Here is a 115343-nt window from a genome sequence, read left to right as displayed (position 1 = left end):
TTATAATTAAGTTTTCTTACCGAAATAAAAATTGCTAAAGCAATTAAAAGTATAGCAATTGTACCTGCAATTAATGAAAAATAAATCATAAAATTTGCATGAGATAAAAACTCTTCAACTGGTGCACTAACAAAAAATGTCCAGTTGTCATTATTTTTTAATTTAAAAGAATGGGTATAATAGAAAGATTCTTTGTCTGAAAATGTTGATGTTTGATAAAAGTTATAATTTTTAGAATTTGAAGAATTAGATAACGCTGTTTCAAAATCTACATCGTCTTTTCTTATATCTTTAATATTTTTCCCTACAATATCGTTTTGAGGATGTCCAATAATATATTTATGGTGGTCTATAATAAAAGTATATCCATTTTCATATACTTTTATTTCTTTTGCCATTTCAGAAAAGGTATCCATTGTAATATCAATTCCAATAGTACCTATAAATTCTCCATTATGATACATTGGAATTGCAACAGTTGACATTAGAACTTCAACTCCATCAACTGGATACATGTAAGGTTTAGTTATATATGTAGAACCCTTTTCTTTTGGTCCTTTTACCCATTCTAAATTTTCTCCATAAATACTTCCTGGATTGATAACAATTTTTGAACCAGCCCTAGCAATATATGGATTAAACTGACCAGTTTTATCATACCATTTTCTTTCATCTTGAGGATCGCCAGATTTAAAGAATAATTCTTTCTCTTTTATCTTAAACCAGAAACCAACAATAAAAGAGTTGTCTTTTAATATATCAGATATAAATTCAATAACTTCTTCTTCTTTTAAAGGAGTTTGCGTTTTTAGTGCATTAGTATATTTAAATGCCATCATTTTAGATATTGCAATTGACTCATCAACTTCAGCTTTTATTTTAGAAGCATTCTTTGCAGCTAATTCTTGAACAAATATTTTTGCATCATTTTCTGATGTTTCATAAGTATATTTCCCTATGAAAAAAATAGTTATTCCAAGGACAATAAAAGTTGTTCCTAAAACTTGTAATAATAATTTATTACCAAAACTTAATCTATTTAGCATGGTGAAGCCTTTATTTTTGTTAATCAATTATATATATATCTTACATAATTTCTAATAAATTATAAAATTATTCAACTTTAAAAGTTAAGGAATCATATAATTTTAATTAAATGAGAGAAATAAAATATACACCAATTTATAGTAATAATCAATAATGTATTAGTAAGTAGAAGAGATTCTTCTACTTACTTTTTATAATTAGCTCCTTTAATTTTCCCGTAACTTGTTAAATAAAAATTTAACTCTTGTTTCGAATTGTTTTTTATTTTTTTATTTTTAAAAGTTACTATCCACTCTTTTCCATTTTTTTTAGATGAGATAAGTTTTGCATTAGACCATGATTTATCAATTTTTGAGTTTATTAAATAATTATCTAAGGCTTTTTGGGCATTTATTTCAATTTTTTTTTGACTAACTTCATGTGAATGGCCTGCCCCTGCATAAAGATTTGATAATCCAAATGTAAGAAGTAACGAAATTACAACGGTTTTAATTCTTTTATTCATAATTTTCCTTTTATTAATTTAATTCGTATTTATTCATTTTTTCAATTTCCATATCTTCATGGATATGCATATGTGTTTTTTTGGGAAACTCTAATTCATCTGCACTTTGAGTGTGAATGTATCCATGAAGTTGCATTAAAAGTAGTAAGAAACCTAAGAACATTAAAAAGTGGTTCGATATCTTGCTATATCTATTGAACTCTTTTAGTTTTCTCAAAGCATTTAAAACAATCAACATTCCAATAAGTGCTAGAATTTGTCCTAATTCAACTCCCACATTAAATGAGATAATTCTTAAGAACATTTCCATCCCTTGTTCACCTAAAGGAAGTTGTTGTAATCTTGTTGATAATCCAAATCCATGAATAAGACCAAAGATTAAAACCATAATTAAAATACTTGGTGATTTTTTCATGCCAAAATAAGATTGAAATCCTTTGTTATTGTCAAAGGCTTTATATATAACACTTAGTGCAATTACAGCATCAATGATGTAATAATTGATTTTTATTCCTATAAAAGTTGCAAAAATAAGTGTAATTGAGTGACCAATAGTAAATATTGTCACAAACCTTATAATATCTTTTGTATTCGTTAAAAAGAAAATAACCCCAAATAAAAATAGTAAGTGGTCATATCCAGTTAACATATGTGTGGCACCAAGCCAAATGTATTGTAAGTTACTACCATTTAACATGGCAGCTTTATCTGCTTCTGAAATTCCGTGTGCAAAAGCAAATGACGTAAAAATTAGCATAAATACTAATACAAATAGTTTTTTCATTTATATTCGTCCTTAATAATTTAAAATATGTAAAAATGTATAAAAGTTATGAGGTAGGACTTATAAGATAGGAGGGCGAAAGATTAAATTTGTTATATGTTTAGAATTAAGATTATGAGTATTTTCAACTTCCAGTATTTTTAATGACAAAGTTTCTTTAAAGTGAGTATTTTCAATAAATAAAGTATTAGGAACTTCAATATGAGAGTGCACATGAATATGCTCTATTCCCATATTATTAATATGAGTATGTGCGTGACTTATATTTGATGGTATTCTTATATCTATAGATGAAAATATTGAAAAAATAAAAAATAAAACTAATAATACTTTTTTCAAAATCATTCCTTATACAGGCCATTCTTTATGATGATAATCAATTACATATTTATGTGTATGAGTAACTTTTTTATGTATATGCTCATTTGTCTTTTCAGAAAAATTTTTTTTATTGTGATGTTTATCATTAATAAAATTATGACTATGGGTTATTTCTTCATGTGTATGTTCAATTTCTAATTCATCAGGATTAGGGTATATCTTATAAGCAATAAGTGTAGATATAAGTGCTAAAAAGGAAAACAATAAGAAAGTATTTTCTAAACCAAATTTAACTCCTAATACACCTGCGATAATATAGGAAAACATCCAACATAGATGAGACAAAGAGAAGTTTGCTGAAAAGTAATTAATAGAATCTTCCTCTTTGCATGAAATGCGAATAAGAAGTCCAGCAGGAACTTGAATTAAAGATAAGCCAACTCCAAGAATAAACCACAAAATTAAAAAATATTGCCAACTTAAATTAAACGAAGCTAAAAATAATCCTATTACTAAAATAAGTGAACCAAATAATACAATTATTCTAAGTTGAATCTTATTTAGAAATTTTGGTAGTATTAATGCAACCAACATTGAACCGAAACCAGAGAAAGCCATTGCTATAGCAACAGAGCTTTCTGTTCTTTGTAAATACTCTCCTACATATACAACTGTATTTGTAATCATCATTGCACTTGCAAGAGAAACACTCATATATAAGAAAAATAAGGCTTTTAACCTCGGTGTTTTCAAATATGCACTTACTCCAAAAAAAACTCTTTCTTTAATTGTGGTTTGAAGTGGTATTCTCTTAATATTTGGAATAGTACATATAAATATTAAAATAGCTGATATTATAAAAGTTATTGAATTTAAAATAAATATAGTTGAAAAAGAAATAAATAATAATAAAACTGCTGCAAAAGATGGACTTAATAATTGTTCTAAATCATATGCTAATCTTGAGTAAGAAAGTGCCTTTTTATAGGCTAACTCATCTTTAATAATATCTGAAATAGTTGCTTGATATACTGGTGTGAAGCCTGAAGAACATAGATTTATTAAAAATAAAAGTAAATATATTTCCCATACTTGAGTTACAAATGGCAAATATAAAACAATTGTAGCTCTTATGATATCCAAGATTACTAACCATATTCTTCTTGGTAGTTTGTATACATAAGCTGTTATTATAGGTGTGAAAAAGACATATGCAAGCATTTTTAAAGATAGTGCAATTCCCAATACTTGTCCTGCTTCATCTTTAGCTAATTCCCAAGCTAATAAAGCAAGGGCAATGGTTGTTACACCTGTACCAATAAGAGATATTACTTGTGCTAAAAATAATTTAATATAGGTACTATTTGAAAAAGGAGAATGAATCATTTTATCTGCAACCTAACTATTTTTTTGTTGTTGTCATATGTATATATTAATTTCATATTATGAATTGATATTATATTTTTGATAATAAATAATCCAAAGCCATAACCTGTTGAGCTTTTATGTCTTTTATTTTTATCAATTTTCCATTTTTTAATATCTTGAGAAATATCTACTGGTAATTCATCAGCTTTATTTTCAAATGTGACTCCATGGTTTCCATCTACTATCACTTTATTATCAAATGAATACTTTATTGCATTGTCAAGTAAATTTTTAAAACATAAAACTAAAAACTCTTTGTCTCCTTCTATAGTTTTATCTTCAATATTTTTTAAAACTACATGATTCTCTTCTATATGTGCTCTCTTTTTTGCTAAAATAAGTAAGTCTTTTATATTATGAGTTTCTTTTATAATTTTATTTTGGTTTGAAATTAATGTTTCTATTTGAAAAAAATCATCTAATTCTTTATTTAATCCATGCAAAATATTATTTAACTTGGCATGTGTATCATTTGATGGTTCTTGTTTTAAATAAAACATTCCTTTTGCTAAAGGCATTTTCATTTCATGCATAAAAATCTTATTAAACATTTCACGAAGTTCTAACATATATTCAATCTTTGAAATTGAATCATTGTAAGATTTAATCATTTGTTTAATTTCTTCATAATGTGAATCAATTTTTAAAGGTGATAAATCTCCTATTTTTAATTTTTTTAATTTTTTATGTAATGATGTTAAAGGGGAAAGAGACTTCTGTAATTTAATATATAAAAGTCCTTGAGTTATTAAAAGAAGAATAAATACTAGGTGTATTATAACCATACTTTTATGTGTTGAAATATCTTCAATCATTATATCTTTTTGTTTATTGTAAATATAAATTAGTCGTTTACTTTTATAAGAAATAACAATGAAGCCTTTATTTTTATCTCCTTTTTTTAAAATTACATCATAGTAACTTGAATATTTAACATTTGATATTTTCATTGCAAATACTTTTAGATCTTCGTTGTTTATTTGCTGATCTTTATATAGAAGTGGCTGTAATGAGCTAGCAGTATTAAAATATCTTGATATATCATATTCTTGATGTTGATATTTTTGTTGAAAATAGAAAAATATCCATAGAAGTATAATTACTAAAAATGATATAAAAAATAAAAATGATGTTTGAAGAACTAATGACTTTTTGATTTTATTCAACAACTCTATATCCTTTTCCTCTAAGAGATATAATATGTTTAGAAGAAGAATGTTCTTTAATTTTTTGTCTTATTTTACTAATTATTACTTCTAATGATTTACCTTCAGTTGATTGAATTGAAGGGCAAGAGTTAATAATTTGCTCTCTTGAAATAATAGCCTGATAGTTTTTTATGAGTACTGAAAAGATTTCATATTGAGCCTCAGTTAAATTAAGATTTATATCTTTATATCTTATATCTCTTAATGTTTCATCAATCGTAAAAGCTCTTTTTATCTCTTTTTTCTTTTCAAGTTCTCCCTTTGTTCTTCTGAGTAAACTAATAATCCTTGCATATAGCTCATCAGGGTCATAAGGTTTAGGAAGATAATCATCTGCCCCTAGTTGCAGGCCTAAAATTTTATCTGATACACTACCTCTAGCTGTAGAAATAATAATTGGTATTGAACTTTTTTTTCTAAACTCTTTACAAACTTCAAGACCATCAATTCCTGGAAGTCCTAAATCAAGAAGTACTAAGTCATAATCTTTTAAATTTAAAACTAATGCTTTAAATGGATCATCACAAATAAAAGTTTCAATACTTCTACTTGCTAAAAAATTTTTTATAAGTTCTGCAAATTCTAAATCATCTTCAACTAAAAGTAGCGTTATCATTTTATTCCATTATATATTTTACTTTATTTTTCCAAGAGTTATGACATGCCATGCATGTATTCTCAAAAGTATTTAAGCCTTTTAATGCTAAATCCCAATCTTTTCTTATTATTGCATTTTCAATTACAAGAACATCTTCATCCATCTTTTTATCAAAATATAAAAGAGTTGATTTAAATGACTCTCTATCCTCTTTTGACATAATAACCCATGGTTTTTGTTTTGGAGCAGGGTGAGTTCTAATAAAGTTAATACCTCTTTCTGCTAACATACTATTCATTCCAATTATACCACTTTGGATGTTATTTAAAGCCTCTGACATTCCTGTCATAAGCTGAGCATAAGTAATATCTGCTTTTTTCATTGACTTAATTAAATCATCAGCAGTTTTTTCTTGTGAATACATTGAAACTGATAAACAAAGAACTAATACTAGTTTTGGAAATATACTTTTCATTTTATATCCTTATATTGATTTGATGAAAGTATATCTTTTGAATATTACCATTTTATCAACTGAAGCTAAACAAAGATTAACATAGCAAAAGTTTGAGAATTTGTAATTCTTTCTTTAAGGGTTCAATTTTAGAGGATATATAAATTAAGAAAATGAGCAAATTGTTGTTAGAGAATTATTAACTTTTGACAAAAAAGTATAAGTAGAGGTTTAACCTTCTACTTTTTTCATAAGTTTATATGTAAGATTTAAATCTTTTGCTGTTCTTTGTTTGTTTTCTGATTTAATTACTTTTGCACAATCAGAACAAAGAATAACAATGTTTTCTAGATTGAAACCTCCACCATCTTTCATCTGTTTTGCTAAAAGAGCTTGTGAATCAACAAGTTTTGTTTTTGTTCCACATCTATTGCATTTACCATTATCTCTATTCCAAGCAGCTTCTTTTCTTCTTGCCCAGTCAGTTGGTCTTTTATTGTCTTTTACAAGTCTAGAGTTAGATTCATATCCTCCCCAAAGACTCTCTTTAGGAAGTGAACTTTGAGTTGTTAGTTCATATTCATACTCTAAGTATTGGTTTACAAAGTCTTCAACAATTAACGTCTCTTTTATTCTAATATCTTTTTCATCTTGATATTTTTCTTCAATATTAAAATCAAAAGGAATTTTTGGATGATTTGAAACTAAATAAATTTCACAATCTTTCATAAAGGCTTTAGTACTTCCTTTTTTATATAGTCTTCTATAAATAGCTTCTCTATAAAAGTATAAAGGAATTATCGAAGCAATAATTAAAAATCCAATAAGTATATATTTTAAATCTAAAACCATTTTTACTCTTTATATTATCTCTGGATCAATTTCATGTTTTGTTAAATCTTTTTTGATTTTTTCATGCTCATTAAAACTTAAATTGAAAAGCTCACTTTTATGAAGTACTGGAATAATTACTTCTCTTCCAACAGCTTTACTTAGACTTGCTCTATTTGTATCAAATAGTTTGAATACTTCAATACTATCAACAATTAGTAAATCTGCTCCTGCATCAAAAGCCTCAAGCATTATAGTTGCAGCAAGTTTTATAGTAAGGTTTTGATTGATATGGAAAGTTTCAAGATTTAAATCAATATTTTCATTTTCAAGTTTTATCACTTTTGCATTTAGTTTTTCTAAAAACTTTTCAACCTCAGTGTCTTTATTTCTACCATAATAGTAAGCAAGGTTAAAGTCATGGAAATCATGTTTTATAACAGAGTTGAAATCATAATCATGAAACTTTACACTTGAGTTTTTGTCTAAACAAAAGTTTTGCTCTTCAATACTTTTAACAAGTCCTAACTCATTTTTTATTTGATTGATTTTTTCTTCAATTGTTTCATCAAATTCTAGTAATCTATTTTCTAAACTTGTATGATACTCCACAGAGTAATCTTGATTTTCAAGTTCTTCAAGAATTTTTTGTTTGTTATTTGGATTTTTTTCAATAAGTTTGTGAGCAAGTAAGATAATTGCATCACCAATATAATCATATTGAAAGTTTAGTGTATTTGAAGCATAAAAGTATAATTTGTTATTTAAATACTCTGTTCTTTCTTCTTCATTTATAAACTCTTTAAGAATATCAAGCTTTTCAGTGAAGTCACTCTCATCAATCATAAAATCTTTGTTAGCTCTTCTAATTGATAAAGGCTCAATTGTTAAATCTTTTCCAAAAGTTTCAACAAGTTTTTGTATATTAACTTCAAGTGTTGTGTATTTTTTATTTACTACAACACCAAAGTTTTCGCAAGCTTCATAATCAAAAGGCTCATCTTCATTTATCTCATTAAAGATATCTAGTAAAGTTTTTTGCTCTTTTATTTTTATAAAATGCTTTTTGTAATAGGGTAAATAATCAGATTTGGCATCAAATCTAAATATTGCTAATTCTAGTGTCATTTTTAAACCTTGTGACTACTCTTTGTGTCTACTAACTGTAGCACCTATTTTACTAAGTTTCCCTTCTAAATCTTCATATCCTCTATCAAGGTGATAGATTCTGTGAATTGAAGTTTCCCCCTTAGCAACTAATGCACATAATACTAATGCTGATGAAGCTCTTAAATCTGTAGCCATAACATCTGTACCATTTAATTGTCCAGTTTGTCCATTGATTGTTGCAATATTTCCATTTAGATGAATATCTGCACCAAGTCTTAGAAGTTCACTAACGTGCATAAATCTATTTTCAAATAGTCTTTCATCAATACTACTTGTTCCATTTGCTTGAGTTGCAAGTGCCATAAATTGTGCTTGCATATCAGTAGGGAAACCAGGATACTCTGTAGTTACAATATTTACAGGTTTAATTTCATCTGTTGGCATAACTGTAACAGAAGTTTCATCTTGAATAATTTCAAAATTCATCTCTTCTAGTTTTGAAATAACAGCTTCAAGATGTAAAGGAATTACTTTGTTGATTTTTAATTTAGTATTAGAAATAGCAGCGGCACACATATATGTTCCTGCTTCAATTCTATCTGGGATAACATCAAAGTCTTTAAATTCTAGTAACTTTTTATTTGTACCATGAATTACAAGTTTTGAAGTTCCAATTCCTTCAATTTTAACACCAGCATTTGCAATAACTTCACAAAGCTGAACAACTTCTGGCTCTTTTGCTGCATTGATAATTGTAGTAACACCATCTGCTAACGCTGCTGCCATAACTGTATTTTCTGTTCCACCAACTGTTACTTTGTCAAATACAATTTTAGCTCCTTTAAGTCCTTTGGGAGCAGTTGCTTCAATATATCCGTGTTTGATTTCAATATTTGCACCCATTGCTTCTAAGGCTTTTAAGTGTAAATCAACAGGTCTTTGACCAATAGCACAACCACCTGGAAGTGAAACTTCACAATGACCAAATCTAGCTAAGATAGGACCTAAAACTAAGATTGAAGCTCTCATTGTTTTAACGATATCATAAGTTGCAGTTGTGTTATGTAGTTTTGAAGTATCAATTTTGATACATTCATCTGCTTTTACAAAACTTCCACCAAGTTTATCAATAAGTTTTAAAAGTGTATTAATATCAACAACATCTGGCATATTGCATATATTTACTTCATTTTTAGCTAAGATTGTTGATGCGATTAGAGGTAAAGCTGCATTTTTTGCACCTGAGATATTTACTTCACCTTGAAGAGGATTTTGACCGATAATTTTTAAATATTCCATTTGTTTCCTAATAAAGTCTTCGATATTTATGTAAATGTTGATATTTTATCTAAAAGTTAATAAAATTCGCTTTTTAATAGAGGATACTAAATGACAAATAATGTCTCTTTGGGAATTAAGTATATGCTTTTCGCTTCTTTTATGTTCGCTTGTATGGGCGCATTTGCAAAAGAGTTAAGTGATTCAATGACTTCAATAGAAGTTGTATTTTTTAGAAATGTATTTGGAGTAATTTTAATACTTATTTCTATTTATAAAAAACCTTTGGTTCAGGAGGGTGGAAAACCTTTTCTTTTAATTTTTAGAGGTGCTATTGGTTTTTCTGCTTTACTGTTTTTCTTTTATAATATTGCAAATATTCCACTGGGTGAAGCTATGACTTTTTCTAAAACATCTACAATATTTACAGCTATTTTTGCATTTATTTTCGTAAAAGAAAGATTAGCTTTTAGAGGATGGCTTGGTGTATTTATAGGTTTTATTGGAATTTTATTTATTACTGGTTTTGATGGAAGTTCTTTAGAAAAAACAGACTGGTTAGGAATTTTATCAGGGGTTGGTGCTGCTTTAGCATATACTTCAATTAGGGAGTTAAGAAAATATTATGATAGTAGAACTATTGTTTTATCTTTTATGTTAATTGGAACAATTGGACCAGTTATATTAATGGGAATTTCTGAATTTTATGTAAATGAGAAATATGACTATATTTTTGGTAGGTTTGTAATGCCTCAAACTGATGATTGGCTATATATAATTTTATTAGGATTAGTTTCAACTTTAGCACAAATTTATATGACAAAAGCTTATTCAGTTGCAAAAGCTGGAATAATTGGTACAATATCTTATTCAAATATTGCCTTTAGTATTTTAATAGGACTTCTTTTAGGTGATAAATTTCCTAGTATTTTGATAATATTAGGTATAATTTTAATAGTGATTAGTGGCATTTTAGTCTCTTCAAAAAAGGATTAGTATGGATTTTATAAATGATTTTCTTTTGTATATTGAAATCATAATTCTAGGTATATTAGTTATTGTTTTAGCTTGGTATGTGCATGATAAGTATGTACAAAGAGATCATCAGTTATTGGTAAACTACCCAATTATTGGAAGACTCAGATATGTTTTAGAAGAGGCTAGAGAACCTTTTAGACAATATTTTGGTGATGAAAAGTTTTATGAATCAAAAGACAAATTGGACTGGGTATATAAAGCTTCAAGAGATTTACCAAATTATGCTTCTTTTTCCCCCGCTCAACCTTTACCAAAGCCAAAGTTTATGTTAAGACACGCAACTATCGTTTTAAATGAAGATGAAGTTGATAGAGACTTTTCTGTAACATTTGGAAGTAATAGAAAAAAACCATATACAGCAAAATCTATTATTGCAAGATCAGCTATGAGTGATGGTTCTATTTCTCCTGAGGGAACAAGAGCTTTTGTTAGAGGTTCATTTATGGGAGACTTTCCTATAAACTCAGGAGAGGGTGGACTTACGTCAAACTTTTTTGTAACACACCAAAATTATGATGAAAAATATATGGAAGTTGTTCATGGAACTAATTTTCAAAAAATAGTTAAAAGTGCCGTATTGAAGTTATTTAATGGTGCATTAGCAGCAGATGCATATAGAAAACTTATATTTAAAGATAATCCTGAAGCTGAAACATATGTTTTTGATGCAAGAACACAAGTTTTTCATAGACCAAACTGGAATGCTCCTTTAGCGTTTTTCCCAGAAGAAGTTCCTGAAGATATGCCTGATATTATTTTACAAGTAAGTTCTGGACTTTATTCTGTTAGAACAAAAGATGGTAAATTTGATCCAGAAAGATACCAAAAGGTTATGAGATTTTGTAAGATGACTGAGCTAAAAATAGCTCAAGGTGCAAAGCAAACTGGTGGAAAGCTTATCGCTGAAAAAGTTAGTCCAGCAATTGCTTATTATAGAAATGTAGAAGCACATAAAGACTTATTTTCTCCAAATAGATTTCCTTTTGCAAATAGTATTGAAGAACTTTTTGATTTTATTGGTCAAATGCAAGAGTTGTCAGATAAGCCAGTTGGTATTAAAATAGTTATTTCTGATTATGAAAATATTGTTCCTTATGCAAAAGAGATTAAAAAAAGAATAGAAGAAGGGAATAGTGCATATCCTGATTATATCTCTATTGATGGGGGAAGTGGAGGAAGTGCAACTGCTCCAATTGAAATGATGGAAAGAATAGGACTTAATATTAGAGATTCTATTTATTTAGCAAATAAAGTTTTAGAAGAGTATGGCGTAAGAAAGCAAGTAAAATTAGTAGCTAGTGGAAAACTTCTAACTCCTGATGATATCATTGTAATCATGGCTTTAGGTGCAGATTTTGTACAAATTGCTAGAGGATTTATGATGAGTGCAGGTTGTATTAGAGCTAGATATTGTTCTGGGACTACTGGACATGATTGTCCTGTTGGACTTGCAACTCAAAATAAAGAGAAAAGAAAAAAATATTTTGTACATAAACAAGCAAAAAAAGTAAGGGATTATCATAAAAATTTACTAAAAAGTGTTAGAGGCTTACTTGCTGTAATGGGACTAAAAAATATTAATGAATTAAATAAACATAAAATAATGTTCCTAGATAGAAACTCAAAAGTACATGATAATATTGATGATGTATTCGCTAGAATATTAGATATTGGTAAAGATATGGAGGATGAATATCATGAATCTAGATAAGGTTATTTCAGGCTTTTTTATTATTTTAGCTATGACATTAAACTTTGGTTTTTTTTATGGGGATATGGATTCATTAGTATCTCATAGTAAATATGAACTTATGGCAGCAATTATAGTAAATTTAATTGCTACAACATTAAAGCTTGGGGATAAGACTCAAATGGGTTCCGTATTATTAGCAACATCTTTAGTTGCAGATATTCAACTTATAGCAGCAGCAACTGTTTGGGCAATAGCAGCATATGCATATACAATTAATCAAGAAGTTACAAGTGTTATTATTTCACTCTCAGGTGGAGCACTATTAGCAAACCTTGTTTCTGTAGCACTTTATATTGGCGATACATTAAAGTCAAAAAGATAAATAAAACTAAAGAATAGTTTTGAAAAATAGTTCACTATTTATAGTCTTACAAAGAATGAGAAAACCATTTTTGGTTTTAATTATTACATATACAATTGCTATTACTGGGTTATTGGTTATTGATGGGGTTGATAACAATGGCAACCCTTATCATATGTCTATCTTTGATGCTTTTTATTTTATTACTTATACTGCTACAACTATTGGTTTTGGAGAAACCCCTTATGAGTTTACTTATGCTCAAAGAATATGGGTGAGTGCTTCAATATATATTACAGTTTTAGGTTGGTTTTATGCTGTTGGTACTTTAGTATCTTTACTTCAAGATAAACTATTTATTAGAGAAATAAAAAGAACAAAGTTTAAAAGACAAGTAGAATCAATAAAAGAGAAGTTTATTATTATCTTAGGATATAACCAAATTACAAATGAGATTGTAAATAGAGCTATTGAACAAGGTATTAGAGCTGTAATTATTGAAAAAGATGAAACAAAAGCAAATGAGGCTATTTTAGAAAACTTTACACCTACAGTTCCTGTTTTGGTTGCAGATGCCCATAGTGCATGGGCAATTGAATATGCAGGAATCAAAAGTAAGTATTGTAAAGGTTTAGTCTCTTTATTTGAAGATGACTCGTTAAATTTAAGAATTGCTCTTACTTCTAAACTTTTAAATCCATATGTAAAACTTGTTGTTAAATCTACTACAAAAAATCATTCAGATAATCTAAAAGATTTAGATGTAGAGATTGTCGCAAATCCTTTTTCAATAATCTCTAGTGAAATATCTATGGCTTTAACTGCTCCAAACCTTTTAAAGCTTGAAAAATGGATTTATAGAATGGAAGATTTAAATGCAAGTCTTCCTCTTTTTCCAAAGGGTAAATATATAATTTGTGGATATGGAAGAATGGGACAACATATTTACAAAAGATTGAAGTATTATAATATAGAAGCTCAGTTTGTAGAAATAGATAGAGGTAAAGGTCGAAGTTTTACAAGTAATGACTTTATGCATATAACTTATGGAAATGCAGATGATAAAGACTTATTACAAGAAGTAGGAATAGAAGATGCTGTTGCAATTATCTCCGCAACAAATGATGATACTACAAATCTTTCAGTTTTAGCAACTGCTAAAAAGTTGAATCCAAAGATTATGACAATTGCTAGAGAAAATGAAATGGAAGATTTCTCTATTTTTAAAAGTGCAAAGATAGACCATATTTTTATGCCATCAAGAATTTTAATCAATAAAACTACAAATGCTTTAATAAATCCACTTTCTGATAAGTTTATTAGACTTATGTCTAAAGAGGATGATAAGTGGGCATCAAGTTTAGTTAGAGATTTAAGCTCTAAGATTGATGAGTTCCCTTTACTAAAAGAGATATCAATAGATAAGAAAAATGCCTTTATGGTTTATGAGGCAATAGATAAAAAAGAAGAGATAACCTTGAAACTATTTACTCGCTCTTTATATAATAGAGATAAAGAAAATAATATAATACCCCTTTTACTTCAAAGAGGTGAAGAATATATTTTATTACCAAGTTTAGAAGAGAAGATAGAAAAGAATGATGCAATACTATTTGCATGTGATGAAAATGCTCAAAGTGATATAGAGTATATTTGTCAAAATATATATGAATTTTATTATGCCTTAACAGGAAAAGAAAAAAGTACGATTTTTAAAAAGGATTAACATGACAGTATTAACAGGACCATGTGTTTTAGAAGATAGAGATACAGTATTAGCAATTGCAGAAAAACTAAAACCTTTAAGTGAAGACAAAAGAGTAGACTTTTATTTTAAAGCCTCTTTTGATAAAGCAAATAGAACAAGTTTAAACTCATATAGAGGACCAGGTTTAGAAGAGGGTTTAAAACTATTTCAAGAGATAAAAGAGCAGTTTGGATATAAGCTTGTAAGTGATATTCATGAATCATATCAAGCAAAACCTGCAAGTGAGGTTTTAGATATTTTACAAATCCCTGCATTTTTATGTAGACAAACAGATTTACTTGTGGAAGCAGCAAAAACTAATTGTAAAATAAATATTAAAAAAGGACAGTTTTTAGCAGCAGATGCTATGAAACATCCTGTAGAAAAAGTACTTCAAACAAGAGGTGTTGATGAGGTATCTTATATCAACTCTCAAGAAGCAGGTGTTTGGCTTTGTGAAAGAGGAAATACTTTTGGTTATGGTGCTTTAGTTGTAGATATGAGAAACTTAATTCTTATGAGAGAGTATGCTCCTGTGATTTTTGATGCTACACACTCTGTTCAAATACCAAGTACTGGTGGAACAACTGGTGGTAACTCTGAGTATGTTCCTTATATGGCAAGAGCAGCAGCTAGTGTTGGTGTTGATGGTTTCTTCTTTGAAACACACACAGACCCTAAGTCTGCTAAAAGTGATGGTCCAAACATGCTACAAGTTGATAAATTATATAAAACAATTGATGAGATATTTGCTATTAAAGAAGCGCTTCAAAGCCTTTAATATTTTTTTAGATATAATGGCTAAATATTAGAAAAAATTTGGAGAAATTTTATGAAGATTATTGAAGGAAAAATGAGATTAAATGGTAACGAAAAAGTTGCTATTATCAATGGAAGATTTAATCATATTATTACAGATAGATTAGTTGAAGGTGCAAAAGATGCATTCGTAAGACACGGTGGAAATGAAGAAAACTTAGATTTAATTCTAGTTCCTGGTGCTTTTGAAATTCCATTTGCCCTAGAAAAAGCTTTAGAAACTGGAAAGTATGACGCAGTTTGTTGTGTTGGTGCAGTAATTAGAGGAGCAACTCCACACTTTGATTACATTTCAGCTGAAGCAACAAAAGGTATCGCAACAGTTACTTTAAAATATGGTAAGCCTGTATCAAATGGTGTTTTAACAACTGATACAATTGAGCAAGCTATTGAAAGAGCTGGTTCAAAAGTTGGAAACAAAGGTGCAGAAGCTATGACTACAATCATTGAAATGTTAGACCTTTATTCAGAGATGGGGAAATAATTTGGCAACTAGAACACAAGCGAGAGAATCAGTAATAGGTTTACTTTATGCATATGATCTTGGAAATGAAGGTATTGTTACTTTTATTGATGAGATTTTAGAAGATAAGAAAATTAGAAACAAACAAAAAGATTTTGCACTAGACTTATTTAATGGTGTAGTTGACAATATTGAAGATATTAATGAAGAGATTGTTTCTCACTTAAATCAAGGTGGAATCAAAGATATTGGAAGTGTTGAAAAATCAATATTAAGACTTGCAATTTATGAAATTAAATTTAAAGGTCTAGATAAAGCAATCGTTATTAATGAAGCAATTGAGTTATCTAAAAAATTAGCTTCTGATGGTGCTCCTAAGTTTATAAATGGAGTATTAGATAAAGTAAACAAGGCATCATAAATGAGAGATATGAAATTATGTATTTCTCTTGATTTACCAAGTGCAAAAGAGAATCTTGCACTTGTTGAACAAATCAAAGATTATGATGTTTGGTTAAAAGTTGGATTTAGAAGTTATATTAGAGATGGAAAAGCTTTTTTAGAAGATTTAAAAGCTATAAACCCAAACTTTAAAATCTTTTTAGATTTAAAACTTTATGATATTCCTAATACTATGGCTGATGCTGCACAAGAGATTGCTTCTTTTGGTCTTGTAGATATGTTTAATGTACATGCAAGTGCAGGTAAAAGAGCAATGAATGAAGTAATGGAAAGAATTAAAGATATACCAAATAAACCTATTGTTATAGCAGTAACAGCTCTTACATCTTTTGACAATGATGAGTTTAAAGCTGTATATAATGAAGATATTGAAACAAAAGCAACTAAACTAGCAGTTGATACATATGAGTCTGGTGTAGATGGTGTTGTATGTTCTGCCTTTGAAAGTTTAGATATTAAAAAGAATACTTCTGATGAGTTTATTACTTTATGTCCTGGGATTAGACCTTTTGGTGAAGCTGCAGGTGATCAAAAAAGAGTTGCTGATATTCCTTTTTCTAAAGAGAACTTAGTAGATTTTATAGTAGTTGGAAGACCAATATATAAGTCTGAAAACCCAAAAGAGGTTGTTAATAATATTTTAAAGAACATTTAGTTTAAAATTAAGATGTTTTTAAGTACATATTCATTAAAATCTCATTCCTAATTCGTTGGACAAGTGGGTGAGTGGCTGAAACCACACCCCTGCTAAGGGTGCGTCTCTTTACGGGGACCGAGAGTTCGAATCTCTCCTTGTCCGCCACTAATTATGGATTTTATTAGTGTGGTTGGGTTCTTAGCTCAGTTGGTCAGAGCACTCGGCTCATAACCGAGTGGTCCGGAGTTCGAATCTCCGAGAACCCACCACTTTAATATTTTGAGCGGGAGTAGCTCAGTTGGCTAGAGCCTCTGCCTTCCAAGCAGATTGTCGCGAGTTCGAGTCTCGTCTCCCGCTCCACTTTTTAATTTTATTTTAAGAAATTTTTGCTAAAATTTCACCCGTTGCGGGAGTAGCTCAGTTGGCTAGAGCCTCTGCCTTCCAAGCAGATTGTCGCGAGTTCGAGTCTCGTCTCCCGCTCCACTTTTTTAACTACATATTAATCAAAACTTCAATAAAATTACGAAAAACTATAAAGAACCAATCAATGAATGATTTTGTAAATAATAACCTTAATTCTATACTTGAAGCTTCATTCTCTCTATCAAATCAAGCAATATATCTTTTAAACCAAGAAGGTGAAGTTTTATTTGCTAATAATAATGCACTAGAAAGCCTAGGCTACACAGAAGAAGAGATTACTAAGCTTCATGTATGGGATATTGATGCAAATGTAAATACAAAAGAGAAGTATTTAGATGCTGTAAAGATGTTTCAACAAAAATCTCCTAATAAACAATCAAATATCTTAGAAACATATCATAAAAGGAAAAATGGAAGAGTTTTCCCTGTAGAAGTAGTTTCAAAATTTACTAAAATAGATGGAAAAGAGTATTTATTTTCTTATGCTAGAGATATTACTAGTAGAGTAAGAAGAACAGAAGAGATAAATTTATACTTTGATTTAATAAACTCTTCAAAGGATATGATTTTTGTTGTTGACCATGAAAGCGAGCTTGTAGAGTTTGCAAATGAAACTGCATGCGACCAATTAGGTTATACTCTAGCAGAACTAAAGAAAACAAAAATATCTAATATTAGAAAACCAATGGAGAGTGCTGATAATATAGCGATTCCTGAAGTTTTAAAGAAGATAAAAGAGGAAAATACTTTAACAACTTTTGGTGTTTATACTTCGAAAGCTGGAGTTAATATTCCTGTTGAGACTTCACTCCATTTAAAAGAGTACCAAGGAAAATTCTTTGTAACTGCGATTTCAAGAGATATTTCAGAAAGACTAGAAATTGATGGAAAAAGAGAAGAGTTAAACTTAAAACTAAAAAATTATAATAAAACACTAGAAAAAGAGATTAGTAAAGTTAAAAAAGACTTGATTGATTATGAATCAATAATGAAAAGACAATCAAAAATGGCTGCAATGGGTGAGATGTTAGAGAATATCGCTCACCAATGGAGACAACCTTTATCTGCTGTTTCTGTATTATCAACGGGAATGATTTTACAAAATGAACAGGATTTACTAAATAAAGACCTTTTAGATGCTGGATTAAATGATATAAATGAACAAGTTCAGTATCTATCAAAAACTATTGATGATTTTAGAAACTTCTTTAAACCAAATAAACAAAAAAATAGATTTAATCTAAAAAGTGTTATTAAAACATCAATAAAACTATCAAAAGCAAGATATACAAAAAAACATATTGAGTTTATTACTAGTATTGAAGATATGGAACTATTTACTTATGAAAATGAACTTCTACAAGTTTTATTAAATATCATTACAAATGCAAAAGATGAATTAATCAAAAAAGAGGGTAAGAAGTTTATTATCATAGATACTTGCTGTGATGAAGACTATTTATATATAAAAATCAAAGATAATGCAGGTGGAATAGACAAGTTTATTTTAGACAGAATTTTTGAACCATATTTTACTACAAAACATAATTCTCAAGGTACAGGAATAGGTCTGTATATGTCTAAAAATATTGTTAAACACATGAATGGAAAAATAAGTGTAAAGAATGAGAATATTGAATATAATAGCTCAGTATATTTAGGTGCTTGTTTTGAAATTAAACTACCTTTTGTACAAAATAGATAAGGTTTAAAAATGAATGATAGATTACATGAAATATTAGGTGAAATTGGAATTATCCATAAATCACTTTTAGATAACCAAAAAATTGATGATGTTGAATATGTTTTAGAGTACTTAGATGGATTTGAGGATGATGTAAAAGATCACTATTTAAAACTTTTATTACAGTATTATTTCCAACAAAATAATCTAAATAATGTAAAAGAGTTACTTCTTTTAGGATATAAATTCGATTTAAGAATGGAAGATATTAAATTAGCCTTTTTAAATATCAAATCAAATGAAGAAAATGTAATTGATTTCCTAGATGATAATGTTGTATTTTTAAAAGATTCAAATATGGAAGAGCCATTAAAGAAGATGTATACTTATTATATGGAAAATGAAGCCTTACAAGCGACTTTAGAAGAGACTGTAGAGCTTTTAAAGAGAAATAGATACATTTGTGCTTATGCATATAAAAACAGAGATTATGATTTTGCAAGATTCTTTTTAAATGAAGATTTATTACAGTCTTTAAAAGAAGATATGCCTTATCTTTTAAAGTAGGGATTAGTTATAGCAAAATTTAAAAAAGTACATGTTGAAATAACAAATGTATGTAATCTAAAGTGCAGCTTTTGCCCTCCAAAACTTCAGCCAAATGAGACAATGAAGCTTTCAAAGTTTGATGAACTAAACAAAGAGCTAAAAGAGGTAACTAATGAGTTAGCTTATCATGTAGTTGGTGACCCTTTAGTTTTAAAAAATTTAAGTGAATATCTAGATATAAGTTTAAAACATGAACTAAAAGTAAATATTGTAACTACAGCAAACAATATAAATCAAAGTTTCCATGAGACTTTGATGCACAAAGCAATAAGACAAATAAACTTCTCAATAAACTCATATAATGCAAACTCTCACAAGAAGTCTTTAGAAGAGTATTTAAACCCAATAGTTGAGTTTACAAAATATGCAATTCAAAAAGAACAACACTTCTTTATAAACTTTAGAATTTGGAATTTAGATGACAGTAAAAGTGCTAAAGAGTTTAACAGTAAAGTGTTTAATTATTTAGAAAAGCATTTTGATGTAAACTTGGATTTAGATGCAATTTACAAAGAGAAACCAAAAAACATAAAACTTGCAAGAATGGTTTTTATAAATTTTGATGAATACTTCAATTGGCCAAGTTTGGATAATGAGTTTGTATCAAAAGAGGGAACTTGTTATGGATTGGATTCTCACTTTGCAATTTTAAGTTCTGGAAAAGTAGCTCCTTGTTGTTTAGATAAAGATGCGGTTATAAATCTAGGAGATATTAATAACTCTTCAATTAAAGAGATTTTATCTTCTAAAAGAGTTCAAGATATAAAACAAGGTTTTAAAAGTGGCAAAGTAATAGAAGAACTTTGTCAAAAATGTGAATACAGAACAAGATTTGATAAATAAAGGTTTTAGATGTTAGAAGGACAAATGATAGCTTTAAGTGTTAGGGACTTTTTTACAAAGTCAATGCTTAAAATAGCTTTTTTACCACTTATAATTACAATGGCAGTTTTATTAATAGCTTTTTATAGTGCAGCAGATTATGGTTTTGACTCACTACAAGTTTATATTGAAAGTACACAAAATGGACAAGATGTAACAGTTGACCCAAATGCTCCTTTTTATTATATTTGGGCGACAGCAGTTATTGGATTTTTATTTCAATACTCTGTAACTTCTTGGTTAGTAGGATTTTTATTTTATACAATTGGAACACTATTTGTAATGATGTTCTCAGTGTTTACAACACTTATTATTATAGGTTTTTTAACACCTTTTATTTTAGAGATTATTCAAAAAAGACACTATCCTGAGATAAAAACAAATGGTTTTGGAAATATTCTAAGTCCTCTTTGGGTCTTATTTAGAAGTGGTCTTATTATGGTGATTATGTTTTTTGTATTAATGCCTTTATATTTTATTCCTTTTATAAATATAATTGCATTTAATTTTCCTCTTTACTACTTTTTTCACAAACTTTTAAATTATGATATTGCTTCAACTATTCTTACTAAAGAAGAGTATGCTGTAATTCATGCAAAAAAAGCAAGCTCTTTTAGAGGAAGAACTATTTTCTTATATATTTTATCTATGATTCCTTTTATTACGCTATTTACAGCTGTATTTTATATCATATATTTAGGTCATGGATATTTTCAAGAGTTAAAAAAGATTAGAAATAATGAAGATAGTATAATAAATAGTTTAGATAAAAAGCAGATAACAAACTAGTTATAAAACTAGTCTGTATCCTGTTCCTTGAACATTTTTAAGAACATCAGAAGGAAGTTTCTTTCTGAAGTTTTTGATGAATAATCTCATAGCATTTGGTGTCATAATATCTTCATTCCAAATGATATTTTCCATCTCTTCATAAGTAATAATTCTATTTTTTTGAATTAGTAGCTTTAAAAATTGATTCTCTTTTCTTGTTAGTTTAAACTCTTCATCTGGTGATTGAATAATTGATTTACTTTCATCAAATAACCAACCTTCTAAAAGATTATAAACTCTTGCACTATCAAAACTTTTAACAAAAGCTTCTAAGGCTTCAATTAGTTTACCTTCTGTAAGAGGTTTGATAATATATTTTACAAGATGAAGTTCAGTAGCTTCAAGCATGTACTCTAAATCTGTGTGTGCAGAAGTTATAATAACTCTTACTTTACTATCAACTTTTCTAATTCTTTTTATTAGTTCAATACCTGTTTCATTTGGCATTTTAATATCTGTAATGATTAAATCAGGTTTATTCTGTTCATAAAGTTTGTAACCTTCTTTTGCATTTTTGGCTACATATGTCTCTTTAAATAAGTCCTTTAATACCTCGGTAATGTTCTTTCTAATACCTTCTTCATCTTCAATATATAAAATAGTGAAGTTTTTCAAGTTTGAAATTAATGATTTGTCCATACAAAAAACCCCTATTATTAAAAGTATGGTATCATATCGAAAATAGCATTAGGGTTTAGAATTTGCAGTTAATGACAGAAAAGAATATCTCAAAAATAATAATTTATGTTTTCATAATTATCATGACAACAATGATTCTTATGATTTCTTATTTCTATGTAAAAAAGACATATGAAGATTTTGATAGACAGATGGACAAATATGTTCAAGATTATTATAAAAATCAAAAAATAATGTTAAAAAAAGAGATTGATACAATCATTGATGTAATTAAATATAATGCAACAAAAAGTGATGAAGAGAACGAAGATGAACTAAAAAGAGATACAGTAAGACTTCTAAATAATATCTCTTTTGATGAAGATAAGAGTAACTATATTTTTGTATATGAGGTTTTAGATATAAATGGCGGAGATGATTTTGCTAAACTACTTGTAAACCCAAATAGACCTGATTTACTAGGACTTATGCTTTCTACAAACTACAAAGATGCAAATGGCAAAAAGTTCCGTCAACAGTTTATGGAAGATATAAGACAAAAAGGTGAGTCTTTTACTGAGTATGCGTATAAAAAAGTAAATAGTGATACATCTAATCAAAAACTTTCTTATTTCAAATATTTCCCTAGATGGAGATGGGTTATTGCAGTTGGGGTTTATACAGATGATATAGAAGAAGAGATTTCAAGAAATAGAGAGCAACTTCAAAAAAGTATCCAAAATCAAATAGTTCAAAATATTTTACTGTTTACACTGTTTTTATCAATAGCCATTGTGATATCTATCTTAGTTTCACAAAAGATTGATGATGTTTTAAAGTCATATCAAAGAAGAGTAAAAGCAAAAACAGATGAGTTAAACGAGCTTAATGAGAACCTTGAAAAAAGAGTTGAAGGTGAGATTGAAAAGAATAGGGAGCATGAACAACTTCTTGTTCAAAAATCAAAGTTTATAGCCCTAGGGGAGATGATTTCAAATATTGCTCACCAGTGGAGACAACCTTTATCTGAACTCTCTTCTATCTTTATGAATATCAAGTTTAAGTATTATATGGAAAGACTTGATGAGAAAACAATGGATAAAAAAGTAAGAGAAGCTGAAGCTGTATTAGAGTTTATGTCTCATACTATTGATGATTTTAGAAATTTCTTCATGCCTAAAAAGTCTAAAGAGGAGTTTTATTTAAGAGGTTCAATGGATTCTATTATGACTATTATTTCAAGTGCTTTATCAAATAATAGCATCTTAGTAGATATGGATATTCCTGAGGATATTAAGCTAAATACATATGCAAATGAGTTCCAGCAAGTAATTTTAAATATCATCACAAATGCAAAAGATGTTCTTATCCAAAATAAGATTCAAGAGCCTTGGATAAAAATCTATGCAAAAGAGACAGAGAACAATGTTATCTTACTTATTGAAGATAATGGTGGTGGAATCAAAGTAGAACCAAAAAGTAAAGTTTTTGAACCATATTTTACTACAAAAAAAGATAGTGATGGAACAGGGATTGGACTTTATATGTCAAAGATTATTGTTGAAAAAAATATGAATGGAAAACTAAGAGTTAGAGATACAACTCATGGTGCAAGATTTGAGATTTATTTACCTAAATAGAAAGTAGTTTTACTTTCTATTTAATTATTATCTCTTTTTTTTCAAGACTAAAAATAGTCTTTTTTTCATCACTTGATTTTAAACTACATTTGTAAGAGTTATTAGTTGATAAGTTACTAACAATCGATAAACCTAAGCCAAAACCATTTTTTCTATTTTTTCTATTTTTACTTTTTGATGTTGTAAAAAATGGGTCAAATATTTTTTGACTATACTCTTTTTCTATTTTATTTCCATTATTTTCAAAGTAAATATTTTCACCCTCTGAATATACTTTTACGTAGCCTTTTTCAATATGTTTTATTGCATTACAAATGATATTTATACAAATCTTTTTTAAATCAATTTTATTGAACTCTATCACTAAGTCTTTATTTATCTCATTTATCAATTGTACGTTTTCATTTTTTGGTAAAAGTGGGAATAGTTCATTTTCTAAAAAATAGTATAAGATGATTTTTTCTTTTGCTTTATGTCTTTCCATAGATGAAATAAACTCCAACATATCTACAGTAAGTTCATTTAAAAAGTTAATCTCTTTTTTCATATAATCAAGTGCTTCGGGAAGTTGTTTTTTAGATACTAATCCATCTTCAATCTCTTCTATATATCCATTGATTATTGTTATTGGTGTTTTAATATCATGGGACATTGAAATAAGAAGATTTGAAAGATTATGATTTTTTTGTCTTAAATCTCCAATTAATGTTTCAAGTTGATTTGATAAATAGTTTATATCATCATTTATCTCATGAACTTCACTAATAAAGTTTTTACTATTGTTTTGTGTAAACTCTTGGTCTCTAATCTTTGTTAATCTCTCTTGTATAAAAAGAAATTTTCTTGAAAGATAAGTTCCAGAAAATAGACTAAGAAAACCAATTACTGGTAAAACTGATAATACTGTTAGGGAAATTTTTATAAGCATCACACTACAAATAGGTTTCCCTATAATTACAAAAGTCATAACAGCAGTAAAAGTTGAAACAATAAGTCCAGCAACAGTAGCAAGTATTACAATAAATGTTTTAATTTTCATCTATTTTGTATCCTATTCCTCTAATTGTTTTAATTATATTTTTATTGTGATGAAGAGATATCTTTTTTCTTATATTACAAATATGACTATCAATTCCTCTATCATCAATTTCACCTAAATAGTTGTCATAAATCAGTTGAGCTAACTCTTGTCTTGAATATACTCTGTTTTTATTATTTGTAAAAACAGAAAGAATAAAATATTCACTAGGTGTGAAGTCAACAATGAAGTTATTTATAGAGATTTCTTTTGCCTCATCATTTATAACAATACTACTTGTCTCTTCTTGATTTTTAGAAACAATTAGTTCATCTCTTCTTTTTAAAAGTGATTTTATTTTAAGTGATAACTCTTTTGCAGAAAAAGGTTTTGCTATATAATCATCAATTCCATAGTTATAACCTTTTGTTTTAAAATCCTCTGTATCTAAAGCACTTATCATAATAATAAGTGTTTTTTTAGACTGATTTCTTATTGAGTTACAAAGGGTAAACCCATCCACATGTGGAAGCATAATATCTAAAGTAACAAGGTCATACTCTTTTGCTTTTATAAACTCTAAAGCACTTTTCCCATCTAGGGCAATATCCACATTATAGACTTTAGAATCAAGTCTATTTTTTATAAAGTGTACAATAGATTCTTCATCTTCTATTATCAATATATTTTTTTTCATTTAATACTCAATTTTTATTTAACTATAGTGTACTTCTCGTGATTATACAATTGTATTGTTAAGAAAGTATGAAGATTTTATCTTGACAATTTCTTAATAATTTCTTCATAAAATCTCAATAGTCTTAAAATAAAATGCACACATATAAAAGTACTAAAGGATATGTAATGAAAGAAAAAAAAGAAATAGGGCTTCATGAAGCTTATCATAATGATCCAGTAAAAAGTGATTTAGATATATTTGGGAGAGAAAGCGATGAGTCAAGAAGAGGGTTCTTAAAAAAATCTTCTATTTTAGCTATGGCTGCAATGGTTGGTTCAAATATACCTTTTGGTTCAAATATGCCATCTGGTCTTATTCCTGCTGCATTAGCTGATTCAACTGAACCTTTTAAAATAGAAGGAAAAGATGGATTAGTTTATCTAAATGATAGACCTGTAAATGCAGAAACACCACCACATTTATTAAATGATGAATTTACACCTGGAAAACATTTTTTCATCAGAAATAATGGTGTTCCTCCAAAGAAAACAGAAAATCCAGATGAGTGGACTTTAGAAATTGCAGGAGAAAGCTGTGAAAAACCTACAACATTTACACTAAAAGAGTTAAAAGAGAAGTTTAAACACTATACTTATGCTTTACAATTAGAGTGTGGTGGAAATGGTAGAAAAGAAGTTAATCCTCCAGCAAAAGGAAATCAATGGACAACTGGTTCTATTGGTTGTGGTAGATGGACTGGTGTTAGATTAAGAGATGTTCTTGAGTATTGTGGTATTAAAAAAGATGCTGTTTATATTGGATATTATGGAAGAGATACTCACTTAAGTGGTGACCCAACAAAAGAGGTTATTTCAAGAGGTGCTCCAATGGAAAAAGCCTTAGAAGATGAGTCTTTAATTGCTTGGGCATATGAAGGTGAAGATATTCCTTTATATAATGGTTATCCTTTAAGATTAGTAGTTGGTGGATGGCCTGCCTCTGTATCTGGGAAATGGCTTAAAAAGATTGTTATTAGAGATAGAGTTCATGATGGTAAAAAAATGAATGGTCAATCTTATAGAGTACCAAAAAATCCAGTTGCTCCTGGAACAAAAGTAGCTGATGAAGATATGGAAATTATTGAATCAATGCCTGTTAAGTCATTGATTACTTTCCCTAAATCTGGTGTAAGACATGAGTTAAATAAGAAGTTTAAATTCAATGGTAAAGCTTGGGCAGGTGATTTAGAAGTAACTCAAATGGAAGTTTCAATTGACTTTGGAGCAACATGGAAAAAAGTTAAGAAGTTAAATAAACCACTAAACAGACTTGCTTGGCAATCATGGGAAGCATCAGTTAAGTTCCCTAAGACGGGTTATTATGAAGTTTGGGCAAGAGCTATGGACTCAAATGGTGTTAAACAACCAATGATTTTACCAGGTTGGAATCCAAGAGGTTATTTAAATAATGCTTGTCATAGAATAGCTGTATTAGTAGTGTAAGGAGTTTTAAATGAAATTATTCAAAAAAACTTTTGTAGCCTTAGGGCTACTTACACTTCTTTCTTCTTTTTCTTTTGCAGCTGAAAAGCAATATGATAAAGAGACAGGACTTATTATTGATTCTGGAATGGAAGTAGTAAGAGCAAACTGTACAGTTTGTCACAGTGCTAAGTTTATTACTTTACAAAGAGGTGATAGACAAACTTGGCTTGATATGATTAGATGGATGCAAGATTCTCAAGGGTTATGGCAGTTTGATGCGCAAACTGAAAAGACTATTTTAGACTATTTAGAGAAAAACTATGCTCCTGATAAGGCTTCAAGAAGACAAAATCTAAGTAAAGACCTATTACCATAAATCAATTATTAGGGAAAACTTTCCCTAATAGCAATTTGGTACAATAAAAACTTCTAAAAATAGTATATAATTGCATATGGGAAAAAATCAAGACACTACTTTTCAAACTAAAATTTGGAAACCAAAGTTTAGTGATGACATTACTTTTCATAAGGCTTATTTTTTAAACTACGGTTTTGATAAGCATGTTCACGAAGACTATACTATTGGACTAATCCAAAATGGACATATGGATGCATTTGTCGATGGTGAAAAAAAGAGCTTAGATAGTTCTACTATTGTTAGTGTAAACCCTGATGAAACCCATGCTTGTCAAACTTTCTACCATAAAGATTATACTCTTTATTCAATCTATTTAAAACCAAATCTATTTAAAGAGCTTGTAAATGAAAACTTTCATACAAGTGAACTATATTTTAAAGAAGGTGCTTATTTTGATAAAGAGCTTTCAAGTAGATTTTTGAAGATATTAAACTTTAGTGAAAATCAATATCTTTCTAACTTAGATTTTGAGTGTGAGCTTTTAGATTCTGTTAAAAGTCTAGTTTCAAAAAACGTAAAATACAGTATTGACAAAAATATTTCAAATCATCAATCAATGATAAAAAAAGCAAAAGAGTTTATGAGTGAAAACTACCATTTAGATTTAAATTTAGATGATATCTCAGATGCTTTAGATGTATCAAAATACCATTTTCTAAGAACTTTCAAGGACAAAACCTTTCTTTCTCCCCACAATTACCTAATGCTAAAAAGAATAGAAAAAGCAAAAGAGTTACTTCAAAAAGGTGAAAGCCTTACAAATACAGCTCATATTTGTGGCTTCAATGACCAAAGCCATTTAAATAGAAGGTTTAAATCTATCATGGGCTTAACTCCTGGAGAATACAAAAAGTTTTTTAATTAGCAATTTCATACAAGACAATAATTTCTTTCTTTGATAATATTCTTTTATGGATAAAAATTTTAGAAACGGATTTATAGCTAATCTACCAATCGGAATTAGTGTTTTTGCTTATGGTGCAGTTTTAGGCGTACTTTGTGTTCAAAAAGATATTGAGTTTTATCAACTAGCTTTGATGAATATCTTTATTTTTGCAGGTTCTTCTCAGTTTGTAATTGTGGATATGTGGAATACAACTCTTGATATTATTGGAGTGACGATTGCAGCACTTCTTGTAAATTTAAGATATTTTTTAGTTACAGCTTCATTGAATACTCTTTTTGTAGGCACAAGCAAAACTCAAAAGTTTAAATATATGCACTTTGTGACTGATGAGTGTTGGGCTATTACAATGCAAAGATTAAAACAAGAAAGTATTACTCCTATGTTTTTATTAGGTGGAGGAGTATGTATTTTTTCAGTTTGGTTTGCGGGAACTTCCCTTGGATACTTTTTAGGTGACTTTATTCAAAGTCCAGAAAAATACGGTTTAGACTTTGCTTTTATTGCAATCTTTTTAGCCCTAGCTATTAGTATGTATAAAGGCAAAGAAAATATTATTCCTTGGCTTATAACTATTGTAAGTGCTTTTGCTTTTGAGCAGTTAATTGATGGAAAAATATATATAGTTTTAGCAGCTATTTTAGGTGCTTTTTCAGCTGTTGTTTTTTCAAAGGATGAAAGATATGGATAGTTTTACACTTAGTGCCTTAGCTATAATATTTTTAGTTGCATTGGGAACTTATAGTTTAAGGGTTTCTGGAATACTTCTTTCAAGTAAGTTATCAAAAAACAAAAAGATAGAACTGTTTTTAGACTATCTTCCTTCTACTTTACTTTTAGCCTTGGTTTTTCCAAGTATCATAAAAGAAGGAGTTGCTGGAGTAATCGCAAGTTTACTTATTGTTTTGATTATGTATAGAACAAATAATGTTCTTCTTTCTATGTGTGTTTCTATTTTATTTATAGCTCTTTTTAGAAACTATATGACATAAGCCTTTTGGCTTATGCTTTGATTTTTTTGTATGCTTCACCTAAACTTTTAGAGGCTTTTAGAAGTAGAACTTTTTCTTCTTTATTTAAAGACACATTTAGTCTATATTCAACACCTTTACTTCCAATTGTACAAGGAAGACTAAGAACAGTTCCTTTTTCTAGGTTGTACTCTTTATTTGCTTTTACTGATACAGAAAATATCTTCTTTTCATCTCGAATAACACTTTGAATAAGTTTTGCAACCGCAACTGCAACCCCAAAGTTTGTATATCCTTTTCTTTGGATAATCTCATAGGCTCTATTTTTTACTATTTGCATAGTATTCTTTTTTAGTTGCTCTAGTTTTAGCCCCTTTGGAAGAGGGAAGTTTTTTAGTTTGATTGAACCAATTATAGCATTTGACCAAACAGCAAACTCACTATCTCCATGCTCACCTATAACATGAACATGAACATTTTTTCTATTTACATTTAGCTCTTTTCCAACTTGAAATCTTAATCTTGAAGTATCTAAAAGTGTCCCTGAACCAAAAATCTTGTTAGAATCTCTTTTACTTGCTTCTTGTGCTACTCTTGTAAGAATATCAACAGGGTTTGATACCATAATTAAAACAGCATTTGGCACGTATTTATCAAGGTTTTTAATTATATCTTTTATGATTTTTGCATTTCTATCAAGAAGTTCTAATCTTGTCTCACCTTCTTTTTGTCTAGCTCCTACTGTAATAGCTACAATGCTACACTCTGATAGGTCTTTATAATCATTTGTAGCTTTTACAGTCATCTCTGAAAGTAAAGGAATAGTGTCATCTATATCCATAGCTTCTGCTATTGCTTTGTCTTTGTCTCTATTAAAAAGAACAATCTCTTTTCCAACATTTCTAAGAACTAAAGCATTTACAATAGCTGCACCTACATTTCCTGCACCAATTACACCTATTTTTGTAAGACTTGACATATGAAAAACCTTTTGTTTTTTATTTGAATTGTAGCTAGATAATTTTAAGGAAAAGTTATTTTAGGAAGTCTATTTTTCTTTCGTCTTTCCATCTTTTTTTATTTCTTCTTTTAAAAGAGGTGAAAGCACTTATTCCTATCAGTAACGCTAGTAGATAATAAGCATAAGTCTCCATGATATCCTTTCATTTTATATTTTGAAAGTATATCAATAAAAACTCTGCTTACTTAAAAGTATTTCATTTTGCAATGTTTTTGTTTTTGTAAAAACTATAAGAAAAATATGTCACTATAACTAATGTACCAATTACGATATAAATAAGGGAAATATCCCTTGCTGAAGATAGATTTATAACAGTTGCTAAATAAGTAGCTCCCATAGAAGAAAGCCCAAAGTTTAGTGCTGAAAATAGACCCGATGCTGTTCCTGCATTTTCTTTAAAGTCTTCTAGTGCAAAAGCAGGGCAAGCACTTACAAAAATAGTACAACCTACAGCAATAATAGCCATAGGTAAAACATATGTTTGCCAAATACCAAAAGATGAAAGAGCAAAGATTAATACTCCTCCAAAAGTATAAAATAAGATACCAATACTTACTGTGTTTTTTATTCCTATTTTTTCTACAACTAAAGGAACAGTAAAACTACCAATCATAAAAACAAAAGCGATAAGCATAAACATCCAACCAAAAGATACTTTTGATACACCTAAATACCCAATCAAATATAAAGGTGCAATAGTTAAGAAGAACATAAATCCAAGAAAACCAACAAGCGTAAGGCTAAGATATAGTACAAAGTTTTTATTTGTCACTACACTTTTGTATGCATCTAAAGTTGACTGCTTTTCTAAGATATCATCTTTTTTGCTTTTTACTAAAGTCTCTGCTGTAAAAAGATAAGTCCAAACAATACTACATAACCCAATAATAGAAAACAGAGTAAATACATATTGCCAAGAGTTTGTTTCTAAAATAAAAGCCCCAATAAGTGGTGCAGATACAGGGATAATGGCTAAAGAACCATTTAGATAACTATAAGCTCGTCCAAGTTTTACTCCATCAAATGTATCTCTGATAATTGCAAAGATTGCAGCAAAACAAGCACTCCCTCCAAAGCTTTGTAAAGCTCTATAGGCTAAAAACTGAGTTGGGCTATCTTGAGTTATCTTTGATATTAAGTATGAAGCTATAGAAAAAACAACAAGTCCTATAAGAGCTACATTTCTTCTTCCTATAATATCACTGATTCTTCCCCAGAACATCTGTCCTATTCCCCAAAAAAGAAGGTAGATTGAAATAGCAAACTTAGCAACACTGTTGTCACCTAGAAAAAAAGATTGAATGTCATTTAATGCAGGTAAAAAAAGGTCAATTCCCATTGGAAGTAGTGTAAATAATGGTAAAGCTAAAAAAAGAGTCATAAAAATAGATTCACTGCTTTTGTGTCTCAAAACTGTATGTATATGTTTCATAAAAAATCCTTGTAAGAGATATATAAAGTATGGAAGTGGAAAATAAAAAAGTGTACTCAATAAAAAACTAGTAGGAGATATATAATGAGAGTACACTTTTCTTATAGAGAGGGAAAAAATGAATTAAATTGTTAGCACAATCTCTATGGGCAGAACTTTAACAATATCTAACTTAAAAAACCATTACAGTAATAAAGTAAAGTAAGGACATAAAATATATATAGGGTAGTATAATATACTAATAAATGTTACATTTAAATAGAAATTCTAAAATTTAAACAAACTTTAATATAAAATATTACATCTGTGACAGGGATGTGACAAGAAAATATTATAATCTTGGCATAAAAACATTAAAGAGATTTTGTTGCACTTCCCATGTGGAAGCACAAAGAAAAGAATTTCATTGCAGATAAAGGTTTGAGCCTAAAGGTGATGGAACGAGTTTACTTAACTTAGGTTAATAATATAAGGGAAAAAATGACACAAAGAATTTCTGTAGAATGTGATACATGTTCACAAGGTATAGTTTTTAGAGTAGGTATTGGTGGTGAAAAAATTCAATTATTTAGTGTAGCATGTCCTAAATGTAAACAAAAAGTAGGATTAGAACTACTTTTAAATAGTAAGCCTTCATCATTTGAAGGCATACCAATGAAACATTTTATGGCGACGGTTAAAGAATATATTAATTGTCATTACAAAGATGAAGAAGCTGATTTTATCCCAATCAATTTACATGCTGAATTAGTTTATCCAAAAATACATATTAACGAAAAGTTTCTGATTCCATCAACTATGGTAGCTCAAACATTAATGGAACATGCTGAGAAAAAAGGTATATTTAATTATGATGATTTAACAAACCCAACACCTTTTGGACCAAGTTTTATTAGTGTTTTTGATGCACTGTCAGGTGATGCTAATTTAAGTTCTGATTGGTTCATTATTAAAAAGGCATATCAATTAAATGAAGCTGGACTAAATGACTTGTCACAAAAAGAATTAGAAAAGTATTCTAATCTAGCATCATTGCCAAAAAATGGTAGATACTTAGAAAATATTATTAGTGATTTTTTATTTAGATATATTGCACCCAATACTAAGTTATATATAGATATTGAAGATGAATTTGAAAAAGCTAGAAATTTAAATAATCATGAACTGAAAGAATTATCGGATTACTATAAAAATGATTTAAAAAAATTTCACTTAAAAAATTATATAGAAATATTTGATGATTATTTTAATAATTATAAAGACTTTAATAGAATTTTATTAAATAATAAAATTGAATTACATCCAGAATCTGGGACTGAATCTATTATTTGTCCAATTGATTTTGATAAAATAAAAATGTATTATGGAAATGCATATGAGTTTTTTACATCACATATAATTACGTTAGTTTGTGTTAATAATATCTTACAAAATAGAAAGTATGATCAATTTGAACATATGACATTTAACAAATATTTAAAAGATGTAAGTAAAGAATCAAAATCAAAACCTCTTCATAATAATGTTAATTTAAAAAAATTCACAGATATTTTAGAAAGTACAATTAGAAATGCATCTCATCATAAGTGGTTTTATGTTGATGAAACAAACATTGGAATGTTAAAATATAGAAGTGGTGGAACAGGTGCTGAACAAACTATCTCATATGTTGATTATCTTTATAAATGCAATGAAATAACAATGCGATTAGCTGTCTTACTTTTAATTGAAATTTATTTAATCGAATATTAAAGAATTTAAAATATTGAGTCTAAAGTGAGGATATGAAAATATGAGTATATTTAATTCAGAAGAAATTATAAATGTTCAATCACCACATGAAAAATTGAAAATTTATTATGCTGGTTTTGATTTTGATGAATTTAGACAAGATGAGCTTATTGAACAAATATTAGATGTTTTAGTGGATTTTTCGTTTGGTTTTCATGAAGGAATACTAGAAGATAAATATAATAGACGAAAATTAAAAGAAGCAGCTAGGTCAATTTATAAAATAGATAGCTTTGAACAATGTAGAAAAAAGTATGTTGACGAAGATAGTGAATATGATGATATTGAAGATAAATATTTAAAAAGAGGAGAGTTTGGAGAATTAATACTTCATTTATTATTAAGAGATTTTCATAATTCTTTACCTTTATTGTCAAAGATACATTTTAAAGATTCAAGGGGACATACTGTACACGGGTTTGATGCAGTCCATATTGCACCAGATATAAGTGATAATTCTAAATTTTCTTTATGGTTAGGGGAATCAAAATTATATAAAGATGGTAAAAGTGGTGTAAAAGAATTAACAAAAGATATAAGTGAACATTTTAAAAAGAATTATTTAAGAGATGAATTTACATTAGTTTCAAAAAAAATTGATGTAGGCTTTTATACATTAGAACAATTTAAAGATTTAAATAAACAAGAAGAATATAAAGATTTTTTATCTAAAAAAGATGAATGGTTAAAAAAAATAGATGAAAAAGAAAAATTACAAGATATTTTGTCATCCGTAACAGTTCCATTACTTTGTACATATACTTCTGATACATTCAATAAACATACAGATGAAACAACAAAAGAGTTTCTAGAGTCATTGAAAAAAGAAGTGACTGAAATTGAGGAATATTTTTATAAGTACTTGAGTATCCCTGAACCAATTACAGATTTAAATATTATATTACTTTTATTCCCTTTACCTTCAAAAAAAGACTTAGTAAAACATTTACATAAAGAATTGGAAAAATTACAATGATAAATATTGATGAAGCTATAAACTTTATAATTAATAGTAAAAATATTAATTTAGATAAAAGTTTTGAATATTCTAAATTGTGTTCAAAATTACTAAGAGATAAAGAAACGGAAAATTTAGGAAGAAGACTAATAATTAATATAATTGATAATTGGAAGAAGTTAGATGAAACTACATATGAAGTATGGATTGATTTAATTGAAGCAGAAGGCTTCTATCCATATTTAGAAAAAGAAAAATTATCTATAAAAAGTACTGCTTCTGCTATTAGAAAAGAGACAAGTAAATCTAAAAATTTAGATTACTATTTACATGATGAACAACAAAAAGTAAAAAACTTATTAGACAGTGGTAAAAATGTTATTGTTAGTGCTCCAACAAGTTTTGGAAAAAGTCTTTTAATAGAAGAATTAGTTGCAGAAAAGAAATATTTCAATATCGTAATTATTCAACCTACATTGGCACTTCTTGATGAAACAAGAAAAAAACTTAAAAAATATTCAGAAGATTATCATATCATTGTTAGAACATCACAGGAGGCATCAATAGAAAAAAGAAATTTATTTCTTTTAACTGCTGAAAGAGTAATGGAATATTTTGATATGCCAACTATAGATTTATTAATCATTGATGAATTTTATAAACTTAGTGCAAATAGAGATGATGAACGTTCAGATGTTCTAAACAATGCATTTTACATGCTATTGAAAAGGGATAATGTAAAGTTTTATTTACTAGGCCCTAATATTGATAAAATATCAGATGGTTTTGAAGAAAAATATAATGCAGAATTTTTTAAAACAGATTATTCTTTAGTAGAACAAATTGTTGAAGAAATGTATGAAGATGATTTTAAAAATAAGGAATATAAAGAAGAAGTATTATTTAATTTATTAATGACATTAAGTAAAAATAGTGAATATCAAACAATGATATATTGTTCCTCTCCTAATAGTGCAAGAAATTTAGCTCAAAAGTTTTTAAATTTTATTAGTAATCTTATAGATGAAAAAAAAGATAAAGTTAATTTAATTGAATGGATAGAAAAGAATGTTAGTCAACATTGGATGTTAATAAATTGTTTGAAATATGGTATTGCATTCCATGATGGAGCTTTACAAAAACATATTGCATCGTCTGTAATTAAATATTTTAATAAAAAAAAGTTAAATTTCTTATTTTGTACTTCAACAATTATTGAAGGTGTTAATACTAGTGCAAAAAATATTATTATCTTTGATAAACATAAAGGATTAAAACAAACAAAAAATATTATTGATTTTTTTGATTATAGTAATATAAAAGGAAGAGCTGGTCGTATGATGGAGCATTATGTTGGGAGGGTATATAATTTTAATGAACCATTCACTTCACAAGAGAATTTAATTGTTGACATACCATTTTTTGAACAAAAACCGATTAAAGATGAAGTCTTAATACATTTAGAAGATGAAGATATTGTTGATAAAGACTCAGAACAGTATAAAGAACTAAATGCACTGCCTGATGATGAAAAAGAATTATTTAAAAGAAATGGTGTTTTAGTTGACGGTCAAAAAAAGATTTTAAAAAGATTAAGAAAAGATATAATTGATAAAAGGGAATTAGTATTATGGAACCGTAATCCAAATTATGAACAATTAAAATATGTTTTATATTTAGCTTGGGATTTTTTAATAAAAAATGGTGAGACAACTTTTCCTATGACAAGAGGAAACTTAGTAAGAGTTACATATTGGTATGAGAGAAAAGCTTCTATTAAATGGTTATTAAAAGATATTTATGATAGCGATAAAAAAAATATAGCTTGGGTTAAAAAGAATAAGCTTAGATTAGAAAATTATGTAAAAACATTATCAAAAGAAGATAAAAAATTTTATAAAGATGAAGATAAAGATTGGAAAAGATTAGTGGCAAATAAAGCTTTATTGAAGTTAGATAATTCACAATTAATTGATAAAGCTATTCAAGAAGCTTTTAATATTTTAAGACACTGGTTTCAATATAAAGTTCCTAAATGGTTAAGAACAATTCATACTTTACAAGATTTTGTTTGTCTTGAAAAAAATCTTAAGTCAGGAAATTATTTATACTATGCAAATAAAGTGGAAAGTGATTTTATAAGAGATAACTTATCAATTTTAGCAGAGTATGGCATACCTAAGTCAGCAATTAATAAAATAGAGAAGTATGTTAATTCCAAGATAGATGAAAATGAAGTAGTTAATTTACTTAAGAATGAAGAATTTATAAGAAAAATTGACTTCATAGATTATGAAAAAGAAAAAATTAAAGATAGTATTTAATATGAACCTATCTAAATCCCTTTATACAAAAGGCATCCAATGCCCCAAAGCACTTTGGCTTAAAAAATATAAGCCAAGTGTTTTTACCTCACTAGAGGCGCAAGCCTAATCTATATTTGAAATAGATAATATAGTCGGGGACTTAAGAAAAAGAGAAGATAAGAACTTCTCTTTTATATATTCAGGCTTTCAACTTTTTCTAAAGAACTTGTATCAATCTTTTCTAAAACTTTGTCTATAGATTCTACCTTATCATCTAAAAACTCTATAAAACTTTTGTAGTGCTCTTTTTGTTTATGTTTTTCAAGAGACTCTTCACTATCCCACTCTTCTATAAAATAAAATTTGTTTTCATCCTCTTTATCTGTGAAAAGGTCATACTGAACAAAACCTTCATCAAAATCATGGGTAAGTTTATGCATTGCTTGCATAAATGGATAAACTATTTGTGTAAACTCTTCTTTAACTTTTATTTTTACTGTAAATACTATATTGCTCATAAATAACCTTTAAAATTAAAATAATTTTAGCATTATACATTTGAAATTTTAAACTTAGATTTTTAGATTATATTAATCCAATCGTCTTTTACTATAGTGCAAATATTAATCACTAGGATTTTAGAAAAACTTTAATATAATCCTAAAAATTAATTACATAGGATGATTATGAATAAAGTAGTTCTAAAACTAAAAAGCCCAAAAAAATTTAGCTTATATTGCCCATTTACAAATGAAAAACTATATAACGAAGATAGTTCATTTGAGATTTATGAAGGTGCAGGAAACTATCTTTTTTCGATATGTGAAGATTGCCTTTTCTTCGATGCAGGAAATAATGAAGAAATCGAAAGATATTGGAACAATTCTGCTCTTGAAGCAATTGAAAAATTTGTAGAAAATCATAAAGAAGAGAATATCTTAGTTATTGAAGTTCAAGATGATGAAGATACTTATTGGTATGGTTTTTTAAATGAAGATAATATCGAATTAACAGCCCAAGAATTAGAAGAGAAATTTATTAAATAGATAAAAGTTGATATAATCCCACCATGATTATATTAGATTTTGAAACAAATACAATGAACCCTCAAGATGTTATTGAGGCTGCTGCTGTTAAGTTAGAGTTTATAGATGGAGACTTTAAAGTTATTGATAAGTTCCATAGATACTATCTTTCACGATATCCAGTAAATCCTTACTCTTATGAGGTTCATAGACTTACCCCTGAGAAAATTATTGCCCATAGAAATGGTGCTAGTTATAGCTCTTTTTTCAATGAAGATGAAGAGTTTATTGACTTTTGTTCTAGTGCAAATACTTTGATTGCTCATAATATAAACTTCGAGCTTAGACACCTTGATAAGCTTGTAAGTTTTGAAAAACACTTCTGTACTATGAAAGAGAATAAACATATAGTAAAAGCACTAAATAAAAATGGAAATATCAAAAATCCAAAGCTAGATGAAACTTGCGTTTTTTATGGGATAGATTTTGACCCACTTTCATATCATAGTGCTACATATGATGTGAGTAAAACTTATGAGATATTAAAATGTATGGAAAAGACTTTTTAGTAGTTTAAAAAATAGATATTAATTTAAGAGCATAAAAAAAGCTAGAAGTTAAAACTCCTAGCTTTTTAAGTGATTTAATTTTAAACAGTTTGTTTATCATCCACCATACATTAAGTTTGGTAAGAATAAAGAGATTTGAGGGATATACGTAACAAGTATTAATCCTACAAAAATCGTTAATGTCCACGGGAATGCGGCGACAATAACATCTTTGATACTCATACCGGTTAGACCTGAGGTTACAAACAGATTCAGACCAACAGGTGGGGATACCATTCCAAGCTCCATATTTACTGTAATAATGATACCAAAGTGAATTGGGTCAATTCCAAGTGCAACAGCAACAGGAAGTAATAAAGGTACCATAATCATAATAATAGCTGATGGCTCCATGAATGAACCAGCTAAAATTAGAAGTAAGTTAACAGCGATTAAGAACATATATTTATTTACATTTGCTTCAATTAAAGCTTCAGTAATTGCTTGAGGAATATTCTCAATTGTTAAGAAGTGAGCAAATAACATAGCATTTGCAATAATAAACATAATCATTGCAGTAGTTTTTGCAGACTCTAAAGCTGTTCCCCAGATTTCTGTGATTTTAATATCTTTATAGATAAATACAGAAACAATAAATGCCCAAACACAAGCTACAGCTGCAGCTTCAGTTGGAGTAAAGATACCACCATAAATACCACCGATTACTAGAACGATTGTCATAAGTCCCCATGACGCATCTTTCATCTTAGATAATCTTTCTTTAAATGGCTTAGGCTCAGTTCTTTCGAATCCTAATCTTCTAGCACCAATATATGTAACAGCCATCATCATAACACCAAGCATAATACCTGGAATAACACCTGCCATAAATAGTTTACCAATAGAAACTTCAGCAGTTACCCCATATACGATAAGTACGATTGATGGTGGAATAAGAATACCTAAAGAACCAGCAGTTGCAATTGTACCAACAGCATATCTTTTTGGGTATCCAGCTTGCATAATAGCACCGAACATAATAGAACCAATAGCAACAACTGTTGCAGGAGACGAACCAGAAACTGCCGCAAAAATAATAGATGCAAAAATAGCAGAGATTGGTAAACCACCTGGTAAGTGTCCAACTATCGATTTAGCAAATTCAATAATTCTTTGTGCTGCTGAACCCTTTGATAATAAGTTACCAGCAAAGATAAACATTGGAATTGCCATAAGTGAGTAGTGCTCAACTTTTTCAAACATCATCGCCGAAATTTCTATAGGAGAAATAGGCGTAAATAGTATCAATGTTACAAATGTTGCTGCACCAAGACAGATTGCAATAGGTGCACCTACAACAACAAGAGAGAAAAATATACCAAATAATACTGCAACACTCATTATAGCATTCCTCCTGTTTTCTTTTCTACTTCTTTAACCATATCATTTAACTCTTTTACATTTTCATTGTCAGCGTTTTCTTTAGCACCCATTCCCATTCCTGCTAAAACTTGCTCTGCTTCACTCTCTTGTAAAATGTCTTCATGACTTGTTCTAGCAATAATAATAATTCTTTCTGCAACTCTATATGAAGCAAATGCAAAAGAAACAGGGATAACTAAATACACAATCCACATTGGCATTCCCCAAAGGTCGATTGATCTTTCATCTAAATCATTTACTAGTAGTAAATACTCATAACCAAAATAAGAAACAGTAGCTAAGAATACAAGTGTTACTATGTGTGAAATTAGTAACATGATTTTAGCAACTTTTGTTGGCATGATATCTAGGATGATAGTCACTGCAATGTGAGCATCTTTCTTGAAACAATATGCTGCTGCAAAGAATACAGACCAAAGAAATAAGAAAATACTTAATTCTGAAGCCCAAACTAATGAAGCATCAAAAGCATATCTTGCTACAACATTTACAAATGATACAGCTACACCCGCAGTGATACCTATCACTGCGATTGATTGGTTTATCCAACCAATAAATTTACTTAAAATATTAAATACAACCATGTTTTACTCCGTTGCTAAGGCACCCTTGATAAGGTCTTCACCGATACTATTTGCATCGTAGAACTCAGGGTAAATTTTACTAACAGCGTTTCTCCAAGCATCTTTTTGCTCGTCGTTTAAGTTAATAATTTCTAACTTACCAGTTTTTTCAGCATACTCTTTGATTAAACCGAATTGCTCGTTGTTTAATTGTGCAGCGAATTCTCTTTCTTTATCAGTAGCATCTTTCATAGCTTGTTTTACATCTTCTTGTAAATCAGCTGGTAAAGAGTTCCAGAATTTTTGAGACATAACAACTAAATAACCTAAGTAACCGTGGTTAGTAACTGTTAAGTATTTTTGAACTTCGTGGAATTTTTTAGTAAAGATGTTAGAGTTAGTGTTCTCTTGACCATCAATTACACCTTGTTGTAACCCTGAATAAACTTCAGAGAAAGGCATCATTTGTGGGTTAGCACCAACAGCATGGAATTGAGCTTCTAAAACTTTAGAAGACATAATTCTGAATTTTTGACCTTCAGCATCTTCAGGTAAAATTAGAGGCTTAGATGAAGAAGATAATTGTTTGAAACCATTATCCCAGAAAGATAATGCAACATAACCTTTATCAGTAACCATATCTTTTAGTTTTTGACCAACTTCACCATCTTGAACTCTGTGTAAGTGATCAACATCTTTGAATAAAAATGGTAAATCAAATAAAGCTAATTGAGGTACAATTTTACCAAACTTAGAAAATGACGGTGCAGCCATTTGAACAGAATCTAATTTTAATGCTTTTAAAACAGCATTGTCTTTATATAACTGAGAAGATGGGTAAACTTGAACATCAATTCTACCTTCAGATAATTCTTCAAGTCTTTTTTCGAAGTAATCAGCCGCTTTTCCCTTAGGCGTGTTAGGACTTACAACGTGTGAGAATTTAAGAACGAACTTTTCAGCAGCAGGCTTAGCCTCAGCAGTTTTAGTTTCCTCTTTGTTGTCCCCACAACCTGTGAATAATAGCATAGATGCAACAGCAACACTTGATACTATTCCTTTCATTGTTTTAGTCATATTTTCTCCTTTTTTAGTCTATATAAGGATTATAATCAAAAGATATGTACCTATTATGTACATATGTGTAAAATTTGGAAATTTAAGGTAGTTTATAGGTTGAGAGAGTCAGACTATCGGAAAAACCGATAGTCTAGTAGATTTATTTAGTATTTAAAGCACCCTTGATAAGGTCTTCACCGATACTATTTGCATCGTAGAACTCAGGGTAAATTTTACTAACAGCGTTTCTCCAAGCATCTTTTTGCTCGTCGTTTAAGTTAATAATTTCTAACTTACCAGTTTTTTCAGCATACTCTTTGATTAAACCGAATTGCTCGTTGTTTAATTGTGCAGCGAATTCTCTTTCTTTATCAGTAGCATCTTTCATAGCTTGTTTTACATCTTCTTGTAAATCAGCTGGTAAAGAGTTCCAGAATTTTTGAGACATAACAACTAAATAACCTAAGTAACCGTGGTTAGTAACTGTTAAGTATTTTTGAACTTCGTGGAATTTTTTAGTAAAGATGTTAGAGTTAGTGTTCTCTTGACCATCAATTACACCTTGTTGTAACCCTGAATAAACTTCAGAGAAAGGCATCATTTGTGGGTTAGCACCAACAGCATGGAATTGAGCTTCTAAAACTTTAGAAGACATAATTCTGAATTTTTGACCTTCAGCATCTTCAGGTAAAATTAGAGGCTTAGATGAAGAAGATAATTGTTTGAAACCATTATCCCAGAAAGATAATGCAACATAACCTTTATCAGTAACCATATCTTTTAGTTTTTGACCAACTTCACCATCTTGAACTCTGTGTAAGTGATCAACATCTTTGAATAAAAATGGTAAATCAAATAAAGCTAATTGAGGTACAATTTTACCAAACTTAGAAAATGACGGTGCAGCCATTTGAACAGAATCTAATTTTAATGCTTTTAAAACAGCATTGTCTTTATATAACTGAGAAGATGGGTAAACTTGAACATCAATTCTACCTTCAGATAATTCTTCAAGTCTTTTTTCGAAGTAATCAGCCGCTTTTCCCTTAGGCGTGTTAGGACTTACAACGTGTGAGAATTTAAGAACGAACTTTTCAGCAGCAGGCTTAGCCTCAGCAGTTTTAGTTTCCTCTTTGTTGTCCCCACAACCTGTGAATAATAGCATAGATGCAACAGCAACACTTGATACTATTCCTTTCATTGTCTTAGTCATTTTTTCTCCTTAAAAATAAATTACGAAAAGTATAATCAAAAGATATGTAAAACTTATGTATAAAAGTAGAAAATATCGAAAAAGTTTATAAAATAATTTTTTTGTAAATATTCAATTGTAACAAGTGTTACAAAAATTAATAATTGGATTAAATCTTAAAAAAGCACTACAAAAAGCATTACTCTTAAGGAGATATTTACCTTAACCATGCTTTAAACAAAAAAAAAGTATAATCCCCCACTTTATGAGGAATATAAAGATATAAATAATAAAGGATAAAGATGGGATGTAATTTAGATTTACTTACTTCTTTTAAAGACAACTGTGGTTTCGGTTTGATGGCAGACTTAAAAAGCAGACCAAGCCACGAGAATTTAGAAGATGCTATTACTTCGCTTGAGCGAATGATGCACAGAGGTGCAGTGGCAGCTGATGGTAAAACTGGAGATGGTTCAGGTTTATTATTATCTATGCCAAATAAATTTATGAGAAAAATAGCTAGTGAAAAAGGTATTGATTTACCAGAAAAATATGCAGTAGCTATGATATTTGCAAAAGATTTAGAAGATATCGAAACTTTCAAAGAACACTGTGAAGAGAATGATTTAAAAGTTCTTTTAACAAGAGAAGTTCCAGTAGACACTGATGCATTAGGGCAGCAAGCATTAGAGAGTTTACCTCACATTATTCAAGTATTTGTTGGGCCAAATGCACTTATGACATCAAAAAGATTTGATGCGATGTTATATTTAACAAGAAAAGAATGTGAACACAAATTAGTAGATAAAGAAGATTTTTATATTCCAACATTTTCATCTAAAGTAATCGCGTACAAAGGGCTTATAATGCCTACGCACATTAAAAAGTTTTATATTGATTTAAGGGATGAGGATTTTCAAATTTCTTTCTCATTATTTCACCAAAGATTTTCAACAAATACTTTACCTCAATGGAGATTAGCACAACCATTTAGAGCAATCGCTCACAATGGAGAGATTAACTCAGTTGAAGCAAACAGAGTAAATGTTCAAATAAAATCTGAAAACCTAAAATCTGAAGTTTTTACAGATGAAGAATTAGAAAGAATATTACCAATTTTACAAGTATCTGGTTCAGACTCAGCGTCATTAGATAATATGTTTGAATTCTTAGTTGTAAATGGTGTTGACTTTTTCAAAGCAGCAAGAAGTTTAGTTCCTGCGCCTTGGCAAAATGCTCCACATATGGATTCTGATTTAAGAGCATTTTATGAATATACTTCAACAGTAATGGAAGCTTGGGATGGACCAGCAGCAGTTTCATTAACTGATGGAAGACACATTGGATGTTTAATTGATAGAAATGGTTTAAGACCTTCTAAATATGTTATTACTAAAAATCATAAAATCTATATTACTTCTGAGTATGGAACAATTGATATTGATGAAGATAACATTAGTGAAAGAGGAAGATTACAATCAGGGCAGATGATTGGACTTGACCTTAAACACGGGAAAGTATTAAAAGAAGAAGATATCAATGATTATTTAAAATCATCACAAAACTATGTTAAATGGTTAAATAATGACATGGAATACTTACAAGAGTATATCGATGAGTCATTTATTGATACTGATGATTATGAAATGGATGAACTAGAGAAAAAACAAAAGTATTTTAATATTACTTATGAAGCATTAGATCAAATGATTGATCCTATGGCAAAAGATGGTAAAGAACCTGTTGGTTCTATGGGTGATGATACTCCTTTAGCATGTTTCTCTACTGTAAACAGAAACTTTACTGATTTCTTTAGACAAAAATTTGCACAGGTAACTAACCCTCCAATTGACCCATATAGAGAAAAAATCGTAATGTCTTTAGAGACAGGTTTTGGTCATATTCATAATATTTTAGATGAAAAAGCAGAAGATGCAAAAAGATTAAAAGTAGCATCTCCTATTTTAATGAAAGAAAAATTTGATGTATTAAACTCTTTTGGTGATTCAACATCTCCAAGATTTGATGAATACTACAAAAATCAAGTTTTTTCAACAACATTTAAATCTGATTTAAAAGCTTCATTAAAAGAGCTTGCAAACAATGTTTCAAAAGCAGTTAAAGAAGATAATGTTTCTGTTGTTATCCTTTCTGATAGAGATATCAATGAAAACGTAAAATTAATTCCTATGGCTATGGCAGTAGGTTTTGTAAATGAATCATTAATTAAAGAAGGTATTAGACACAAAGTTTCTATTGTTGCAGTATCTGGTGAAGTTTATGACCCACATATGGCAGCAGTTATGATTGGATATGGTGCTACAGCAATTTATCCATATATGATGTATGCTTCTGTTGTTGAATTACATAAAACAAAAGTATCTTCTAAATATGAAATGCAAAGATTACTTAAAAATACTCAAAAAGCATTAAATGCTGGACTTCTTAAAATTATGTCTAAAATGGGTATTTGTACAATTGCTTCTTATAGAAACTCAAGATTATTTGATGTTATTGGTTTAAGTGATGAAATCATCAATGACTGTTTTGAAGGTTCACACTCAGACTTAGCAGGTCTTACTTATGAAGATATTGAAAAAAGAATTGAGAAGTTACACTTCAATGCATTCTTTGATGATAAGCATATCTTCCCATTAGATTTAGGTGGATTCTACAAATATATGAATGATGGTGAATACCATGATTATGGTCCAGCTACAACTAGAGCTATGCATAATAAACAAGCTAAAGATAAAGAAGATATTACTGACTTTAAAAAACTTAAAGAGCTTGTAGATACAAGAGATAAAAAGTTTATTAGAGACTTCTTTGAGTTTAATTCTGATAAAGAAGCTATTGATGTATCTGAAGTTGAATCAGCAGATGATATTTTTAAAAGATTTGCAACTGCTGCAATGTCTTGTGGTTCTATTTCTCCAGAAGCTCACGAAGCAATGGCTATGGCTATGAATACTATTGGCGGTATGTCAAACTCTGGTGAGGGTGGAGAAGACAAAGGAAGATTTGGAACACTAAGAAACTCTAAGATTAAGCAAGTTGCTTCAGGTAGATTTGGTGTTACTCCAGGATACTTAAGAAGTGCAGAAGAGATTCAAATTAAAGTTGCACAAGGTGCAAAACCAGGTGAAGGTGGTCAATTACCAGGACATAAAGTAACTCCATTAATTGCTTCACTTAGACATACTGTTGAAGGTGTTACACTTATTTCACCTCCACCACACCATGATATCTACTCTATTGAGGATTTAGCTCAGTTAATTTTTGATTTAAAACAAATTAACCCAGAAGCAAAAATTACTGTTAAGTTAGTATCAACAATTGGTGTTGGAACTATTGCAGCTGGTGTTGCAAAAGCTTATGCAGATAGAATTGTTATCTCTGGTGCTGATGGTGGTACAGGAGCTGCTCCTTTAACATCAATTAAACACACTGGTAACCCTTGGGAACTAGGACTTGCAGAAGCACACAATGCTTTAAAAGCAAACCACTTAAGAGAATCAGTTCATGTTCAAACAGATGGTGGATTAAAAACTGGTCTTGATGTAGTTAAAGCTGCAATGCTTGGTGCTGAGTCTTATGCATTTGGTACAGCTGCACTTACACTTCTTGGATGTAAAATCTTAAGAATTTGTCATACAAATAAATGTTCTGTTGGTGTTGCAACTCAAGATGAAGATTTAAGAGAGCACTTCACTGGAACAGTAGAAAGACTAATTTCTTACTTTACATTTATTGCTGAAGATGTTAGAGAAATTCTTGCTTCTTTAGGATACAAATCATTAGAAGAAGTAGTTGGAAGATCTGACTTATTAAAAGTTATTGATGATGAATTTGCACAAAAATTCGATTTCCAAAATGTTCTTAGAAGAGTAGAGGGTGTTGATACTTGTCAAAAAGAATCAAATGTTCCTTACGATCAAAATAAATTTGAGAAAGAACTACTTAAAAAAGTTCATAGAACAATTGAGCAACCAACTACTCCAATTAAAGTAAAAGAGACTATTTGTAACTTAAATAGATCATTTGGTACTTTAATCTCTGGTGAAATTGCTAAATACTATGGTGATGAAGGTTTACCTGATGGTTCAATCAATATCTTCTTAAAAGGTATTGCTGGTCAATCATTTGGTGCTTTATTATCAAAAGGTATGAACTTATACTTAGATGGTGCTGCAAATGACTATGTTGGTAAGGGAATGAATGGTGGTAAAATCATTGTAAATACTCCTCACCAAGGTCCAGAATTTGCTGGTGCAGGTAATACTTGTCTTTATGGTGCAACAGGTGGTAAACTTTATGTTAGAGCTGCAGCTGGTGAAAGATTTGGTGTTAGAAACTCAGGTTGTACAGCAGTAGTAGAAGGAACAGGAGATAACGCTTGTGAATATATGACAGGTGGTATTGTAGTTATTCTTGGTAATACTGGTGTTAACTTTGGTGCTGGTATGACTGGTGGTTTATCATTTGTTTATGACCCAGAGAAACTATTTGTAGATAAGATGAATCAAGAGCTAATTGAAGCAGTTAGAATTGATACAGATGATACAGAAAGAGAAAGACTATTCTTAAAAAGATTATTAATGGATTATTTAAATGAGACTGAGTCTGAAAGAGCTGAAATGATTTTAGAGAATTTCAGAGCTGAAATTAGAAACTTCTGGATGGTTAAACCTAAAAATATGACAGTGTTACCTCTAAATCCTGAGGAGGGAGATTAAGATGTTAAACTTTACTAAATTTGAAAGAATTAGTCCTGAAAAAAGAGACGTATTACAAAGATTAAAAGATTATAATGAAGTTTATCAAGTATTTGGTAAGCATAGAGCTAGAGAGCAAGCAGACAGATGTATGCAGTGTGGTGACCCATACTGTCATACAGGATGTCCATTAGGAAACTATATTCCTGCATGGTTAAAACAAACATCTGAAAAAAATATGCAATTAGCATTTGCTTTATCAAATGAAACTTCTCCTTTCCCAGAAATCTTAGGAAGAATTTGTCCTCAAGATGTACTTTGTGAAGGTGCTTGTTCATTAAACACTGGACATGGAGCTATTTCAATTGGTGCAATCGAAACTCATGTTAGTGAAAGAGCATTTGAAAATGGAATGAAACCAACTTTTACTGATAAAATAGTTGACAAAAAAGTTGCAATTATTGGTTCAGGACCATCTGGAATTTCAGCAGCTACATTCTTACTTAGAAAAGGTTTCCAAGTAGAAATGTTTGAAAGAGAAGATAGAGCTGGTGGATTATTAATGTATGGTATTCCAGGATTTAAACTTGATAAATCTACAGTTGAAAGAAGAATGAACTGGTTAATTGAAGCTGGTATGAAACTGCACTTAAACTGTGAGATTGGTAAAGATAAGTCTGCAAAAGAGCTTGAAGAAGAGTTTGATGCAGTTTATTTAGCAGTTGGAGCTAAAAAAGGTAGATATGCAGGTGTTGAAGGTGAAAATGCTTCAAATGTACACTTAGCAATGGAGTTCTTAACAGGAATTCAAAAAAGAAACCTTGGAAATACAGATATAGATTTTATTGATGTACAAGATAAAAACGTAGTTGTAATTGGTGGTGGAGATACTGCTATGGACTGTGTTAGATCATCAGTAAGAGAAAAAGCAAAATCTGTTAAATGTCTTTATAGAAGAGATGAAGCAAATATGCCAGGAAGTAAAAAAGAAGTTGTTAATGCAAAAGAAGAGGGTGTTGAATATCAATTTAATGTAAGTCCTAAGTCTATTGTTGTTGATAATGGAGTTGCAACTGGTGTTGAGCTACTTACTACTTCAATGAGTGAACCAGATGAGTCTGGAAGACAAAAAGTTGTTATCAATGATGGAAGTGAATATGTTGAAGAAGCTGATGTTGTAATTATGGCATTAGGATTCTCTCCTGAAATTCCAGAATTCTTCAAAGAATTAAATATTGAAACAAACTCTTGGGGTGGAGTTGAAACAAATAACTACGTAACTTCAAATAAAAAAGTATATGCAGGTGGAGATTGCCAAAGAGGTGCTCACTTAGCTGTAACTGCTGCTCTTGATGGTAGAGAAGCAGCAAAAGAGATAGTGAAAGCTCTATCTTAATATCATGTTTGATTATAACTCATTCACAAATGCAGTTATTCAAGCAAATAAAGAGCTATATGGGTATATAAATACCCATATGACTCAATCTGACTTAGAAGAGTCTTCTCAAATTGGATTTGGCGGAGACAGAACTCTTAATATCGATATTATTGCTGAAAATATTTTTATAAAATATCTCTCTTCTTTTGGGGATATTTTTTCTGAAGAAGTAGGTAGTATATCAAATAATTCAAATATCAAAATTATCATTGACCCTTTAGATGGAAGTCATAATTTTGCTTCTAGTTTAGAATACTATGGAACATCTGTTGCTGTTAAAAAAAATGATGAATATATTGCTGGATATGTATGTAATTTATGTACGGCAGTTTTAGTTTATCGTGAGAATGAAGATGTAAATAGAGTAAATATTTTAACTGAGCAATTTTTAAGTTCTTATGAGAATAGTAATCCAAATATATCAATATTTGAAAGAGCATATGCTTATCCTAAAATAGCCCTAAAACTAAAAGAAAATTCTATTAAATATCGAAGTCCTGGGGCTGCTGCTTTATCACTGGCAAATGCAAGAAATTATCAATTTGTACTTTTTGCAGGTAAATTAAGAGAGTTTGATATAGCTGCTTCTTTATATATAAATAAGGACTTAGAAATCTTCAAAAATGATGAATTCTTAATTATCACTAAAAACTATAGCAATTTACTACTAATTAAAGAAATAATTAAAGTAGACTTACCATAAAATAGTACTTCTTATGCGTGGTGTGTCGATTTTGTGTCATATTCATCAAGAAAAGTTCTTTTTCTGCCCTGAACTTTTCTTGGAATATATTTGTAATATTTTTGCTGAGTGATTGCAGTATTTTTATGTCCTAGCATTTGAGATACCCAACTCAAATCTTCATTATTACTCAGCATATTACTTGCAAAAGAGTGTCTGGTTTGATATAAGTTTCTAAAATCTAAATCACAATTTTTGAAAACCTTCAGCCAATGACATCTAAGCGATGCAGCAGAGTTGATAATTCTGTCAAAAGTTCCATAAAAAACATACTCTCTTAATCCAGTAATCTTTCTTTGTGCTCTTAGAAAATCTTCGCACTGAGGTAGCATATCTATTATTCTAACAGAACTTTTTGTTTTAGGTGTTTGAAGGTGTCCATTTGTCTTCGTTTTGTTTATATCTATAGTATAGTTATCGAAATCTATATCTTTCCATTTTAGTGCAACAATTTCACCAGGTCTTGCTCCTGTATAAAATGCAATACCTAGATAGTTTCTAAACCATTCAATATCTGTACTGTTAAGAATAGTTTTAATTTCACCAATATTAAAAGGATTAATCTCATACTCAGTTGTTAACTTTGGCTTTGATATTACAAAAGGTGTTTGAGAAATCTCTTTTAATAGTATTGCTTTTTCAAAGGCAGGTTTTAGTATGGCTTCTGCAGTTATGATATTTGATTTGCTTTTAAATTGTTTGTACCATTGGTCAATATCATATGGCTCAACTTCTGTAACATATTTATTAAAGTATGGTACAATGCTACTGCTATATATTGATGTATAAACTTTATAAGAAGTTGGTTTAAGAGAGGACTCTTTCTCTCTTAATACTTCTTGGCACAGGTCTAAAATATTTGACACTCTTTTTTTAACATTGAACTTTTTAAAGAACTCATCATTTTTATGATATGAAGATACAAGTTTTCTATTTTCTTTTGTATCTTTTAGTTTTGTAGATATTCGTTTTCCATTGATTCTTACATAAAGAATCCCATTTCTTGAATAAAAGGTCATGAGTTTTCCTCCTTGTAACCTCTTATCCCACTTTCGATAAAGGTTATTTTAGCTTTTCTTCCTTTAAGCTCTTTGATGAAATGTACACCTTCTTTTAATCTACCATCATTCATCATACTAGAAATCTTTCCATCACTACAGTTCAAAAACTTTTTTACACCAGCTCTTTTTGTTAGGTCTAGTTTGGGAATAAGCTCTTGTTCTAAATGTTTGATTCTTTGAAATAGTTCTTTATTTTGTTCAAAGAGTAGGGGCAATAGTCTTAGATATTCTAAAGTTCCAAGTCCAGTAGAACTTGAATCAATATTGTTCTCTTCTAATAATTTCATTATGTCTGGTGAATAGCTCATTGTGTTCTCCTTTGTATAAATTGTATTTTTGAAGTTATGGCTTTAAATTGTTTTAGTTATATGCTATAATTCTAAAACAAGAGTGGCAGTTTCCCCTTTACTGAGTTTGGATAAAGAGTCACTCTTTTATATAAAGTCAAAAAGACTTGTTTTAGTTTTTATATTCAATTTGAAATCTAACTTTTTATTTAATATCATATATAGTATTTTTCTATGATCATATTCTTTTCTTAACTGGTAGTATCTTTTTTGAGTTTCACGACCAGTTTTAAGTTCTTCACTTAATAATAAGTGAGTCTGTTTTAGACACTCAACATTATCATTTTTTAATGTCTCAAAACCTATTTGCAAAGTTTTTTCTTTGTATTCATGTGTTTGAAATTGCTTTGGAGTTTTAAAGGTATGATTAAAAGCTTCTTCAAATGTAACTCCATTGTTAGTGTATTTCATTATATTTCTATGGTGTTTAGGGTTTCTTAGTTTTAATGTTTCAAATCTATTTGTCTCTTCTAAAGAACAACCCATACCACAAGCAACACAACCAGTTCTTTTTTCACCTTTTACTATTGTTCCATCTTTTAAAACCATATCATCATACAAAGAGCAGTAAGGTAGATTATTGATTTTAATGTAATCCCATATATCCTTATTAGTCCATATTGACAATGGTCTAGATTTTGGTTTTTTACTATCATAGATATTACAACCATATTTAATATAATTAAGTTCCCTATCTTGACCTTCATCAGCGGTTGTTCCAACTATTGGATGCATACCAGTTTCTTTTTGAAATCTTTCCATAGGTTCTTTTTTAAGTATGTCACAACATATTGATGTAATATCAAATTTAGTAACATTTTTGTCAAAAAGAAAATACCATTTTTTAGCAAGCTTCCAAGATTGTACAAATTGAGATTTTCTATTAAATCCTGAAAGATATAAGTTTCTAATATTTGGACTATTAGGATTAGCTTCTCTTAGCTCACTAATAGATCTACTAACTTTCTTGCTAACAAAAGGAAAACCATATTTTTCAACTATTTTTTTAAATTTCATTTTTGGATAAAGAGTAGTTACATTATCAATAGTTCTTACAAACTTTATAATCTCTGGGTCTTCATTTGTTGTATTACAAAAGACTATTTTAATATCAGGGAAAATACTTCTTGCTATATCAACTAATACTGTACTATCAAGACCACCACTAAATGATACATATGCTTTTCCATCTACAAACTCAACAAACTCTGTTATTCTTTGCTTAGTATGTTCCACCTTTTCCCATAATGACCAAGATTGTTTTTCTTTTAGTGCTTCATATGTTGTTTTGTTTGTATTTGGATTGATACTCAAAATAATTCCTTTTGTTTGTAATTAATATTTTTTATTTTCATTTCTCTTTTTGATATATTTTTACGAGCTATATTCATAGCTTTGAAATAATTCTCAAAATGTGTTTTACCTGTGAAAATTTGCTTTGCTTCTGAACCTATAAATTCAACATATAAATAATATATACCATGCTCTTTTTGATAATAAATATTTTTAATCTTTCTATAGCCTATAAAGGAATCCAAAAATTTATTGATATAAATGCTTTGCCAATTCGATTTGATTTCACTTAGATATAAAATACCATCTCCATTTTTTATTGGTTTTTTAGATGTACTCATAATGTTCCTTTATTTGTTGTTGTTTTTGATATAGATTAATTATTGAATTCCAAACTGTTCGTTTAAACGACTACTTTAGATAAAAGTAAATTGTTAAAATTTATAAATTTATTTATTTTTCTATAGTCAATTTGTTTTGGATTGTTGGATAATTTTAAATACCTTACTTACAAATGTCGTTATGTTGTAGTAGAGTAAAATAAAGTTTTAGAATATGTACATAATGTTTATTTTAATAAAAAATTGCATTAAAAAAAATATATAACTTGTTATAATTTTTTATATTTCTTGAAAAAAGAGGAGGTTATCTAAAATATTTAATAAATAGGTTTTATAATTCTGCATATTAAAGATTTAAACATTATCACTTAATCTAAAATTAATATTTAATATTTATGATTAACAAAAATATTTTTAATTTAAATCTTGAAAGGAAGACAATATGTGTTGTATTATTAACATGTGCATTACAATAGTAATAGAAGTCCTAAAATATATCTGGTTATAAAAGAGATCTTAGGACTCCGTTAGAGTTGTGGAAATAGTTACTCTGACTACAACTGGTACTTGTAGTTTAAAACAGGGTATCTTTTTCCATTAATAAAAATTTAGTATATTGTATTTAATATTTTTTGTCAATTTAGGGGTCGCAAGTGCGAACACTTATTTTTCCTTAAAATCAATCTTTCTTTCTCTTTTCCATCTTTTATTGGATTTCTTTTTATATGCATATACTGCAAATGCAATAAGAACTAGTGCTATTGATATAAGTTCAGTCATTCTTTTCATCCTCTTTTTATATATGTAAAGATTTTATAAGATTAAAACTATCAGCACTTTTTGCATGACCTAGCCAAGAAGCTAAAAATCTTTCCAATCTTTTTTTATCGTTCAAAGCTCTATATTTTTTGATTTTTCTTTTAGCTCTTATAACACTATCTTTACGTATTAATTTATACTTTGGAGAGATTCTGTATCCTAAGAAGTTTAAGGGCTTAGAAATAGGATTTATAAACCACTTGCTAAACTTTAGTTTCATATATAGATAGCTAAAAAGAGATAGTTTTCTTTGATATATTACTAGCTGTTGTTTTGAGTTACTTAAAATAACTGTATCATCCATATATCTAAAGTAGTGCTTAGCTTTAATCCTGGTCTTTACAAACCTATCAAAAATATGTCCGTAAACATTTGCAAAAAGTTGAGAAAGTAAATTCCCTATTGGTATTCCTTTACTACTATTGTCGTGAAATATCTTTAATAGATTTAAAACTTTTTTATCACTAATCTTTCTTTGAATTTCTCTCATTAATACTTGTTTATCTATGCTATGAAAGTATTTTCTAAAGTCCATTTTTAGATAATAAACTGGACCATTTAAAGAAAGTTTCCTAAGTGTTGCTTGTACATGCTTTACACCTTTATGAGTACCTTTATTTTTTCTGCAAGCATAAGAGCTGCTATAAAATAGTTTTTCAAAAATAGGTTCAAGTATATTATTTATAGCGTGTTGCACGACTCTATCTTTAAAAGGCAAGGCTTTTATCTCTCTACATTTAGGCTCATATACATTAAAACAATGATAAGTACCATGTCTATATGTTCCATTTATAAGTGCCTTTTGTAAAAGATATAAGTTTACTTCTAAATACTCTTTAAATCTTAAGTGACCCTTGGTGTATCTATTACCACCTCTTACAGTTTTTTCATAAGCAAGTCTTAGATTATCTATATCTGCAATAGATTCAAAAAGATTCTTATATCTTTTACCCATTAATTAACCTTTAAATGCTGTCTTGTGATTTCTAATACATACTCACACTTTTACAGACCTCGTAATGTATTTGCTAAACGCAGGACAAATAAGCTGACCATAAATAATAGGTCGCTCCATATATGCCGTAACAATACATGAGAGCAAGACTTATACTCACAAACGAACCGACAACCATTGTTCCAATTGTTCTCGTTCTCGAAGTAGTTCCAGTTAGCGTTACGTGAACTAGCATTGTAGTTCGAGTTACGATAACCACCACGTGTTCTTATCTTATTTGCCCTTTATCCAAGAATTTAAAATACCTCCAACCTGAGCAAGAATCATTTCTGCTGTTTGGTGTTGCTTTTTTGACATTATTTTTGCTTTTGAATTTGATAAAAATCTAAGATAAAATCTAATAGCAGCCAAACCTGCATCAGCTTCATATAGCTTACTCTTTTGGTTGGATTTTAAAGCTTTATAGAACAATTCTTGTTGAGTAAAAACTATTTCTATAATCTTTTGTTTTAAAACCCCGTGCCTTCTTGGAATATTCTGTAGCATGGGATAAGTGTAGTTTATAAAAGTTTCATATTTTTCAATGATAACTAGATTCTCATTGTTCATCGTTCGCTTTCGCTCACTTAACAGGATTCAGAGGGTCACAAACGAACCGACAACCATAGAGCCAATAGCTCCCGTGCCCGAAGTAGCTCCAGTTAGCGCTACGTGAACCAGCATCGGAGTTCGAGTAACGAGAACCACCACAAATATATCTAGGGTCACTTTCTCTATCTTCTCCATATTCTGTAGAAGTCCAAGTCCATTGCACACCAGTTGCTTGGTTGATTCCATATTTCGAGGTGAAATTCTCTAAGAACTTTATAGTACCATCGTCAAGATCTCTTGCACTATCATTTTCTTTTACACCATCTGCAAAAACTTGAAACTCATCTTTCGTAGGAAGTCTTTTGTTATGAAGATTAGCAATTGCATTAATCACTTTTCCTACAAGATTCTTTTCTCCATGTGGTTTTTTTCTTCCATTGCTTTCATATCCTGCAGCAATACTTCCACTTGAAAAGCTTGTTCCATTTCCTTTGTGCTCAGAGTTTAAAAGATAAATATCAGCCCAAATATCAAGTTTAGGAATATATACCATTCCTTCTGGATTACACTTTGGTCTATGTTTCTCATCATAAATAGAGTAAGCATTGATTCCTGCAATCTTTTTTGCATGAGTTTTATCTATATTGTTGATTGGTTCAAAATCTTCTGGAGCAAGTCCGTAGTGGAAACCACCAATTTTTTTATCAGTCAAATCTTTTCCATCTGATATAAAAGGTTGCCCATCGTACAATTCGTAAACATAATAGTCTCTCCCTGGTGTAACTTCGAAATCAATATCTTCATCTTTAAGTGAAAGTTTATATCCATTTACTTCTACAGTATGAGCATTGATTTTTTTAATAATTGCTCTTGATTTCATAGGCTTCTCAACCTCTTCATTGAAATCAAATGAGTTCTTTAAACTTAAAAGAGACATTGCTCCTACAAAAGCACTTGAAGGATTTAAAGTAAGTTTTGCAATTTCTTTTACTTCTCCACCTTCTCCTGAGATTTTTATTTCTTTTCCGTTATTTGAATAACTAAATTCAATTTTTGACATGACTAATTCCTTTGTTTTTTAGCTTTAATAGCTTTTGAGAGTGAGCAGTTCCAGAACAGCAACTTTTAATTGTCGTACTCTTCAAACTCACTCACAAAAAATATTCGTATTGATTTTTTTGAGTGTTCGTAGTGGGGAACACTATTTAGTAGGGTAAAAACTTACACACTTTATTTATGTTTGAGATAAATATATGCCTAAAATAGCCTATTTATATATTGAAATATTGATAGACCATTTTACACACACTTTAAAACAAACCCCACTTAACAGTTCTTTAGTCTGCTAATATTAAAAGCTCGTCCTAATTACTTTGCTAAATGAGGTTCTTCTAAAAAATGAAAAAAGTTTTAATAATTCACAAAAATGTTTACTATTTTTCATAAAGTTTTAGGCTATACCAATTTAAAAGAGTCTCTTACCTAATTTTACTCCCTCATTTTGGCAAAATAAAATAGTCGCCTAAAATAGGACACTTTCACTATTTTATACTTTTGTCAATCTGAGGGACTGTAGTGTTCGCAAGTGCGAACACTTTTTTTAAACTTCTTTGTAATGAGAAAAAACATCAACAATAGGCATAATTATTGTTTTTATTTTATATTCTCCATCTTCTATACATATAGGACTTTTTGAGTCTTTTATTTTAATAATACCCTCACTAAAATCTGGAATATACTTTGGATTAATAAGAATATCTTCTCTTAGTAAAATACCAGTAATATTTTCTTTATAATAAAAAGGTAGTTCTTGTGGTGTTTCATGTTTAAGAACCATCTCATATTTTACATATGCATGAAGCTCATGCTCTTCTAAACTAAAGATGTTGTTATAATCTTTTTCTTTTTGACATTCAATTTTATTGTGAGAGAGAATAAACTCTTTTGTTTTTCTCTCTTTTAAAGCTTTAGAAATAAGCTCTCCATGAACAAAAAAACACCCATTTATATTTTGTCCATGTTCAAAAATTGTCATTATTCTAGTATTTGTAGCGACACAATTTGTACTATCAATATATAAGTAGTTTAATTCAAATCTTGGATTGTTCTTGTCTATTGCAGCAGCAATTTTTTCTAAAATATCTCTTGTTAAAACTAATGAGTCTATTGATATTTTGATTTTTTTTCTTTTTGCTTCATTTTCTGACATATTGTTTCCTTATTAATAATTTTAATCCTCAACAAAATATCTCACAAGATACTTTATTGAAGAGGCAAGAGGGTCGGACTTGCCTATCCTTGCTTTTTTTTGTTTTTCACAACATACTTCCGACTGACCCTGATTAGCTCAAAAGAGCAACTACTAAGCAATACTTAGTTCTAAAATTTTATTAGTAAAGTCTGGGGTTATTGCTAGGCAAGAAATAACACCCACATGAGACTGCAAAGATACAGTCTCAAATGAGGGTTAAAGTAGTGTTCGCAAGTGCGAACAGATACTATTTATTAAATTTTTCTATGACCTTCTTCTTTGAATTACAGATAGTCAACTCTTTAAGATTTGTGCAATCAAAAGGAATAAACTGCTTAGAACCATGTGTATTTTCAACATAAAGATACATGGTATCGCTATTTTTAATATCTTCTTCTGTAGGTAATCTGATGATTGCTTCATCTTTTCTCTTTTCTTCTTTGTAATGTGTATTGTTTAAAACTATTGAATCACTAGGACTACTCATAATACTTTCTCCATCCAGCTTGTAGGAAGTATATGTTCTAGGATAATTGCTATTAAAAAGGCAATTACAACTAGAAATACAAGTTCACTTGGTGTAGGTGTCATTTTTTATCCTTTTCTATTATTCCTCTTCCATTACAAGTTTCACATTTAATGTCAAACCTTCTCATTCCTATAAACTCAACAGTTCCAAATCCATCACAAATAGAGCATATTTCATTCTTATTTTTATCAAACTTTTTAATAAGCTCTTTATGTGCATTCTCAAATAAATATTTTTTCATGAATAGTCCTTTTTATTTATTCCATCACTTGCTGCTCTTGGTGTGATGTACTTAACCTCAATAAACTCAAATCACTTTTAGATGTAACTCTAAAAATTCTTTTCGACCTTTCGTCGTGTGATACCTTTACATATTTACTTTTGTATATATGCTCTTATATATGCTTTGATTTTCATACATAAGACTCAAGGGTTTGAACAGTGGATTTTAAAAATAACATATGTGATTACACATAAGAGAACCTTTGATATAATTATTTAACTACAAACTCTTATATAAAGGCTCACTTATGGATAATCCATTTACAAATCTTGATTTTAAAAGGTGGTATAATATGTTGATTGTGAGTTCTTTTATAGTCTTTGTAACTTGTTTAGGTGGTGTGATTGGTATTTACACACCAAATGACATGGAGTTCTTAAAAACTATACTAATTGCTTCTATAGGATTCTTTTTTATTGGTATGGGAGAAAGTAGTACTAGATTTATGATAAATGACTATGAGATAGGAGAATACCATCAAATAAACCCTCTTACAGGAGAGTCATGGGGACATATCCCTAATGTAAAAATACCAAAGGGAAAAAAAGAAATAAGAAAGATAAAGCTTTCATCTATTGCATTTTATCTTCTTGGTATCACTTTTCTTGCACTTGCTTTGGTATAAAAACAGAAATACACTTATCTACTCTAACTTGACATTTATCAAAGTTAGTACAATTTTTACATCTGCATTCTTTGCTTATATGTTTTGTCTTTCTATTTAAAATAAGAAAAGATATAAATAATAAGCAAATACATATAACAATAATTGATAATCCTAATAATATATACATACTATTACCTTTTAACATCTAACTTTTAAAGAACTTCTTATCAGTTTTGATAAGCTATGTTAAAATTGTACATAATGTACATTTAAAGTAAACTTAAATAAAGTACAATATGTACATTTAGTATTTTTTTATGATATGATTCTTTGAAATTTAAAATAAAAGGAAGAAAATGAAATATAAAAAAGTATTAAATAGACATATTAAAAAGACAGCAAAAGATGTAGAAAAAGATAAACTTAAAAAAATTTTGACTTATAATAAAGTAGTTAAAAACATAAAAAGACTATCTTGGGATATAAAAGTATCGGCAAAAGATGTAAATAAACTATACAGTATGAAAAATAATTGTTTTAAAGAAGAGTGTGAAAAGTTAGAATTAGAGATTCAATATCCACTGGATTTTAGACCTAAGGAATTAATTGAACTTCAAAATGAATTGGATAAGTTGGGTGATGAAATTTCAAAAATAGCTGAAAAATATTCAACTATTTTGAATAAAAGTTTAAAATGATTAGCTAGTTAATTGAAGGACAAACTCTTGTAATCCTTGTTTGTAGATTTCTTCATTTGTTTCTAGAGCATCAATAAGGCAAAGATATTTACCATCTTTTACTATGCATGAAGAATCTACAACAATAAACAGACCTGTACAGCTGCTATCTCTTAAAGAATCATCTTTAAAAGCTGTTCCTATTCCTGGTAAGAAATCAATTTCTTCTTCTCTTAGTATGGTACTTCCATTATGTGCAATAAATTTTAATGTGATTTCTTTTTTCATTGATCTACCTTTTTAATTAATTGTTTTATAGCTATTATTGGTATATCCGTTACTATGACTGAGGATATAAAATCTATATTTCAAGTGGCTTAAATTTATTATTTATAGATACATTTAAAAATATCTTTTTCAAAATCCCAACCAGATGAACCACCATTATTAAGACACTTTTGTTTTTCTGTTTTTATCGAACTATATCGTTTATATTTTTCTTTTTCTTCAATCTTTGTTCTTTTTAGTTCTTCATTTCTAGCTTTTATCTTATTTTTATATATTTTCATATAGCCACATTTATTAAATGATTTATTGATAGCTTTAGTTGAGCCATTAAGTGAATATTTGAAATAAGTACTTCCATTACCATGCCAGTTAAGTTCAAGAAGCATTGAATTTGATTTCTTTATCTTTTCAACAATCTCTTCTGGGTAAAAAAAATGTATAAATTTTGAACCCCAATCTTGTGTTAGTGTATAGTATTCAATGTCATCATCAAATTTTATCCTTGTTCTAATTTCATTGTATCCGCTCCTAGTTGTAGTATTATTTAAGTTTGGAGCAAGATTAAACCCTAAATAAGCCCAATTTTTTTTGTTGTTGCAGCCAATTCCTATCCAAGATTCAACAGAGGAATAAGGGAAGTTCATTGTTCTAGTAGGTTTTACATTGCTTGATATGGCATATGCAGAATATTTTCCTGTCATTTCATCTTTATCAGTGCTTACATTCCATTTTGCAAGGAGTGTAGAAGTAAATATTACAAATACGAATAATATTAATTTTTTCATTTCTTTCCTTTTTTGATTGATTTGAGTTTTATATTGATTTTCGTGCCATTTAGTATGATAGTGTTTGCACTCATATAAAATCTCCCTTTTTATTTAAGATTTTATATTAAGCGTGCTTATTAAAAAATATATTATTAAGATATTTTATTATAAAAAAGAAAAGTGTCCTAAAACTCTACCTATTACTTCCAGTTTATCTTTGTTTTCAGCTGTGATATTAAAAGAGGGATGCCTTTCATTGTCAGAGTATATTTCTATATTATGAGTAAGTGGATGTTCTGATAGTCTTTTCACATATGGTTTGCCATCTATAGCAATAATATAAACTGACCCACTAAGAATATTATTATGATCATTTAAAAAAGGACTTATGATAAGTAATTCTCCTTCTTTTATAGTGGGCTCCATACTATCCCCTATAGTTTTTATTACTGTCAAGTTTTTAAAATTATGTTTCCCAAGCTCTTTTTCTAAAAACTTTCTATCAAAAGTCATGATAGAACTGTTTGATTCATCATTTATGATTTCATTTGAGCCCATACATGCATAGATATCTTCATAGTATGTAGCATTTACTTGATCTAGTTCTTTTTCTTTTAGGGCGTATTTATGAGGGTTGTTTTTTAGTTCATCTTTTACTATCTGTTCTTTTGCTTCTGGATTAAACAAGTCTTGTTCTGGAATATTTAAATAGTTAGCAATATGTGAAATTAATTGAGGCTCTGGTGTCCTTGTTCCATTTCTATATTTTGCAAGGCTTTCTTTACTGATTTTATACCCATAATTTTCAATTAAAATATTTGATAAAAATGGATTTGTAATTTTTCTGTCACTTAGTGCTTTATCTAAAAAAATATGAAACATAATACTCCTTTGTACTTATTGTACAGTATTAAAAAGTACATATGGTACTCATGTTAAGTTTTATTTAAAAGTACATTATGTACAATTAGCTTATGAAACGTGAACAATTATTTAAAATTCTATCAAGTCATTATGCTGATAGAACAGTTTATGCCATTTTAGGCGGCACTAGAAAACCAAACTATGAGATTATGCTAAAGCTAAATCAAGAGCATAATATACCATTTACTGCATGGCAAGATATTGAATCTTATATGGAAAGTGTACAGGAAAAAGAACACTTGGATGAAGTACAAAAAGTATAAAAGAAGTTAGTAGAAAGGGAAAAGATGACAAGTAATTATGATTACAGAGGAAACAAAAGAAAAAAAGAGCATGGGCTTTTAGTTTCTATTAGAAAAGATATTTTATCTTTTTGTAAAAAAGAAAATATGGAGAAAGATACTTTTGCTCACACTATTGGACTTGCATCTTGGGGCTCTTTAGAAAATAAACTAAAAAGAACAAAAGATGATACAGATATAACTATCACAGAGCTACTTCATATCCAAGAGCTAACAAAATCACATGCACCATTAAAGTATATGTGTGAGATGTTTGGTTTTGTAATGACATCAACTGAAACTGATGAAGAAACTACTGTAGAAGAACTAAATAGCTTATCAGATAAAGCTCAAATGGAGTCAAACGAATCATGGGCTGAAATAAAAAAAGCCTCTGCCGATGGTAAGTTTACTGTGGAAGAAAAAGAAGCTATGAAAAAAGAAGCAATGGAAGCTCTTGAAGCAAAACAAAAAGAGCTAAATGCAATTGAGAGAATTGTTCCAGTTGATATTGAAGAGTATGAGGAGTAAGTTATGAAGATGCATAGAATACAAGGAATACCTTTTCCTATTTTTGACAAAGATGAATTTAACCAGGCGTTACAACCATTGTGCTTAGCCAATAAACCATCTGGAACAATAAAAGATATGAAAGCAGTACTTTTTGAGACTGCAAAATATTTAAACAAACAAAGGCTTAAAAATGGCAAGTAAACAAGATGAAATATTAAGTCACCTCCAAATGGGCTTTACTATTACACCAGCAGTTGCAGCGCAGGACTATAACTGTTTTTGTTTAGCAGCTGTTATAAGCAAGATAGAGAAAAAAGGTCACATCGTATATAGAAGAGTAATTGATGGAACAAAGAGTAAAGAGTACTCTTTTACTCCTTTTAGCGAGTAGATTTGATGAACAATACATTATCTTTAATAAATATTGAAAAAGCTGTTCTTTCAAGTTTTCTTTTTGGTGATGATTTAGCAGGAGTAAAAGAGTATCTAAAAAGTGAAGACTTTTATTTACCAGCACATCAGAAAATATATTCTGCTATGCTAGAACTTTTTGATAAGGATATTCCTATAGATGAAGAGTTCTTACGAAAAAAGCTTAATACAAAAGATGTTGATGACTCAGTTCTTTTTGAAGTATTATCTGCAAATCCTATATCAAATACAAAAGCTTATGTAAAAGAGATAAAAGATAGCTCTTTGAAAAGAAAACTTGCAAGTTTAGCTACAACTATAAAGAAAGTATGTATTGAAGATGACACCAGTGCAGATGAAGCACTAAATCAAATAGAAGACTCTTTTTATGGTATTGCAGATACAACTACTCAAACAACTGCTTCACTTGAACAAATTGTTGAGAACTTTCATACAAAATTTAAACAATCATATGATGGCGTTAAAAATGGTATCACTACAGGGATAAAGCAGCTAGACAATGTGCTAGGACTTTTAGAGTATGGCGAAATGGTAGCAGTAGGAGCTAGACCTTCTATGGGTAAAAGTTCTTTTGCATTTCAGATTGCTTCACATAATATTGACAAAAACAAAGGTGTTATTGTTGATTCTTTAGAAATGCCTGCAGAAGATGTAATACTTAGAATTTTAGCTCATAAGAACCAAGAGAGCATAAGTGATTTAAGAAAAGGTGTTGTGAAAGATTTTGAAAAGTTCAATGAAAGCTTGAGCTACTTGAAGTATAACCAGAACCTTGTAATACATGATAGAGTAAAAACCTTTGCACAGCTTAAGTCTAGTTTTCTAAGAGAGAAGAGAAGAAGAGATAAGTTGGGACTTGATACTTCTCTTTGGATTATTGATCATTTAGGATATACAAAAACAGATAGTAGGTTTAAAAGAGAGGAGTTAACTGCAGGAACTAAAATGCTAAAACAAATAGCAAAGGAGCATAATGTAGTGGTTATGCCTTTATCTCAATTAAATAGAGATTTAAAAGGTAGAAAAAGTTTTAGACCAATGCTGTCTGACTTTAAAGATACAGGCTCACTTGAAGAGGATTGTGATAAAGCTATTTTCCCACATAGAGACAGCTATTATGAAAAAGCAAATAAAAACGAGATAGAACCACCTGTGAATCCTGCAAATCTATTAATATTAAAAAATAGAAATGGTGCAACAGGTGTAGTTAATTTAGATTTCAATGGACCGACTAATAGTTTTGGAAATTATCCAAGTATAACTATATATCCAGAGAATGGAAACGTTGAAATTCCACCCATAATGATGTGATGAAGATTATTAATTTGATTACAAATGAAGAAGTAGAAGTGTCTACACCAAAAGAGTTAAAAGAGATTTTAAAGTATGCAAACCCAATGATGATGAGAAAATATAAAGAACAGATGCAAGTCTTAGAAATTGCTGGCTTTGGTGAAAGTATAGAGATTATAAGAAAGCAGGTACAACCAAATGAGTAAATATTATGCGATGGTTCCAACTGGTTATGTTGAAGCTCTTCAGCAAAAAGGCAAGAGAGAAAAGGCAAGAGCATTTTTAGAATACTTTTTAGATATGCACAGTGATTCAGTTAATTCTGTAAGGTTTTATAAAAATAGTTGGAATCTTTCTTCATCTGGAACTACTCATAAATGGATTAAAGAATTTAAGTTAGAAATAGAGAAGTTCTTTACTTATTGGAGTATAAAAAATGAGTCACACTATAGTTCTGTTTCAAATAAAAGTGAACCCAAAGTGAACACTTCAAAAAGTGAAAGTGAACAGCAAAAACAAAATCAAAGTACCAATAATAAGGACTTTCAAAAAACTAAAGGAAACACTTCAAAAAGTGAAAGTGAACAGCAATTGAACAAAGATTCTAACAGTATAAATAATAGTAATATAAATGCAGAATCTGAAGATTCAGCTAATGAAAATTCTTCTAATAAAAGAAATAGCTATAGTGCTAACTTTGAAATTCTTTGGAATAGATATGATAAAAAATCTTCCAATAAAGGAAGAAGCCAAACTATTTATAAAAGAAGATGGAAAAATACTGATATAAAAATATTGATAGAAGCTATTGATAAATATAAAAACTCAATTGATTTAACTTACCAAAAAGATTTTGATGGTTTTTTAAATGGATTGATTGATTCATATGTTCCTAAAAGAGCATGGATTAAAGATAAGAATAGTAAAGAACATAGAGGTTGGTTTTATGATAATGAAAATCTATTTATATCAGATGAACAAAATAAACTTAAGATTGAATCTTCAAATGTTGCTGCATACATCCAAGAGAAAAGGTTTGGGTATATAGCATGAGAATTGAAACAAATATCAACTTATTTATCAATAGTCTTAATGATATTGAAAAGAGACAAGTTCCATATGCTCTTATGTTAACAACAAACAATATTGCGTTTGATTTTTTAAATGCACATAAAAAAGAAATTAAATCAGGACTTAATTGGAAAAAGAAACTACCAAATGCTATCAGGATTAAAAGAGCTACAAAATCAAGACCATATGCAGAGATTTATATTGATGAATGGAACTGGGGATATTATGCATTAAAGCAACATTATACAGGTGGAGATAGAAGTAGAAAAGGAATGGAGAAAGCATTAATTGCATTAGGGTATATGTACAAACATGAGATATTAACTCCATCGCCAGGTGTGAGAATTAAAGCAAGTATGTATGTACAAATGATGTCTCAATTAAAATTAAATTATAAAGCAGGGTATAGTGCAAATGAAACTTTAGCAAGTAGAAAAAGAAAAAGTAAAACATCATTAAGATTTTTTATTATCTCAGGTAAAAGTAAATCTCCACTTGCACCAGGAGTATATGCGAGAATGCCAGGAACTGATAAGCCTGTATGTATTTTAAGAATATCAGAAAAACCAAATTATAAAAAAAGTTTTGATATGAAAAAAACATTTAAAATGGTTTATGAGTTAAGAGGAAAAGAACACTTTGATAAAGCATGGACTCGTGCAATTAGTACTGCAAAATAAAATGGGTCCTTCTGAGAATATGAAAGTGTTGAGGGTAGTGCGAACCCCGATAGTTACGCAGTTTTATGACTTTAAAGTTGGTTGTAGTTTTTAAACATTAAGTTGTAGTGGTAATAGGAGAAAAAAGTGAGATTGAACCAGACAAAATTTGCAAGTTTAGTTAAATGTAGTCAGCAAAATATTTCTAAGCTTATAAAAAAAGGTGTGATTCAAAAAGAAGATGATAATAAAATTGATGTAGAAAAAGCAAAACAATCATTAAAAGACTTTGGTCTACTTGATGAAAATGGAGTACTTAAAAAAAGTCGAACACCAAAGAAAGAAAAAGAATCTAGTAGGATATTTGTGCAGACTACATCATCATTACCTCTTGAAGGTGAAGTTCCTTATGCATCTTATGAATACTTATCAGAAGAAGAAAAAGATAAGATTGAAAAAGAAAAGCAAAAGGCATATGAAGAATTTAAACAAAAAGAAGAAGAAGCAAGAAATAAAAATATAAAAACTGGTGATGATAATTTAGAAGAAGTTAAATTTGCAGATGCAAAAGCTCATCGAGAACATTATATGGGGAAAATTGCAGAGTATGACTATCTAATAAAGATTGGCGAGTATGTATCTAAACAAGAAGTGGAACAGACCTTTTTTGAAGCATCAAGAAGAATAAGAGATGCATTATTGAATTATCCAAATAAAATGGCATTAAGAGTAGTTGGCAAAACTGATATTAAAGATATTGAAGATGTTTTAATGGAAGAAATTCAAATAATTTTAGGGAACTTATCACATGAGTCATAATCCTATTATCAATATTGAATTAATCAATTATTTTAAAAAAGGACTAAAACCTGATCCAGTTATGAGTGTTGCACAATGGGCAGATGAGTATAGAATTTTACCAAGTGAAAGTTCAAGTGAACCAGGTAAATATAGAACAGATAGAATGCCTTATTTAGAAGAGATTGCTTATGAACTTTCACCACAATCAAAAACACCTGAGGTTACAGTAATAAAAGGAACTCAACTTGGTTTTACTGAACTTGGTAATAATATGCTTTTTTGCTATGCTCATTTATACCCTTGTCCAATGCTTCAGATACTTCCTACACAAGATGCAGTAAGAACTCATGCAATTTCAAAGTTATGGCCTTCTGTAAATTCTACTAGTGTACTTAAAGAAAAAATAAGAGAGAAAAAGACTAAGGATGGTTCTAGTACTACAGAACTGATTTTTAGCGGTGGATCTATAAAGCTTGGATGGTCAAACTCACCTACAACCTTTGCATCTAACAGTAGAAGAGTAGTAGTAAATGATGATATAGATAGATGGCCTTTGGAAGTCGAGGGTGGTTGTCCTGTTGACCTAGCATGGAATAGAACAGAAGGTTTTCCTACAAATAAAAAGATTTATAATAATTCATCTCCTGCTAAAAAAGAAAGTTCAAAAATACTTCCTAAATATGAATCATCTTCACAAGCTTTATATACTATGAAGTGCCCACATTGTGGTGAAGATGTTGTATTTGAAAAGGATGGGTTTAGATTTGAACATGATGAGCATTATCAGTTGATTGGTGATGTAGTTTTTGTGTGTCAGTCAAATGGATGTATCATAGAAGAGCATATGAAGCACAATATGATGAAAGAAGAGAATGGAGCTAGATATGTTCATAAATTTCCAGAAAGAACGCACAAAGGCTATAGAGTGCCTTCTTATTATTCTCCTTTTGCAAGATGGAATGAATTATTCCAGAAGTATTTAGATGCATATAAAGATATGAAGACAAAAAAAGATACTACAAAAATGGCAGGATGGACCAATACAAAAGATGCAAAAGTTTGGGAAGAGAAATTTGACAAAATAGATACAAGTACCTTTAAAAATAGACTTGAAGAGTATAAAGCGGAAGTACCAAATGGAGTTTACATATTGACAGCAGGAGTAGACACTCAGCCAGATAGATTAGAAGTAGAGATTGTAGGCTGGGGGAAATATGGTGAAAGCTGGTCAATCGATTATATAGTACTTGAAGGAAATCCAGATTATCCAAAAGTATGGCAAAAGCTTGATAGGCTATTGGAAAAGTCTTTTAGTCATGAAAGTGGAATAGATCTTAAAATTATGGCAATGTGCGTGGACTCTGGTGGACATAATACTGATGCAGTATATGACTACTGCAGACCTAGGTATGAAATGAATGTATTTTGTATTAAGGGTGCAAAAGAGGTTGAAACTCCAATTATTAAAGGAACAGCAAGCAGAGTAAGTAAAGGAACAGTAAGACTTTATAGTGTGGGTGTAAATAGTGCAAAAGATAAAATAAATAGCTTCATGAAAATAGAAGAAGAAGGACCAGGATATATGCACTATCCACAAAATGAAATTTATAATGAAAAATACTGGAAGATGCTTACATCAGAAAAAAGAGATGAAAAAGGAAGATGGGAAAAGTTTAGAACTAGAAATGAAGCACTCGATTGTAGAGTTTATTCAATGGCTGCACTTAAAATCCTAGAAAATGAGTTTTATCCTAGCGGTATGGACTGGGATGATATAGAGCAGGAATTTAAGTTCAAAGTTGAGAATGAAGTTAACAATGAAAACTATGGTGAACAAGAAGAATCAACAGGAACTGATGGATTTAATGATTGGAGGGATGAATACTAATGTCAAAAGACCAAATAATAGGAAATAAATCTTTTTGGGATAGTAGAATTAATTTAAAAAACAAGCCTTCCCTTAGTCATAGAACGATTGAAGTAATTGATCATATTATGGTAGAAGAAGAACTTCCTCTTGGGCTTGCACTTGAGAAGTTGATGAAAACACCAAATTTGTATGAAAATATTATTGAAAAATTGAAAAATGATTACCCTGATATTAAAGAAAACCATTAAAAGTTAAATTATTTTTTATTTAGGTTGTGAACTATTGCCTAAGTGGTAGTATTTTACAACCTTTTTAATTATTACTTAAATAACACAACCTAAATACCATAATTTTTTAAAAAAATCTAGGGTAAAAAAAATACCCTAAAAAAGATTTTCAAAAACTGTCAAAATTCGATTATCAAAAAAATAAAGGTAATCGAATGACTCTTGGTGAACAATACGATCAAATACTTACTGATATTAGAAAAGCACAAAGTTCACAGTCTTATCAAACTGGTGATAAACAACTCGCAAGGGGAACTCTTTTTAGGTTGTATGAAGAACGAGATAGATTACTTAACAAAATAAATACTTATGGCCGAAACTATACGGAGGGTCAAAACACTACACCATCTGGTGATACTTCACTTGCGAGTTTTTCATAATGAATATTTTTAGTAGAACAGTTGGTGTAACTGCAAACCTTCTTACAGGTGGAGCACTTTCAAAAGAGTATGAAAGAGCTTTTTATGAGGGTGCAAAATCTACGAGGCTAAATAGAGATTTCAATATTACGAATAATCATTTCGAGCTACAAGCAGGTACAGATAGAGATATGCTAAAGGCAAGAGCTAGATGGCTTTCTGCAAATAATCCTATTACTAAATCAATTGACAAATCTATAGTTAAAAATGTTGTTGGAAAAGGAATCTCTTTACAATCTAAAGTCAAAGAAGATGATTTAGCTAATGCATCAAAGTTTAACTCCGAACTTGAAAACTTATGGAATGAGTTCATCAAAAAGGATAACTTTGATGTAGCAGCAAGGTTAGGTTTATATCAGTCTCAAAAACTACTTTTAAAAACAAAAATGACTGATGGTGAGATGCTTATAAACAAGGTGTGGACCAAAGATAAGAAGTTTCCTCTTAAATTTCAGTTTATAGAGTCAGATCAGTTTGATACTAGACTTACTAAGAATAAAAACAATGATGTTTTTTCTGGTGTTGAAGTTGATGGATATGGTAAGCCAATTGCATATCACTTAAAAGAATCTATAAACTCTTTTTCTTCAAATAGATTTGATGCTCAAAATATAATTCATTTTTTCGATATTGAAAGAAGTAGTCAATATAGAGGTATATCAGATTATGCACAAGTTATTAACAACCTAAAAGATTTTGCAGCATACAACGATAGTGAAATAGTTAAAAATAGAATTCTTAGTTCTTTTGGTCTTTTTATAAAAACAAGTGATATTGCAAAAAGTATGTTTGGAGATAAAAAAGCAGCTGAAAAACAAAGTTCACCTGAACCAATTAAAGAGATAACAGCAGGGATGATTAAATATCTAAGACAAGGTGAAGAAGTGCAAACTGTTCAATCTACTCAGCAAGGCAACTCTTACAATGATTTTGTAACTACAACTATTAGGCTTATATCAGCAGGTAGAGATATTTCTTATGAACTAGCTTTTAGAGACTACTCAAAAGTTAATTTTGCAAGTGCTAGAGCTGGTCTTATCCAGGATAATAAAAGATTTGATGATGAGCAGCAAAGTATGGTTGCAAATGCATTAAATCCTATGTTTGAAGCTTTTGTTGATTCTCAAGTGTTAGTTGGGAATTTAAAAGCACCTAATGATTACTTCAAAAATAAACATAAATATATAAAACCAGTGTGGGTTATGCCTGAAAGAGAGTGGGTGGACCCATTAAAAGATATTAAAGCTACTGAAAAAGAGATTGAACTAGGAATCAATTCAAGAACAAGAGCTGCTGCATCAAAAGGTAGAAGCTATGAAGAAATAATTGATGAACAAATAGTAGAAGAAAAAATGCTTTTAGAAAAGAGAAAAAAAGCAAATCTACCTATTGAAAGTGAGGAAAAAAATGCCAAAAATTAACAAAAGACATAAAGTTGTTGACAAAGTTCAAGGTCAAAGCTTTGAGAGAAAATTGAATTTTGATAATTCATTAAAAATAGATGAAGAGAGTAGAACTGTTCCATTTATCATCATCTCATCTGACAATGATGGTGAAAGATATGATTGGTGGAAGGAAGAGATTTATATTGAAAGATTAGATGTTAATGGAGCAAACTATGAAAGACTTAAAACATTTTTCAAAGATCATAATGATTCAGTTGATTCCGCCATAGGTAGAGTTGTAAATATTAGAGTTGAAGATGGTCAGCTTAAAGCAGATGTAATCTTTGGAACTGATGAAGATAGTGAAAAGATTTTCAGAAAATATGTAGATGGGATTTTAACAGATTGCTCAGTTAGATATAAAATCAATACTGTAACTGTAGAAGAGAGAAAAGACGAACCAACTCTTGTCACAGTAACTGATTTTGAAATAAGAGAATTAAGTGCAGTGGGTATTGGTTTTGACAAAGGTGCCGTAGTAGGTAGAAATCAAAAAAGAGAGGAAAAGAATATGCCAGAAGAATTAAGAAAAGAGTTAGAAGCTTTAAGAACTTCAATTGATGCTTTAAGTGATGAGCAAAAGCAAAGAAAAAAAGAACTTGAAAAAATGGAAAAAGAAGAAAAAAGAGGTGCAGGTTCACAAAATGCTGATGAAACAAAAAAAGTTCTTGATGCTGAGAGAGCAAGAACATCTGAAATCAATCAACTTGTTACAGCTGGAATGATTGATCAAGAAAGAGCAAATGAGTTTATCTCAGATGGTACATCAGTTGATCAAGTAAGAAAAAGTGTAATTGAAGAAAATATTAGAAAATCAAGTGCTGCAAGAGTTGTAGTTGGTGGAGTACCAGGTGCTAATGAGATGAGAGGTGCAATCGTAGATTCTCTTGCATTAAGATGTGGTGTAAAAGTTGATAAGCCTCATGAAAATACAAATATGTTCAGAAATGCAACTTTACTAGATGTTGCAAGAGCTATTACACAGTATAACGGTTATGACAGAATGGAGTTAGCTCAAAGAGCTATGAGCTCATCTGACTTTACACTTTTGCTTGGAAATGTTGCAAACAGAGTTGTTGCTGACTCATTTGAACAACAAGAAGGAACATATCACTTATGGACTCAAAATGTTGATTTACCTGACTTTAGAACAAGAAATGAAGTTGGTTTTAAAAACTCAAATGGAAGACTTAGAAAGCTTGGTGAAAGAAGTGAAGCAAAAAATATTGAGTTTGGTGAAAATGGTGAATCATGGAAACTTGAATCGTACGGAGAGAAGTTTTTCTTAACTAGACAAATGATTATCAATGATGATTTAGGTGTGTTTACAAGTATTGTAAATGAGTTTGGAACTATGGCTAAAAGAACTGCAAATGGCTTAGTTTATGATTTACTTCAAGCTAAAAATGAGTTTGCAAAATACAAAATGGCTGATGGGAAAACTCTATTTAATGCAGAACATAAAAACTTATCATCATCTGGTGCTAAACTTGCAAGTGAACCTCTTACTGCTGCTAGAACTGCGATGAGAAGACAAAAAGATGGAACGGTTGCATTAAATATCAATCCAAAGTATCTAATTGTATCACCAGAAAATGAAACTATTGCAAAACAGATTCTTACTAGTGAAGCAGATATTAGTGCAAGTCAAAGTGGTGTAGCAAACCCACATAAAGGTGGATATGAACTTATCGTAGAGAGTGAACTAGATGCTAACCCTTGGTATTTAGCAGCAGCTAGAAAAACTATCAAAACTGGTACTTTACAAGGTACAAATGGAATGCCGGTGGTTAAAGAAAACAATTCAAGTTTAAGTGGTACAGAGTTTGAGTGTGTTTTTGACTTTGGATTATTTGCAGAGGACCACAAAGGTCTTTATAAAAACTTAGGAGCATAAAATGGCAAAACAAGCAATTGAAAAACAAGAAGGAAGAATCATAGATCATACACTAACTGCAGATGTAAATGTTGGTGATGTGATTGCATTTGATGGAATGGTTGGTGTTGCAGTAACTTCAGGACTTACAGGTGAAGTTGTTGCAGTTGAGTTAGAAAAAGTATGGACAATGAATGCAAAAACTGCAGATACTATCACAGTTGGAACAAAACTATACTGGGATGATACAAATGAAGAGCTAACAGTAACTGATACTTCAAATACGTATGCAGGTAAAGCAGTAAGTACTAAAGCAGGATCTACTGCAGGAATTGTTGATATTAAACTAAATGCCTAAAGGATAGTTTATGCCTTATGTAAAAATGAATGTTGATGGTAAAAGGGGTTCAAAAGCTTATAAAAAAGGTCAAATATTAGAAGTAAGTGCTTCTTTGTCTGACCTTTATATTTTAAATACAAAAGGTTCAAAATCTACAAAAGAAGAATTTGAAAAACAAAAAAAGCACTCATCTAAAATTGAAAAGATTTTTAATCTAACAGATGAAGAGATTTTAACTTTTGAATATGAAAACTTAAGAAGAAAAGAGCTTGAAGCATTTGCAGTAAGAGTTGGTATTGATGTTGTAGTTGCTGAAGAATCTGAAAATGTGAGTGTTTTAAAAGCTTTAATTGATACAAAAATTAAGGGTGAATAATGCCTTTGTTAGATGACTTTAAAAGCGACTTTGAAGTCTTCTATGATAATGAAGAGTTTGGAGTAAAAGCAATATATAAAGGCTTAGAAGTATCTCTTTTAAAACAAGAGGATTATGACTTTGAAACTTTCACGGGGGAAATTTATTCTGTGTTAGTTTCAGATATGCCAAACCCACAAGAAGAAGATGAAATAACCATTGATAGTGAAGTTTTTTATATCCAAAACTTTGAATATAAAGATGAACTAAAACTAGAATGGACAATAGGACTTGTAAAAAATGACTGAAACTGATGCAGAAAGACTAATAAGAGAATCAATCCCTTCATCAATAAAAGGTGAAGTAGTAGAAGTCATAAAACGAAATCCAATTTCAAGACTTGAATATGAAGCTTTGTTTGCAGTTATTTTTAAATATGACAAAACAAAAACTCTTGAGATGGTAAAAGCAACAAAAAACTTATCTATCAGCAATCCAGATTTTGAATTTTCTGGAAGTGATGTTGATGATAAATATAACTTAGAAAATACAGCAGTATTTATAAGTGCCAAATGTAAATAAAAGGAGATTACATGGCAAAACAAATTGAAGTAGAAGTTTTAAAGCCTTTAAAAATTCCAGGTAAAAAAACTATCCAACCAGGAACAGAAGGTATTTCTTTTCCAGAAGGGAAAGAACTAGAAGCATTAGTGACTGCAGAAGCAGTAAAAAAAGTAAATCAAGGAGATAAAAAATGATTACAAGTGGAGATAGATATATCGGTGGAGGAAAGTTTTATTTTACTCCAAAGGGTGGAACTGAATTTGAAATTGGTGAGATTCAAGAAGCAGCTATTTCTCATAGTGTGGAATTTGCAGATGCTTTCTCTAAAGACACAGTTATGAAAGCTCTTGTAGAAAAGGTTGCTAAGTCTATTTCTGCATCAGGTAAGTTTTCAACGCAAAAAGTGAATCTTAAAAATTTATCAATGTTTATGTTAGGAACTGAAACTTCTGAATCATTTACTGCTGGAGATACTTTACCTGATGGAACTGTTGCAACAGCAGATATTGTAATTCCAAAAATTGAAGCAGGAAATAAACCTATTGTTGAAGGTTCATTAAAATTTGTGGGAGATGAAGATGGTGCGAAGAAACCAGTTATTGTTATCCCTTCTGCAGTAATTACTCCAAATGGGGATTTACCAATGATTATTGAAGAGTTTGCAAAGTTAAATTTTGATTTTGCAATTTTAAAAACTAATGGAAAACTTTATGATGAATACATCATGGACGTAGCGTAAAGGTAAAGCATGATTAAAACAAAACATGATGTAACAATCGAAATTGATGGTGACTCTTTTAAAGTTACAGTAAGTGAAATTACAAAAGAAATCAAAAAACAGCTAGATGCAAATGCAAAAGATAGAGCAGCAGAGTTTGAAGAACTTGATAATAAAACATTTGAGTTAAAAGAACTAGAAGAAGAATACGCTTTAAACAAGCAGATTTTATCATCTAGTGAAATCTCAGATGTAGAACTATTAAAAGAACAAAAAGCTATGAATAAAAGAATCTCTTCATTAAAAAAAGATATTTCTGAACTTCAAAAAAATCTTATTTCAGTAGCAGATGCAATTGAAAAAAATCATGAAGAAGCATTTGACTTATGTGTAAAAGGTGAGAATGCAAGTTCTCTTAAAAAGAAGATTGATGAAATAGGTATTAGCTACTCACTTGTTTATAAGAGTTTAAGAGAGCTAGTATCAAAGGCTATTGAAAAAAAGTAGCAAATATTGTAGCAGTAATAAAGACATCAGGAAAAGATAATGGTGTCTTTCGCTACAGGCTAAAAGATGAATGGGAAGTGATGATTCATAATATCTTTCATCTAAGTAGAAAATCAAATGGATTTGGAATAGAAATAGAGTACTTGGTAGTTAAAGATTATTGTGAAAAATTTGAATTAGATTCTTTAGAAATATTTCAGTTATTAAAATCTATCAGCTCTAGGGTTAGCCAATAAGAACAAATAAGAATGGTATAGCTAAACCAACTAAACCACAGATAATAAAAGTAAATACAATATTTAATGGATTTTCAAAATAGTTCATAAAAATATTATAGCAAAAAGGCAAAAGTATGACAAGTAATAAAAATGATATTAGAATTAAATTTAAAATTGATTCAAATACAAATGAACTTGTATTGTTAAAAAATGAAGTAAAAGATATTGGAAGGTCATTTAATGATGCAGATACTTTTGCTAATACTTTTATGAAAAGAATAAATATTGCAGGACATATTTATGCAGGTTATCAAGCTTTTAAACAAACTCTTGGAGATATCTATTTAAATGGTATAAAAGTAAATAGAGAGTTTGAAAATATCAATAATTCATTATCAACTATGATAATGGTATCAAGTAAAAATATTGATAGTTTAGGTAATCAAATTGACATTACTGAAAAACAAGCTTTAGCAAATAAAGAAGCAACATCTGCAATGAATGAGCTTTTAAAGATAAATGCTAAAACTCCACACACTTTCAATCAAACTGTTCAGTTATATGATGCAATGTACCTTGGAATGAAAAAAGTAGGTGCAACAACAAATGACATGATTGAAATAACTGAAAAACTATCTATTGCAGTAGGTAATAAAGTAGGCTTTGATGCAATGCTTAGTGCAATGGATGGACTATCAACTGGTACAGTTGAAGTTTCATCAGATATGGGAAGATTTTTAAATGCAATTGGATTATCAAATGAAGAGATAAAAAATAGTATCAATGTAGTTGATCTATTTAAAGAAAAGTTATCAGGGTTTAAAGCAGTTGATAGTTTTGATACAAGGCTAAGTAATCTTAGAAATAGTTATGACTTACTAAGTAAAACAGTATCAGATGATTTATTTGAAAGACTTACTGATGATATTGTAAATGCATCTGATGTATTACAACAACTAAATCATTTTATTATTGAATTTAAAAACAATATTAATTCTGTAGATGAAGTATCAAGAATCAATGATATTAGTGTACTAGAAGAACAAGCAAAAAAAATCTCTAAAGAGTGGCAAAATGCAGAACAGATTATTGTAGGAGAATATGAAAATATATTTAGCCTTTTTTCGTCAAAAACTTTAGCAATTTCTGTAAAAGATGAAGCAGAAGAGAAGTTAATAGCTATAAATAAAAGAATAAAAGAGTTATATAAAGAACAAGAAGAGAATAAAAAAACATTATATGATTTTGATGATTCTGAGATACAAGAACTTGCAAGGAATACTTTATATCCATATGAAGCAGGATTAAGTAAAATTAATAATAAATGGATGAGCCACTATTTATTATTAGAAAAGAATGGCAAAAATACATCTACTCTTATAAGAGCATGGACCAAAGAGATTAAAGAATACGATGAAAAACTAGAAAAAAAACCTAAAAAAACAAAAGAAAGAGAATACACTACAAGCTTGTCAGACTGGCAAGTTTATTACCAGACTCTAGGTGACTATTCAAATGCATGGGCAATAAAAGAAAGTCAGATAAGAAATAGATATATCGATGCAACTGCAGAAGAGATAGAAAAGTTTTTAAAAATTGCAAAGCAAGATTATCTTTCTTCTTTAAGCAAAGATGCAAATGATACTTTAATAGATACAAATAACCAGTATATGAGCATAATTGATTCTCAACTTGCATTAAGTGAAACAGCTCTTGAATGGAATGCAAATCTTGAAGGTGTTGCATCTAACATTCAAAATATAGCTAAGTCAACTATTCAGTTAGGAAGAATAGAGAAGAAGAGTGAAAAAGAGAAACTAAAAGCTCAAAATGATTTTTATAAACTTACCAAAGATATTTCAAAAGATTCACAAGAATATAAAAATGCAGAAATAAGCCTTAGTAAAAAAATCACAGCAATAAATGAGTCATCAGTACAGTCTCAAATAGTAGGCTATGGTTCTCTTGCAGGTGCAATGAGCCAAATGTTTGAAGAAGGTTCAAGAGAAGCAGCTGCTTTTCAAATGGTAGAAAGTGGACTTGCAGTTGTAGCCGGAGTAAGAGCTATTTTATCTCAAGGTAGTGGAGACCCTTATACAGCATTTGCAAGAATGGCAGCAATGGCAGCAAGTGTTGCTTCACTTTTATCTTCTGCAAATATCGCATTTGGTGGTGGAGAAGACAAAGTAAGTACTAGTTATGACTCAGTATCTGCAATGGCAGCAAATACAGGAACAGGAAGTGTTCTTGGTGATTCAAGTGTTCAAAGTGAGAGCATAGCAAACTCTTTAACTCTATTAGAGGATTTAGCAAGACCAGAGTTTAGATTATTAAGTTCTATGGAAAAAAGCTTACAAAGTATTGATGATAAAATTGCAGGAGTAGCAGCAGGTGTTATTAGAGCAGGTGGATTTGCACTAGGTGGAGATTTTTCAGCTATTAAAAAATATGAAAAAGGAATGGTTGATAAATGGGAAGAATCACCTTTATTTAAATTACAAAACGACCCAACAATAGTTCATGGAATGTTAACAGGTGATTTTGTAGGTGGAAAAATATTAGAAACCATATCTAATAAGTTATTTGGGAAAGATGTTGGAAGTAGTATTGCAAGTGTACTATCAGGTTCTCATCTTACTTCAAAAATCATTGGTGGAATTTTTGGTGGCGGAACTAGTTATAAAACAAGCCTTTCTGATGCAGGGTTATATTTCTCTCCTCAATTACTTGAAGCAGCTATTGAAGATATAAATGGAAATGCATACCAAACAATCAGACACAAAAAGAAAAAGAAAGGTGGATGGTTTAAAAAAGATAAGACAAAAATTTGGTATACAACTCACTATAAAGCAATGAATGAAGAGACTGAAAAGCAGTTTCAGCTTATCTTATCAAACTACTATGATGCAATGGTAGCAGCAGGGCAAGCTCTTGAAGAATCTGAAGAGCAAACAGCTCAAAGTCTTAGTAAATTTACAGTTAATCTTGGAAAAATATCTTTAAGAGGTAAATCTGGAAGTCAAATTACTGAAACACTAACAGCAGTATTTGGAAAAGTTGGTGATAACTTAGCAACTTCAGTATTTCCTTTAATGGGAGAGTTCCAACAAGTTGGCGAGGGTATGTTTGAAACTCTAACAAGAGTTGCATCTGGGATGAAAGAAGCAGAGTACTACATCAATAGACTAGGATATGCTTTTGAAGATGTGGACTATAAAGATATTGAAAATAAACAAGGAAATGTATCTCTTGAAGTACTTTCTCAATCTATTATAAAACTAGATGAAAGTATATACGGCTTAGATAATGGTGTTGTTCAAATGGTAGAAACTTTTACAGGAAGTGCTGAAGAACTATTTGAAATGTACACTGGTTTTGAAGATATAAGATCAATGTTAGAACTTGTAGGAAAAGAGTCAAAATATTTAACAAGTGAAATGTTACTTGGAGCAGGTGGCACAGCAGAGTTAGCAGAGTCATTAGAAGACTTTTTTGTAAGTGTATTAAATGACCAACAACAATTAGATTTTCAAACTCAACAGATGAACAAAGAGTTTGAGAAACTTAATACAATTATGCCTACAAGTATAGAAGGGTTTAAACAATTAGTTGATTCAATAGATATTTCAACTGCAGAAGGGCAGGAACTTTTAGGAAGAATATTACTACTAAGTGATGATTTTGCAACACTTATTGATAGTAGTAAAGATATGTTCTACACGCAAATAGAAAATGCACTAGAACTAGATAGATTAAGTGCAGAACTTTTTACAACTGCAGTAGCTTCAGTAGAGAAAATGTCTACAAAGTTCACTCAAATAGAAGAAAATATTGAAAAGACTATTAATACTCTTTTATCAGGTTCAGACGGAGCAAATGCACAAGAACAGTTAATCAAAAACTTCTGGGAAAAAAGAGCTTCAATTGAAGAGTACTTATTAAAAGATGGTGATTTAACAGAAACTGAATCAGCAAAGCTTTCTTCTTTGGTTGGAGAATTAAACTCATTATCAACTCAAATCCAAACTGCTCAAACAGGAGATAATACTTCTATTACTAATACTTTAGTTGGGGAGCTTCAAAATTTACAAAATGAGATAAATATAGACAATGAGATTTTAAAAGTAAAAGTATTAGATACAAGTGGAAATGAAACTGATGTAGCAAATGTAGGTGTGATAACTCAACTTCAAAAATCTTTAGAGCAAATTGCAGCAGACCCTCTTAGTATTTCAAGTTTCAAAGATGGTGGAAATCTAGTATCAGCAAATGAGATTAACTTTAGAGGTTCTTTTGAAGCTCAAAGTGCTTTATCATTTCAAAATGAATTAGAAGAGTTAAGACAAAACTTATCGTATATAAATATTGAAGATGTTGATGTATCTACATTCTTCCAGGAACTAAAAGATATAGATCTAAATGCTTTTGAAAATATGATTGAGTTTTTTAATTCAGTAGGAGCAATAACTGATAATCAGATAAATATAAATGGTCAGTTAGTAAATCTTCCAAGTTATGATATTGGAAGTTCTTACATCCCACATGATCAAGTTGCCTTAATACACCAAGGCGAAATGGTTATTGATAGTGACTTTAGTAATAAACTTAGAAAATATGGAATTCCAATTCAATCATCAAATACTAAAGCACTGGAAGAAAAGTTAGACAACCTTACAATAGTAACTATTCAACAAGCAAATGAGATTAAAAAGCTTAGAAAAATTACTGAGGAAGGAGTTGCATAATGTTGATAGTTCCTCAAAGCCCAATTGATATTGTTGAAACAAATGTTCCAGAATACGAAACGAATATTGATATTTATATTCCTGAAAATAACAAGGTCTATAACAAAGATGAAGAAACACAATACGGTGACACTATTTATAAATGTATGAAAGATGGTACTACAGGTATTGAACCAGGAACAAATAGTTTGATTTGGTATCCCCAAAGTAAGACTAATAGACATAGAATCTTTGATGCAAAGATGAGTAGTGGAACTTCAAACCTTAATAGTATTCAATATAAATTCAATGTAGGAGATGTTGATACTGTTGCTTTTTTTGGACTAAACGCAAAATCAGTAAGAGTAATCATTAGAGATGCAAATGACAATATTTTGTATGAACAAACAAGAGAAACCATTATTAGATTTGTTACAAATTGGTATGACTGGACCTATACAAAAGCAAAAGAGAGAAAAGCAGCACATTTCAGAAATCTACCAATGGTATATAACGCAACTATGGAAGTAATAATTGATAATGCAGAAACAACAGCAACATGCACTCATATTGCATTTGGAACAAGTACTGATATAGGAATAACTCTTTTAAATCCTTCTCCTATAGTAAGTGTTAGAAATATAATTCCTAAAACTAAAAATGACAAAGGAGTGGTAATAACGGATAAGTCAATGACTTATAAAAGAGTTGTTGCAAATGTTTTAGTATCAAATGATTTGATTGATGAGATACAGGAGCAATTAGATTTATTAAACGCACAAGTCTGCTTGTTTATCGCAGATGAAAGAGAAGAAGGATATGCGTCATTATTAATTTTTGGATTGTATAAAGACTTTGATATTCCAATAGGTTATGAAAAATCAATTTATCAAATAGAAATAGAAGGAGTAGTGTGATGAGTGCTTCACAAATAAATGAAGTTATCCCAGAGATAGAAGAAAATAAAATACCTATCGAAGGACAACCAAGTAGTGTATTTAGAACAAATGCAGGTTATGTTTGGGGTAGATTGAGAATAATATGTTTATCTTTGAATTTATTTAAAAATCAAATAAATCAAGTAGCAGAAGAAGTAAATACAAGTGCAGTGCAAGTTGCACAAAATAAAAGTTATGTATCTGAGTCAAGAACTATAGTAGAAAACACTATGGCAACAATGCCTGATGGAAGTATCAATGATACTACAAAATCAAATACAACAACATATTCAAGTAATAAGATTGATGAGAAAATAAATAGTCTTCATACTGAACATGCGAATAATAAAACAAATCCTCACAATGTAACTGCTTCTCAAGTAGGAGCTTACACTAAGGAGGAAACTCTATCAAAAGATGAGATTGAAACTAAAATTTCTAATATAGTGACTTTTCCTATTGCTCATCCAATGCTTTCATATGAGGCTTATGATTTTACAGTTGTTGCTTTTGGTGGAGAATTTAATAGAGCTGATTATCCAAAACTTTGGACATGGGTAGAAGCCCATTCTGAGTTTTTATTATCAGAGGCTGACTGGCAAACTAAAAATACTACAGATGATATGTGTGCTTATTACTCTTCAGGAGATGGAGTTAATACTTTTAGAGTTCCAAATCTTGATGAAGCTTTCTTTAGAGCTTCAAATAGAGGTGTAGCTACATATCAAGCTGATGAGTTTAAGAGTCATACTCATAATGGGATGCAGATGTATGGAGCATATGGTAATCAAGGTTCTTCAAGATTTACTGGTGAGGCTCATACTCTTACTGGTGCAACAGGTGGAGAAGAAACAAGACCTAAAAATATTGCACTATTACCTTTAATAGTTGCAGCATAGGAGAATGAAATGAAATTATATTTTTATGATGGAAAAACAAAAGAATATTTAAAAGAACAAGAAGTAAATAAAGCTTTTGGAACTTCTCTTCCAAATACAACAGAAAAAGAACCATTAGCAGCAAAAGATGGTTTTGCAGTTTGTTTTGATGGAGAGCTAAACAAGTGGGAACAAATAGAAGACAATAGAAATAAAACTGTTTATGAAACTTCTATAAAACAAGAGTTAAAAGTAGATTATTTAGGAGCTATTAAAGCAGAGCATACTCTTTTAGTTCCTAAAGAGTTTGATAAATGGGATGATGCAACTAAGTCTTGGGTTAAAGATACTGAAGCAGTAGCAAAACATGTAGAAGTTCAAGCAAAAGAACAAAAGCTTAAAGATATTGAAATGATAACAGCAACGGTTGATACTGTTGAATATGATGCTCATTCAAGAGGTAGAGCAGATTTGACAGGTGTTATTGCTCTTGCAAATTATCAATTTATAAAAGCTCTTGTTGTAAGTAATCCAGAGTTTAAAACAGTATATGACTCTATATATAAACAAACAAAAAATTGGCTAGGAAAAGATAATAAATCTCATAGTGTACAAATTGAGTCAATAGCAGAAGCCGGTGTACAAGCATATGAAAAATACGCAGAAGTTATAGGAGCAAAATAATGAAAGTAACATTATATGCACATCCTGATTATTGGGATTTATCAGAAGAAAAGAAAAAAGAAGTTTGTAATGGTTGTGGTGCAAAAGGTGCTTGGTACAACTTCTTAATACCAGGTAAGATTTTTAAAGAACCTTGTGATATTCATGATTTTGATTATGAAAGAGGAGAGTCAGAAAAGGACAAAATTGAAGCTGATAGAAGATTTATTCAAAATATGAAAAGAATTGTTGCAGCTACAGATAATAAATTATTAAAAAAATACAGAAGAGTAAAAGCAAGAGCATTTTTTAAATCGGTAAAAGATTTTGGCGATGAAGCTTTTTGGGCAGACAAAGTGATTGATAAGAAAAATTCAAAAGGAAAGGAAATAGAAATATGAAAAAATTAGTTTTAGTTATGTTATCACTAGCAGCTCTAGTGTTCACAGGTTGTAGTGTAAAAACAGAGGTTGTTAAAGATGAAAAAGGACAAGTAGTCTTTAATCAAGATGGTACACCAGTTTTAAAAGAGTATATCAAAGGAGCAATCTCTGGAAAGATGTATGACAAAGAAGTTGTAAAAACACTAGGTGTAGCAGTATATAAAGTTGTAGAAAAAGGTGTAGTAACATTTGCAACAAAAGAACAGATTGAAGATAATCAACTTGATAAAGTAGCTGACGTTATCGAATATGTTTATAGTGTGGATACAAGCACGGGAAAGCTTGTAGAGTAAAGTTTGGAAAATATAAAAACAGATTGATTACTTTAATCTGTTCATGGTAAAAGAAGGAAGAAAAATGCCAGTAAAAGAGTCTGCAGCTATTAGTTTATTAACACCCAAAGCAATGTTAATGAATTTTTTATATTTACCGTTCTTGATGCTTCTTGAAGAACATGGAGAACAGTTATCAATACTTATTGTGTTTATGTTATTGGACTTTGTTACAGGCATGATGAAAAGTAGAAAACTATGTAAAAGAATTACAAGATATAAATTTGAAATTGGAGCATATATGAAGTTTATAACTTTGCTCCTTCCTTTTTTGTTTGCATTTACCGCAAAAGGAGTAGGTTATAAAGTTGATGATTTTATATCTTTTGTGATTGGTACATTTATTGTGATTGAGTTTTATTCAATCATTGGGAATGCATATACAATAAGAACAGGAAAAGAGCTTGAAGATAAAGACTTCTTATCCTTTGCACTATTGATGATAAGAAATAAAACAGAAGAAAATTTAAATAGAAAATTTAAGGATAAAGACAAATGAGTTATTTTGATGAAGCATTTAAAGAAGTACTTGCAGTAGAAAAAGGCTTTGTACATAGTAAATATGACAATGGTGGAAAAACAAAATTTGGAATTTCACAAAAGTCATATCCTGATTTGGATATTAAAAACCTTACATTAAATGAAGCAAAGCTTATTTATAAGAATGATTTTTGGGATTATGAGAAGTTGAAGCTTTCAAAGGTTGATGATAAAGACATTGCAATAGAACTATTTGATACAAGTGTAAACATGGGTCAATATAGAGCAGGTTTTATTCTTCAAACAGCATTGAATAATATGAATAGAAATGAGAGAGTATTTGAAGACTTAGAAGATGATGGTTGGATTGGAATTGAAACATTAAAAGCATTAAGAATAGTACTAAGAAGAGGTGAAAAAAAACAATTATTGAAAGTCTTAAATGGTGAACAGTACTATTGGTATAAGATAATTATTAAGCACAATCCAGAGCAAGAAATGAATTTTGTAGGATGGATGAAAAGAGTATCAATGTAGTATTTGAGGGGTACTCCTTAAAGGAGTGCCTTGAAAAGTCAAGGACAGAGAGCAAAACTTCGACCCCTCGCTCTCTGCGAAAAGAATATTATCTAAAAGATTTTAAATTAAATTTAAGAGGGAAAAATGAATAAAAAATTATCAGCACCATTTGGTTGGGTAGGTGGCAAATCAAAACTAGCAGATGAAATTGTACAAATGATACCACCACACAAGTTATATGTAGAGGTTTTTGGTGGGGCATTAAATATATTATATTCAAAAAACAAATCAAAATTAGAAGTTGTAAATGACATAAATAAAGAGCTTGTAAATTTACACAAATCTATAAGAAATAATCCTAAGACACTATCAATGTATTTAAACCAATTGTTAATTTCACGACAATTATTTGATGAGATAAAAAATAAAAAAATTAAGCCAAGAAACAATATAGAAGCTGCAGCTTTCTATTTATATATTTTGACCCAAAGTTTTGGATCAAAAGGAGATAACTTTGGAATGTCTGCAAAAGCAATGACAAATCCTTATAATATTTATAAATCATATATGAAGTGGAGTAATAGATTAAAGGGAGTAACTGTTGAAAATAAAAGCTTTGAAGATTTAATAGAACTTTATGATTCAAAAGATACCTTTTTTTATTGTGATCCTCCTTATGTTGAGACAGAAAGTTATTATAAAAATACAGGTGGATTTGATATTAAGGAACATAGACTTTTATCTGAGAAGTTGAAAAATATAGAAGGTAGATTTTTGATTAGTTACAATGATCATAAGGTGGTAAGAGAACTTTATAAAGATTTTAATATTTTACTATCAAAAGAAATTGATTATACACTTGGTAAAAATATGCATAAAAAACATAAAAAAGTGAGAGAAATATATATTACTAATTATAAGATAGAAAATAGTTTATTTAGTATAAGTTATTAGAGTATCAAAATACATTGATATGTAATTTACAAATTAGGCAATAAATATTAATTATTATTTGAGTAGTGTGTTAAATCTGTGTCATAGTGCCAGTATATTAAAAAACAATTTAATTGTTTTTTAATTAGAGGGTAGTTATCAAAAGTAGAATAAGAGGGGTTTTTGTTGATTTTTAAAATATTAGAAAAACATTATAGTATAAGAAATAATTAAAGTTTTTTAGGTTATAACTCCAAAACTATATTTTACTTGGGGAAACGGTTTATGTCATTAATTATAACAGATGATTGTATCGCATGTGATGCATGTAGAGAAGAATGTCCAAACTATGCGATTGAAGAGGGTGATCCAATATACGTTATTGATCCAGATAGATGTACTGAGTGTGTAGGTCACTTTGAAGAGCCAGCATGTATTGAAGTATGTCCAGTTGATTGTATCATTGTAGATCCAGATAATCAAGAAACAATGGAAGAGTTACAATTTAAATACGAGCAGATTCAAGAAGAAGAAGCGTAATGGCTAAAGTAACAACTATTATAGACATTGGGTCAAACTCAATGCGTATGGTTGTTTTAGAAAAGAGTAGTAGATTTTCTTTTAACTTAATTAACGAGACAAAAAGTCGTGTTAAAATCTCTGAAGGTTGCTATGAAAACAATGGTAATCTTCAAGAAGCTCCTATGCAAAGAGCATTTAACTCTTTGCAATCTTTTTTAAATATTTCTAAAGCACTAAAATCAAGAAAAATTATTTGCGTTGCTACATCAGCACTAAGAGATGCACCAAATTCAAAAATTTTTACTAATAGAGTAAAAAATGAATTAGGTTTAAATATCAGAATTATTGATGGGTCAAAAGAGGCTTATTATGGTGGTGTTGCTGCTTTAAATTTAATACATGGTCAAGAGTTTGTAACTGTGGACATAGGTGGAGGTTCTACTGAGTTTGCATTTATAAAAGATGGACAAATTGTTGACTGTATATCGCTTGATGTAGGAACAGTAAGATTAAATGAACTGTTCTTTAGTAAAGGTGATTTAGAAGGTGCTAGAAATTATATTTTAGAAAAACTTGAAGAAGTAAAAGGCTGTGGTCATTCTATTCCTAATACTGTAGTTGGTATTGGTGGAAGTATTAGGGCGCTTAGTAAAATCATAATGAAAAAGACTGAGTATCCTTTAGATATATTACATGGTTTTTCATATATTGTTGATTTAAACTCTTATATCTTTGATGATATTTTAAGAGCTAAAAATAATAACTCTTTGAAGCACATAGGTGTAAAAAAAGATAGATATGACACAATAAAAGAGGGTACTTTTATTTTCAAAACTATTTTAGAAGAGTTAAAAACTACAAGAGTGATCACTTCTGGTGTGGGTGTTAGAGAAGGTGTTTATTTAACAGATATTTTAAGAACTAACAATTGTAAGTTTCCAGCAAACTATAATGTGAGTGTGAGAAGTTTACTTGATAGATTTGAAATTTGTCCTAAGCAAAGTGCTTATTTAGGTAATAATGCTAGACAAATTTTTGAAGCCTTAAAGCCATTACATAATTTAGATGATAAGTATAAAACACTTTTAGTAATAGCATCTAAGCTTCACTCAATTGGTACAACACTTAACTTCTATAAATCAAATGATAATACTTTTGATTTTATTTTAAATGGTTTAAATTATGACTTCTTGCACTCTTCAAGAGTAACAGTTGCTCATGTGATTAAGTTTTCTAAAAAAAGCTTACCTAAAAAAGGTGATTTAGAAAAGTATTCAAAACTATTGCCTTGTTATGAAACTATGCAGTGGTTATCTTTTATGATAAGTCTTAACTTAACTATTAATCAAGATATGTCAAGTCCAAATGTTACTTATAAACTAAAAAATAGTAAGCTAAAACTATCACTTGAAAGACCTATTTATTTAGTAGAAAGTGAAGTTAAAAAGATTCAAACTCCTAAGGGTGTAAAAGTAAAAGTAGTTTCATGAAAATAGCTATTGTTAAACTATCTGCCATGGGTGATATTATTCATGCCATGGTTGCCTTACAATTTATTAAAAAAGCTAATCCTTCAATAAAGATTGATTGGTTTGTTGAAAAAGCATTTATAGGTGTATTAGAAGACAATCCTGATATTGATAATATTTATGCACTTGATTTAAAATCAATAAAAAAGAAAAAGACGAAACTTTTTTCACAAATTTTACTTATAAGAAAATATTCAAAAAATAGCTATGATTTAGTAATTGATGCACAAGGTTTAATTAAATCAGCAATAGTTTCAAAACTACTTGGAAAAAATAGAGTAGGGTTTAGTAAAACTTCTACAAGAGAGAGCCTAGCTTCCTCTTTATATAACAAAAAGATTGATTCTGATTACTCTAAAAATGTTATTGAAAGAAATTTAGATATTTTGTTAAAACCTTTAAATATAGAGTTTAATAAAGAATCTATCTTAGAAAAAAAGCCTTTTTTATACTTTAAAGATGGCTTTGATTTTAGTGATATATTAAGTAAAGAAAAAAAGAATATTTTACTTGTAGTTGGTGCTAGTTGGCCTTCAAAAATGTATTCTAAAGAGAAATTCGCTAAAATAGTAAATAGTATAGATGAAAATTTTATTATTGCTTGGGGAAATGAAGAAGAAAAAAGCATAGCTCAAACTATCGCAAAAACTTCAAAGGCTGTAGTTTTACCAAGATTAAGTTTAAATGACTTAAAAGCATTAGTATCAAAAGTTAATTTACTTATAGGAAATGATACTGGGCCTACTCATATGGCATGGGCTTTAAACATTCCATCTATAACATTGTTTGGCTGTACTCCAGGGTATAGAAACACTTATGAAACAGATATAAATAAAATTATTGAATCAAAGTCTAAAGTTAATCCTGAAAGATTAAATAAAGATGACTATTCAATAGCAAATATTGATGAAAATAGAATAATAGAAATAATGAAGGATTTATTGTTTGAAGGCAAGCGTTAAAGAATATTTAGTATATTACATATATATCTCTTTTAAATTTCTTTTTACTTTTCTTCCTAAAGCCTTTGTAAAACAAATTTTAATTTTATGTGCAAAACTGGCTTTTAGATTTAATAAAGAGCATAAGCATATTGCAAAAGTAAATTTAGATTTGGCTTTTGAAGATAAAAAATCAGATGATGAAAAAAATAAAATAATCTATGAATCATATAAATCACTTCTTTTTAATATGTTTGAATTTGTAGAAAATCAATCAATTTCAAAGGAAAAACTGTTTGCAAAAGCAGTAATAGAGAATGAAGAAGTTATTTTAAATGCTTTAGAAGAGAAAAGAAAAATCATTTTTATCACTGCTCATTATGGTGGATGGGAGTTAGCTATTCCCTATACTGCTTTAAAGTATGGAACTTTAGCAGTTGTAAATAGAAAAATGGATAATCCTTTAATAAACGATATGTATGTAAAAGCAAGAGATAGAAATAATATCGTAATGCTTGAAAAGAAAGTTGCAGCAAAGGGTATGTTAAAAGCTTTTAAACAAGGACATAATGTAGCAGTAGCAATTGATCAGCATATGAAAAATGGAATGGAAATAGAGTTCTTTGGAAAAAAAGTTTATGCTACTGATTCAACTGCAAGGTTAGCTGTAAAGTTTGATGCAGTGATAATCCCTATATTTGCAGTTATGAATGATTTTAGAGATTATACAATTAAAGTATATGATGCAATTGATCCTTTAAAAGTAGAGTTTGAAAGCGAAGATAAAATAAAAGAGCTTACACAATTGCAAGCTAATGTTATTGAAGAACAGATAAAAGAGACTCCTGCTCTATGGTTTTGGCAACATAAACGATGGAAAAAATTTTATAAGAATTTATATAAAAGAAACTAAATGAATAATAAACCTAAATATCACCTTTTTAAAAATACAAAATATGCCCTTGATGGATTTAAACATGCTTTTAAAACAGAAAGCTCTTTTAAATTAGAGCTCTTTTGTGCAATCTTTATTATCATAGGAATTTTACTAGTAGAGGTTTCATTAATCTATAAACTTGTTCTTTTAATAACTGGTATTTTAGTTTTAATTGTAGAGCTTATAAACTCTGCGATTGAAAATGTAGTTGACCTTGTAACAAAAGAGCATGCTCCTTTAGCTAAAACTGCAAAAGATATAGGTTCAACTGCTGTTATGTTTACAATTGGGCTTCATGTAACTTCATGGATAGTAATACTTATATGGGCATGAGTTCAAATATTGATAAAAAGCTTGAAGAACTTGTAAAAGAGTTATCTCAAAGTAATAATCAAGAAATCTTCTCTTTTACGTATGAAAACCAAAAATATTGGTTAAAAAGAGCAAGAGCCACAAAATCTAACTTAATACATAAACTTTTTTATAAATTAACTTCTATAGATATATTACTTCCTGTTGAAAGTAAAGGTACTAAAGAGAGTCTAAACTTTGAAACTACAAAAATAGAAAGACTAAAAGAAAAAGGTATTAAAACTCCTAATATAGCTTTTAAAAATGAAGAGTTTTTTGTTTTAGAAGACTCTGGAAAAATGGTTAACTCTTATATTAGAAAAAGAGATATTACAAAAGAAAAGATGTATTACTATATTGATTTGATGCTAAAAGAGTTAGCGTTGATTCACAATAATAACGAGTTTCACGGTGGAGCACAAGCAAGAAACTTTATTTATAAAGAAGGTAAGGTTACAGTAATAGATTTTGAAGATAGTTTTGATAAAAGTATTTCTTTAAATACATTACAGTTTAGAGATTTAATTTTATTTTTATTGTCTTTAACAAAAACTAGGTCTAATTTTGAGCTTGATTATGACTTTATTATTCATAAATACATAAAATTAGTGCCTCAGAATAAAGAGTTTAGAAAAAAACTTAAAAAGTTAGCAGATAAAATCTCTTTTCTTATAACTCTTAGTCAGAATAAATTTATTAAGAAAATCATAGGTAGAGATGGTGAAGGTTTCTTTAAACTTTTTACTATTTTACAAAATCTAAAAGGTTGATTTTATGAATCAAGTTATTATGTCAAAGACATTAAATATTTTTAGAAAACTAATTTTTGCACATATTCTATTTTTGATAGTTATGTCTGCTTTTAGAGCAGTTTTTTTCTTTTATTATTCACCTTTAAATAGTTTAGATGGTTTTTATTTAGATATTCTAAATGCTTTTATTTTAGGTTTTAGAATTGATTTAACTGTAATTGGATACATCCAAGCTATTCCAACTATATTATTGATAGTTTTATACTACATAAAAAAAGAAGTTTTATTAAACTATTTTGAGAAGTTTCTAGTTTATTATCTATTTATTTGCTTTTTTATAGTGAGTCTTCTTTTATGTGCTGATTTTGGTTTTTATTCATATTTTAAAGAACATATAAATATTTTGTTTTTTGGTCTTTTAGATGATGATACAAAAGCTTTAATGATAACATTTTGGCAAAATTATAATGTAGTATTGATTTTAGCTATTTTCTTTGCATATCTAGCATTTTTATTTTTTAGTATTAAAAAAATATTTGCAATAAAGAATAAAAACTATACCTCTTTTTTAGGTCTTAAGATATCTGCACTTATTTTTATAATTATTTTTATTCTAAACTTTTTAGCTGTTAGGGGAACGTTAGGAATGTATCCTTTAGGAAAAATGATTCCAAATGTATCAACTAATGAGTTTATAAATAAGATATCACATAATGGATTTAGAGCTTACACAAATGCTTTAAGTGCAAGGAAAAAATATTTAGCAAGAAAATATGATTTGCTTAAAGCAACAGGATACAAAGGAAATATCGAAAAAGCTTTTGAAGTTTATAAAGGGACAAGCGATATAAATAAAGAAGATTTATTAAAAAATATAACTTTTAAAACAAAAAAAGTTGATGATAAAGAGTACAATGTTGTAGTAATCATGGTAGAGAGTTTTGGTATGCCAATATTAAAATATCAAAGTGAAAAGTTTAATATCTTAGGTGAGTTGAAAAAGCATTTTGATGAAGATATTCTTCTTACAAATATGATTTCTGCAGGTGATGGTACAATTTCAAGTTTACAGGCATTATTGCTAAATATTCCACATAGACCAACATCTTTTGCCTTTTCTCAATCTATTTATAAGCAAACAAGTTTTACATATAGCCCAGCTTTCCTTTATAAAGGTCAAGGATATGAAACAAGCTTTATTTATGGTGGAGATTTAACTTGGAGAAGTTTAGGACAGTTTGTTAAACATCAAGGTTATGATAATGTTGAGGGTAAAATAAATATCTTTAATCATCTTGAAAATATTAATAAAGAAAAAGATCAATATTTTCATCCATGGGGGATATTCGATGAGTATTTATATTCACATATTCTAAAAAAATTAGAAAATAGTGATAAAAAACAGTTTATAGTAGCTCTTAGTACAAATAATCATCCTCCCTACAATATTCCAAATGATTACAAATCAAAGAGTTTAATCTATAATGATGAAATAAAAAATCATATTACAGGAGACTTTGAGTTAGCACAACAGAGATTTAAATCGTATGCTTATGCAGTAGATCAAGTTGGAGTTTTCCTTAATAAATTTAAAAAGAGTAAATTTAAAGATAATACAATAGTTGTAGTAACAGCTGATAATAATACAATAGACGGAATTATGAAATATGATGATAATCAATTACTAAACTCTAAAAACATACCTTTATATTTTTATTTACCAGAAGAATTAAAAACTAAAATAAATATTGATACAAAAGTTACAGGTTCTCACAAAGATATTTTTCCAACACTTTATAATTTGACTTTAAAAGATCAAGAATATATTTCAATTGGAGCTAATCTTTTTGATTCATCAGTTGCGCATTATGGATTTAATGGTTCAATGGTAGTTACAAACAAAGAAAAAATTGAGAAGTTGAAAAGCATAGAAGAACAAACAGATAGTAAGGTTTTAAATTATTATAAAGTAAATTTAGCTATAACTCAATACTTGATTAATTATTATCATAAAAAAGGAAAAGAATGACAAATATTTTAAGAGCACCTTCTCAAAATACTAAAGATAAAATTACTCTTTGGCTTAATCACCTTTTAGTTTTATATGCTTTTTTAATTCCTATACATAATGGAGCGAAGAGTTCTTTATTTTTTACAATGTTAGCACTTTTTATATATAGAAGAGACTACTGGTTTTATTTAAAAGAGGCTTTTTCAAATAGAATAGTTCAAGCTTTTTTAATATTTTATACTTTACATGCAATAGGAATGATATATACGGATAATATTGATTATGGTAAAGATCATATGGATAAAATTAAGTATCTTCTTTTTCCGTTGATTTTTTTATCTTTTTTAGATATTAGATTTGCTGCTAGAATATTGATTGCCTTTATTTTTGGAATGTTTATTTCTGAAGTTTTCTCATATTTAATTCATTATCAGGCATTGCCTTATGAACTCTCTATTGGTAAATATGAAATATGGGAAACAAAAGCTTATAGTCCTGCCCCTTTTATGGCACATAGTGATCATGGAGTAGGAATATCAATTGTTGTTGGATTATGCTTATATTATTTATTAAATTTTAAAGAAGAAAAATATAAAAGAGTACTTGCTTTTATAGTTTTATTAATTTCTTTATTAAATATGTCATTTATTGCAAGTAGAACAGGATATATGACTTTAGTTGTTGTAATTTTTATTACAATAGTAATTACTTATAGAGAGAATATAAAACTTCTATTATCTTCAATTATTTTAGTTTTAATTGTTGGTTTCTCTTTATATAATTTTTCTAATACTATAAATAAAAGAATAAATAAAGCAATTAATAATTTTGAAAAAGCTATTGAAAACAAAAAATATTATGAAAATGGTTCAACTGCACAAAGAATAGGTTTAACAATTTATGGTTATGAAGTATTTAAAGATAGCCCAATTTTTGGTGTAGGTACTGGAGACCATATGGATTTGCTTAGAGCAAAAATTCCAGATGAAGAGGAAATGTTAAAGGTAATTGCAAAACCCCATAATGTATATATCCAAATTTTAATGCAACATGGGCTATTAGGAGCTCTACTTTTTATATATTTAATTTATTCAATATTAAGTTACAAAGGTACTTCAGTTATTAAGAAAGATGTAATTATTATACTCACTGTAACTACCTTAGTTTTTATGTTAGGAGGATTACTTTATGGAACTTTTGAATTACCATTAATAGTAGTTTTAATTTCAGCAATGATTGCGAATAAAGAGCAAAATATTACTTTTAATAATTTTGATAAAAAAATATTTTTAAAATATAGTGCCTTTGTTATTTTATTTTTAATTATAGGTATAACAAGATAGGAAAAAATGAAAATAGTATATATCTCAAGATCAATAATCCCTTCAAGAACAGCAAATAGTATTCATGTAATGAAGATGTGTAATGCCTTTGCTTCTTTAGGGCATGAAGTTACTCTTTTAGCTCCTTGGACAAAAAAGCTTGAAGAGAAAAATATAGAGGATTTATTTGAATATTATGGAGTTGAAAAAAACTTTGAATTAAAAAAGCTATTTTCTCCTAATATTAAATATCTTAAAAAAAGAATTTACTCTTATATATGTTTAAAAGAGGTTCAAAAAATTAATCCTGATATTGTTTATGGAAGAGATGATATGTTTGTTTTTTATTTAACTCAAAAAAGTAAATATTTTACTCTTTTTGAAAAACATGAACCTTATGATGGAAAAGGTTTTAATGACTTTTTCTTTAATAAGTTTATTAAAAATAATCAAAACAAAGCAAAGCTAGTTGTGAACTCTAATGAACTTAAAAAAATGTACAATAAAAGTTGTAATATTGATCTAGATTCAATTTTAGCAGCAAGTAATGGTACAAATATTATTCCTGATAATAAAATACCTTCAAGTGTGATTTTAGATAAAAAAAGAGTTCAAATTGGATATGTAGGAAGCCTTTTTAAAGGAAGAGGAATTGATATTATTATTGAGTTAGCAAAAAAAATTCCAGATGCAACATTTCATATTATTGGTGGAAAAGATAAAGATATTGAATTTTGGAAATCAAAAGAAAATTTAGAGAATCTTATTTTTCATGGTTTTGTAGAACCTAAAGAGACTTATAAATATAGAAATATGTGTGATATTCTTTTAGCTCCTTATCAAAGTGATAATGAAGGAAATAGGTCAAGTAAATATATGTCTCCTATTAAACTTTTTGAATATATGTCTTCAAAAAAAGCAATTATTTGTTCAAATTTTAAAGTTGTATATGAAGCTTTAAATGATGAGAGTGCTTTATTAGTTGATAGTTCAGATATAAATGCTTGGGAAAATGCAGTTAATGAATTAATAGAAGATAAAGAAAAAAGAGAAAAACTAGCAAATAATGCCTTTGAAAAGTTTTTAAATTATCATACTTGGAGTGCAAGAGCACAGAAGATTTTAGATTATATTCAAAGTTCTAAATGATTGATTTAAACAGTATTGAACCAATTGGAAAAGGAACAAATCGAAGTTGTTTTGTTCATCCAATGGATTCAAATAAATGTATAAAAATAACTCATTCAAATGATTATTCAGAGACTATAAAAGAGATTAAATATTATAAATTCTTACAAAAAAGAGAAATTTCTTGGGATTTTTTAGCAAAATATTATGGTAGCATAGATACCTCTCTTGGAAAGGGTGAAGTCTTTGATTTAGTTAGAGATTATGATGGAAATGTTTCTAAAACCTTATCTTTTTATTTGCAAAAAGATGAAAAAACAAAAACTTTAATAACTCCAATAAAACTTCTTGAAAATTTAAAACAATATACCCTAAAAGAGAATATCGTAGTAAAAGATTTAAATACAAAAAATATGCTTTATCAAAAAATAAATGAAAATGAAGCTAGACTTATTTTAATTGATGGGGTAGTAAATAATGATTTTTTACCTTTTTCAAAATATATCCCTTTATTTACTCAAAAAAAGATAATAAGATTATGGAAAAGATTTGAAGAGTCTTTGCCTCACAAATACTCTTTTAATAAATATTTTTTAAGTTTATTAAATAAGAAGTTCTAAATACTCCTTTTGCTCTCTTTGTAATGCAAAAACCTCTAAAGCTTTTGGATGGTTTTGCCTTGCTTTGATTTTTTCTTCTTTTAAATTTTTAGCTACATTTAATACAATACTTTCAAGTTCTTCAACACTATTATTTGAAGTTAAATGAATATGAAAACCTAAATCTTTGAATTCAGGAGAAGAAGTATCATTATAAATAATTGGAATAATCCCAAATCCAAGTGATTCAATAATAGCATTACTCATACCTTCTCCTAAACTTGGAAAGATAAAAACATCACTTTCTTGAAGATGTTTTTTTACTTCACTTGTATATCCTACAAACTCTATTTTTGATTTATATTCAAGAGTTTCAAGATAGTTATTCATCTTTTCAAAATAGTTTTTATCTTGGATATCTCCTAAGAATTTCAAGTTGAAATCAAAACCATTTTTAAATAAAATATCACAAGCTTTTATAGCTTCAAATTGACCTTTTCCTGGATGAACCCTTCCCACATGAACTAAGTCAATTTTATTATTAAACTCTTTAAATGATATATTTTTTTCAAGTCTTAAAGAAGAGTAGATTCTTTTTACTTGTGCATTTTTAGCAATTGGTAAAATATCAATTATATTTTGCTTCATATACTCGCAGTTTCCAACAAAATAGTTAACCTTACTATAAAATAGTTTATGAAAAATATCTTTTTTTGAAGTGGTTTTTTTAGAGCCTTGTCTAATAATAAAATTTATATCTAAGCCAAGGGTTGCAAAATAAAGAGATTTCATCTCAGAAGCACCTAAGAAGATAACATTTTTAATTTGGCTATTGATTAATATCTCTCTAACACTTTTTATTAATTTAAAACTAAAATTACTAGAAAATGTTACTTCATGCACTTTTATATTAAAGCCTTTAAAGTGTTCTTCTTTATTTAGAATATAACTATTATCCCTAGCTATAAACTCAACTTCAACTTCACTACTTAATAATCTTGCTAATTTAACAGAGGCTAATTCCATTCCTCCATTTACTCTTGATAGACATATAACTGCAGTTTTTTGTTTCATTAATTACCTTTAAAAAGGCGATTATATCGAATTTAAATTAAACTTGTTATATAATATATACTATTTTAAGATAAGGTCGCAAGATTTGAAAATCACTGCAAATATAATTACATTAAATGAAGAAAAAAATATAGAGGCTGTAATAAAATCAGTACAAGAAGTTTGTGATGAGGTTTTAGTAGTTGACTCATTAAGTATTGATAGAACTTGTGAAATTGCCGAAAGCTTAGGTGCAAAAGTTATAAAACAAGAGTATTTAGGAGATGGCCCTCAAAAAGCTTTTGGTGAGCCACTTGCAAAATATGACTGGGTACTAAGTATTGATGCTGATGAGAGATTAGATTTAAATGCAATTGAAGAGATTAAAAAACTTGATTTAGATAATACACAATATGATGGTTTTTCTTTTGCAAGAAAGACTTATGTAGGAGATAATTTTATAAAACTTTGGTATCCAGATAGAGTAACAAGACTTTATAATAGAAATAAGTGTGGATATTCAAAATTAAAAGGTCATGCAAAAGTTGAAGCTAAAAATATTTGTGATTTAAAAGCTGATATGCTTCATTACTCTTATGAAGATTATGTGCAGATGATAAGAACAACTGAAAAATTTATCAAAAGAGGGGCACAAATCTCATATGATGCAGGAAAAAGAGCAAACTCTTTAGACCCTTTTGTTCATGGAGTAGGAGCTTTATTTAAAGCTTTAGTTTTAAAAGGTGGAGCTTTTCATGGGATTCATGGTTGGAATGTTGCTGTGATTTCAGCCTTTAGCTCATATATGAAATATGCTTTAATGCTTGAGATGCAAAAGAATGACAAATAAAAAGATTTTAGAAGTTTGTTTATCTCCTGATTTAGGTGGTTTAGAACTTTATATGAGTAGATGTACAAATGAGTTATCAAAAAACTTTGATGTTTCATGTGTAGTCGCTTCAAAATCAAAACTAAAAGATTTCATTCAAGATGTTCAAAAGTTTGAAATAGATAGAAAAAGTAGCTTTTCCATAAGTGCATCTTTGAAATTAGCAAAAATTATTGATAAACAAAATATTGATATTGTTCATCTTCATTGGACAAAAGACCTTCCTATTGTTGCTCTTGCTAAAATCTTTTCAAAAAGAAAACCAAAGATTATACAAACAAGACATATGACAATGACAAGATTTAAAAGTGATTTTTATCATAAGTTTTTATATAAAAATATTGATACAATTATTTGTGTTACAAAAGCTTTAGAAGAGCAAATAAAAAAGTTTATTCCTCAAAATATTAGACCTAAAACTTTAACTTTATATCTTGGAGCAAATGAATCTCAACTACTAAGTGAAGAAGAAATAAAAGAGTTTAAAAAAGAGTTACAAGTAGAAGACTCTTTTATGTTAGGACTTATTGGAAGAATCAATGAGTTTAAAGGGCAACATCTACTTATAGAAGCGATGAAGCTTTTAAAAGAGAAAAATTTAAATATCAAAGCTTATATTATTGGGTCTCCCATGAGTGAAGAGTATTTACAGCAATTAAAACAAAGAGTTATAGATTTTAATTTAGAAGAACAAGTTTTATTTGTAGGTTTTACAAAAAAGCCACATAAGTTTATGCAAGCATGTGATGTAGTTTTAATGACTTCAAGAAATGAAACTTTTGGTTTAGTTACCATTGAAGCTATGAGAAATGGTAGTTGTGTTATTGGTTCAAACTCTGGTGGGGTTTTAGAAATAATAGATGATGAAAAAACTGGCTTACTATTTGAAAGTGGAAACTATGAAGATTTAGCTTTAAAAATAGAGAAGTTATATAAAGATGAAACTTTAAGAAAAGAGCTTGCAAAAGCAGGTCAAAAAAAAGTAGAAGAGCTTTTTGATAATAAAAAACAGTTTGATAAACTAAGTGAATTTTTTAGTAAACTTTAGGAGAATGAGTGTTATTTTTAAAAGATGAAGATTTTATAGCAAAGGGTAATGAAAGAGCAATATATTTACACCCTGAAGATGATAAGAAAACAGTAAAAGTAACTTATGAAGGTAATCAAAGACAAGAGAGTAAACAATCACAAAAAGAAATCTCTTATTATAAAGAATTAGAAAAAAGAGGAATGAAAAACTTTAAACACCTACCTAAGTTTTATGGTGAAGTTGAAACTAATAAGGGCCCTGGTTTTATTATTGAACTGATTCGTGATTATGATGGTGAAGTTTCTAAAAGTTTTGCTTTTTATCTAAAAGAAAATGGTGTAGAAGCTTATCAAAAAGAGTTAGAAGAGTATAGACAATATTTTTTGGATAACTGTATTATTTTTAATTATGGAATGATGCCTAAAAATATATTACTTAGAAAAAACAGTGAAACAAATTTTGATTTAGTTTTAATTGACGGCTTAGGAGATGTATCTCATTTTACTTTGCCAAATAAAATCTCATATTTTGCAAGAGGACGAATTAGTAGAAGATGGGAAAAATTTGTAAATAAATACTTACAGAGTAAATAACTACTCTATAAGTGTTTTTGTTTGTTTATTTTCTTCATCAAAAGATATTTTTAAGATACCAGATAATCCTGAAATATCTGAATCACATACAAAGTAATCTTCTTTAACATTAAAATAATCATACTTTTCTTCATATCCTAAAAGATTACTAACTACATTCCCCATTTGATAGTGTGAAATAAATTCAAAATCAGAGAATTTATCTTTTAATACTTTTGCATTATTAATTCCATAAACAAAGAATGGTACTTGATATACCGCATCATAATTTAATCTTCCATGTCCTTGTCTATTTGGATCTCCAACATTTGAAGCATGGTCTGATGTAAAAATAAAATAAGTTGGTCTATTCGTTTTTTCTTTTACTTTCTTTACTAACTGAGAGATAATATAATCAGTATAATGAATTGAGTTTGCATAATCAATTGTATTTTGAATAATTGTTTTATCTTCTATATTTTCTTTTGTAAAGATTTCAAACTCTTTAGGAAAAGTATCTATAAAAGGAGTATGTGAAGCTCTTTGTTGTAGAGCAACAAAACTAGGCTTTGAAAAATCAACTTCTTCAATTTTATCAAGTAAAAATGTATCTAATGCAGGTTTGTCTATATCTTTTGTAACACTTGTTCCATCAACATAATCGTCAATCCATTTTGTACAAATATAGCTTTTTAATTGAGCTAATTGATCTTGTGCTTGTGAACTATAAAAGTGTGTTTGAAAACCATTGTTTTTAGCCATCTTAAATAGGCAAGTATTTGTCGAAATAATCTGAGGAACACCATCTGGTCTTTTAATAATATTGAAAAAAGATGGTACAGCAACATCTGTTACAACACCTGATGCAATACCTTTTTTATATACAAAATTTTCATCATTTTTTATTGAATCTAAAAATGGAGTAGTTTTTATTTTATAATCATATAAAGACATAAAATTTCTATTTAAAGACTCACCCATAATCATAATAATATTAACATCCGGATTTTTTGTAAGTAGATTTGGAGTAGGGCTTACAGGTTGTTCTAATCCACTATTACCCATAGCCTTTTTAGGTAGAATATTTCCAAATAAATAACCTAAGTTCACAACTGTATTTTTAAGCGGGTAGTATTCAACATTTGGTCTATGACCCTTTTTTGAATCTTTTACATAAACTCTTACTGGAACAAAGATTATAAAAGCAATTAAAACAAAAGATAAAAAAGGAATTTTAAGTCTTTTCTCTTCAGAATTTCTCAGTAAATAATATATACTAATTAATAAAATTAAAATCATTATTGTAGGAATTATTCCTATTTCAGCAACTGTTCTGAATGTGTCATATGTTTCTTGGAATTTAGTAAAGAATAGTAAATATTCTAGTGGGAAAATCCATGTCCCAAAATATGCAAAGTGTAAAATCTGGAACCAAACAAAAGCAGCAATTATAATATATATAATAAGAATAGCTCTAGTTTTTACTATTGAAACAATAAGAAGATTTATTGCAAACTGTTCTACAATACTTTTGGGTGTAAGATTAAAAGATAAAATATCATTGTATATTCTGTAAATTTGTTCAACCGCTATAAATAAGGCTGTAATTATAAGTGCGATAAAAATATTATATAGTAGTTTTGATATAAAGTTATTCATTAAAGTCCTTCTAAAAATATGGGCTTGAATAATACTTAAAAAAATATTAAATTATAATAAGTGGTTATTTAATAAAATCAAATGAGTTTTTTGATAAAATATATAAAACTTATAAGGAAAACTTTATTGCCTAAAAAAGAGAAAAGAGATATAACAGAAGTTGTTGATAATTATTTATGCCACAGTTGTGGTACTTGTTTTTCCTCTTGTGGACATGATTGTATCTCTTATAATCAATCAACAGCAGGTTTTCTATTCCCTAAAATCGATTATGATGCCTGTACAAATTGTGGTCTATGTTTTGATGTTTGTCCGGGAGATCATTTTAATAAAAAATTAATAAATAAAACTAGTGAAGATCCTTTTATTGGGAATATTGATAAATCTTTTGTTGGAAAAGCTGTAGATGAAGATATTTACTATAATTCTCAAAGTGGAGGTGTTACAACAGCACTATTAAAATATATGTTAGATAAAGAAATAGTGAGTGCTGTAGTAGTAACACAAATGAATGAAAAGACTTTAAAGACTGAACCAAGAATTGTTAAAGACTCAAAAGAATTAATGTCTTCTCAGAAATCAAAGTATGTTCCTACTAATTTAACATCAATAATTCCTGATGTTTTAAAAATTGAAGGAAAAGTAGCAATAGTTGGATTATCATGTCATATGCATGGATTAGAAAACTTAACAAGTATTAGAAAAAAATTAAATGATAAGTTAATTAAAATAGGTTTAATTTGTGATAGAGTGATGCTATATAGTGCAATTCCTTTCTTTACAGAAAAAACTACAAAAAACACAGTTACAAACTTTGTTTTCAGGGATACAAGTAATACTTCTTATCCTGGAGATATATCTTTTTATGAAGATGGGAAACTTCACATTATGGATAAAAAAAACAGAAAGAGTATGAAAGACTTTTTTACTCCTACAAGATGTATGCTTTGCTTTGATAAAATGAATATCTATTCAGATATTGTTTTAGGTGATCCTCATGGTGTAGAAAATACAGATAAAGAGAATGGAGAAAGTTTAGTTTTAGTAAGGACTTCTTTAGGTAAAGATATTGTAAACGATGCTATTGCTAATAACTTTATTAACTTAAGAGATGCATCTTTAGAACAAGCTATCTCTGGACAAGGGATTGAGTTAAAAAGAAAAAAATTTAATGCAAATATAAAAGCTTGGAAAGAACTTGGTAAAACTGTTCCTTCTTATCCTGAGAATATTTTTTCATATAGTATAGAAGCATCTGATGAAGATGTAAAAAAAGCGAAGAAAAGAATAGTGCACTCTTTAGAGTTAGATAATTTAGAAAGTCAAGAAGATGTGATATTAAAAGCAAATCATTTTTTTGATGATAAAAATAAGAAAAAAGGGTTTTTCTCAAAACTTAAGAAAATTTTTAAAGGTAATAAATAATATGTTAATTGAAATTAGAGGCGTTGGTTTTGTAAATAAAGGTGCAGAACTAATGTTACATGCAATATTAGAAAAAATAAAAAGTAGATTTCCTAAAGCAAGATTTGTTATGGCTCCTAGTTTGAATGTTTCTCCTTATGAAAAAAGAGCAGAGCTTAGTCTTTATCAAAAAGTTACATATGAAAAACTAGGTTTAGATTTAGGAGACTTTTTTGTCTCTTTAGTTCCTAAAAAAAGAAGAAAAATGTATGGACTTGTTAGGCAAAAAGAAGTTGATATAGTTCTTGATGCAGCTGGTTTTGCCCATGGAGATCAATGGGGTGTAAAAAATACAAAAAAGTTATTTAAATTCTCACAGAAATTAAAAAGAAATAATGCTAAATTAATTTTGTTACCACAAGCTTTTGGCCCTTTTGAAAAAAGAGAAATTAAAGAGACAATGAAAGAACTTCTTAGAAACTGTGATCTAGTATTTGCCAGAGAAGAAGTTTCTTTTAATTACTTAACTTCATTTACTTCTCAAAAAAATATATTTAATATGCCTGATTTTACTAATTTAGTTAAAGCTAAAGAAGTAGAAGATTTTGATTTTGAAAAAAATGATTTTTGTATTATCCCTAACTATAAAATGGTAAGTAAAAGTTGGATAAATAGTAGTGATAATAATTATATTAAATTAATTAGTGAATCAATTAAATATTTACGAGAAAAGGGAAAAAATCCTTTTATTTTAGTTCATGAAGGGAAAAAAGACTTTGTTCTTGCAGAAGAAATAGCTAACAAAGTAGGTGGAATTAATATATTCAAAGAAGAAGACCCTTTAAAGGTAAAAGGAATCATTAAACAATCTCATGGTGTAATTGGAAGTAGATTTCATAGTTTAGTAAGTTCTTTAAGTCAAGCAACTCCTGCCCTTGGAACAAGCTGGAGTCATAAGTATCAAATGCTATTTAAGGATTATGATTTTGAAGAAGGAATCTTAACTTTAGACTCTTCAGTAGATGATATCAGAAGAAAAGTTGACATTTTAATTGATGAAAACTCAAAAGAAAAGTTAGTTCTAAAGTTAGAAAATAAATCAAAGTATTTAAAAGAATTATCTAATCAAATGTGGGAAAAAGTATTTAAAGAAATTGAGACTAAGGCATAAATTGAACTTCAAATTTGAATTAAATGAACAATATAAAAATACAAAAGATTTTTTGCTAAATATAAAAAAATATTTCCAAGAAAACTCAAATACTATTCATAAAGCAAGAAATGAATTAAAAGTAATTACTTATAAAGATGTGCAAACAGTTGTAAAAGCTTTTAGAATACCAAATAAAGTAAATCAAATTGTTTATGCATATATTAGAGATTCAAAGGCAAAAAAATCATATCAAAATGCAGTGAAATTAAGAAGCTTAGGTTTAAATACACCAGAGCCAATAGGATATATAGAATTTTATAGAAACTTTTTATTTAAAGAGAGTTTTTTTATAGCAAAAAAATATGAGTATGATTTTACAATTAGAGAACCTCTTAGAAATAAAGAACTTGAAAACAGAGAAGAAATTATAAAAAAATTTGTAGAGTTTACTTTTAATCTACATAAAAACAATGTTTATCACAAAGATTTTTCAGCAGGTAATACTTTAGTTTCAATTAAAGACGAATCTTACAACTTCTCAGTAGTAGATATAAATAGAATGGAATTCAAAGCTATTGATTTAGAAACTGGACTTGATAATTTTGCAAAGCTTTGGTTAGATGAAGATGATATTATTTTAATCGCAACTACTTATGCTAGCTTTGCAAATGTTGAAAAAGATACTGCAATAGATATTTTAAAAAAGTGTGATAAAAAGCTTAAAGACTTTGTTGAATTTAAAAGAAAAATAAGAGGTAAGAAATAGTGAATCTTCTTATTACTAGACATGATAAAATAGGTGACTTTATTGTAACATTACCTCTTTTTAAGGCTATAAAAGAGCAGTATCCAAACACAAAATTAACAGCACTTGTAAGTAAAATAAACTTTGACCTTGCAAAAGAGATTGATTTTATTGATGATGTGATTTTATTTGATAAAAACAATTTGAATAAAACCTTAGTAGAAATCAAAGAAAAGAAATTTGATGCAAGTATTAGTGCTTATATAGATACAGCACTGGGAAAACTTCTTTTTAAAAGTGGCATAAAAATAAGAGTTGCTCCAGCTACAAAAATAGCTCAAATCTTCTTTACTAAAAGAATAAAACAAAGAAGAAGTCAAGTTGAAAAAACAGAATGGCAATATAATTTAGATTTAGCAAAAGCTATTTTCCCTAATATTAATTTATCATTTTCAAGACCATTAATTAGAACTAATTCTTCATTTCAAGCCACAAAAAAAAGAGTGATACTTCATCCTGGTTTTGGTGGTAGTAGTGATGGAAATTTATCTTTAGATGATTACATTAAACTTGCTAGAAAAGCCCTTCAAACTTCATATAAAGTTGTTTTTACTTTTGGACCAGATGATAAATCTTCTAAAGAGTATATTTCTTCGAGGTTAAATCCTCAAGAAAAACAAAAAATAGAGCTTTTTGATTCAAGGATACCTCTGTATGAGTTCACTAAATATATAGCTTCATCATATCTTTTTATTAGTACATCAACAGGACCTATGCATTTAGCAGGATCAACAAATACAAAAACAATCTCTTTTTTTGGTGACTCTTTATTTGCTAGTTCAAAAAGATGGGCAACGATAAGTGAAGAAGAAAATCAAAATAACTTTATGCTTTCAAGTGACTATTCAAAAGAAAAGTATAAAGAAATAGAAGATTGTTTAATGGAATTATTAAGTGAATAAAGAGAATATATTTTTAGATGATAGTCTATTTTTAAAATTGACTAGAAAAGCTGAGAAAAAAAATTTAGGTATTAGTTTAGAAGACAATACAATTAATATTAAAAATGAAGATGTAGATAGCTTCTTTAAAACTTTATTTAGATTTTGTTCTAGAAGTAAATTTTGCTTTTCTATATTTAAAAATGAATTCGATTTTTTTACTATTGAAATATATAATACAAAAGAGATAGAGACTTTTTTTATTAAGATTCAATATTCTTATGATATTTCAAAAGAGAAAATAAAATTTAAAAAAGAGTTTAATAAGTATAAAAAAAGAAGAATTTATCCAATTGTTGGTCCTGATGGTGTAGGTAAAACAACTTTATTGACTTCTGCAATTGATATAAAACAAAAAAATATCTTATATAAAAGATTTAAGAAAATCGTAAGACGTTCTATAATTTATAATCTAATGTATCCAATTAATAGATTCTTTTTAAAAAGAAAACTGGGTAAAAAACCTGAAAAAGATCAGCATGATGATGTACACTTTTTCTTGATTTTATTAGCAGGTATATTTTATTACCCTTATTTAGTGTTTAACTCAAAGTTTAAAAATAAGATAGTTTTTGTAGATAGGTTTTTTAATGACTATTTACTTGAAAACATCTCTTTTTTAGATAAAAAAACAATTTTACGAAAAAACTGGAATAAACTTTTATCTATGATTCCTACTATTTTTTGGACGATTCATTTAGATGCAAAACCAAAAACTATATTAAGTAGGAAAGATGAGTTGAAAAAAAGAGATGTTAAAAAGTATAAAAAGTACAACTTTAAAATATATCTTGCAAAACCATCTTTTGTTTATACATATATAAATACAGATTTAGAATTAGATGATTGTAAACTTTTTTTAGAACATACATATAAAAAAGTGTTGGAGAAGTAGATGATTACTTTAAATAAAAATTTACTTATTGCAAAAGGTGGAGAAAGAGATTGTTATCTTCATCCAGATGACAGTACTAAAGTTATTAAAACTCTTCACAAAAAAGATGAGCACAATAATCAAAATGAATTAGAATATTCATATATGAAATATATAAAAAAAAGAAAAAATATAGACTTATCCCAAGTGACAGATTGTTATGGTTATGTAAATACGAACTTAGGCAAGGGACTTGTTTTTGATAGAGTTTTTGATTTTGATGGAACACCTAGTAAAAGTTTTAGATATTACTTAGCAAATAAAATAATCCCTTTAGATGAGCAAGAAAAATTAATTTATGAATTAAAAAACTATTTAGAAAAAAACCTAATCTTATTTGTAGATACAAGTTTAACTAATATATTTTGTCGTAAAATTTCAGATAATAGTTACAAACTAATAATAGTAGATGGCTTAGGTGCTAAAAGAACAGGTATAAAATTTACACTTTATAAGGCTTCAAAGACATATACTAAGTATAAGATAAAAAGGCAGTGGGATAAGTTTATAAAAATGTATGAAAAGGACGTGAAAAGAGCGAAATTAGGCAAACGTCCTTTTACAAGGCTTTAATATGAATAAAGCACCTTTTTTCTGGGATAAATATTCCGACCAACCAAGTGTTATAAAAGATAAGACTTACAAAAAAAACATGAGAAAAAAGTATATATTGGATTATATCAAAATGCTTTTTTCTTCACTTTTGATTTTACCTCTTGCAATCTTAGTAATGAAGCTATTTCGAGGTAAAGAAGAACTTTCAAATAAAGAGTTTATTGGTCTTGGAGTAAATCTAGACAAAGATGATGGAAATAATATACAGCAAAAACTTATAGAAGAACTTGGTGTTAAAAACCTTATTATAAGAGTACCTCTTTGGGATATGCAAAATCTTGATTCTTATGTAGAGTTTGCAAAAAGTTTTAATGAAATCTCACCTAAAAATATTTTACTAAATATCATGCAAGACAGAGCTCATATTGAGGACAAAAAACTTTTAAAAAAAGATTTGGAACTTATATTTTCAAAGTTTAGTTATTTTGTAAAGGAGTATCAAATAGGTACTACTATAAATAGAGCTAAGTGGGGATTTTTTGCTGTAAAAGAGTATATAGGAGTTTTTAAAGTAGCTCAAGAGATAAGAGATGAAAAATATAAAGGTTTGAAGTTAATAGGACCTAGTACAATAGATTTTGAATACTATTATAATGTAAGGGCAATGTTTAACCTATATAAAATCAAGTATGATAAAGTAAGTTCTCTTTTGTATGTAGATAGACGAGGGGCTCCTTCAAATACTCAATATGGTTTTTTTGATACAAAAAATAAGATTGATTTACTATTTTCTTTGTGTAAACTTTCACTTAAAACAAATGATGAGGTTTATATTACAGAAGTAAATTGGCCTCTTTCAAATACAGCTCCTTATGCTCCAACAAGTGAACATGAATGTGTTTCTAATGAAGATTATTCAAAATATATGATTGAGTATTTAGAAACAGTAAAAAGAAGTAAAAAAATACAAAAAGTTTTTTGGCATCAACTTATCGCTCCTGGATATGGATTAGTTGATAATAGAGATGCTAAAATAGTTAAATTGCCACAATTTTATGTGTTGAAAGAGTTTTTAAATGAAAAATAAAATGAAGATTCAAAAAATATTTATAGAGATACCAACTTGGCTTGGTGATGCAATTATGACAACTCCTGCTATACAAAACTTGATAAAAACATATCCAGATGCGAAGATAGTTCTTCTTGGTTCTTTTGTGTCAACTCAAGCATTAGGAAACTTTAAAAATATAGAAAAAGTTATAGTTGATAATACAAAAAAAGAAGGAAATAGATATTTAAATCTTTATAAGTTAGCTAAACAAATAGGAAAAGTTGATTTAGCTCTTTCTTTTAGAAGAAGCTTTTCTTCTAAGTTTATGATGTTTTTTATAGATGCAAAAAAGAAGTTTAATTATAAAAGATTAGAGAAAGAGCAGATTCATCAAGTATTAAGATACAATGATTTTGTAAATCATGTTTTAAACTTAGATAATAAAGCAGGAGATTTAAAACTATATTTTTCTGCTTATAAATATCCTAACCTAACTCTTGGAATAAATCCTGGAGCTACATATGGGAGTGCAAAGAGATGGTATCCAGAAGAGTTTGCAAAAGTAGCAATAGCTATGTCAAAAACTCATGAAATAGTTATTTTTGGAGGACCTTCTGAGACTGATATTGCAAAAGATATTGAAAAAGAGCTTTTATCAAAAGGAATTAAAAACTATCAAAACCTAGCAGGAAAAACTACTATCCCTGAACTTATAGAAAAAATAGCTGGTTTAGATATCTTTATTACAAATGACTCTGGACCTATGCATATAGCAGCTGCGTATAAAGTTAAAACAGTAGCTATATTTGGACCTACAAGATTTAAAGAAACAAACCAATGGAATAATCCAAATGAAAATATAATAACAAAAAACTTAGCGTGTGCACCTTGTATGAAAAGGGCCTGTCCTCTTAAACACCATAACTGTATGAAGCTAATAACTGCACAAGATGTTTTAAAAGTTTTGTAGTAATTTAAAAGTAATATTATTTTAGTAGGGTATAATGTACTTCATTATTAGAGTTTGGGAGATTTATGCAGCAAAATAAAGAATATATTTCAGAAGATGAAATTGATTTAAAAGAATTATTTAAAACAATATGGTTGTATAAAAAGTTTATCATTATTTTTACAAGTTTAATTACAATTTTTTCAATAGTTTATGTTATGTCATTAAATCCTAAACCTATATACAAAGGTTCTCTTTTAATTGAAATAGGAGAGTACAAGACTAGTGATAACGAATTTATAATTGTTGATAATACTAATAATTTAAAAATTATTTTAGAAAATAAGTTTAATGCTAAGGTTTATCCTCCTCAAAAAACAGACTCTTTACTTAAAATAATTGTAAACAATACAAATAAAAATAAAATAGAAAAAGATATAAATGAAGTATATAACTTTGTAATAGAAAGACATACAAAAAAATTAAAAGAATACAAAGCAGTTATTCCTACTAGTAAAGTAGATGAAATCAAAGTTTCAAATGAACCTATAAATAAACCAAAGAAAAAACTTGTTGTTTCAGTTACTTTTGTATCTGCGTTTATTATTTCTATTTTCTTAGTTTTTTTTATTGAGTTTATAAAAGGTATTAAAAAGGAAAACAAAGTTTGATTTACGATTTTTGGAAAAACTATCAAGATATTTTATCTTATGATCAAGCACTAGCCTTTGATTATAGGCTTGATAATATTGTATTAAAGCTTAATGAATTTTTTCAAAGACTTTTGGTGGAGCCAATTGAGAAAGAAGAGATTACTTTATATTTAGCTGGCTCATGTATTAAATCAGATATCTTTAGAGATTTAGATATGTTTTTCCCTATATCAGAAGATAGAGAGCTTATGAATAATGCTTTAAATAAAGACTATTTTGAGTATGAAAACAACTCATATACATACAGATATAAAAATGATATTTATCAACTGGTTTTTAGAGAAAAATTTAAAAATGCTACTTTAAAAGAACTTGTTGAAGGTTTTGATTTTGATTCAACAAAAGTTGCTTTTGAGTGTACTTATAATACAAAAAAAAGACTTCTTACTGTAGTTTCTTGTGAAATGAGACAAGAGTTTATAACTTATATAAATACAAGAGTAAATAATCTTTCTAAAGTTAGTGTAAATCCTTTTGTATCTTTACAACGATCTATTCATTTTCTAAAGCGTGGGGATGATGTACCATATGCAACTTTTTTAGATATCTGTGAAAAGATAGCAGAGCTAAAAATAAAAGAAAATGAAAATATAGAAAAGCACTTTGATAGACTTCAAGGAAATCCAAATAAATTAGAAAATATTAAAGATGCTATATCAAACTTTATTGAACACAAGATAGAAGAGATTGAGGAAAAGAAGTGAAGTATCAAAAAAGCTTTTATCAAATAAAATCAAATGAAGAAATTTTTGAAAAAATCAAAAAAGAAAAAGAAACTATAGGTTATTACAATCTTCCTTTTCAAGATACAAAAGAAGTTAAAACCTTTTCCAAAAATGTAAAACAAAAACATATTGTAGTTGTTGGTATTGGAGGAAGCTCTTTAGGTACTTTTGCAATTCATCATTTTTTAATAGATAAAGAAAATGATAAAAAACTTCACTTTTTAGAGTCAACTGACCCAATTGATTTACAAAGAAGAATAAAAAAGATTGATTTAGAAGATGCATTATTTATAGTTATTTCAAAATCTGGAACAACAATTGAAACTATTTCTATTTTAAAATATTTATTTTCTAAAGTAGAGTTAACTAGTATTAACACAGTATGTGTAACTGAAGAAGATAGCAAATTAAGTATTTTTGCAAAATCAAAAGATATAAAAATATTTGATATCCCTAAAAATGTAGGTGGGAGATTTTCTGTTTTTTCAAATGTAGGTTTACTTCCACTTGCTATTATGGGATTAGATATAGATAAGTTGTTAACGGGTTGCCAAGATATTTACAATAGTTTTTTTGAAAAAGAAGATTACTATTCAATTATTATGGAAAAAGCAAGATTTATAGTAGAAAATAAAAATAGATTTAATATAAATGTTGTTTTTTCTTATTCATCATTACTAGATGGCTTTAATGAGTGGTATGTACAACTTTGGGGTGAAAGTTTAGGAAAGATAAATATAAATGGTACAAAACAAGCATTAACACCAGTTGGTCTTTTAGGTCCAGTTGATCAACACTCTTTTTTACAGCTAATTATGGAAGGTAAAAGAGATAAAACAGTTACTTTTATTAAAATTGAAGATTTTAATGACGATTTAACTATCCCAAATGTTTCATTAGAAGGATTAGAAGAACTTGATTATCTAAATGATATAAAATTTAAAGACCTTATAAATAAACAAGCTGATTCAACTATTCAAGCAATTGATGATTTAAAAGATGTACCATATGATGTAATTACAATTCAATCACAAGATGAATATAATATTGGAAAATTAATGTTTACCTATGAATTATTAACTTCTATAGTTGGAAGTTTTGTACAAATAAACACCTATAACCAACCAGGTGTAGAAGCTGGAAAGATTATATTAAAGAAGAGTTTAAAAAAAATAATCTAACAAGTTTGTAAGAAGAATATTGCTAAAATAATAAATTAAAATATAGATAATATCAAGGATAAAATGATTAATGCTTAATAATAAATCATATAAGATAGCAATAGCAGGGACAGGATATGTAGGTTTATCAAATGGCTTACTTCTTGCACAACATAATGAAGTAGTTGCATTAGATATTGTACCTGAAAAAGTAGAATTATTAAATAATAAAAAATCACCTATCGAAGATAAAGAAATAGCAGAGTATTTACTAAAAGATGATTTAAACTTTATAGCTACTTTAGATAAACAAAAAGCATATAAATATGCAGACTATATTATTATAGCTACACCAACAGACTATGATCCCGAAACAAACTATTTTAATACAAGGTCAATAGAGTATGTAGTACAAGATGTATTAGATATAAACCCAAATGCTACAATGGTAATTAAGTCAACTATACCAGTAGGCTATACAAAATCTCTAAACAAAAAATTTAACACAAATAATATTATTTTTTCACCAGAGTTTTTGCGAGAAGGAAAAGCTCTCTTTGATAATCTATATCCTAGTAGAATAATAGTAGGTGAGAAATCAGGACGTGCTACAACTTTTGCAAATCTTTTAGCGCAAGGAGCAATAAAAGATAATATTGATATTTTATTTACTAATTCTACAGAAGCAGAGGCAGTAAAACTTTTCTCAAATACATATTTAGCTATGAGAGTTGCATATTTTAATGAACTTGATTCATATGCTCAAACGCATAATTTAGATACAGAACAAATTATTAAGGGTGTAGGATTAGACCCAAGAATAGGAAGCCATTATAATAATCCATCTTTTGGTTATGGAGGGTACTGCTTACCAAAAGATACTAAGCAATTAAGAGCAAACTATGAGGATGTACCTTCAAATTTAATTGGTGCAATTGTAGAGTCAAATACAACTAGAAAAGATTTCATAGCAGACTCTGTAATAAAAAAATTGAACCTGACTGCACAAAATGCAGAAAACATTGATACTACTAAAAGAGTAGGTGTATATAGATTAGTTATGAAGCAGGGCAGTGATAATTTTAGAAGTTCTGCAATTGCGGGAGTTATAAAAAGAATAAAAGCAAAAGGAATAGAAGTAATTGTTTATGAGCCATCTTTAAATGATGACACATATTTTAATTCTAAAGTAATAAAATGTTTAGACCAGTTTAAATCTTTAAGTGATGTAATAATTGCAAATAGACTCAGTGACTCAATAATGGATGTAAAAGAAAAAGTTTATACTAGAGATATATTTAATAGTGATAGTTAGAGTTTAAAAATTGTATAGAGACACAAACAAAAGATCATTAGTAAAAGGTTTTTCTTGGAGAGTAGTTGCAACAACTACCACTATTATCATAGTATATGTGTTTTTTGGAAGACTTGATTTAGCAATTGCAGCAGGTGCTTTAGAGTGGGTGGCAAAGATAGCTCTTTATTGGGCACATGAAAGAGCTTGGTTTAAGATAAAATGGGGAAGAAAAAAAATAGAACCTTTTAATCTTTGGTTTACCGGACTTCCCCTTTCAGGTAAAACGACTATTGCAAATGCAGTCTATGAAGAGTTAGAAAAACTTGATATTCCAATTGAAAGATTAGATTCAAAAGATATAAGAGATGTAATACCAGATATTGGATATACTAGAGAAGATAGAAATCGGCATATGCATCGTATTGGACATCTTATAAAAACATTACAAAAAAATTCAGTATCAACTGTAGCATCTTTTGTAAGTCCATATAAAGAGTCACGAAAAGCTATACGTGAAATGGTTCAGAATAATATTGTAGTTTATGTAAAAGCAGATATTGAAACTTGTAAAAAAAGAGATACAAAAGGCAAATATGAAAAAGCTTTAAAGGGTGAGTATCAGAACTTTACAGGTATAAATGATGTATATGAAGAACCACAGCATGCAGAAATAATTATAGATACTGATGAAGTTGCAGTTGATGAAGCTGTAAAAATAATTATGAAATTTGTAAAAAAGAAGTATATGAAATGATAGAAAAAAAACATGAAACAAATCAAAATATAGTATGGCATAAACAACAAGTGGAAAAAGAGGATAGAGCAAGAATTCTTTCTCAAAAACCTTGTATTCTTTGGTTTACAGGACTTTCCGGTTCAGGGAAATCAACTATTGCTAATGCAGTAGAGCTAGAACTTTTTAAAAGAGGAAGAAAAACATACCTTCTTGATGGTGATAATGTAAGACATGGATTAAATAAAGACTTAGGTTTCTCTGAACCTGATAGAATAGAAAATATAAGACGAATAGGAGAAGTAAGTAAATTATTTGTAGATAGTGGACTTATAGTTTTAACTGCATTTATATCTCCTTTTAGATCAGATAGACAAATTGCTAAATCCCTTGTAAAATATGATGAATTTTTAGAGATATTTGTAGATACACCCCTTGAAATATGCGAAAGTAGAGATCCTAAAGGATTGTATAAAAAGGCAAGAGAAGGTGCTATTAAAAATTTTACTGGTATCTCTTCTCCTTATGAAAAACCAGAAGAGCCACATATTCATATAAATACAGATAAATATAGTGTTCAAGAGTGTACAGACATAGTAATAAATCACTTAATAAAACATGGTTATATCCAAGGAGATGAAAACGATTATGCAATATAATGGTGTAAAAATAGAAGACTTAAAACAAATAGCACTAGAAGCTGGAAAACTCATTATGGAGATTTATAATAAAGATTTTCAAATAGATTATAAAGATGATAAATCTCCACTTACAGAAGCAGATACAAAGTCAAATGAACTTATTTGTAATTCTTTAAATAAACTATATCCAAATATTCCAATAATGAGTGAAGAGAATAAGCAAACACCATACCATATAAGAAAAGATTGGGAATACTACTTTTGTGTAGATCCAATAGATGGAACAAAAGAGTTTATTAAAAAAAATGGAGAATTCACTGTAAATATTGCACTAATTTATAAAGATACTCCTATTTTAGGTGTAGTATATGCTCCTGCCCTAAATGATATGTATTACAGTGATGGAACAAACTCTTTTAAAAATGAAGAGAAACTTCCTTTAAAAATGAATAACACTCCCAAAGAAAAATTATTTGTAGTTGCATCAAAATCGCATCTATCTTCTGAAACACAAGATTTTATAAATAACTTAGATACAAAAGAAATAGAACAAGTTTCAAAAGGATCTAGTCTAAAACTTTGTATGGTAGCAGAGGGTGTAGCAGATATATATCCAAGACTAGCTCCAACTATGGAGTGGGATACAGCTGCAGCTGATGCAGTAGTAAGAAGTGCTGGAAAAATGACGTATCAATATGAGTCAAATATTCCAGTTATATATAATAAAGAAAAGTTATTAAGCCCTTGGTTTATTGTGAAATAGGAGTATTATGAAAATATTAGTTACAGGAACAGCTGGTTTTATTGGAAGTCATTTAGCAGTAAAACTTCTTGAAAGAGGAGATGAAGTAGTAGGTTTAGATAATATAAATGACTACTATGACCAAAATGTAAAATATGGAAGACTTCAAAGAACTGGAATTATTGACTCTTTAGAAGAAAGTGAAAATATACCTTATGGTAAAATAATTGCTTCTTCTCTGAATCAAAAATATAAATTTATAAAATTAAATTTAGAAGATAAAGAAGCAATGATGCAACTTTTTGAAAAAGAGAAGTTTGATGCAGTATGTAATCTTGCAGCGCAAGCAGGAGTAAGATATTCATTAACAAATCCTGATGCTTATATGGATTCAAATATTATTGGGTTTATGAATATCCTTGAGGCTTGTAGGCATAATGATGTTAAAAATTTATCATATGCTTCAAGTTCTTCAGTTTATGGATTAAATGAAGAACTTCCTTTTAGTACAAATCATAATGTTGATCATCCTATTTCTCTTTATGCTGCAAGTAAAAAGTCAAATGAACTTATGGCTCATACTTATTCTCACCTTTTTAATATATCAACAACAGGACTTAGATTCTTTACTGTTTATGGACCTTGGGGACGGCCTGATATGGCACTTTTTTTATTTACTAAAGCAGCTTTAGAAGGGGAAAAGATAGATGTATTTAATAATGGTGAGATGCTAAGAGATTTTACTTATGTAGATGATATTGTAGAAGGGATTATTAGAGTGATAGATAATCCAGCAAAAGCAGATGAAACTTGGAATGGTAAAACAGGAGAAGTTTCTACTTCAAGTGCTCCTTATAAAGTTTACAATATAGGAAATAATAACCCTGTAAAACTTATGGACTTTATAGAAGCTATTGAAAATAAATTAGGTAAAAAAATAGAAAAAAATATGCTACCAATACAAGCAGGAGATGTTCCTGCAACATATGCTGATGTTGATGATCTAGTTAATGACTTAAATTATAAACCATCAACATCAATCCAAGATGGAGTTAATAAGTTTGTTGATTGGTACTTAGAGTTTTTTAAATATAATGAAGGAAATAAATAATGAATAAAATTTGTGTTATCGGCTTAGGTTATGTAGGACTTCCTTTAGCTCATGCTTTTTCATCAAAGTATGAAGTAGTAGGATTTGATATTTCTGATTGGAGAATTGATGAGTTAAATAGAGGTTTTGATAGAACTTTAGAATTATCAGAAGATCAAGTAAAAGAATCATTGTCCAATGGAATAAAATATACATTAAATATAAATGATATAAAAGATTGTAATATCTTCATTGTAACTGTTCCGACTCCAATTGATGACAACAAAAGACCTGTTCTTACTCCTTTGATTAAAGCTTCTGAAACAGTAGGAAAAGTTTTAAAAAAAGGTGATATTGTTATTTATGAATCTACTGTATATCCTGGAGCTACAGAAGAGGATTGTGTTCCTGTATTAGAAAAAAAATCTAATTTAAAATTTAATGAAGATTTTTATTGTGGATATTCTCCTGAAAGAATCAATCCAGGAGATAAGGAACATACAGTTACCAAAATTTTAAAAGTAACTTCTGGAAGCACTCCTGAAATTGGGAGAAAAGTTGATGATTTATATTCAAGTATTATTACTGCTGGTACTCATTTAGCTCCAACAATAAAAGTAGCAGAAGCAGCAAAAGTTATAGAAAATTCTCAAAGAGATATTAATATTGCTTTTGTAAATGA

Annotated in this window: 125 protein-coding genes and 4 tRNA genes (2 of these 129 running past the window's edge); 93 read left to right on the top strand and 36 right to left on the bottom strand. The window is 28.8% G+C overall.

Annotated features, from left to right (window positions below; genetic code table 11):
- From CRV02_RS01345 to murA, 11 genes are all read right to left on the bottom strand, one after another.
- A protein-coding gene (locus CRV02_RS01345; RefSeq protein ID WP_129088833.1) for a methyl-accepting chemotaxis protein crosses the window boundary here: on the bottom strand, positions 1-1046 show its beginning. It extends 1342 nt beyond the left edge of the window; only the first 1046 of its 2388 coding nucleotides appear in the window; the start codon lies at positions 1044-1046; its stop codon lies off the left edge, out of view.
- A gap of 185 nt (positions 1047-1231) precedes the next feature.
- The gene (locus CRV02_RS01340; RefSeq protein ID WP_129088832.1) at positions 1232-1552 is read right to left on the bottom strand and encodes a DUF6488 family protein; all 321 of its coding nucleotides are present in this window, start codon (positions 1550-1552) and stop codon (positions 1232-1234) included.
- 13 nt (positions 1553-1565) lie between these two features.
- Positions 1566-2336, bottom strand: a complete 771-nt coding sequence (locus tag CRV02_RS01335; protein ID WP_129088831.1) for a HupE/UreJ family protein — start codon at positions 2334-2336, stop codon at positions 1566-1568.
- 60 nt (positions 2337-2396) lie between these two features.
- Entirely contained in the window at positions 2397-2675 is a 279-nt protein-coding gene (locus CRV02_RS01330) for a hypothetical protein (protein ID WP_129088830.1), read from the bottom strand.
- A gap of 9 nt (positions 2676-2684) precedes the next feature.
- A complete protein-coding gene (locus tag CRV02_RS01325; protein ID WP_129088829.1) occupies positions 2685-4043 on the bottom strand; it encodes an MFS transporter in 1359 nt (452 codons plus the stop codon).
- A complete protein-coding gene (locus CRV02_RS01320) occupies positions 4040-5251 on the bottom strand; it encodes an ATP-binding protein (protein WP_129088828.1) in 1212 nt (403 codons plus the stop codon). The genes CRV02_RS01325 and CRV02_RS01320 overlap by 4 nt, the downstream gene beginning before the upstream one ends.
- Positions 5244-5909 (bottom strand): response regulator transcription factor, encoded by a 666-nt coding sequence (locus CRV02_RS01315; protein ID WP_129088827.1) that lies wholly within the window; start codon positions 5907-5909, stop codon positions 5244-5246. The genes CRV02_RS01320 and CRV02_RS01315 overlap by 8 nt, the downstream gene beginning before the upstream one ends.
- A 1-nt stretch (position 5910) precedes the next feature.
- The gene (locus tag CRV02_RS01310; RefSeq protein ID WP_129088826.1) at positions 5911-6366 is read right to left on the bottom strand and encodes a hypothetical protein; all 456 of its coding nucleotides are present in this window, start codon (positions 6364-6366) and stop codon (positions 5911-5913) included.
- A 210-nt stretch (positions 6367-6576) separates the two neighbouring features.
- Positions 6577-7197 (bottom strand): HNH endonuclease, encoded by a 621-nt coding sequence (locus CRV02_RS01305; protein WP_129088825.1) that lies wholly within the window; start codon positions 7195-7197, stop codon positions 6577-6579.
- A gap of 9 nt (positions 7198-7206) precedes the next feature.
- Positions 7207-8304, bottom strand: coding sequence for a DUF5644 domain-containing protein (locus CRV02_RS01300; protein WP_129088824.1), 1098 nt, complete (start codon positions 8302-8304; stop codon positions 7207-7209).
- Between the two features lie 15 nt (positions 8305-8319).
- Positions 8320-9585 carry a UDP-N-acetylglucosamine 1-carboxyvinyltransferase gene (gene murA / locus CRV02_RS01295; RefSeq protein WP_129088823.1) on the bottom strand — a complete coding sequence of 422 codons (1266 nt, stop codon included), beginning with the start codon at positions 9583-9585 and terminating at the stop codon, positions 8320-8322.
- Positions 9586-9675: 90 nt separating this feature from the next.
- On the opposite strand from murA, the gene CRV02_RS01290 reads away from it, so the two are divergent.
- From CRV02_RS01290 to CRV02_RS01215, 16 genes are all read left to right on the top strand, one after another.
- Complete coding sequence (locus tag CRV02_RS01290; RefSeq protein WP_129088822.1) at positions 9676-10560, top strand: DMT family transporter; 885 nt, start codon at positions 9676-9678, stop codon at positions 10558-10560.
- Between the two features lies 1 nt (position 10561).
- On the top strand, positions 10562-12313 hold the full coding sequence (locus tag CRV02_RS01285; protein WP_129088821.1) for an FMN-binding glutamate synthase family protein: 1752 nt from the start codon (positions 10562-10564) through the stop codon (positions 12311-12313).
- Positions 12300-12677, top strand: a complete 378-nt coding sequence (locus CRV02_RS01280; RefSeq protein ID WP_129088820.1) for a DUF6394 family protein — start codon at positions 12300-12302, stop codon at positions 12675-12677. Before CRV02_RS01285 ends, CRV02_RS01280 begins: the two co-directional genes overlap by 14 nt.
- Before the next feature lie 19 nt (positions 12678-12696).
- Positions 12697-14382 (top strand): TrkA family potassium uptake protein, encoded by a 1686-nt coding sequence (locus tag CRV02_RS01275; RefSeq protein WP_129088819.1) that lies wholly within the window; start codon positions 12697-12699, stop codon positions 14380-14382.
- 1 nt (position 14383) lies between these two features.
- Positions 14384-15184 (top strand): 3-deoxy-8-phosphooctulonate synthase, encoded by an 801-nt coding sequence (gene kdsA / locus CRV02_RS01270; RefSeq protein ID WP_129088818.1) that lies wholly within the window; start codon positions 14384-14386, stop codon positions 15182-15184.
- 51 nt (positions 15185-15235) lie between these two features.
- Complete coding sequence (ribH, locus tag CRV02_RS01265) at positions 15236-15706, top strand: 6,7-dimethyl-8-ribityllumazine synthase (RefSeq protein ID WP_129083808.1); 471 nt, start codon at positions 15236-15238, stop codon at positions 15704-15706.
- A 1-nt stretch (position 15707) separates the two neighbouring features.
- Positions 15708-16106 carry a transcription antitermination factor NusB gene (gene nusB / locus CRV02_RS01260; protein WP_129088817.1) on the top strand — a complete coding sequence of 133 codons (399 nt, stop codon included), beginning with the start codon at positions 15708-15710 and terminating at the stop codon, positions 16104-16106.
- A 9-nt stretch (positions 16107-16115) separates the two neighbouring features.
- Positions 16116-16802: an orotidine-5'-phosphate decarboxylase gene (gene pyrF, locus CRV02_RS01255; RefSeq protein WP_129088976.1), complete on the top strand. Its 687-nt coding sequence runs from the start codon at positions 16116-16118 to the stop codon at positions 16800-16802.
- 57 nt (positions 16803-16859) lie between these two features.
- A tRNA-Ser gene (locus tag CRV02_RS01250) sits at positions 16860-16949 on the top strand.
- Positions 16950-16976: 27 nt separating this feature from the next.
- Positions 16977-17053: transfer RNA gene (locus CRV02_RS01245), tRNA-Met, on the top strand.
- A 14-nt stretch (positions 17054-17067) separates the two neighbouring features.
- Positions 17068-17144 (top strand) — tRNA-Gly (locus CRV02_RS01240).
- Between the two features lie 46 nt (positions 17145-17190).
- Positions 17191-17267, top strand: a tRNA-Gly gene (locus tag CRV02_RS01235).
- A gap of 64 nt (positions 17268-17331) precedes the next feature.
- On the top strand, positions 17332-18912 hold the full coding sequence (locus CRV02_RS01230) for a PAS domain-containing sensor histidine kinase (protein WP_129088816.1): 1581 nt from the start codon (positions 17332-17334) through the stop codon (positions 18910-18912).
- Positions 18913-18921: 9 nt separating this feature from the next.
- Positions 18922-19458, top strand: coding sequence for a hypothetical protein (locus tag CRV02_RS01225; RefSeq protein ID WP_129083806.1), 537 nt, complete (start codon positions 18922-18924; stop codon positions 19456-19458).
- Positions 19459-19467: 9 nt separating this feature from the next.
- Positions 19468-20343, top strand: a complete 876-nt coding sequence (locus CRV02_RS01220; RefSeq protein ID WP_375137075.1) for a radical SAM/SPASM domain-containing protein — start codon at positions 19468-19470, stop codon at positions 20341-20343.
- A gap of 9 nt (positions 20344-20352) precedes the next feature.
- Positions 20353-21171 (top strand): EI24 domain-containing protein, encoded by an 819-nt coding sequence (locus CRV02_RS01215; protein ID WP_129088814.1) that lies wholly within the window; start codon positions 20353-20355, stop codon positions 21169-21171.
- On the opposite strand, the gene CRV02_RS01210 is transcribed toward CRV02_RS01215, so the two are convergent.
- A complete protein-coding gene (locus CRV02_RS01210) occupies positions 21172-21852 on the bottom strand; it encodes a response regulator transcription factor (RefSeq protein ID WP_129083803.1) in 681 nt (226 codons plus the stop codon).
- A 71-nt stretch (positions 21853-21923) separates the two neighbouring features.
- On the opposite strand from CRV02_RS01210, the gene CRV02_RS01205 reads away from it, so the two are divergent.
- A complete protein-coding gene (locus CRV02_RS01205; protein ID WP_258239207.1) occupies positions 21924-23471 on the top strand; it encodes a cache domain-containing protein in 1548 nt (515 codons plus the stop codon).
- 16 nt (positions 23472-23487) lie between these two features.
- On the opposite strand, the gene CRV02_RS01200 is transcribed toward CRV02_RS01205, so the two are convergent.
- Together CRV02_RS01200 and CRV02_RS01195 are read right to left on the bottom strand one after the other, a co-directional pair.
- Positions 23488-24510 carry a HAMP domain-containing sensor histidine kinase gene (locus CRV02_RS01200; RefSeq protein WP_129088812.1) on the bottom strand — a complete coding sequence of 341 codons (1023 nt, stop codon included), beginning with the start codon at positions 24508-24510 and terminating at the stop codon, positions 23488-23490.
- Positions 24500-25186 carry a response regulator transcription factor gene (locus tag CRV02_RS01195; RefSeq protein WP_129088811.1) on the bottom strand — a complete coding sequence of 229 codons (687 nt, stop codon included), beginning with the start codon at positions 25184-25186 and terminating at the stop codon, positions 24500-24502. Before CRV02_RS01195 ends, CRV02_RS01200 begins: the two co-directional genes overlap by 11 nt.
- Before the next feature lie 167 nt (positions 25187-25353).
- Between CRV02_RS01195 and CRV02_RS01190 the strand changes: the two genes are divergently transcribed.
- The 5 genes from CRV02_RS01190 to CRV02_RS01170 all read left to right on the top strand — a co-directional run bounded on the left by CRV02_RS01190 (position 25354) and on the right by CRV02_RS01170 (position 28966).
- Positions 25354-26670, top strand: a complete 1317-nt coding sequence (locus tag CRV02_RS01190) for a sulfite oxidase (protein ID WP_129088810.1) — start codon at positions 25354-25356, stop codon at positions 26668-26670.
- 10 nt (positions 26671-26680) lie between these two features.
- Positions 26681-27028: a hypothetical protein gene (locus CRV02_RS01185; RefSeq protein WP_129083798.1), complete on the top strand. Its 348-nt coding sequence runs from the start codon at positions 26681-26683 to the stop codon at positions 27026-27028.
- Positions 27029-27104: 76 nt separating this feature from the next.
- Positions 27105-27935 carry an AraC family transcriptional regulator gene (locus CRV02_RS01180; RefSeq protein ID WP_129088809.1) on the top strand — a complete coding sequence of 277 codons (831 nt, stop codon included), beginning with the start codon at positions 27105-27107 and terminating at the stop codon, positions 27933-27935.
- 46 nt (positions 27936-27981) lie between these two features.
- Positions 27982-28665, top strand: a complete 684-nt coding sequence (locus CRV02_RS01175; protein WP_129083795.1) for an AzlC family ABC transporter permease — start codon at positions 27982-27984, stop codon at positions 28663-28665.
- A complete protein-coding gene (locus tag CRV02_RS01170) occupies positions 28658-28966 on the top strand; it encodes an AzlD domain-containing protein (protein WP_129088808.1) in 309 nt (102 codons plus the stop codon). Before CRV02_RS01175 ends, CRV02_RS01170 begins: the two co-directional genes overlap by 8 nt.
- A 10-nt stretch (positions 28967-28976) precedes the next feature.
- Here the strand turns inward: CRV02_RS01170 and CRV02_RS01165 are convergent, their stop codons facing one another.
- Both CRV02_RS01165 and CRV02_RS01160 read right to left on the bottom strand, forming a co-directional pair.
- Complete coding sequence (locus CRV02_RS01165; RefSeq protein ID WP_129088807.1) at positions 28977-29924, bottom strand: L-lactate dehydrogenase; 948 nt, start codon at positions 29922-29924, stop codon at positions 28977-28979.
- A 238-nt stretch (positions 29925-30162) separates the two neighbouring features.
- Positions 30163-31398 (bottom strand): multidrug effflux MFS transporter, encoded by a 1236-nt coding sequence (locus tag CRV02_RS01160; protein WP_129088806.1) that lies wholly within the window; start codon positions 31396-31398, stop codon positions 30163-30165.
- A gap of 480 nt (positions 31399-31878) precedes the next feature.
- On the opposite strand from CRV02_RS01160, the gene CRV02_RS01155 reads away from it, so the two are divergent.
- The 3 genes from CRV02_RS01155 to CRV02_RS01145 are packed head-to-tail and all read left to right on the top strand — an operon-like array spanning position 31879 to position 36471.
- A complete protein-coding gene (locus CRV02_RS01155; RefSeq protein ID WP_129088805.1) occupies positions 31879-33150 on the top strand; it encodes a hypothetical protein in 1272 nt (423 codons plus the stop codon).
- Between the two features lie 40 nt (positions 33151-33190).
- A complete protein-coding gene (locus CRV02_RS01150; RefSeq protein WP_129088804.1) occupies positions 33191-34165 on the top strand; it encodes a DUF1837 domain-containing protein in 975 nt (324 codons plus the stop codon).
- Positions 34162-36471 carry a DEAD/DEAH box helicase gene (locus CRV02_RS01145; RefSeq protein ID WP_129088803.1) on the top strand — a complete coding sequence of 770 codons (2310 nt, stop codon included), beginning with the start codon at positions 34162-34164 and terminating at the stop codon, positions 36469-36471. The genes CRV02_RS01150 and CRV02_RS01145 overlap by 4 nt, the downstream gene beginning before the upstream one ends.
- Before the next feature lie 173 nt (positions 36472-36644).
- Here the strand turns inward: CRV02_RS01145 and CRV02_RS01140 are convergent, their stop codons facing one another.
- On the bottom strand, positions 36645-36971 hold the full coding sequence (locus CRV02_RS01140; RefSeq protein ID WP_129088802.1) for a putative quinol monooxygenase: 327 nt from the start codon (positions 36969-36971) through the stop codon (positions 36645-36647).
- 168 nt (positions 36972-37139) lie between these two features.
- On the opposite strand from CRV02_RS01140, the gene CRV02_RS01135 reads away from it, so the two are divergent.
- Entirely contained in the window at positions 37140-37499 is a 360-nt protein-coding gene (locus CRV02_RS01135; RefSeq protein WP_129088801.1) for a hypothetical protein, read from the top strand.
- Between the two features lie 23 nt (positions 37500-37522).
- Complete coding sequence (locus tag CRV02_RS01130) at positions 37523-38047, top strand: 3'-5' exonuclease (protein ID WP_129083760.1); 525 nt, start codon at positions 37523-37525, stop codon at positions 38045-38047.
- Between the two features lie 96 nt (positions 38048-38143).
- Here the strand turns inward: CRV02_RS01130 and CRV02_RS01125 are convergent, their stop codons facing one another.
- The 4 genes from CRV02_RS01125 to CRV02_RS01110 all read right to left on the bottom strand — a co-directional run bounded on the left by CRV02_RS01125 (position 38144) and on the right by CRV02_RS01110 (position 42304).
- Entirely contained in the window at positions 38144-39427 is a 1284-nt protein-coding gene (locus tag CRV02_RS01125; RefSeq protein WP_129088800.1) for a TRAP transporter large permease, read from the bottom strand.
- On the bottom strand, positions 39427-40053 hold the full coding sequence (locus tag CRV02_RS01120; RefSeq protein ID WP_129088799.1) for a TRAP transporter small permease: 627 nt from the start codon (positions 40051-40053) through the stop codon (positions 39427-39429). The genes CRV02_RS01125 and CRV02_RS01120 overlap by 1 nt, the downstream gene beginning before the upstream one ends.
- Positions 40054-40056: 3 nt before the next feature.
- A complete protein-coding gene (locus CRV02_RS01115) occupies positions 40057-41109 on the bottom strand; it encodes a TRAP transporter substrate-binding protein (RefSeq protein ID WP_258239201.1) in 1053 nt (350 codons plus the stop codon).
- 142 nt (positions 41110-41251) lie between these two features.
- Complete coding sequence (locus CRV02_RS01110) at positions 41252-42304, bottom strand: TRAP transporter substrate-binding protein (RefSeq protein ID WP_258239200.1); 1053 nt, start codon at positions 42302-42304, stop codon at positions 41252-41254.
- A gap of 281 nt (positions 42305-42585) precedes the next feature.
- On the opposite strand from CRV02_RS01110, the gene gltB reads away from it, so the two are divergent.
- From gltB to CRV02_RS01095, 3 genes are read left to right on the top strand one after another with little or no spacing between them, the layout of a single operon-like run.
- The gene (gene gltB, locus CRV02_RS01105) at positions 42586-47022 is read left to right on the top strand and encodes a glutamate synthase large subunit (protein WP_129088798.1); all 4437 of its coding nucleotides are present in this window, start codon (positions 42586-42588) and stop codon (positions 47020-47022) included.
- Between the two features lies 1 nt (position 47023).
- Positions 47024-48397 carry a glutamate synthase subunit beta gene (locus CRV02_RS01100; protein ID WP_129088797.1) on the top strand — a complete coding sequence of 458 codons (1374 nt, stop codon included), beginning with the start codon at positions 47024-47026 and terminating at the stop codon, positions 48395-48397.
- Positions 48398-48401: 4 nt separating this feature from the next.
- On the top strand, positions 48402-49142 hold the full coding sequence (locus tag CRV02_RS01095) for an inositol monophosphatase family protein (RefSeq protein ID WP_129088796.1): 741 nt from the start codon (positions 48402-48404) through the stop codon (positions 49140-49142).
- A gap of 11 nt (positions 49143-49153) precedes the next feature.
- On the opposite strand, the gene CRV02_RS01090 is transcribed toward CRV02_RS01095, so the two are convergent.
- From CRV02_RS01090 to CRV02_RS01045, 10 genes are all read right to left on the bottom strand, one after another.
- Positions 49154-50200, bottom strand: a complete 1047-nt coding sequence (locus tag CRV02_RS01090; RefSeq protein WP_129088795.1) for a site-specific integrase — start codon at positions 50198-50200, stop codon at positions 49154-49156.
- On the bottom strand, positions 50197-50550 hold the full coding sequence (locus CRV02_RS01085; protein ID WP_129088794.1) for a hypothetical protein: 354 nt from the start codon (positions 50548-50550) through the stop codon (positions 50197-50199). Before CRV02_RS01085 ends, CRV02_RS01090 begins: the two co-directional genes overlap by 4 nt.
- Positions 50551-50676: 126 nt before the next feature.
- Positions 50677-51903 (bottom strand): phosphoadenosine phosphosulfate reductase family protein, encoded by a 1227-nt coding sequence (locus CRV02_RS01080; RefSeq protein ID WP_129088793.1) that lies wholly within the window; start codon positions 51901-51903, stop codon positions 50677-50679.
- On the bottom strand, positions 51900-52223 hold the full coding sequence (locus CRV02_RS01075; protein ID WP_129088792.1) for a hypothetical protein: 324 nt from the start codon (positions 52221-52223) through the stop codon (positions 51900-51902). Before CRV02_RS01075 ends, CRV02_RS01080 begins: the two co-directional genes overlap by 4 nt.
- Before the next feature lie 796 nt (positions 52224-53019).
- Entirely contained in the window at positions 53020-53997 is a 978-nt protein-coding gene (locus CRV02_RS01070) for a reverse transcriptase/maturase family protein (protein ID WP_129088791.1), read from the bottom strand.
- Between the two features lie 273 nt (positions 53998-54270).
- Positions 54271-54606, bottom strand: a complete 336-nt coding sequence (gene avd / locus CRV02_RS01065) for a diversity-generating retroelement protein Avd (protein WP_129088790.1) — start codon at positions 54604-54606, stop codon at positions 54271-54273.
- Positions 54607-54619: 13 nt separating this feature from the next.
- Positions 54620-55648, bottom strand: coding sequence for a hypothetical protein (locus tag CRV02_RS01060; RefSeq protein ID WP_129088789.1), 1029 nt, complete (start codon positions 55646-55648; stop codon positions 54620-54622).
- A gap of 540 nt (positions 55649-56188) precedes the next feature.
- Positions 56189-56797, bottom strand: coding sequence for a hypothetical protein (locus tag CRV02_RS01055; RefSeq protein WP_129088788.1), 609 nt, complete (start codon positions 56795-56797; stop codon positions 56189-56191).
- 289 nt (positions 56798-57086) lie between these two features.
- The gene (locus CRV02_RS01050) at positions 57087-57326 is read right to left on the bottom strand and encodes a hypothetical protein (protein ID WP_129088787.1); all 240 of its coding nucleotides are present in this window, start codon (positions 57324-57326) and stop codon (positions 57087-57089) included.
- A gap of 100 nt (positions 57327-57426) precedes the next feature.
- Positions 57427-57609, bottom strand: a complete 183-nt coding sequence (locus CRV02_RS01045; protein WP_129088786.1) for a hypothetical protein — start codon at positions 57607-57609, stop codon at positions 57427-57429.
- A gap of 289 nt (positions 57610-57898) precedes the next feature.
- On the opposite strand from CRV02_RS01045, the gene CRV02_RS01040 reads away from it, so the two are divergent.
- Entirely contained in the window at positions 57899-58276 is a 378-nt protein-coding gene (locus CRV02_RS01040; RefSeq protein WP_129088785.1) for a hypothetical protein, read from the top strand.
- Between the two features lie 338 nt (positions 58277-58614).
- Positions 58615-58956, top strand: coding sequence for a hypothetical protein (locus tag CRV02_RS01035; protein ID WP_129088784.1), 342 nt, complete (start codon positions 58615-58617; stop codon positions 58954-58956).
- On the opposite strand, the gene CRV02_RS01030 is transcribed toward CRV02_RS01035, so the two are convergent.
- The 3 genes from CRV02_RS01030 to CRV02_RS01020 form a co-directional block, all read right to left on the bottom strand.
- Positions 58957-59223, bottom strand: coding sequence for a hypothetical protein (locus tag CRV02_RS01030; RefSeq protein ID WP_129088783.1), 267 nt, complete (start codon positions 59221-59223; stop codon positions 58957-58959). It lies immediately after the preceding gene.
- A gap of 98 nt (positions 59224-59321) precedes the next feature.
- Positions 59322-60008 (bottom strand): hypothetical protein, encoded by a 687-nt coding sequence (locus tag CRV02_RS01025; RefSeq protein WP_129088782.1) that lies wholly within the window; start codon positions 60006-60008, stop codon positions 59322-59324.
- 147 nt (positions 60009-60155) lie between these two features.
- The gene (locus tag CRV02_RS01020; RefSeq protein WP_129088781.1) at positions 60156-60872 is read right to left on the bottom strand and encodes a S24 family peptidase; all 717 of its coding nucleotides are present in this window, start codon (positions 60870-60872) and stop codon (positions 60156-60158) included.
- A gap of 92 nt (positions 60873-60964) precedes the next feature.
- Here CRV02_RS01020 and CRV02_RS01015 point away from each other — a divergent pair, with 92 nt between their 5' ends.
- The 41 genes from CRV02_RS01015 (at position 60965) to CRV02_RS00825 (ending at position 94586) form a co-directional block, all read left to right on the top strand.
- Positions 60965-61177 (top strand): hypothetical protein, encoded by a 213-nt coding sequence (locus CRV02_RS01015; RefSeq protein ID WP_129088780.1) that lies wholly within the window; start codon positions 60965-60967, stop codon positions 61175-61177.
- A gap of 24 nt (positions 61178-61201) precedes the next feature.
- Positions 61202-61726: a phage regulatory CII family protein gene (locus tag CRV02_RS01010; protein ID WP_129088779.1), complete on the top strand. Its 525-nt coding sequence runs from the start codon at positions 61202-61204 to the stop codon at positions 61724-61726.
- Between the two features lie 3 nt (positions 61727-61729).
- Complete coding sequence (locus tag CRV02_RS01005) at positions 61730-61909, top strand: hypothetical protein (protein ID WP_129088778.1); 180 nt, start codon at positions 61730-61732, stop codon at positions 61907-61909.
- Positions 61899-62099, top strand: coding sequence for a helix-turn-helix domain-containing protein (locus CRV02_RS01000; RefSeq protein ID WP_129088777.1), 201 nt, complete (start codon positions 61899-61901; stop codon positions 62097-62099). Before CRV02_RS01005 ends, CRV02_RS01000 begins: the two co-directional genes overlap by 11 nt.
- A gap of 5 nt (positions 62100-62104) precedes the next feature.
- Positions 62105-63451, top strand: a complete 1347-nt coding sequence (locus CRV02_RS00995) for a DnaB-like helicase C-terminal domain-containing protein (RefSeq protein WP_129088776.1) — start codon at positions 62105-62107, stop codon at positions 63449-63451.
- Complete coding sequence (locus CRV02_RS00990; RefSeq protein ID WP_129088775.1) at positions 63451-63639, top strand: hypothetical protein; 189 nt, start codon at positions 63451-63453, stop codon at positions 63637-63639. Before CRV02_RS00995 ends, CRV02_RS00990 begins: the two co-directional genes overlap by 1 nt.
- Positions 63632-64486: a hypothetical protein gene (locus CRV02_RS00985; protein WP_129088774.1), complete on the top strand. Its 855-nt coding sequence runs from the start codon at positions 63632-63634 to the stop codon at positions 64484-64486. The genes CRV02_RS00990 and CRV02_RS00985 overlap by 8 nt, the downstream gene beginning before the upstream one ends.
- Complete coding sequence (locus tag CRV02_RS00980) at positions 64483-65184, top strand: hypothetical protein (protein ID WP_129088773.1); 702 nt, start codon at positions 64483-64485, stop codon at positions 65182-65184. Before CRV02_RS00985 ends, CRV02_RS00980 begins: the two co-directional genes overlap by 4 nt.
- 132 nt (positions 65185-65316) lie before the next feature.
- Complete coding sequence (locus CRV02_RS00975; RefSeq protein WP_129088772.1) at positions 65317-65982, top strand: hypothetical protein; 666 nt, start codon at positions 65317-65319, stop codon at positions 65980-65982.
- A complete protein-coding gene (locus tag CRV02_RS00970) occupies positions 65972-67852 on the top strand; it encodes a phage terminase large subunit family protein (protein WP_129088771.1) in 1881 nt (626 codons plus the stop codon). Before CRV02_RS00975 ends, CRV02_RS00970 begins: the two co-directional genes overlap by 11 nt.
- Positions 67852-68082, top strand: a complete 231-nt coding sequence (locus CRV02_RS00965) for a hypothetical protein (RefSeq protein WP_129088770.1) — start codon at positions 67852-67854, stop codon at positions 68080-68082. Before CRV02_RS00970 ends, CRV02_RS00965 begins: the two co-directional genes overlap by 1 nt.
- Positions 68083-68276: 194 nt before the next feature.
- The gene (locus tag CRV02_RS00960; RefSeq protein ID WP_129088769.1) at positions 68277-68501 is read left to right on the top strand and encodes a hypothetical protein; all 225 of its coding nucleotides are present in this window, start codon (positions 68277-68279) and stop codon (positions 68499-68501) included.
- The gene (locus CRV02_RS00955; protein WP_129088768.1) at positions 68501-69961 is read left to right on the top strand and encodes a phage portal protein; all 1461 of its coding nucleotides are present in this window, start codon (positions 68501-68503) and stop codon (positions 69959-69961) included. The genes CRV02_RS00960 and CRV02_RS00955 overlap by 1 nt, the downstream gene beginning before the upstream one ends.
- Positions 69948-71882 (top strand): Mu-like prophage major head subunit gpT family protein, encoded by a 1935-nt coding sequence (locus CRV02_RS00950; protein ID WP_129088767.1) that lies wholly within the window; start codon positions 69948-69950, stop codon positions 71880-71882. Before CRV02_RS00955 ends, CRV02_RS00950 begins: the two co-directional genes overlap by 14 nt.
- Before the next feature lies 1 nt (position 71883).
- The gene (locus CRV02_RS00945; RefSeq protein ID WP_129088766.1) at positions 71884-72219 is read left to right on the top strand and encodes a DUF2190 family protein; all 336 of its coding nucleotides are present in this window, start codon (positions 71884-71886) and stop codon (positions 72217-72219) included.
- 10 nt (positions 72220-72229) lie between these two features.
- Positions 72230-72577, top strand: coding sequence for a hypothetical protein (locus tag CRV02_RS00940; protein WP_129088765.1), 348 nt, complete (start codon positions 72230-72232; stop codon positions 72575-72577).
- Entirely contained in the window at positions 72577-72864 is a 288-nt protein-coding gene (locus tag CRV02_RS00935; RefSeq protein WP_129088764.1) for a hypothetical protein, read from the top strand. Before CRV02_RS00940 ends, CRV02_RS00935 begins: the two co-directional genes overlap by 1 nt.
- Complete coding sequence (locus CRV02_RS00930) at positions 72857-73138, top strand: hypothetical protein (RefSeq protein WP_129088763.1); 282 nt, start codon at positions 72857-72859, stop codon at positions 73136-73138. The genes CRV02_RS00935 and CRV02_RS00930 overlap by 8 nt, the downstream gene beginning before the upstream one ends.
- Positions 73139-73149: 11 nt before the next feature.
- On the top strand, positions 73150-73314 hold the full coding sequence (locus CRV02_RS14790) for a hypothetical protein (RefSeq protein WP_164968945.1): 165 nt from the start codon (positions 73150-73152) through the stop codon (positions 73312-73314).
- Positions 73311-73859 (top strand): hypothetical protein, encoded by a 549-nt coding sequence (locus CRV02_RS00925; protein ID WP_129088762.1) that lies wholly within the window; start codon positions 73311-73313, stop codon positions 73857-73859. Before CRV02_RS14790 ends, CRV02_RS00925 begins: the two co-directional genes overlap by 4 nt.
- 9 nt (positions 73860-73868) lie before the next feature.
- Entirely contained in the window at positions 73869-74345 is a 477-nt protein-coding gene (locus CRV02_RS00920; protein ID WP_129088761.1) for a hypothetical protein, read from the top strand.
- A gap of 80 nt (positions 74346-74425) precedes the next feature.
- Positions 74426-74581 carry a hypothetical protein gene (locus CRV02_RS14785; protein WP_164968944.1) on the top strand — a complete coding sequence of 52 codons (156 nt, stop codon included), beginning with the start codon at positions 74426-74428 and terminating at the stop codon, positions 74579-74581.
- 116 nt (positions 74582-74697) lie between these two features.
- Positions 74698-79308 carry a hypothetical protein gene (locus CRV02_RS00915; protein WP_129088760.1) on the top strand — a complete coding sequence of 1537 codons (4611 nt, stop codon included), beginning with the start codon at positions 74698-74700 and terminating at the stop codon, positions 79306-79308.
- Positions 79308-80204, top strand: a complete 897-nt coding sequence (locus tag CRV02_RS00910; RefSeq protein WP_129088759.1) for a hypothetical protein — start codon at positions 79308-79310, stop codon at positions 80202-80204. Before CRV02_RS00915 ends, CRV02_RS00910 begins: the two co-directional genes overlap by 1 nt.
- Positions 80204-81124 carry a hypothetical protein gene (locus CRV02_RS00905; RefSeq protein ID WP_129088758.1) on the top strand — a complete coding sequence of 307 codons (921 nt, stop codon included), beginning with the start codon at positions 80204-80206 and terminating at the stop codon, positions 81122-81124. The genes CRV02_RS00910 and CRV02_RS00905 overlap by 1 nt, the downstream gene beginning before the upstream one ends.
- A gap of 9 nt (positions 81125-81133) precedes the next feature.
- Positions 81134-81787: a hypothetical protein gene (locus CRV02_RS00900; RefSeq protein ID WP_129088757.1), complete on the top strand. Its 654-nt coding sequence runs from the start codon at positions 81134-81136 to the stop codon at positions 81785-81787.
- Positions 81787-82167, top strand: a complete 381-nt coding sequence (locus tag CRV02_RS00895; protein WP_128983895.1) for a hypothetical protein — start codon at positions 81787-81789, stop codon at positions 82165-82167. Before CRV02_RS00900 ends, CRV02_RS00895 begins: the two co-directional genes overlap by 1 nt.
- Positions 82164-82502 (top strand): hypothetical protein, encoded by a 339-nt coding sequence (locus tag CRV02_RS00890; RefSeq protein ID WP_129088756.1) that lies wholly within the window; start codon positions 82164-82166, stop codon positions 82500-82502. Before CRV02_RS00895 ends, CRV02_RS00890 begins: the two co-directional genes overlap by 4 nt.
- A 64-nt stretch (positions 82503-82566) precedes the next feature.
- The gene (locus CRV02_RS00885; protein WP_164968943.1) at positions 82567-83040 is read left to right on the top strand and encodes a phage holin family protein; all 474 of its coding nucleotides are present in this window, start codon (positions 82567-82569) and stop codon (positions 83038-83040) included.
- Positions 83037-83558 carry a glycoside hydrolase family 108 protein gene (locus tag CRV02_RS00880; RefSeq protein WP_129088754.1) on the top strand — a complete coding sequence of 174 codons (522 nt, stop codon included), beginning with the start codon at positions 83037-83039 and terminating at the stop codon, positions 83556-83558. The genes CRV02_RS00885 and CRV02_RS00880 overlap by 4 nt, the downstream gene beginning before the upstream one ends.
- Before the next feature lie 126 nt (positions 83559-83684).
- Positions 83685-84494, top strand: a complete 810-nt coding sequence (locus tag CRV02_RS00875) for a DNA adenine methylase (protein WP_129088753.1) — start codon at positions 83685-83687, stop codon at positions 84492-84494.
- Positions 84495-84758: 264 nt separating this feature from the next.
- A complete protein-coding gene (locus tag CRV02_RS00870) occupies positions 84759-85013 on the top strand; it encodes a YfhL family 4Fe-4S dicluster ferredoxin (RefSeq protein ID WP_129083754.1) in 255 nt (84 codons plus the stop codon).
- Positions 85013-86485, top strand: coding sequence for a Ppx/GppA phosphatase family protein (locus tag CRV02_RS00865; protein WP_129088752.1), 1473 nt, complete (start codon positions 85013-85015; stop codon positions 86483-86485). Before CRV02_RS00870 ends, CRV02_RS00865 begins: the two co-directional genes overlap by 1 nt.
- Positions 86482-87486 carry a lipopolysaccharide heptosyltransferase I gene (waaC, locus tag CRV02_RS00860; RefSeq protein ID WP_129088751.1) on the top strand — a complete coding sequence of 335 codons (1005 nt, stop codon included), beginning with the start codon at positions 86482-86484 and terminating at the stop codon, positions 87484-87486. The genes CRV02_RS00865 and waaC overlap by 4 nt, the downstream gene beginning before the upstream one ends.
- Complete coding sequence (locus tag CRV02_RS00855; RefSeq protein WP_129088750.1) at positions 87470-88378, top strand: lipid A biosynthesis lauroyl acyltransferase; 909 nt, start codon at positions 87470-87472, stop codon at positions 88376-88378. Before waaC ends, CRV02_RS00855 begins: the two co-directional genes overlap by 17 nt.
- The gene (locus CRV02_RS00850; RefSeq protein WP_129088749.1) at positions 88379-88735 is read left to right on the top strand and encodes a diacylglycerol kinase; all 357 of its coding nucleotides are present in this window, start codon (positions 88379-88381) and stop codon (positions 88733-88735) included.
- Positions 88708-89523, top strand: coding sequence for a hypothetical protein (locus CRV02_RS00845; protein WP_258239199.1), 816 nt, complete (start codon positions 88708-88710; stop codon positions 89521-89523). Before CRV02_RS00850 ends, CRV02_RS00845 begins: the two co-directional genes overlap by 28 nt.
- Before the next feature lie 4 nt (positions 89524-89527).
- Positions 89528-91534 carry an LTA synthase family protein gene (locus tag CRV02_RS00840; protein ID WP_129088748.1) on the top strand — a complete coding sequence of 669 codons (2007 nt, stop codon included), beginning with the start codon at positions 89528-89530 and terminating at the stop codon, positions 91532-91534.
- Positions 91531-92859: an O-antigen ligase gene (locus CRV02_RS00835; protein ID WP_129088747.1), complete on the top strand. Its 1329-nt coding sequence runs from the start codon at positions 91531-91533 to the stop codon at positions 92857-92859. The genes CRV02_RS00840 and CRV02_RS00835 overlap by 4 nt, the downstream gene beginning before the upstream one ends.
- A 6-nt stretch (positions 92860-92865) precedes the next feature.
- Positions 92866-93987, top strand: a complete 1122-nt coding sequence (locus CRV02_RS00830) for a glycosyltransferase family 4 protein (protein WP_129088746.1) — start codon at positions 92866-92868, stop codon at positions 93985-93987.
- A complete protein-coding gene (locus tag CRV02_RS00825; protein ID WP_129088745.1) occupies positions 93984-94586 on the top strand; it encodes a YrbL family protein in 603 nt (200 codons plus the stop codon). Before CRV02_RS00830 ends, CRV02_RS00825 begins: the two co-directional genes overlap by 4 nt.
- Here CRV02_RS00825 and CRV02_RS00820 read toward each other — a convergent pair.
- Positions 94569-95639 carry a glycosyltransferase gene (locus tag CRV02_RS00820; protein ID WP_129088744.1) on the bottom strand — a complete coding sequence of 357 codons (1071 nt, stop codon included), beginning with the start codon at positions 95637-95639 and terminating at the stop codon, positions 94569-94571. The genes CRV02_RS00825 and CRV02_RS00820 overlap by 18 nt on opposite strands.
- An 85-nt stretch (positions 95640-95724) precedes the next feature.
- Between CRV02_RS00820 and CRV02_RS00815 the strand changes: the two genes are divergently transcribed.
- Genes CRV02_RS00815 through CRV02_RS00805 form a run of 3 tightly spaced genes read left to right on the top strand, consistent with a single transcriptional unit; the run spans position 95725 to position 98130 of the window.
- The gene (locus CRV02_RS00815; RefSeq protein ID WP_129088743.1) at positions 95725-96468 is read left to right on the top strand and encodes a glycosyltransferase family 2 protein; all 744 of its coding nucleotides are present in this window, start codon (positions 95725-95727) and stop codon (positions 96466-96468) included.
- Positions 96458-97555, top strand: coding sequence for a glycosyltransferase family 4 protein (locus CRV02_RS00810; protein ID WP_129088742.1), 1098 nt, complete (start codon positions 96458-96460; stop codon positions 97553-97555). The genes CRV02_RS00815 and CRV02_RS00810 overlap by 11 nt, the downstream gene beginning before the upstream one ends.
- Positions 97556-97563: 8 nt before the next feature.
- Complete coding sequence (locus tag CRV02_RS00805; RefSeq protein ID WP_129088741.1) at positions 97564-98130, top strand: YrbL family protein; 567 nt, start codon at positions 97564-97566, stop codon at positions 98128-98130.
- Here the strand turns inward: CRV02_RS00805 and CRV02_RS00800 are convergent, their stop codons facing one another.
- Positions 98131-99768: a phosphoethanolamine transferase gene (locus tag CRV02_RS00800; protein WP_129088740.1), complete on the bottom strand. Its 1638-nt coding sequence runs from the start codon at positions 99766-99768 to the stop codon at positions 98131-98133.
- Positions 99769-99894: 126 nt separating this feature from the next.
- On the opposite strand from CRV02_RS00800, the gene CRV02_RS00795 reads away from it, so the two are divergent.
- The 17 genes from CRV02_RS00795 to tviB form a co-directional block, all read left to right on the top strand.
- The gene (locus CRV02_RS00795; protein WP_164968942.1) at positions 99895-101193 is read left to right on the top strand and encodes a Coenzyme F420 hydrogenase/dehydrogenase, beta subunit C-terminal domain; all 1299 of its coding nucleotides are present in this window, start codon (positions 99895-99897) and stop codon (positions 101191-101193) included.
- Between the two features lies 1 nt (position 101194).
- The gene (locus tag CRV02_RS00790) at positions 101195-102343 is read left to right on the top strand and encodes a polysaccharide pyruvyl transferase family protein (protein WP_164968941.1); all 1149 of its coding nucleotides are present in this window, start codon (positions 101195-101197) and stop codon (positions 102341-102343) included.
- Position 102344: 1 nt separating this feature from the next.
- On the top strand, positions 102345-103091 hold the full coding sequence (locus CRV02_RS00785; RefSeq protein WP_129088737.1) for a lipopolysaccharide kinase InaA family protein: 747 nt from the start codon (positions 102345-102347) through the stop codon (positions 103089-103091).
- The gene (locus CRV02_RS00780; RefSeq protein ID WP_129088736.1) at positions 103091-104032 is read left to right on the top strand and encodes a glycosyltransferase family 9 protein; all 942 of its coding nucleotides are present in this window, start codon (positions 103091-103093) and stop codon (positions 104030-104032) included. The genes CRV02_RS00785 and CRV02_RS00780 overlap by 1 nt, the downstream gene beginning before the upstream one ends.
- Complete coding sequence (locus CRV02_RS00775) at positions 104025-104966, top strand: hypothetical protein (RefSeq protein WP_129088735.1); 942 nt, start codon at positions 104025-104027, stop codon at positions 104964-104966. Before CRV02_RS00780 ends, CRV02_RS00775 begins: the two co-directional genes overlap by 8 nt.
- The gene (locus CRV02_RS00770) at positions 104967-105578 is read left to right on the top strand and encodes a YrbL family protein (protein WP_129088734.1); all 612 of its coding nucleotides are present in this window, start codon (positions 104967-104969) and stop codon (positions 105576-105578) included.
- Between the two features lies 1 nt (position 105579).
- Positions 105580-106647, top strand: a complete 1068-nt coding sequence (locus CRV02_RS00765) for a hypothetical protein (protein WP_129088733.1) — start codon at positions 105580-105582, stop codon at positions 106645-106647.
- The gene (locus CRV02_RS00760; protein WP_258239198.1) at positions 106637-107581 is read left to right on the top strand and encodes a glycosyltransferase family 9 protein; all 945 of its coding nucleotides are present in this window, start codon (positions 106637-106639) and stop codon (positions 107579-107581) included. Before CRV02_RS00765 ends, CRV02_RS00760 begins: the two co-directional genes overlap by 11 nt.
- Before the next feature lie 65 nt (positions 107582-107646).
- Positions 107647-108231, top strand: a complete 585-nt coding sequence (locus tag CRV02_RS00755; protein WP_129088732.1) for a Wzz/FepE/Etk N-terminal domain-containing protein — start codon at positions 107647-107649, stop codon at positions 108229-108231.
- Positions 108228-108977, top strand: coding sequence for a hypothetical protein (locus tag CRV02_RS00750; RefSeq protein WP_129088731.1), 750 nt, complete (start codon positions 108228-108230; stop codon positions 108975-108977). Before CRV02_RS00755 ends, CRV02_RS00750 begins: the two co-directional genes overlap by 4 nt.
- On the top strand, positions 108974-110179 hold the full coding sequence (locus CRV02_RS00745; RefSeq protein ID WP_129088730.1) for a glucose-6-phosphate isomerase: 1206 nt from the start codon (positions 108974-108976) through the stop codon (positions 110177-110179). The genes CRV02_RS00750 and CRV02_RS00745 overlap by 4 nt, the downstream gene beginning before the upstream one ends.
- A 70-nt stretch (positions 110180-110249) precedes the next feature.
- Positions 110250-111473, top strand: a complete 1224-nt coding sequence (locus tag CRV02_RS00740; protein ID WP_129088729.1) for a nucleotide sugar dehydrogenase — start codon at positions 110250-110252, stop codon at positions 111471-111473.
- 10 nt (positions 111474-111483) lie between these two features.
- Positions 111484-112209 carry an adenylyl-sulfate kinase gene (gene cysC / locus CRV02_RS00735; protein WP_129088728.1) on the top strand — a complete coding sequence of 242 codons (726 nt, stop codon included), beginning with the start codon at positions 111484-111486 and terminating at the stop codon, positions 112207-112209.
- Positions 112206-112847 carry an adenylyl-sulfate kinase gene (gene cysC, locus CRV02_RS00730; protein ID WP_129088727.1) on the top strand — a complete coding sequence of 214 codons (642 nt, stop codon included), beginning with the start codon at positions 112206-112208 and terminating at the stop codon, positions 112845-112847. The genes cysC (CRV02_RS00735) and cysC (CRV02_RS00730) overlap by 4 nt, the downstream gene beginning before the upstream one ends.
- A complete protein-coding gene (gene cysQ, locus CRV02_RS00725; RefSeq protein ID WP_129088726.1) occupies positions 112837-113592 on the top strand; it encodes a 3'(2'),5'-bisphosphate nucleotidase CysQ in 756 nt (251 codons plus the stop codon). The genes cysC (CRV02_RS00730) and cysQ overlap by 11 nt, the downstream gene beginning before the upstream one ends.
- A gap of 7 nt (positions 113593-113599) precedes the next feature.
- Entirely contained in the window at positions 113600-114682 is a 1083-nt protein-coding gene (locus tag CRV02_RS00720) for an NAD-dependent epimerase (protein WP_129088725.1), read from the top strand.
- On the top strand, positions 114682-115343 hold the 5' portion of the coding sequence (gene tviB / locus CRV02_RS00715) for a Vi polysaccharide biosynthesis UDP-N-acetylglucosamine C-6 dehydrogenase TviB (RefSeq protein WP_129088724.1). 586 nt of this gene lie beyond the right edge of the window; the window shows 662 of its 1248 coding nt (coding positions 1-662); the start codon lies at positions 114682-114684; the stop codon falls past the right edge of the window. Before CRV02_RS00720 ends, tviB begins: the two co-directional genes overlap by 1 nt.

Source organism: Arcobacter sp. CECT 8989, from assembly GCF_004116715.1.
In the GTDB taxonomy this organism is placed as follows: domain Bacteria; phylum Campylobacterota; class Campylobacteria; order Campylobacterales; family Arcobacteraceae; genus Halarcobacter.
This window is presented reverse-complemented; position numbering and strand designations above follow the sequence as displayed.

Excerpts from the sequence above, each read along its gene's own strand:
- CRV02_RS01340 (WP_129088832.1), bottom strand. The coding sequence starts at position 1,552 with ATGAATAAAAGAATTAAAACCGTTGTAATTTCGTTACTTCTTACATTT.
- CRV02_RS01335 (WP_129088831.1), bottom strand. The coding sequence starts at position 2,336 with ATGAAAAAACTATTTGTATTAGTATTTATGCTAATTTTTACGTCATTT.
- CRV02_RS01325 (WP_129088829.1), bottom strand. The coding sequence starts at position 4,043 with ATGATTCATTCTCCTTTTTCAAATAGTACCTATATTAAATTATTTTTA.
- CRV02_RS01315 (WP_129088827.1), bottom strand. The coding sequence starts at position 5,909 with ATGATAACGCTACTTTTAGTTGAAGATGATTTAGAATTTGCAGAACTT.
- CRV02_RS01310 (WP_129088826.1), bottom strand. The coding sequence starts at position 6,366 with ATGAAAAGTATATTTCCAAAACTAGTATTAGTTCTTTGTTTATCAGTT.
- CRV02_RS01305 (WP_129088825.1), bottom strand. The coding sequence starts at position 7,197 with ATGGTTTTAGATTTAAAATATATACTTATTGGATTTTTAATTATTGCT.
- CRV02_RS01300 (WP_129088824.1), bottom strand. The coding sequence starts at position 8,304 with ATGACACTAGAATTAGCAATATTTAGATTTGATGCCAAATCTGATTAT.
- murA (WP_129088823.1), bottom strand. The coding sequence starts at position 9,585 with ATGGAATATTTAAAAATTATCGGTCAAAATCCTCTTCAAGGTGAAGTA.
- CRV02_RS01290 (WP_129088822.1), top strand. The coding sequence starts at position 9,676 with ATGACAAATAATGTCTCTTTGGGAATTAAGTATATGCTTTTCGCTTCT.
- CRV02_RS01285 (WP_129088821.1), top strand. The coding sequence starts at position 10,562 with ATGGATTTTATAAATGATTTTCTTTTGTATATTGAAATCATAATTCTA.
- CRV02_RS01280 (WP_129088820.1), top strand. The coding sequence starts at position 12,300 with ATGAATCTAGATAAGGTTATTTCAGGCTTTTTTATTATTTTAGCTATG.
- kdsA (WP_129088818.1), top strand. The coding sequence starts at position 14,384 with ATGACAGTATTAACAGGACCATGTGTTTTAGAAGATAGAGATACAGTA.
- ribH (WP_129083808.1), top strand. The coding sequence starts at position 15,236 with ATGAAGATTATTGAAGGAAAAATGAGATTAAATGGTAACGAAAAAGTT.
- pyrF (WP_129088976.1), top strand. The coding sequence starts at position 16,116 with ATGAAATTATGTATTTCTCTTGATTTACCAAGTGCAAAAGAGAATCTT.
- CRV02_RS01230 (WP_129088816.1), top strand. The coding sequence starts at position 17,332 with ATGAATGATTTTGTAAATAATAACCTTAATTCTATACTTGAAGCTTCA.
- CRV02_RS01225 (WP_129083806.1), top strand. The coding sequence starts at position 18,922 with ATGAATGATAGATTACATGAAATATTAGGTGAAATTGGAATTATCCAT.
- CRV02_RS01215 (WP_129088814.1), top strand. The coding sequence starts at position 20,353 with ATGTTAGAAGGACAAATGATAGCTTTAAGTGTTAGGGACTTTTTTACA.
- CRV02_RS01210 (WP_129083803.1), bottom strand. The coding sequence starts at position 21,852 with ATGGACAAATCATTAATTTCAAACTTGAAAAACTTCACTATTTTATAT.
- CRV02_RS01205 (WP_258239207.1), top strand. The coding sequence starts at position 21,924 with ATGACAGAAAAGAATATCTCAAAAATAATAATTTATGTTTTCATAATT.
- CRV02_RS01200 (WP_129088812.1), bottom strand. The coding sequence starts at position 24,510 with ATGAAAATTAAAACATTTATTGTAATACTTGCTACTGTTGCTGGACTT.
- CRV02_RS01195 (WP_129088811.1), bottom strand. The coding sequence starts at position 25,186 with ATGAAAAAAAATATATTGATAATAGAAGATGAAGAATCTATTGTACAC.
- CRV02_RS01190 (WP_129088810.1), top strand. The coding sequence starts at position 25,354 with ATGAAAGAAAAAAAAGAAATAGGGCTTCATGAAGCTTATCATAATGAT.
- CRV02_RS01185 (WP_129083798.1), top strand. The coding sequence starts at position 26,681 with ATGAAATTATTCAAAAAAACTTTTGTAGCCTTAGGGCTACTTACACTT.
- CRV02_RS01180 (WP_129088809.1), top strand. The coding sequence starts at position 27,105 with ATGGGAAAAAATCAAGACACTACTTTTCAAACTAAAATTTGGAAACCA.
- CRV02_RS01175 (WP_129083795.1), top strand. The coding sequence starts at position 27,982 with ATGGATAAAAATTTTAGAAACGGATTTATAGCTAATCTACCAATCGGA.
- CRV02_RS01170 (WP_129088808.1), top strand. The coding sequence starts at position 28,658 with ATGGATAGTTTTACACTTAGTGCCTTAGCTATAATATTTTTAGTTGCA.
- CRV02_RS01165 (WP_129088807.1), bottom strand. The coding sequence starts at position 29,924 with ATGTCAAGTCTTACAAAAATAGGTGTAATTGGTGCAGGAAATGTAGGT.
- CRV02_RS01160 (WP_129088806.1), bottom strand. The coding sequence starts at position 31,398 with ATGAAACATATACATACAGTTTTGAGACACAAAAGCAGTGAATCTATT.
- CRV02_RS01155 (WP_129088805.1), top strand. The coding sequence starts at position 31,879 with ATGACACAAAGAATTTCTGTAGAATGTGATACATGTTCACAAGGTATA.
- CRV02_RS01150 (WP_129088804.1), top strand. The coding sequence starts at position 33,191 with ATGAGTATATTTAATTCAGAAGAAATTATAAATGTTCAATCACCACAT.
- CRV02_RS01145 (WP_129088803.1), top strand. The coding sequence starts at position 34,162 with ATGATAAATATTGATGAAGCTATAAACTTTATAATTAATAGTAAAAAT.
- CRV02_RS01140 (WP_129088802.1), bottom strand. The coding sequence starts at position 36,971 with ATGAGCAATATAGTATTTACAGTAAAAATAAAAGTTAAAGAAGAGTTT.
- CRV02_RS01135 (WP_129088801.1), top strand. The coding sequence starts at position 37,140 with ATGAATAAAGTAGTTCTAAAACTAAAAAGCCCAAAAAAATTTAGCTTA.
- CRV02_RS01130 (WP_129083760.1), top strand. The coding sequence starts at position 37,523 with ATGATTATATTAGATTTTGAAACAAATACAATGAACCCTCAAGATGTT.
- CRV02_RS01125 (WP_129088800.1), bottom strand. The coding sequence starts at position 39,427 with ATGAGTGTTGCAGTATTATTTGGTATATTTTTCTCTCTTGTTGTTGTA.
- CRV02_RS01120 (WP_129088799.1), bottom strand. The coding sequence starts at position 40,053 with ATGGTTGTATTTAATATTTTAAGTAAATTTATTGGTTGGATAAACCAA.
- CRV02_RS01115 (WP_258239201.1), bottom strand. The coding sequence starts at position 41,109 with ATGACTAAAACAATGAAAGGAATAGTATCAAGTGTTGCTGTTGCATCT.
- CRV02_RS01110 (WP_258239200.1), bottom strand. The coding sequence starts at position 42,304 with ATGACTAAGACAATGAAAGGAATAGTATCAAGTGTTGCTGTTGCATCT.
- gltB (WP_129088798.1), top strand. The coding sequence starts at position 42,586 with ATGGGATGTAATTTAGATTTACTTACTTCTTTTAAAGACAACTGTGGT.
- CRV02_RS01100 (WP_129088797.1), top strand. The coding sequence starts at position 47,024 with ATGTTAAACTTTACTAAATTTGAAAGAATTAGTCCTGAAAAAAGAGAC.
- CRV02_RS01095 (WP_129088796.1), top strand. The coding sequence starts at position 48,402 with ATGTTTGATTATAACTCATTCACAAATGCAGTTATTCAAGCAAATAAA.
- CRV02_RS01090 (WP_129088795.1), bottom strand. The coding sequence starts at position 50,200 with ATGACCTTTTATTCAAGAAATGGGATTCTTTATGTAAGAATCAATGGA.
- CRV02_RS01085 (WP_129088794.1), bottom strand. The coding sequence starts at position 50,550 with ATGAGCTATTCACCAGACATAATGAAATTATTAGAAGAGAACAATATT.
- CRV02_RS01075 (WP_129088792.1), bottom strand. The coding sequence starts at position 52,223 with ATGAGTACATCTAAAAAACCAATAAAAAATGGAGATGGTATTTTATAT.
- CRV02_RS01070 (WP_129088791.1), bottom strand. The coding sequence starts at position 53,997 with ATGGGTAAAAGATATAAGAATCTTTTTGAATCTATTGCAGATATAGAT.
- avd (WP_129088790.1), bottom strand. The coding sequence starts at position 54,606 with ATGAACAATGAGAATCTAGTTATCATTGAAAAATATGAAACTTTTATA.
- CRV02_RS01060 (WP_129088789.1), bottom strand. The coding sequence starts at position 55,648 with ATGTCAAAAATTGAATTTAGTTATTCAAATAACGGAAAAGAAATAAAA.
- CRV02_RS01055 (WP_129088788.1), bottom strand. The coding sequence starts at position 56,797 with ATGTCAGAAAATGAAGCAAAAAGAAAAAAAATCAAAATATCAATAGAC.
- CRV02_RS01050 (WP_129088787.1), bottom strand. The coding sequence starts at position 57,326 with ATGAGTAGTCCTAGTGATTCAATAGTTTTAAACAATACACATTACAAA.
- CRV02_RS01045 (WP_129088786.1), bottom strand. The coding sequence starts at position 57,609 with ATGAAAAAATATTTATTTGAGAATGCACATAAAGAGCTTATTAAAAAG.
- CRV02_RS01040 (WP_129088785.1), top strand. The coding sequence starts at position 57,899 with ATGGATAATCCATTTACAAATCTTGATTTTAAAAGGTGGTATAATATG.
- CRV02_RS01035 (WP_129088784.1), top strand. The coding sequence starts at position 58,615 with ATGAAATATAAAAAAGTATTAAATAGACATATTAAAAAGACAGCAAAA.
- CRV02_RS01030 (WP_129088783.1), bottom strand. The coding sequence starts at position 59,223 with ATGAAAAAAGAAATCACATTAAAATTTATTGCACATAATGGAAGTACC.
- CRV02_RS01025 (WP_129088782.1), bottom strand. The coding sequence starts at position 60,008 with ATGAAAAAATTAATATTATTCGTATTTGTAATATTTACTTCTACACTC.
- CRV02_RS01020 (WP_129088781.1), bottom strand. The coding sequence starts at position 60,872 with ATGTTTCATATTTTTTTAGATAAAGCACTAAGTGACAGAAAAATTACA.
- CRV02_RS01015 (WP_129088780.1), top strand. The coding sequence starts at position 60,965 with ATGAAACGTGAACAATTATTTAAAATTCTATCAAGTCATTATGCTGAT.
- CRV02_RS01010 (WP_129088779.1), top strand. The coding sequence starts at position 61,202 with ATGACAAGTAATTATGATTACAGAGGAAACAAAAGAAAAAAAGAGCAT.
- CRV02_RS01005 (WP_129088778.1), top strand. The coding sequence starts at position 61,730 with ATGAAGATGCATAGAATACAAGGAATACCTTTTCCTATTTTTGACAAA.
- CRV02_RS01000 (WP_129088777.1), top strand. The coding sequence starts at position 61,899 with ATGGCAAGTAAACAAGATGAAATATTAAGTCACCTCCAAATGGGCTTT.
- CRV02_RS00995 (WP_129088776.1), top strand. The coding sequence starts at position 62,105 with ATGAACAATACATTATCTTTAATAAATATTGAAAAAGCTGTTCTTTCA.
- CRV02_RS00990 (WP_129088775.1), top strand. The coding sequence starts at position 63,451 with ATGAAGATTATTAATTTGATTACAAATGAAGAAGTAGAAGTGTCTACA.
- CRV02_RS00985 (WP_129088774.1), top strand. The coding sequence starts at position 63,632 with ATGAGTAAATATTATGCGATGGTTCCAACTGGTTATGTTGAAGCTCTT.
- CRV02_RS00980 (WP_129088773.1), top strand. The coding sequence starts at position 64,483 with ATGAGAATTGAAACAAATATCAACTTATTTATCAATAGTCTTAATGAT.
- CRV02_RS00970 (WP_129088771.1), top strand. The coding sequence starts at position 65,972 with ATGAGTCATAATCCTATTATCAATATTGAATTAATCAATTATTTTAAA.
- CRV02_RS00965 (WP_129088770.1), top strand. The coding sequence starts at position 67,852 with ATGTCAAAAGACCAAATAATAGGAAATAAATCTTTTTGGGATAGTAGA.
- CRV02_RS00960 (WP_129088769.1), top strand. The coding sequence starts at position 68,277 with ATGACTCTTGGTGAACAATACGATCAAATACTTACTGATATTAGAAAA.
- CRV02_RS00955 (WP_129088768.1), top strand. The coding sequence starts at position 68,501 with ATGAATATTTTTAGTAGAACAGTTGGTGTAACTGCAAACCTTCTTACA.
- CRV02_RS00950 (WP_129088767.1), top strand. The coding sequence starts at position 69,948 with ATGCCAAAAATTAACAAAAGACATAAAGTTGTTGACAAAGTTCAAGGT.
- CRV02_RS00945 (WP_129088766.1), top strand. The coding sequence starts at position 71,884 with ATGGCAAAACAAGCAATTGAAAAACAAGAAGGAAGAATCATAGATCAT.
- CRV02_RS00940 (WP_129088765.1), top strand. The coding sequence starts at position 72,230 with ATGCCTTATGTAAAAATGAATGTTGATGGTAAAAGGGGTTCAAAAGCT.
- CRV02_RS00935 (WP_129088764.1), top strand. The coding sequence starts at position 72,577 with ATGCCTTTGTTAGATGACTTTAAAAGCGACTTTGAAGTCTTCTATGAT.
- CRV02_RS00930 (WP_129088763.1), top strand. The coding sequence starts at position 72,857 with ATGACTGAAACTGATGCAGAAAGACTAATAAGAGAATCAATCCCTTCA.
- CRV02_RS14790 (WP_164968945.1), top strand. The coding sequence starts at position 73,150 with ATGGCAAAACAAATTGAAGTAGAAGTTTTAAAGCCTTTAAAAATTCCA.
- CRV02_RS00925 (WP_129088762.1), top strand. The coding sequence starts at position 73,311 with ATGATTACAAGTGGAGATAGATATATCGGTGGAGGAAAGTTTTATTTT.
- CRV02_RS00920 (WP_129088761.1), top strand. The coding sequence starts at position 73,869 with ATGATTAAAACAAAACATGATGTAACAATCGAAATTGATGGTGACTCT.
- CRV02_RS14785 (WP_164968944.1), top strand. The coding sequence starts at position 74,426 with ATGATTCATAATATCTTTCATCTAAGTAGAAAATCAAATGGATTTGGA.
- CRV02_RS00915 (WP_129088760.1), top strand. The coding sequence starts at position 74,698 with ATGACAAGTAATAAAAATGATATTAGAATTAAATTTAAAATTGATTCA.
- CRV02_RS00910 (WP_129088759.1), top strand. The coding sequence starts at position 79,308 with ATGTTGATAGTTCCTCAAAGCCCAATTGATATTGTTGAAACAAATGTT.
- CRV02_RS00905 (WP_129088758.1), top strand. The coding sequence starts at position 80,204 with ATGAGTGCTTCACAAATAAATGAAGTTATCCCAGAGATAGAAGAAAAT.
- CRV02_RS00900 (WP_129088757.1), top strand. The coding sequence starts at position 81,134 with ATGAAATTATATTTTTATGATGGAAAAACAAAAGAATATTTAAAAGAA.
- CRV02_RS00895 (WP_128983895.1), top strand. The coding sequence starts at position 81,787 with ATGAAAGTAACATTATATGCACATCCTGATTATTGGGATTTATCAGAA.
- CRV02_RS00890 (WP_129088756.1), top strand. The coding sequence starts at position 82,164 with ATGAAAAAATTAGTTTTAGTTATGTTATCACTAGCAGCTCTAGTGTTC.
- CRV02_RS00885 (WP_164968943.1), top strand. The coding sequence starts at position 82,567 with ATGCCAGTAAAAGAGTCTGCAGCTATTAGTTTATTAACACCCAAAGCA.
- CRV02_RS00880 (WP_129088754.1), top strand. The coding sequence starts at position 83,037 with ATGAGTTATTTTGATGAAGCATTTAAAGAAGTACTTGCAGTAGAAAAA.
- CRV02_RS00875 (WP_129088753.1), top strand. The coding sequence starts at position 83,685 with ATGAATAAAAAATTATCAGCACCATTTGGTTGGGTAGGTGGCAAATCA.
- CRV02_RS00870 (WP_129083754.1), top strand. The coding sequence starts at position 84,759 with ATGTCATTAATTATAACAGATGATTGTATCGCATGTGATGCATGTAGA.
- CRV02_RS00865 (WP_129088752.1), top strand. The coding sequence starts at position 85,013 with ATGGCTAAAGTAACAACTATTATAGACATTGGGTCAAACTCAATGCGT.
- waaC (WP_129088751.1), top strand. The coding sequence starts at position 86,482 with ATGAAAATAGCTATTGTTAAACTATCTGCCATGGGTGATATTATTCAT.
- CRV02_RS00850 (WP_129088749.1), top strand. The coding sequence starts at position 88,379 with ATGAATAATAAACCTAAATATCACCTTTTTAAAAATACAAAATATGCC.
- CRV02_RS00845 (WP_258239199.1), top strand. The coding sequence starts at position 88,708 with ATGGATAGTAATACTTATATGGGCATGAGTTCAAATATTGATAAAAAG.
- CRV02_RS00840 (WP_129088748.1), top strand. The coding sequence starts at position 89,528 with ATGAATCAAGTTATTATGTCAAAGACATTAAATATTTTTAGAAAACTA.
- CRV02_RS00835 (WP_129088747.1), top strand. The coding sequence starts at position 91,531 with ATGACAAATATTTTAAGAGCACCTTCTCAAAATACTAAAGATAAAATT.
- CRV02_RS00830 (WP_129088746.1), top strand. The coding sequence starts at position 92,866 with ATGAAAATAGTATATATCTCAAGATCAATAATCCCTTCAAGAACAGCA.
- CRV02_RS00825 (WP_129088745.1), top strand. The coding sequence starts at position 93,984 with ATGATTGATTTAAACAGTATTGAACCAATTGGAAAAGGAACAAATCGA.
- CRV02_RS00820 (WP_129088744.1), bottom strand. The coding sequence starts at position 95,639 with ATGAAACAAAAAACTGCAGTTATATGTCTATCAAGAGTAAATGGAGGA.
- CRV02_RS00810 (WP_129088742.1), top strand. The coding sequence starts at position 96,458 with ATGACAAATAAAAAGATTTTAGAAGTTTGTTTATCTCCTGATTTAGGT.
- CRV02_RS00800 (WP_129088740.1), bottom strand. The coding sequence starts at position 99,768 with ATGAATAACTTTATATCAAAACTACTATATAATATTTTTATCGCACTT.
- CRV02_RS00790 (WP_164968941.1), top strand. The coding sequence starts at position 101,195 with ATGTTAATTGAAATTAGAGGCGTTGGTTTTGTAAATAAAGGTGCAGAA.
- CRV02_RS00770 (WP_129088734.1), top strand. The coding sequence starts at position 104,967 with ATGATTACTTTAAATAAAAATTTACTTATTGCAAAAGGTGGAGAAAGA.
- CRV02_RS00765 (WP_129088733.1), top strand. The coding sequence starts at position 105,580 with ATGAATAAAGCACCTTTTTTCTGGGATAAATATTCCGACCAACCAAGT.
- CRV02_RS00760 (WP_258239198.1), top strand. The coding sequence starts at position 106,637 with ATGAAAAATAAAATGAAGATTCAAAAAATATTTATAGAGATACCAACT.
- CRV02_RS00755 (WP_129088732.1), top strand. The coding sequence starts at position 107,647 with ATGCAGCAAAATAAAGAATATATTTCAGAAGATGAAATTGATTTAAAA.
- CRV02_RS00740 (WP_129088729.1), top strand. The coding sequence starts at position 110,250 with ATGCTTAATAATAAATCATATAAGATAGCAATAGCAGGGACAGGATAT.
- cysC (WP_129088727.1), top strand. The coding sequence starts at position 112,206 with ATGATAGAAAAAAAACATGAAACAAATCAAAATATAGTATGGCATAAA.
- cysQ (WP_129088726.1), top strand. The coding sequence starts at position 112,837 with ATGCAATATAATGGTGTAAAAATAGAAGACTTAAAACAAATAGCACTA.
- CRV02_RS00720 (WP_129088725.1), top strand. The coding sequence starts at position 113,600 with ATGAAAATATTAGTTACAGGAACAGCTGGTTTTATTGGAAGTCATTTA.